Below are 112,626 nucleotides of genomic sequence, written 5' to 3' on the forward strand. Positions count from 1 at the left end.
TCCGAGAACCGGTCATCCGACGACGACTTCACCTGTCCGGGCCTTGGCACACCCCGCCCAACGACCCGGAAAGCCCAAAGTCACCGGTATTGCATCTAGTTCGCGGAGTGTGACCTCGGGTGGCGGCTCGTCGGATGTCACGCTGAGAGCTGCCCGGCGTCGGAGGTATGGCCAGGAGCTAAATGCTTAGCCCACCTGGCCCCAGCGTTGACGCTGGTCAACGGTGACTGTAGCCCGCCGTGCTTCCATCTCGTCATGGAGGTGCTGACGTGATGGCCGGAGACCGACAGCAAGACAGCTACCCGCATGTAGGTACGCCGCGGCGGCGCGTACTGGCCGCGGCCGCTCTGACTCCGTTGCTGGCCGGGGCGCCGACTCCCGCTCGCGCTCTCGCCACTGGGACGGAAGAGGTGAAGAGCCGCAGGCTGGTCGAGCCGGTTACCACTGCCCTATCGGACTGGGCGAAGGTGGCCAAAGCGCTGGGCCGAAAAGGCGATATGAAGCGAAAAATGATGTACCACACAGCCCTCCCACGCCGGGACCTCCGCGTGCGCTCCCGCCATGTCATCGTCAAGCCGGCGCTCGCCCTCGGCTCGCACGTCTCCTTCGTCCGCTACGCCGACAAGAGCACGATGGTGATGGGCGATGTGGTGGTCACCGAGCACGAACTCCAGCCCTTCACCGACGCCCTGCAAGAGCACGAGATCGCGCAGACCGCGATCCATAAGCACCTCCTTTCCCAGAGCCCTCACATCTGGTGGGTCCACATCCATGCCCACGGCCACCATCCAGTGGCGGTGGCCCGCGGTCTGCGCGCAGCGTTCGACCGCACCGGCACTCCGCCCCCGCGCCCGCTGGTCCAGGCACAGCGCATCGACCTGGACACGGCCGGCATCGATGCCGCGCTCGGCGTCAAGGGCTCCACCGACGAGGGCATCTACAAGTGTGTCTTCGTCCGTCGCGAGACCATCACCGACGGCCACCTGGTACTGCCCCCGGGCCTGGGATCGACCAGCGCGTTCAACTTCCAGCCGCTGGGCGGCGGCCGGGCCGCAATCAGTGGCGACTGCGCCATGATTGCCAAGGAAGTCCAAGACGTACTGGTGGCTCTGCGGTGTGCCGGCGCCGAGCTCGTCGAGCTGCACAATCACGGCTTGACGGACGAACCCCGCCTGTTCTTCATCCACTTCTGGGCCGTTGGCGATGGTGTCAAGCTCGCCCGGGCCCTGCGCCCCGCCGTGGACGCCACCAACGTCGTACCGGTCGGCTGATCACCACACAGGCGACGGGCGCGGGCTCAACTGTCGGACACCACCTGATGCCCCATCTCACTCGATCCTGTTCGCTGCTCGACGCTCGGTGGTTGACGCTGTGACCGGACGGACACAACGGCAAGTGAGATGGGCCCGGGTCGGTGTGCCACCGGTGACGTTTTCTCCCGGCTTCACTTCCTCAGGGTCGGCTCACTCGACGTCGCCGCTGAGTGAGCCTGCCGCGTGGCTGCTGTCCAACAGGAAGCTCACCGACTCGCGGAGGTCCGCAGGCTCGCCGTAGTGCACGCCGATCATCCCGAGCGCAACAGCGGCTTCGACGTTCTCCCGCCGGTCATCCACGAAGAGGCACCGGTCAAGGGCGACACCTGCGCGTTCGGCCGCCACTTCGTAGATCTCCCGGTCGGGCTTGGCCACCCCCAGCCGGGCGCTGCTGACGACATGACCGGAGAAATCCGCCAGCCCCAACGACGCCAAGTCGCTCTCAAGCTCCAGAGTTGCGTTCGTTACCAGGACCACGGGCATGTGTGCCCGCACCTGCCGAAGCAGGGTCACCACTACCTCGTCGGCCCAGAACGGCGCCGAGGCAAGTGCCGTACCCAGCTCACGGGCCTGCACCTGCGGCACCTGCCCCGCAAGGCCTAGCACAATGGACTCCACCCACTGCTGCTGAGTGATCTTGCCGAGAAGCAGGGCAGATCTACCTCCGGCGCATAGGCCACCTTCATGGTCGTGCCTGGTGCCAGCCCGGCGACACGCTCCAGTCCTGCCAGCTGCGTCAGGTCGTAGAAACGGATCACGTTGTCGAGGTCGCACAACACCGCATCGAAGGGCCTCTTGGAAGTCTGGGAAGTCGTCACTGCCCTTGGATAACACAGGGATCGGCAAGCAGGTTGTTGCCTTTTGTGACCTTGTCCACGGCGTGCGAATCGGGAACGCAAAGTGGAAAACCAGTGAGAGGGAGCTCAGGCCGTTTCGTTGGGACCTGGCAGTCCATCGAGGTGCGGCGCACCGATTTTGACGGAGCAGATCGGGCAGATCGAGTCTCCTTGGCCGCGGGCTGAAGACGCCGAGGCCGATGAGGACGACCGTCGTTGTCACGCCGTGCAGCAGATCGCCGACGGGCTGGGGGCCAAGCGCACCACCGCCTACGGGTGGTATGGGTGACGAGGGGGTGACGAGGGGGTGACGAGGCGGATCTTCCTCTCTTCCTCAATCGTTGAGAAGCCGCCATGCAGTGAGGGCACGCCTGGCCCGGAGCAGGCCGGTGGGCTCGTGAGATCGATGCCCAGGATCTTTCCGGTCTGTTCGAGTCGGCGGGCGACGCTGCTGTGGTGCAGGTGGAGAAGGTCGGCTGCCCGGCGTAGGGAGCCGGTGGAGCAGTAGGTGTCCAGAGTTTCCAGTTCTTCTGGGTTTCTTTCGGCGGCGCCTATGCCCGCGCGTACAGCACCTGTCGGAAAGCTGGTGGTAGAGGGGGAGCCGGACCTGGTGGATCCGGGAATCCAAGACATGGGGGTGGGCCCGCACGTGGTGAAAGGGGTGCGAGCCAGCTTGCGCCGCCCGGTAGCGCCGCCCGGTAGGCCCCCAAGGCTTGCCAACCGTGCCGGATCCGCTCGCGGGCGGGGAGTGGGCGAAGCCGGCGCCGGCGCCGACTGGCAAGTGCCGGACGCAGTCGAGTGATATGCCAGCAGCGGCCTCAGCCAGAGTGCCTGAGCCAGAGTGTTCGGCCCGGATGGTCCAGGTTTTCCTCGACAGGCTGAGTTCCTGTGTGGCGCCCCGTAGGAACCGCATTCCCGTCGCCGGTCCGCTGGTCCTGTGCCCGACGGGGAGGGGGGGTGGAGAGCTCGGCCAAGTTCCGTGCGGGGTAGGGCGATCGACGTGTTCACGCTGCCGCCGTGCACCTGGGAGGGAAGCGGCGCTCAGCGACGAAAGCCAGCCATATCAGTGAGTGATTGGGGGAGCCGGCCTCTCACGCGGAAGGTCGCCGTGTGGGGGCATCCGGCCGGGGGCGGTTTGCGGGTGACGTGGGAGGCAAGGCACCCTTGCGTCATGTCAAACGTGAGGCTCGAAGCCTGGATCGGTGGAGAGTGGCTGGAAGTGGACGCCGTGAGCGTCACCGTAACGGATTCTGCACTGACCCTCTCCTTCGAACCCCAACGGAGCGAATCGGGGTACCGAAGCCTCATCTGGGAGCCCCTGGAGAACTTTCTCAGGGAGTACCGCGAAGAGCCGCTCGTCGTGGTGCCGCGGGGGCGCAACTTGCCGGTGATGTTCGGCCCCGGTGCCGCGGGGCCCTTCCGGCTGGCGGAGACGCCGGGCAACTGACGGCTGCTCGCTGACCGTCTCGGGGTACGCCCACGTGCGGTGCTCCTCGCCAAGGGTGAGGAGCACCGCACGCGTGCCCGGGGGCGGTGCTCCCCTGCCGCGTTGGACGGCCGCTGACATGTCCGCGTACCTACCAGCGGGTGGTCGGTCTCACCGCCCCTTGTAGCCGGCAATCGCTTGGGGGACGAGGACGGCGGCCACCGCACCGCCGGTGCCGAGCGGGACGGCAAGACGAGGGTGCTGGTAGCTGAGGTAGACCACACCCAGCACGGCCGCCGCGATGAACCCGAGAGTGAGCAGCAGCAGCTGCACTCGCATGCCGCGGTGTGCGTCGTCCTGATGCGGGCGGTTCGGGTGGTGGGTGACCATGCCGGTGTCGTCCTTCGCTCGGTATGCCTTGGTTTGCGATATGCCTTGGATCGCGGGGCAGGCGGGTGCGGTGCGTGCGGTGCGATGGTGGGGTAGCGCCCTCCACATGCGGTGGGTAGGGGTCGTCTAGCGCGTTCCGCATGTGGTGGGCAGCGATGGGTATCGCGCTCTGGGGTGCCGTGGGTCACGCGGGCCCCTGCCCCGCCGGAGGCGGGACCAGTGGGCCCGCGGGGTGAACCTCAGCTCCTGACCTGCGACGCCATGGCGCTTATCCTCATCGAGTGGGGCATTGCAGCGTTTGCTCGGTGTCCGCGAAGAGCTGCTCGATGCCCTGACGGGTCCAGCCCAGAAGAATCAGGATCATCTCGCTGGTGGAAATCAGCCGCTCGATGACGCAGGCGGAATCGGGACCCTGCGTGGATCGGTTGGCCTGGCGCAGGGTTCCTCTCACCTGTCCGATCCCGGTCCGGACCCGATATTGCAGGGCGAGAGCCTCTTCCCGGGTGAGTTCGCGATGGGCGAGCCCGGTCTTCAGCCTGACCAGATTGTCCCGGGATTCGGTGAGGAAGTCGGTGGCCAGCCCCCAGCACGGACGCAGGGACTCCGGCAAAAGGGCCCGGCCCACCACGGTCATGGTCCTGATGGTCGACATGGCCTTGTCCAACTGTTGCGGAAGGTAACCAGGAGCGGAGACCGCCAGCCACTGGATGAGGGAGTCACCGGTGGACGGCAGCAGCCACGCCAAGTGCGAGGTGTCCTGCTCACCGCATGCTGGCACTTCCTCAACCACCACCGACGCCTTGAAGATGGCGGCCCGGCCCGCGTCGACATCTATGGCGTCCGCCAACCGCTCGTGCACCCCTTCTCCGGCTGCAAGCAAGAGCGCATCGAGCTGGGCATCGGAGTCGTCACCGGACTGCATCGGCCGGCTGTCGCTCACCGCGCACCTCCGCTCGCCGGGCTCAGCAGCGCCCTCTTCAGCAGCGTCCGGCCGCGGTGCAGGTTCTGTCGCACCGCCTCCGGTGTCACCTTCATCAACCGCGCGATCTCCTGCGGCTTGTATCCGTCCAGCGTCCACGCCATGACCTCCCGCTGCCGATCCGGCAGCCAGCTCAGCGCCTCGTACACGCGAGCCTCTTCCTCGCTCAGTTCCACCGCGTCCACCGGACACCGGCCGCCCGGCAGGTCCGGGAGCTGATCGGTCAGCTCTTCGCGGGGATACCGCATCCCCTGCATCTTCCGCTGCGCCACGGTGCGCAGCCACGCTCTCGGATGCTGGATCGACTCCCACTGCTCGAATGCCACCGCGAACGCGGACTGGGCTATGTCGGCAGCCTCGTGCGGCGCCGCCCCCAGGTGCATCACAAAACGCGTCAGCCGGACGATCTCCTGCTCGTAGCAGGCCGCGAACTCGGAGCGGGCTCCGCTCTCCCCGGGCGCGGGCGGGAACCGAGGCGCGGGGGAGACCAGCGACACGGACACGGCGGATTGGTGTGGCGCATCAGCATCCACCGCAGTCCCCCTCACGAGCACCGTCCCCCACGATGGTCTCGTGGCGGCCGGGACCGCACTCCGAGAGCCGGATCGCCGGAGGAAGCGGGCGCATCCAGCTGTACGGCCCCTGCTCACCGATATGCGGCCGCCGCAGCGATGCGGGCCGACTCACCCGCCCGCTCAATAGGCGTCCGCCACACACGGCCCGGCCGGTGATCACAGACACCACCCTCGTCGTCTCCATGCACAAAGTCCTTCATCGAACGTCTGCCGACGGACGCTGTCGCGTTCATCCTTGTCCTGAGTAGTGCGGTCGGTACGGCAAAACGTGACATCGCCCTCGCCACAACGTCCGCTGTAGCTGAGGAAGTTGCGGCCTTGCCCTCGGCGATGCCGCGCTGGGAAGCGTTCAGCGGTGCCACGAGGTGGTCGCCTGTGTCATTCGAGCCTCCACGAATCACCTGTACCAGGCGTCCGTCTGCTCAGTACTTGAATCGTCCCTGTCGCAAGGCGAGGCCCTCTCGGACCGCCGGGGGCCTGGGGCATCAGCCACGCCGGATCGACAGATCATGACCTCGGACTTCGGACCTCGGACCTCTCTCATGACGAGCCCGAGTCACGCCTTCGCGAGATCGCCCAACTCGTGGTGCCCTGACCCGGGGCACCCGCATCGGCATCGCCAGGCCGGTACGCGTGGCTTCCACCTGCCCGACTTCGGGAGTACGCACCGTCCGCTGTCGGTCGGCAGGAAAAGGGGTGGGGAGGGAGGACGGTCCGTTGGTAGCGTGCGGAAGACCGTGACGTCGCGCGAGGAGGTGAGACCCATGAACGCTGTATCTGTGTGGGTGCTCCCCCTCTTCGTCACGGTCGGGCGATTGACGTAGGTGTCGCCGGGAGCGCCTGAACGACAAGGCACTCCCGAAAGGCAACAACCTATGCAGTCTGTGCTTTTCACTGCGGAGACATCGTCGAACGGTGTCGTAGAGCGCGACTTCACTGTGGGTGAGGTCACCGGCGTGCTCTGGTCGCCGGCTTCCGGCTCCGATCGCGCGCCTTTGGTATTGATGGGGCACGGTGGCGGTACGCACAAGAAGGCGCCGGGAATGGTGGGCCGTGCACACCGTCTCGTGACCAACTGCGGATTCCATGTCGCCACCATCGACGCGCCCGGTCACGGCGGTCGGCCGCGCACGGCGGTCGACGAGCAGGAGATCGGCGCGCTACGGCAGGCAATGGCGGCGGGCGAGCCGGTCGGCCCGATCGTCGTCCGTTACAACGCGCATCTGGCGGAGCGTGCCGTGCCGGAATGGCAGGCGACCCTGGATTTCCTCCAGGAACTGCCGGAGATCGGCGCCGAAGGGCCGGTCGGTTACTTCGGCCTGAATATGGGCACCGCGATCGGGGTGCCGTTGACGGCGATCGAACCCAGGATCGTCGCCGCGGTCTTCGGTATCTTCTGGCACGATTCCCTGGCCGAGACGGCGAAACAGATCACCGTACCGGTCGAGTTCGTCCTCCAGTGGGACGACGAGCATATCCCGCGCCAATCCGGTCTTGCCTTGTTCGACGCCTTCGCTTCGAAGGAAAAGACGTTGCACGCCAACGCGGGCAGGCATAAGGAGCTTCCCAGGTTCGAGGTCGACAGCGCGGTCCGGTTCTTCGCCCGGCATCTCGGCCGGACCGTGACGTCGACGGCCTGATCTGAGGCATATCGGCGTCCGGCCGTCAGTCGGGCGCCGATATTGCTGCCGCCGGGTTGAGGATGCGCATCCAGATGATGGATCCGGGCCTTCGCCAGGCGAGTTCGAGCATCGTTGACGGCTGTGGGCGCGGACCATTTTGCCGCACGGGGGCTTAAGTGAGCCCGGTCTGCGCCTTGCTGAACAGCACACCCTCGGAATAGAAGAACACCGCGCTGCTGCTTCCGTCGGCGCCGTAGCACGTCCAGGTGATCGGATAGCTTTCGGCGAGTTTTTCGCTGTCCTGTTGGCAGGTGCTGGCAAGGGTGAACAGAAATTTCTCGGTGCTGCCCGCCCTTATCTTCTCGTATTCGGCGAGAGTCAGCGGGTCGCTGGTGGCGGTGCTGCCTTGGTAGGCGCCGGCGATCACGAGAAGGCCGAGGATGCAGCCGCCGGCTATCGCGCTCTTTTTCACGGGGGGAGTTGTCCTTTTGCGGGTGGTTCGGTGGACCGGCGGGCGTGGTTTCAGACCGGAGTGGCGGCGCGTACGACATCCGCGAATGCGACGGAGCGGGAGCCGCCGTGGGCAGGGGCGGTCACGGACTGCTCGGGCACGGCGGCACCTTTCTGCGGGTGGGCTCGGCGGACGAACCGGCAGGGGGAGTCTATGTTGCGTACGCGCGTGGACGCTGTGGGGACGGTCGCCCACAAGTGCTCCGCGTAGCGACGGCGCAGAACGTGGCCGATGAGGTCGATGGAGTGTGCCGTACCCCGTCCGGACGCCTGTCAGTACACCTCCGTGCACACGACGTTGCTGTTGCGCCGGTGCAGGCAGCCCCAGGCCTGGCCTGGCCTTGATTCCCTTGTCGTTCACCATCGCGGTGTACCCGGTGTACGCGGAGGACCTGCCGGGCGCCATTGTGGTCGCGTAACAGGGCTTGCGCCTACGGTCGCTGCCCTTGTTCCATGCCTCGATACGGTCACCGCCCCGTGCGTGGGTGACGCACGCGGACCCACGCCGCCCGGCAAACAGAGCTGTAGCCGCAGCTCAACTAGGCAGTGTCTCTACGATCAGCAGCTCGTTGCTCGCCTCATTTGGGCTCGGCGCTCGTTCCCATGCAACGTCGCTACCGGGGCTGACCATTCGCGTTGTCCTCGAAGAGTTCCTGGGTACGGCGCAGCAGGGCTTGCCGTACAGCCTCCGGTGACAGGACTCGCAGGGGTGTGGCCAGGCTGAGGAGGTACCTGGCGAGCCCGTCTGCGTCGGGACCGCCGATGTCGACGATCGTGGCGTCGGGGCCGTCGGGATGGTGGGTACCGACTGTCGACGGGATCAGCCGCAGTGCTTGGTCCATGGACACCGGGAGGCGGATGGTCGCAGAGAGCGGGTAGGGGCCGGTCGCGACGGAGCGGGAGACGAGCAGCGCCGGGTCGGGCGGGTCGATGAGTTCCACCGGGTGTCCGGTTGGCTGTAGTTGGCCGACCCTGTCGGCCCGGAAGGTCCGCCATTGACCCTGCGCGACATCTCGGGCGACGAAGTACCACCGGCGTCCGGTGTGGACGAGGCGGTACGGGTCAACGTCCCGGACCGTGGCCCTTCCTTCCCAGTCGCGGTACGACAGGCGGGTGCGCTCACCCTGGCGGCATGCGGCGGCCAGTTCCAGCAGCATGCCGGGCGTGATCTGCGGCTCGTCGGGTCTGGGGGTGTGCACGAGGGCGGCGTCCATCTCGCCCAGCCGGTCCGCGATCCGCTGCGGCAGTACCTGCCGAAGTTTCAGCAGTGCCGACAGTGCGGCTTGGTCGCCGCCGAGAGCGCCGCTCAGCGCCGCCTCGCGCAGCCCGACAGCCACGGCGAGTGCTTCTTCGTCGTCGAGGATCAGCGGCGGCACCCGGGAACCGGCACGGAGGCGATAACCGCCCCATGGCCCAGGCTCGGACTCGACGGCGTAGCCGAGTTCCCGGAGCTTGGCGATGTCCCGCCGCACCGTGCGATCGGTGACCGCCATCCGGTCGGCCAGCTCACCGCAGGTCCACAACGGCCGGGCGACCAGCAAGGAGACCAATCGCAGCAGGCGGGCGGATGCGCTGATCACATGTTGAAGTGTTCCACATGACCAGGACCGAATCTGTCCTGGTCCCGCCGTAGCGTCATCTCCATGAACACGGCAAACACCTCCGCACCCACGTTCCGCTACTCGGCCGTCACCTTCGATTGCCCGGACCCCGCCGAACTGGCCCGCTTCTACGGCGAGGCCCTCGGCCTGCCCACCGTCTTCTCCACTGACCACTTTGTCCTGCTCGGCCAGGAGGGCGCGGCTGGACTGGGATTCAACCGGCTGTCCGATTACCGCCGTCCCACCTGGCCGGACCCTTCCCAGGAAAAGCAGGCCCATATTGAACTGGGCGTCGACGACTTGGATGCCGCCCAAGCCCGGCTGCTCGCCCTGGGGGCCGTCAAGCCCGCATTCCAGCCGGACCCCGACCGGTGGCGGGTCCTGCTGGACCCCGCAGGCCACCCGTTCTGCATCTCCACCCTGGTCTGAGCACGAGCCGCAAACCCAATGACGGCGATCGCGCACCCGGGCAGGCGCGGCGAACTCACGCTGCCCGGCCGGGGCCCGGAGACGTTGCAGGGCGTCCCAGCCAGACGGCGTACCTGATCAGACAGCGCCTGTTGCTCCGGCCGTGATCGCAGCCAGAGAAGGAGTGCGGCGGCGGTGACGGTGCCCAGGAAGACGTGTCCGCGCTTGTCATGGCGGGTGGCGACGGCTCTGAACTGTTTCAGCTTGTTGATCGCCCGCTCGACAGCGTTGCGCTTCTTGTACCGCTCTTTATCGAAACCCGGGGCTGTCCGCCGCGTGCGCCTCGGCGCACGCGGCCGCTCGGCGCCGGCCGGCCCGCGCTTCCCGGTCCCGCTTCTCCGGCCTCACATGCCGGATCCCGCGCCCCAACGCCCGTGCTGCGCTTGCCCCGCGCAGCCCCAGGCTTCGGGATCCTCGGCGTCCGTGGCAGCCAGTTCCCGCATCACGCCGACGGCGAGCGACTCTTCGTACTCCGGCGCCCGTTCGGGCGAGGCAGTGCAGGCGAACACGATGGACGAGTCGCCTCCCGCGGGCAACGGCTCGAAGTCCAGCTCCACCCTTCCGTACGTCGGGGCGCAGGCGCCGAGCGTCTGTCGGGAGTGCACCTTCACTCCCCGTACGGGGCGCGCGAGTCCCATGGGCGGTCTGGTGGTCATGGCAGGCACCGTACGGGCGATGAGTCCGCCATGTCACCGGCTTTGTGGGGCGCCGGCGCAGGACATGTCGTTGGCGCTGTGAGCTTGTCGCGGGCACCGGAGCCGGTGACGCCGTCCGACGGCCGCGAGCTGTGCACCGGCGGTAACCCCTTGGGGGATCTGGGTGCGTGTATGGGGTGTCGCGTTTGTGCTGGTGGGCGCGGGGGAGTGTGCGCCTGGCGTGGTGTGGTTGTGCATATGTCTGTGTTTTGTAACACCAAACCGGATTTCTTCCGCCAAGGTGTGACCGGGCGTCACTGTGTGGGAGCCCGGTCAAACCGGCCGGGTATCCGGTTTCCGGCACCTGGTAGCGGGTGCCGTATCCAGGGGGTTTTCGTGCTCCACAACACTTCGCGTATCGCCGCCGCCGTCCTTGGTTCCGTGGCTCTGGCGGCCACCGCAGTCCTCCCGGCGGCCGCGGCCGGCCATGGGCGCGCTCCGGCCCCGCACCACCGGTCGGCGGTGGTACTCGGTGTGATCCAGTACGACAGCCCCGGGCGGGACGACCGCTCCAACCGGAGCCTGAACGCCGAATATGTGACGGTGAAGAACACTGGCCGGATGCCGGTCAACCTGCGCGGCTGGAGCCTGTCGGACCGCGCCGGCCACACCTACCGCTTCGGCAATGTCCGCCTCGGCGGCCACTCCCAGGTCCGTGTCCACACGGGCATCGGCCGTGACAACCGCTGGGATGTCTTCCAGGACCGCCGCGACTATGTCTGGGACAACCACAGGGGCACTGCGGACCTGCGGAACGACCACCGCCGGATCGTCGACTCCGAAAGCTGGGGTCGCCACGGCCACCACGGTCACTGAGGCCAGGCTGATCACACCCACAACCGGCCGGTGAAAACGGAGATCTGAGGGCCGCCTCACCGGCCACACGGTGCGCCGCAGGTTCCTGCACCTGCGGCGCACCGCCATGTTCTCGTGCGATCCGCCCGGTCGCCCGTCGGCCCGTCCGGCGGCCCGTCCGTTGGTCTTTGCTGATCTGCCCGTTCGCTCGGCCGTCCGCCCGGCTCGGCCGACGTCACGTCATGTCAGGCGGTGCGTTCCTCGAAGCCGTGGCAAAGGCATCGACTACCTGCCGGGCTTCGGCGAACCCGCCACCACATCGATCGCGTCCGCTGTCAGCGGGCTCAGCCGACGCGCAGCCGGCCGCAAGGTTCGCCGTCAAGCCATTCGTCCCGTTCGTGCTCTGCGATGAGCGCCGACAGCTGGTCCTTGACGGCCGGTTCCATCTGGCTGCCGGCCGCGTTGAACTCGCGCACCGCCTCAGCATCGCTGTCGGCGAGCAGCAGCAGGACCTGGCCGCTGTTCCCCGACGGGATGCTGACGACTTCCGCCGCCGCCAAGGCCACGCCCCGCGCGAGGTCCATCGAAGGGAAGCGCTCCAGCGCGCCGAAGCCGGCTTGGTAGGCCCCGTAGTCCTGGTCGACCTGAAGCGAGGCGATCAGCGCCCGGACGGCTGCCGGTCCTTCCGAACCGTCGACCATGTCCGCGAGTTCCAGATAGCGATCGAATCGGCGCACGGCTTCCTCCTCCGTGACTCCGCCCTCGCCGGCCAGGACGATCCGGCCCATCGCCAGCAGCTCGGTGCGCCATCCCTCGAAGTCGCCGACAGGCATGGTGCTTCCCTTCGCCAGTGAACTGCCGGACGCCGGACGCCCGGTGGGGAGGAGGTACATCGCGCTCGTCGATCCGATCGCGTGCTCCCCGCGGGCCACCGTCGCCAGCTCTTGATCTTCCCACCCACCGCCATGCCCCCGGCCGCCGGCCCGTCTCCGTCCCGGAGAAGGGGTGGGGGCGAGGCCGTAGCGGAAGGCGACCGCCGTGGCTGGGCCATCGTCGGTCTCCGCTGCTGATTCCCGCCACGGTCCTGAGCCGAATTCAGCGTGTGGGGCTGACGGCTTGTAGCAGTCGGCCCTCGGCGTACGTCAGGGCCGGTGCGGGAAGTGGCGCCGCACGCCCGCTGAGGATCACGATCACAGTGCCCTCTGCGGGTGCGTCGGGTGCGGGCGGCTCGCCGATCCGGCGCAGCGTTTGGGCGGCGACCGCACCGGCCGAGCCGTGCAGGACGAGCGGCGGCATGCGGGGCCGTTGGACGGCGGCGCGGATGCGCTCGGCGACGAGTTCGTAATGTGTGCAGCCCAGGACGATGGCCCTTACGTCGTCCGGGGTGCGCTCCGCCGCGGCGGCGACCGCGAGGGCAACGGCTGCCTCGTCCGCGTTCTCGACGGCGTCGGAGAGCCCGGGGCACGGCACCTCGGTGACCGCCACGCCATGGGCGAACTCCTGGATGAGACCGCGCTGGTAGGGGCTGCCGGTGGTGGCGGGGGTGGCCCAGATGGCGAGGGGCCCGCCGCCCGAAGCGGCCGGCTTGATCGCCGGGACCGTGCCGATGACCGGCAGGTCCGGTTCCAGCCGGGCGCGCAGGGCGGGCAGGGCGTGCACGGAGGCGGTGTTGCAGGCGACGATCAGCGCGTCCGGGCGGTGTGCGGCGGCCGATTCGGCGGTGGCGAGCGCGTGCGCCGTGATGTCGTCGGGGGGGCGGGGTCCCCAGGGCATGCCGTCGGGGTCCGAGGAGAGAATGAGATCGGCGTCGGGGCGCAGGCGGCGTACCGCGGCGGCCGTCGCGAGCAGTCCCATTCCGGCGTCCATGAGCGCGATCTTCATCCGGCCACCATGGACCGGTGCCGGAGCAACCGGGGCGCGCTCCTCGTGACGGTGCTTATGCGCGTGGTCGTAGCGATCCACAATCTCCTGCGCCATGTCAGTCGCCTCCGGTGTGCTCGTGCCTCCATGGCACTGGCGGCGAGTCTGCAACGGTGATCGGATCCGACTGCATGGCCAATTCCGGGAGAGTGGTATGGCAGTGGTAGGGCCGAGTCGACGCCGTTCCGGCCTGTGAGCACACCCGTTGGTCCCTGTGAGCACACCCGTTGGTCAATGTGGTCGACTGCGGTCAACTGCGGTGCTCAAGCGGCTGACCGACGGGAACCGGCCTCGTAGAGGCGGGCACCGGACGAACTCTGCTACGTGGGACCGAAAGTCGGATCGGCGCCGGTCAGGTCGCAGCTGGCGGCCCATAGGCGTGCCGCGGTCGTGGCGTCGGTCAGGTGGTCCCAGACGGGTTCGAGCCTGGGCCTACCGCGTAGCCCGAACACCCGGGGTCCCCACATCTGGCCACCACGTACGTCCGGGTCGAGCACGGCCCGAACGGCGGGCCACGCGCCTGCTTCCTTGCCCTGGACGAGAGCGCCCAGGGGCACGCCGCGCAGTCGCTCGCCGGTGGTCCGGACATGAACCGGCGGGCGCGAGGGGGTGAGGGAGTCGAGCGCGCCGCCGGGATGGACGACCACGCTCAGCGTGGTGCTGCCCGCGGCGCGCAGGCGGCGGTCGAGTTCGTAGCCGAAGAGCATCTGGGCCAGCTTCGACCGCCCGTAGGTGCGCTTGGGCCGGTAGTCGCGTGTGCTCTGGAGGTCGTCGAGGTCCATGCGTTCGGACTTGGCCGCGAAGCTGCCCGTCGTGACGATCCGGCTCCCCGGCGCGGCCATGAGCAGCGGGGCGAGCCAGCTGGTCAGTGCGAAGTGACCGAGGTGGTTGGTGGCGAACATCAGCTCGTGGCCGTCCTTGGTTTCCCGGCGCGGTGGATGGTCGAGCGCCACGCCGGCGTTGTGGACGACCGCGTCGAGGCGGTCCAGCTCCAGCGCGTCCACGGACGTCTTGAGCGAGGCCAGATCGGCCAGGTCGAGATGCAGATGCCGCAGCTCGGCACCGGGGACGCGGGCACTGATCGAAGCGATCGCGGCTTCGGCCTTCGCCGCGTTGCGGCTGCCGAGAACGACCGTGGCCCCGGTGCCGGCAAGCTGCTCGGCGACGAAATACCCCACGCCCGCGTTGCCTCCGGTGACCAGGAAGCTCTTGCCTTCGGCGCACGGGAGCCGGTGCACGTCCCACGGCTGGGTCTTGAGTACGGAGGTCATTGCAGTTCCTTGTGCTCGGAGTGATCTGTGGGAGCGTTCTGTGGGAGTGATTTGTCGGAGTGATCTGGCGGAGGTCAGGGGGCCCCCTTGGGTTCCCGTTCGTTACCGATGCCGCCCAGGTCTCACGGTCCCGGCGGCCACCGACACCCCGCCGACAGATCGATGCCCGCCACCGACAGCCGACCGACACCTGCGAGCCGAACGGAGCCGGTCGCGTGCCGCCCCCTGGCATCGCTCACGCGCATCGGGCGACGCGCGCCCGGCCCGGCGTCATCTGGGTACGGCGCTCGCTCGGAACGCTCACCGGTCCGCCCGGTGGTCGCTCGGTCGGCTGCACGGTTTGTTGTGCCGGAGACGATCGGGGTACCCCCTAGGAGCCGCGGGCTTTCGGGCTCGCGTACTTGCGAACCCCGCATATCCGAGCATCTGGAATCCGAGGGAGCCGCTGTGAAGTTCGGTGTGTCCACCTTCATCACCGACCAGGGCATCGCGCCCGCCGCGCTCGGGCGCGCTGTGGAGGAGCGAGGGCTCGACTCCTTGCTCATCGCCGAGCACACCCACATCCCGGTGGACCGCCGCTCGCCGTACCCGGCCGGCGGTGAGCTGCCGGAGATCTACTACCGCACCCTCGACCCGTTCGTCGCGCTCAGCGCGGCCGCCGCGGTGACCGAGCGGATCCTGCTGGGCACCGGGATCGCACTGGTGGCCCAGCGGGACCCGATCATCACGGCCAAGGAGGTGGCCTCCCTGGACCTTGTCTCCGGTGGCCGAGCCGTCTTCGGGATCGGTGTCGGCTGGAACAGGGAGGAGATGGAGAACCACGGGACCGATCCGCGCACCAGAGGCCGTCTCGTCGACGAGCGGCTCCAGGCCATGCGCGAGCTGTGGGCCAAGGAGAAGGCCGAATTCCACGGTGAGTTCGTCGACTTCGACCCCGTCTACTCCTGGCCGAAGCCGGTTCAGCGCCCGCACCCTCCCCTCTATGTGGGGGGCGGAGAGGCCGCCTTCGAGCGGGTGGCTGCCTTCGGCGACGCCTGGCTGGCCAATAGCCTGCCGCCCCGGGAACTGGGGCCGAAGATCGACCGTATGAGGAGCATCGCGGGCCGGGATGTGCCGGTGACGGTCTACGCGGTGGACAAGGACCCCGGGATCATCGAGCAGTACGCACAGCTCGATGTCGAGCGGCTGCTGTTCTACTTGCCGACGATGCCGGCGGCCGAGACGCTGCCGTACCTGGACGAGCTCGCCGACGTCGCGCGGCGCTTCCGGTGAGCCGTCGGGTGCCGCAGTGCCGAGGATGACGAGCGGCCGGGCCCGGGAGCACTTCGTCCGGGCCCGGATCGCCCGACTCGCCACCGTGGACGCCTCCGGCCGCCCGCACCTGGTCCCCGCGGTCTTCGCCCTCACCGGTGACACCGTGGTCTTCGCCGTGGACCACAAGCCGAAGCGGTCGGTCCATCTGAAACGGCTGGCCAACATCCGCGTCCATCCTGAGGTCTGCCTGCTCGTGGACGACTACGACGAGGACTGGGACCGTTTGTGGTGGGCGCGGGCGGATGGCACGGCCGTTGTGCTGCCGCCGGCCGAGGGGTCGGCCGTGTCGGCGCGGTATGCGGGCCTGCTGGCGCGGAAGTACCCGCAGCAGTACGCGGACCGCCCACCGGAAGGGCCCGTGGTGGAAATCGCGGTGGCTCGGTGGTCAGGGTGGCATGCCACCTGAAGACTGCCCTGGTGGCGTGCGGGCTCGTCGTGCACCCAATTATCCGTGGGCGCGAACTCGACGGAATTTCTGTGTTTCGGCTGAGGCACGCGGGGCACACGCCTTGTAGTCCCCGGCTGGTCTCCCCCGTCCAGCCGGGGACTGTTGTCTTCGGGGGCGCTCGATGGAGTCGATGTCCCCCGGCGAAGCGTGGCCGTTCGTTGAGGGCGGTGCCATGGCGAGCAAGGGCACCGCTGTGCCCGGAGAACCGCTTTCGGCCTTCGGCATCCGGACGGGTTACTGGCGGGAAACCTCAGATCTCGCGCAAACCTTGCAGCTCAGCGTTGATCCTCTGTACGAGCGGTGCCAGGGTTTCGGGAATTCCTCTCGCCCGCATCACAGTGAAATCGTGGAGGCCATATGGCTGTCCGTCGTGCCGCTGTCGTCGCCGTGTCAGCGGCTGCGCTCAGTCTTTCCCTGCTCACCACCTCCTGCCAGGTCAACGGCGCCGCGTCGGCCACCGACGCCAAGGAGCGGCCGCCCGCCAAGAAGGCCGTGGCCACCGGCAGCGGCGGCGCGGTCTCCAGCGTCAACCCGTACGCCTCCCGGGCGGGGCTCGAGGTGCTGCGCAAGGGAGGCAACGCGGTGGACGCGGCCGTGGCAACCGCCTCCGCGCTCGGCGTGGTCGAGCCCTACTCCGCAGGCGTGGGGGGTGGCGGCTACATGGTCTTCTACGACGCCAAGGCCAAGAAGGTGCGCACCCTCGACGGCCGGGAGACCGCCCCGCGCAGCATGCGCTCGGACTCCTTCCTCGACCGTTCGACCGGCAAGCCCCTCCCCACCGAGGACGTGATCAACTCGGGCCTGTCGGTCGGTGTGCCCGGCACCCCGGCGACGTGGAACAAGGCCCTCAAGGACTGGGGCACGATCTCCCTGGCGAAGGCCCTGCGCCCGGCCACCCGGATCGCCGACGACGGCTTCGTGGTCAACGACGAGTTCCGGGCCCAGACGGCCATGAACGAGAAGCGGTTCCGCGACTTCAAGTCCACCACCGACCTCTTCCTGCCCCAGGGCAAACTCCCGGTGGTCGGCTCGCGCTTCCGCAATCCCGACCTCGCCCGGACCTATCGGCAGCTCGCCCGTGAGGGCGTCGACGCCCTCTACCGCGGTGCCGTCGGACGCGATGTGGTGCGGACCGTCCAGAAGCCGCCGATGGCTCCCGACTCCCGGCACAAGGCCCGCCCCGGTCTCATGAAGGCGGCCGACCTCGCCGACTACCAGGTCGAACGCAGGGAACCGACCCGTACCAAGTACCACGGACTGGACGTCTACTCCATGGGTCCGTCGTCGGCCGGCGGCACCACGGTGGGCGAGGCGCTGAACATCCTGGACAACTTCCGTCTCTCGAAGGCCGACAAGAGCCAGGCCCTTCACCACTACCTGGAGGCCAGCCGGATCTCCTTCGCCGACCGCAACCGCTGGGTGGGCGACCCGGCATTCTCGGATGTGCCCACCAAGCAGCTGCTCTCCAAGGAGTTCGCCAAGGACCGGGCCTGCCTGATCCGTTCCGACAAGGCGCTGACCAGCCCGCTGGCCCCCGCCGACCCGCGCCACCCGGGCTCGGGCTGTGACCGGAAGACCGGCAACAAGCAACCGCACGAAGGGCCCTCGACCACCCATCTGGTGGCCTCGGACCGCTGGGGCAACGTCGTCTCCTACACCCTGACGATCGAGCAGACCGGTGGCTCGGCCATCACCGTCCCCGGCCGCGGATTCCTCCTCAACAACGAACTCACCGACTTCGACTTCGCTCCGATCACCAAGGGGACACCGGATCCGAACCTCCCGGGACCCGGCAAGCGTCCGCGCAGCAGCATGTCGCCGACGATCGTCCTGCGGGACGGCAAGCCGATGATCGCTGTCGGTTCGCCGGGCGGTGCCACGATCATCACGACGGTGTTGCAGACTCTGGTCAACCGTCTGGACCTCGGCATGTCGCTGCCTGCGGCAGTCGCCGCACCGCGCCTCTCGCAGCGGAACCAGACGGCGACCGAAGCCGAACCGGCGTTCCTCAGCTCCCCCGAACGCAAGACGCTGGAAGGCATGGGCCACAGGTTCGTCCTGGCCCCGAAGGCCTTCACTCCGTCACCGGAGATCGGGGCGGTGGCCGCCCTGGAGTTCCTGACGCACGGCAAGGTCACGGCGGTGGCCGAACCCAGGCGCCGTGGCGGCGGTTCGGCCATGGTGCTCCACGAATCCCGCTGAAGCCGGTCCCCTCCGAGCGGTCCCCTCCGGGCATCACCCGGAGGGGACCGCGTCGGGTTCTGGAATTTCTCTCAGTACGGCGGAGGCAATCCGGTCGGCCGCCGGTCGGCTTCCGGCCTTCCGCCGCGGTATAGCGTGGGCAGGCCTGTGTGAACCGACCCTGGCGCCCCGCTCACGCGGTCGGAACGGGACGGGAACATCTACTGCTGCAACGTCAACTGGAACGCCCTGTGGGTACGGATCGACCGGCGGGCTGAAGGCGCCGAGGACGATGGGGGAGCGGTACCGGTCGGCGTCGGCGCCACTACTGGCGGACCGACACCCCCGCGCCACCCCAACGGCGCACGCCGCGCACGCCGCGCACGCCGGTGCCGGTACCTGACTGCCAGAGCGTTCCGTCATCCGGATGCCGGTAGGTAGGACGTCAGCCATCTGCCTGCCATGCCGCCCGCCCACGCCGGGCCGTGTCTATGGTGATCACATGTCTGCCCCGCTCTCGAACGGGCCGAAGGCAGGCAACCTCCGGCCTTCCCGCTATCCCTCCTGACTCGGAGCATGACGTGCGGAACAAGACTCCTCTGACGGGCCGTCTCGCGGTCGTGACGGGCGCCGCGCGTGGTCTCGGCGCGGGCATGGTGCGGGAACTTGCGCGCCGCGGTGCACGGGTCATTCTCCTGGGGCGGGAGGAGGAAGCGCTCGCGCGGGTGGCGGACTCGCTGCCCGTCGAAACGCACTGTTTCGAGGTCGACGTCACCCATGACGAGGCGATGGACCGTGTGTCCGCGCAGATCCACGAACGCATCGGCCGGCCGTCGGTGGTCGTCGCCAACGCCGGGGTGGCCGAGGGTGGCCCCTTCGGCAGCTCGGATCCGGCCACCTGGCGGCGGGTCATCGAGGTGAACCTCATCGGCAGCGCCATCACCGCCCGGACTTTCCTGCCCGGCCTGCTGGCCACGCGCGGATACTTCCTGCAAATCGCCTCGACGGCCGCGTTCGGGCCGGCGCCCATGATGAGCGCGTATTGCGCCTCCAAAGCCGGCGCGGAGTCCTTCGCCCAGTGTCTTCGTGCCGAACTCGCCCACCAAGGGATCGGGGTCGGCATCGCCTACCTGAACTGGACCGATACCGACATGGTCCGCGACGCGGACCAGTACGGCGTACTCCGGGAGCTACGCGCCCACATGCCGTCACCGGCCAGACGGGTCCATCCCGTCGAGACGGTCGCCGCACGCATGGTCGCAGCGATCGAACGCCGCGCCTCCGCTGTCTACATGCCTTCATGGCTGCGCCTCGCACAGCCGGTCCGCCCCTTGCTGCCGCCGCTGGTCACTTGGATCTCCCGGCGCGAGTTGCCACGGCTGGCCGAAAAGGCCGGCTTCGAACAGACGGGCCTCCTCGGTGCCGGCGGCCGCGCGGACCAGGTGGCCGGCACGCCACGCACCCGCCGGAACACCTGACACGGTGTGGTGTGCGGATCGTCGGTCAGCCGTCAGCCGTCAAGGAACTACACGGCTTTAACCGAACGCGTCCGCGCCTCGTGGTGTCTGTGGCGTGCCCACGCCCCACCACTGCACCAGCCTCTCCACATACCACCCGCACAGGCCCTCGCCCCGCCACCACCGCAGGGCGCCCCGGACGTTGCACCCGCGCCGCCCCGGTGGCATCCCGTACGGCGGGCGGCCCGGTTATGGCGACCACCACACGACGGAAGGCAACGACTCACGGCGCGGCGTTCGTGGCCGTCAAGTCGGGCTCCGGCCCCGAGGGCCAGGACCTCCTGCACCCATTCCCCCTCGGGCACTGACACCCCACCACCGCGGCTCGGTCCGGAGCCGTCCGTACGCCCCCGCGTGCCGGCGACGCCGAAGCCGGTGATGCGGCTCCCGTCGGGCGCGGCCCAAGTACTCCTCGCCGCCGGCGGGGTGGTGACATGCTGTGCCGTTTGGTGGCACGCTCGAATGCCGACTTGCAGCGCGTGATCGAGCGGATGGTGGGATTCGATGGCATTGTGCGGGCCTCGACGGCGATCACGTTGGAGAATCCGGTGCCGCTCCGGATCACTCCACTGGTGCGCCAGGCGTCGCGGCAGGCCGCCGTATGGACCGCTGACCGCTGGAGGACCGGCCTTGAGGGAGGGACCGAGAAGTGACCTTCTGGGAGTACCTGGGCACCCGCTGCCAGCAGCTGCTGGTGGGTGCCTATCAGCACGCCGGCGCCGTCTTCCCGTGCATGGTCGTCGCCACGGTGCTCGGGGTCTTGATCGGCGTCCTCACCTACCGCACCGAGGGGGCGGGAAACCTCGCGATCACCATGACCGCAAGCATCCTCACCTCCTCTCCCTGGCTCTCCTCGGCCTGCTCGTCCCGGTCGTCGGCCCCGGCGTCGCGCCGGCCGTCATCGCGCTGACGTTGTACGGACTGCTGCCGGTGGTCCGTAACGCCGTCGGGTTGCGCGGAGTCGGCCCGGCCCTCGTCGAGGCCGCCAAGGGCATAGGGATGTCACGTTCGCCCAGCTGCTCAGGGTCGAACTGCCCCTCGCCCGGCCGCCAATCCTCACCCGTCTCCGGGTGTCGACCCAGATGCTGATGGGCATCGCGGCGATCGCGGCCTTTGCCTCAGGGCCCGGGCTTGGCAACCAGATCTCCCGCGGGATCTCCAGCCTGGGCAGTGCGAACACGCTCAACGAAGTACTGTCGGGGACGCTCGGAATCGTCGTCCCAGCCCTGCCGTTCGACGCCGGGTACGTGCTGATCGGACGGCTCACCATCTCACGGGGGATCCGTGGCTGACTCTGCCGAAATCGTCGAACCGACCTCCCCGACGTCCGGCGCCGCGGGCCCCGGCGGATCCGCCCGATCCGCCGGGCCCGGCCGGCCGGCCGCCGCCAGCGCGAGTATCCGGCTGGACAACCTCACCAAGCGCTATCCGGACAGCCAAGCCCCGGCCGTGGAGGACGTGCCCCGGGACGAAGCGGCCGGCGAAACCGTGAGCCTTGTGGGGCCCTCGGGCTGCGGCAAGAGCACCACCCTCAAGATGATCAACCGGCTGATCGAGCCGACCTCGGGGCAGATCACCATCGGCGGCGAGGACGTCACCGGCATCAACCCCGTGGCGCTCCGCCGCACCATCGGCTACGCCATCCAGGCCACGGGTCTCTTCCCGCACATGACCGTCACCGAGAACATCGGGCTCGTACCGAAGATGGCCGGCCGGTCCCGCGCGAACGTGCGGGACCGGGTCGAGGAGATGAGCAACACCGTGGCCGGCCCGAGGGCCACCGACCCAGCACTCGTGGAGACGGCGCGCGGCACCGGGATGTCGCCGCTGCTGATGCTGTTCCGGGTCGAACTGCCCCTGGCCGGCCACCTTCGGCGTAGGAGGAGGACTCGGGGACCTGGTCTCCTCCGGCATCACCAACCAGCGCATGCCGGTGCTGGTGCTCGGCTCCGTACTGACGGTCGACATGGCGCTGATCATGGACTGGCTGGGGGCGCTCGTCGAGTTGCTGCTACGCCCACGCGGCCTGGAGGCGGACTGATGCGCCTGGCTCAGGTACGGACGGCCGTCGCGGGCGCGGGCGCCCTGCTGCTCGCCGCCGCAGGGCTGAGCGGCTGCGGACTGACCAGCGGCAGCCCGCTGGCCGACTCGGTGCAGCCCGGCTCCATCGGGAAGGGGCGACCGCTGGAGGGCGCCCAACTGACCGTAACCTCAAAGGAGTTCACCGAGCAGATCATTCTGGGCCAGATCATGGGGCTGGTCTTCAAAGCGGCCGGTGCGGAAGTCCTGGACCGGACGAACATCCAGGGCTCGATCGGTGCCCGCGAGGCGGTCAAGTCCGGTGCGGCGGACGGGATGTACGAGTACACCGGCACGGCCTGGATCACCTACCTCGGTCACACCAAGCGGGTCGTCGACCCGTACGAGCAGTGGGAGGCCGTACGTGAGGAGGACCGCCGCAACGGCATCACCTGGCTGTCCGCCGCCCCGCTCAACAACACCTACGCGCTGGTCGCGAACCAGGCGAATGCGCAGAAGTACCGGCTGCGCACACTCTCCGACGTGGCACGTCTGACGAAGAAGGACCCGGGCGCGGCGACGATCTGCGGCGGAAGCGAGTTCTCGGTGCGCGAGGACGGCCTGCCGGGCGTGGCGAAGACGTACGGATTCGCCCTCCGGCGCGGGAACTTCAAAAAGATGGACGACGGCGTGGTCTACACCCAGGTCGCCGAGGGCGCGGCCTGCGCCCTCGGGGTGGCAGCCACCACCGACGGCCGCATTCCCGAACTCAAGCTGAAGGTGCTGGAGGACGACCGGCACTTCTTCCCCAACTACAACGCGGCACCCGAGATGAACAGCGCCACAATGAGGAAGTACCCCGCCATCGCCAACCTCCTCACCCCGGTCACCAAGCGGCTGACGGGGGCGGAGGCCCAGCGGCTGAACGCGCGGGTGGACGTGGACGGGGAGGACCCGCACGAGGTGGCGAAGGACTGGCTGGTGCGGGAGGGCTTCATCCGGGAAGGCTGACAGACGGATTCGTGCGAGTGTCCGACGGGCAGGAGGAGAGCGCCCTGCCGCTCGCGTAGACGCTGCCGTCCGGAGGGCCGGGACACCATGATCCGAACGACGCGCCCTAGTGCACGCAGAACTCGTTGCCCTCCGGGTCCGTCATGACCACCCACTCGCCGCCCGGTTCCCTGACGTGGCTCTGGACCCGGGCGCCGAGGGCGCGGAGGCGCTCAACCTCTGTGTCCCGCCCGCCCGCGGGGCCGTGCAGGTCGATGTGCAGGCGATTCTTGGTCGCCTTCTTCTCCGTCGGCGGGACGCGATTGAAGAGCAGCCGACGTCCCAGCCCCGTGCCGCTCTCCGCGTCGTACGGGTCGTCGGGGTGGCGTACCGCCGCTGCGTCCCGCCAGGCGCGCCGGTCGTGGTGATCGACGAGGATCTCGGGCGGGATGGTGCCGAGGTCAAGGAGCTTGCCGATGAGGGCACTGTGGTCCTCGACCTCGTAGCCGAGTGCGGCCCCCCAGAAGTCGGCTTGGGCGTGCGGGTCGTGTGCGTCGACGACGAGTTTCCAGTGCAGAGGCGTTGAGGTCATGTTCACCACTTATAGCCCACGCCACTGACACCGGGGGTCGCCGCTCGCACGCGGCCGAGTGGTTCAGAGGTGTGCAGTGATCGAGTGCGGTCGGCGAGCCCCGGGCGGGGTGCCGGTCAGCTGTGGCACGGACTTCACCAGTTACTTGCCCTTGTGGTGTGCTCGGTCCGCGACCAGGTCCGGCTCATGATCCAGCTTCGTCGTCAGCCGCTCCCGCTACCGTTCCCGCTCGTCGATCTCCGAAGGTGCCGGCCAGGTAGGCGTTGCGGCTTCTGATGAGGTGGGGCATGTACCGGCTGAGGAGGATGCGGTCGACGGCACGTCCGAGGGGCCCCAGCGGTGAAGCGAAGTCGATGACGTCTCTCATCACGGTGCCACCGGCGCCGTCCGGCTCGAAGTGGTGGGCGTGATGCCATCGCTTGAAAGGCCCGGACTCCTGCTCGTCCACGAAGCGGCGGGGCCGGTCGTACGAGGTGATGCGGGCCTTGAGCCGCCAGGTCAGGCCGAAATGGCGAGCCTGGAACGTCACGGTGTCACCGAGCGACAGCTCGCCCCGGGTCCTGCCGTCGACTGCTCGCTCCGAGGAAGAGGCCATCGAGCGGGTATGCGCCTGCACATCCAGGCACACCGCGAACACCTGGTCCGGGGGCGCGGCCACGGGTGTCACGACCTCGAAGTTCGGCATGAGCTCAGCGTAGCCACCGGGCAATGTCTTCCGATCACCGGACCGTTGCTCTGGTCGCGGGCCGGGCTTGTCGATCACCTGCCGAATCCATCCACCTGCCGCATCCGCCTGCGAATCCTGCCCTCGATGGCCACCGCCCGTCCGGGGGCGACGCTCCACGGCCCCACCCGCCCACCGGCCGGAACCCGTCCGCGCCGGGCAAGCTGCGCCGCCATCGAATCGTCACTGAACGGGGAACCTCACGTCACACGGTCCGGTCAATATGGCCATGAGCGACCCGAACATGCCCTTTGGTGTGGTTCATGCCCGATTCTTTCGCTCAGCTCGCCGGCCGGAGATGACAAGCACGCCATGACAAGAATTCTGCTGATCGAGGACGATCCCGCGGTACAGAAGGGGGTCGCCCTCGCGCTTCGTCGGCGCGGCCACGACATCGAGGCCGCTGCGAGCGGGGAGACCGGGCTGCTCGCGCTCGAACGGTACCGGCCCGAGCTGGTCCTGCTCGATCTGATGCTGCCGGGCATGAGTGGCCTCGAAGTGTGCCGCCGTATCCGGGAGGCGCGGCAGATCCCGATCATCATCCTCTCCGCGCGCGGTGACGACATCGACATGGTGGTCGGCCTGGAGGCCGGAGCGGATGACTACGTCGTCAAACCGGCCAGCGGCGAGGTGCTGGAGGCCCGGATGCGGGCTGTGCTGCGCCGTGTGACGCCCTCCCAGCAGGCGCAGGCGGACACCCCGGCAGACGGTGCGGGCCCCGCGGCGCAGTACGAGACGCACGGCGCTCTCACCATGGACCGCGGCGGACTGCTGGTCTTCAAGAACGGCACCGAGCTTGTCTTCGCCCCGTCCGAGCTCAAGCTCCTGCTGTTCCTCAGCTCGCCCCGGCCGGGTCTTCAGCCGCCAGCAGCTGCTCGGGCAGGTCTGGGAGCACACGGCAATTGCGCACCGCCGCCGAACGCATCACCCACGGGGCACTGGACACCCGCCTGGACGCCACCGGACACGACGAACTCGACGACCTCAGCCGGACGTTCAACACCATGGCGGCCGCCCTGGAACGGGACCACGGCGAACTGCGGCGCCTGGAAGCAGGCGCGCGCCGCTTCGCCGCCGACGTCTCTCACGAACTGCGCACCCCGCTCGGCGCGATGAGCGCCGTCACCGAAGTCCTCGACGAGGACGCCGTCTCCGGCCGGCTCGACGCGGAAACCGCCGAAGCCGTGCAGCTGATCAGCGACAAAACCCGCAAACTCACCCGCGTGGTAGCGGACTTGATGGAAGTTTCCCGCTTCGACGCGGGGGCGTCCGCCCTCCACCTCGACGAGGTCGATGTGATGTTTTTGCCCGCACTGCTGCTCGCCGGCTGCGGTATCTCACCGACCGCCCCCACGACTGCCGGTGCGCCCGCAAGCGGCGCACTCCAGCCCGGGACACGCACACACGACGCGCGGCTGCTCTTCGTCGGCCCGACCGGTCTGCGCTACGCGGCACGCACCTTCACCTCGTCGATCGGCCCCCAGGAAGCCATCGATCTGCTCCTGAAGGGCCCCTCGCCAGCGGAGCGCAAACGCGGTCTGACCACCTTGGTGCCGGCCATGAAGGTCCGGGTCACCGCCGAAGCCGGCCGGAACGGCGTCGTGCACCTGCGTCTGCCCACCACCGTGGACCGCCTGGATCATGCGGCCGTCAGCCAGCTGGTCTGCACCGCGGCGAAAGCCCGCGACCGGGATCAGACCAAAGTTCTGGTGCGCGTCCACGAGAGTCAGACCGGCAGGCAGATCGACAGTCAGACCGACGGTACCTGGGACGTGCGCTGCGACTCCGTCGGGAACGCGTACCCGGCCGCGGCGAAGCGCCCGTGACGCGAGCAGTACACACGCTCCGGCAGGCGGAGTGCTCGGCGGCGCCGTAGGCGCACGGCAGCCGTAGGAGCCCGTCGGTCATAGGCGCCCGGCGGCTCGCAGACGCAGGCCGGCCGGCCGGCCGGCCGGCACGGCACATGACCCGGCTGCCACCGCTGCGTGACAGCGGTTCTCCCGGTGTGTGATGAAGGTATGACACCCCGCCCGGGGCGCTCCTGCCGGTGGTTACGTCGTCGGCATGCACCCTCTCCCTCGCGGCCGCCGTGGTGTCCAAGACGGCGGTCGAGGACCCCATCCGCTTCCGTGCCCGATGGGCCACCGGCCGGACCGGGCTCGTCGTCCTCACCGCCGGCACGCTCGCCGCGGCCGCACTGTGGGTACTCATACCGCTGCCAGAGCTCGGCGCACACTCAGTGGACGTCACCCGGCTCAACGCGCCGACGCCCCGAGGGCTCTTGATGGGCCTTGTTGATCACGAGACCGTTGCAGTGGTGGTGTGGCGGGAGACACGCCTCAAGTCATTGGCGATGCGTGGGCGGCTGCCTTCACGTTCAAGGAGCGAGCGTGACCTCGACCAGCTGGGACCAACTGGTCCGCATTCCCTCCCGAGTTGACTCGGCGAACCGCACGTCGCCGAGGCGGCGCCGCGCGGTCTGCTCGATCCGCGCCGCATCCGGGTGGGAGCGGTCCGGCAGCCCGCGCACGACCGTACTCGCCGCGAGCAGCCGCACGGCCTGCTCGTGCGCGTCGCGGCGCACCGCCAGGTCCGCGACCCCGACGAGCACCCGCGCGATCAGCGGCGCGTGTCCTGCCTCGGACGCCGCCTCGCAGGCCGCCGCGCGGTGCGCCCGGGCCTCGCCGGGGTCGTCGGCGAGGTAGCCGAGCAGGTCGTGCGTCACCGCGCGGAGGCTCGCCTGCTCCGCTTCGTCGCCCAGCACGGCCGTCACGACGCCGAGTTGCTTGTGCGCCTCCCCGGCGTTGCCGTCCCACCGGGCGAGTTCCGCCTTCGAGAGGGCCAGGAAGGCCAGCGCGCCCGGCCAGGTGACCCGCTCCGCGCACCGTTGTGCCTCGGCGAGGGCGGCCGCACCGGCATCCTTGTCGCCCAGCAGCCAGTACAGCTGCGCCTGTCGCGACCGCATGCGCAGGACGTCCTCGGTGGCACCGACCTCGGTGACGACCGCGATCGCCTCCTCATAGTGCTCGCACGCACCGGCGAAATCCCCGCGCACGGCGATCCGGTCCGCCAGCTCGGTCAGGGCGAACGAGATCCCGAACCGCTCGCCGAGCGACCGGAATTCGGCGAGCGCCTTCTCCAGGCAGGCATCCGCGTCCCGCCCGTCATGGCCGAGCACGATCCGCATCTTGCCCAGGTGCAGCCGGGCCAGCGCGCGCACCCAGGGGTCCTCGTCGTCGAGCAGCGGGTCCCATGCGGGCAGGAACGCGTCGGGCGCCTGAAGCATGCGTTCCAGCGGGGCGACGAGCCCCATCGCCGGGTGGCGGCGCCGGCTGTGCCGACTGCGCCGGCCGAACCGGTACGCCTGGTGGATCCACTCCGCGGCCAGGTGTTCGTCACCCAGCCCCGAGGTCACGAACATCGAGCCCAGGGCGTACACCGTGGCCCGGTCCTCGTCGGTCACCTCGCCCGGCGTCCTGGTGGCCGCGGTGATCAGCTCCATGCCCTCGGTCTTGTGTCCCCCGAGCCACCAGTACCAGCCCGCCCCCGCCGCGAGCCGCATGGCCGCCTGCGCCTCGCCCGCAGCGAGCGCGCCGCGCATCGCCGTACCGATGTTGTCGTGCTCGGCCTCGAGCCTGGCCAGCCAGACCAGTTGCTCGGCGCGGCGCAGGTGTGGCTCCGCGGTCTCGGTGAGCTCGGTGAAGTAGGCCAGGTGTGCGTGGCGTGCCTGCTCCGATTCCCCCGCCTCCGCGAGCCGGTGCCCGGCATACTCCTTGATCGTGCCGATCATGCGGTAGCGCGGGGCACGGCCCTCCTCGGCCAGCAGCAGCGACTTCTCGGTCAGCGCGGTGAGCAGCTCCAGCACCTGCTCCTGCTCGACCGTGCCGCCCGCGCAGACCCGTTCGGCCGCTTCCAGGCTCGCCCCGCCGGAGAACACCGACAGCCTGCGCAGGGCCCTCCGCTCGGCGTCGGTGAGCAGCTCCCAGCTCCAGTCGACCGCCGCGCGCAGCGTCTTGTGCCGTGGCAGCGCGGTCCGGCTGCCGCTGGTCAGCAGGCGGAACCGGTCGTCGAGCCGGCCTGCGAGCTGGTCGATGGACATGGTGCGCAACCGGGCCGCGGCCAGTTCGATCGCCAGCGGCATCCCGTCCAGCGCCCGGCAGACGCGCACCATCGTCGCCAGCGTGGGGGCGTCGGCCACGAGATCCCGGCGCACCGCCCCGGCGCGGTCCCGCAGCAGCTGGACGGCGGGTGAGGACTCCATCTCACCCGGGCCCGCGTCCCCCTCCGGCAGGGCCAGCGGCTCGAGCGGCCACAGCGCCTCCCCGGTGATGCCGAGCGGTTCCCGGCTCGTCGCCAGGATCCGCAGCCGTCGGCACTCCCCGAGCACCCGGTGGGCGAACACCGCCGCGGACTCGATCACGTGCTCGCAGTTGTCCAGGATCAGCAGCGCCTCCCGCTCGCGGATCGCGGCGATGAGTCGGTCCGTCAGCTCCGCGTTCGGGGCCCCGCCGAGCAGGGCGTCCCGGAGGCCGAGCCCGGTGAGCGTCGACTGCGCCACGTCGCCGTCCGCGCCGATCGCGGCGAGCTCCACCAGCCAGGCCCCGTCCGGCAGGTCGCCGAGCAGCGTGCGCGCCGTCTCCGTGGCCAGCCGGGTCTTCCCCGCGCCGCCCGGCCCGATCACGGTGGTGAGCCGGTGCTCGGCGAGGAGCTCCCGGACCGCGGCGACATCGGCGCCCCTGCCGACGAAGGTGGCCAGCTCGGCGCGCAGGTTGGTCCTGCGGCTCGCTTCCCTTTGCCGCAGGCCGCGCCCCAGCTCGCCCCGCAGCAGCGCGACGTGCAACGCGGCCAGCTCCGGCGAGGGGCCGACGCCCAGCGCATCGGCCAGGGCCTCCCTCGCGCGCTCGTACACCAACAGTGCCTCGCTGTCGCGACCGGCCGCGGCGAGGGCGCGTATCAGCGCGGCGACGAGCCGTTCCCGCAGCGGGTGCGCGGCCACCAGCTCGGTCAGCTCCGGGACCAGATCCGCACCGCGCCCGAGGGTGACCTCCGCGTCGAACCGCTCCTCCGTGGCGGTCAGGCGCAACCCTGCGAGCCGGTCGACCGCGGCGTCGAACGCGGCGCTGTCCGCCAGACCGATGTCCTGCATGGCCGCACCGCGCCACAGCTCCAGGGCCTCGCGCAGCAGCCGCACCCGCCGGGAAGCGTCTTCGGTGCGGGTCTGGCCCGCGATGACGAGGCGTTCGAACCGTACGGCGTCGACGGCGTCGGGCTGCACCGTCAACCGGTAGCCGTCCGTCCGGCTCTCGACCACCCCGTCCGGCAGTGCTTTCCGCAGCCGGGAAACCAAGCGCTGGAGGGCGTTCGTCGCATCGGCGGGCAGCTGCTCCCCCCAGATCCAGTCGATGAGCGACGCCTTCGGGACCACGTGGCCCGGTTTGAGCGCGAGGGCGATCAGCAGTCCGCGCAGCCGCGCGCCCGGCACGTCGGCCGAGCCGCCGTCGTCCGTGCGTACCTCGAACGGACCCAGCATCCCGATCTGCACCCGCTGATTTTGTCATGGGCGGGTGGCTGGCACCCAATTGTTGACCCACTGCGGGAAGTTGTCGTGGCGGCGCGCCCGGCCGGCGGTTTTACCGGGCCGTTTCCGTCCAGGTGACCGGCAGTGCGTGGACGCCGTAGATGTTCATGTCGGTCTTGAGTTTCACCTCGGCGGCGGGGATGGCGAGCTTGAGGGTCGGGAAGCGACGCAGCAGTCTCTCGAAACCGGCGCGCATCTCGATGCGGGCCAGTTGCTGTCCGAGGCATTGGTGGATGCCGTGGCCGAAGGACAGGTGACCGCGGGCCGTGCGGTGGATGTCCAGGGTGTCGGGGCTGTCGAAGCGCTGGGGGTCGTGGTTGGCGGCCAGCAGCGAGACAACGACGGTCGATCCCTTGTTGATTATTTCGCCGCCGAGTTCGATGTCCTCCGTGGCGTAGCGATAGAAGATGTCGGCAATGGACAGATAGCGCAGGAGTTCCTCGACGGCGCCGGGCATCAGGTCGGGGTTGGCGCGCAGTTCGGCCAGCTGCTCGGGGTGCTCCAAGAGCGCGAAGGTGCCCAGTGCCAGCATGTTGGCGGTGGTCTCGTGGCCCGCGAGCAGCAGGAGGAAGGCGGCGCCGGTCAGCTCCTCGATGGTGAGGTCGTCCTGGCGTGCCAGGTCGGACAGTATGTCTTCGCCGGGGGCGGCGCGCTTGCGCGTGACCAGTTCGGAAAGGTACGTGGTCAGGCCGGTGTACGCGGCCATCTTCTGCTCGAGCGACACGTCCTTTTCCAAGAACTTGGCGGAGTTGACCTGGAAGGTCTCCCGGTCCGCGTAGGGGACTCCGAGCAGTGCGCAGATCACCAGTGAGGGCACCGGCAGCGCGAACTCCTTGACCAGGTCGACCGGTGGGGCAAGGCGCGCCAGTTCGTCCAGTTGCCGCTCGGCGATGTCGCTGATGTGCTCTTCGAGCTGCTTCATGCGTTTGACGGTGAAGGCGCCGGTGAGCCTGCGCCGCAGCCGGGTGTGGTCCGGCGGGTCCATGGCGATGAACACGCCCGGAATCTGCGGGGACGGTTCGGTGGGGGCGGGCATGCCGGGGGTCTCGTACGGCACGTGGAGAATGCCGATGTCCTGGCGGGAGCTGAACCGGGTGTCGGCCATGAGCCGGCGGACCGCGTCGTAGCCGGTGACGATCCAGCCCTCGTGACCGTCGGGGAAGACCATGGGACTGACCGGGCGAGCCTCGCGCAGCCGGGAGATGTCGCGCGGCGGGGCGAAGGGGCCTGCGTCGCGCTCCATGGGGAGGCCCTGCGGGATGGGAACCGTTCGACTCATCGGAGTACCTTTCGTGGCGGTTGTTGCGGCCACCATCGCCGACGGACCTGACATACGACTGTCACGGCTCTGACACCGGCCATACCGGAGACATGGCCGGTGTCAGAGCGTGTCCTGTGGGCGGCGGTGTCTGTGGAGGGTTGATGTCGGTGGAGTGGCGCGTCGGGGCGAGGAAACCGATGTTGCGTGGCAGGCGCTTTCGTCTCTGCCGCCACCGGGTCCTGTTCGTGGTGGCCGGTGGCGTGATCACCGCCCGAGGTGCTGATCACCGCCCGACGTGCTGATCGCCGACAAGGGCTACGCCGCGTTCGCCTGCTGGTGTTCTTGCGGCAGGGCCGTGTCGAGCGGTGAGGCTTCCTCGTTCACTCGTGCACCGCCCCGGCTTCGGATCCGGGGGCCGCGGGCGCGGCTTGGTAGCCGGCTGCCTGGAGGGTGAACATCTGGGCGTAGTCGCCCCCGAGAGCCATGAGTTCCTGGTGGGAACCCGATTCGGTGATGTGCCCGTCGTCGAATACGTAGATGCGGTCGCATTCGACGACGCTGGCCAGGCGGTGGGAGATCAGCACGGTGATCTGGTCGTCGCGGAGCTTGTCGCGCAGCACGGCCCGGTAGACGTCGTGTTCGGCGCGCGGGTCCATGCTCGCGGTCGGTTCGTCCAGCAGCAGCACGGGGGCGTTCTTGTACAGGCCTCGGGCCACGGCGACTTTCGCCCACTGGCCGGCCGACAGCTCCTGGCCGCCGCGGAACCGCTTGGACAACAGCGCCTGCCAGGTGCCGGGCAGCCCTGCGATGACCTCTTCGGCGCCGGAGGCCCGCGCGGCGTCCAGCGCCCGCTGGGGGTCCGCCTCGGTGAGCGTGCCACGGGAGACCGTGAGGTTCGCCAGTGCGCTGAAGGGGAAATGCACCGGGTCCTGGAGCACGGTGGCAACCCGCCTCTGGAGGGACTCGGTATCCAGGTCCGCGGTATCCACCCCGTCCCAGAGGACAGCCCCCTCCTGCGGGTCGTACAGGCCGGCGATCAGCCGCGAACACGTGCTCTTGCCGGACCCGTTGAGGCCGACGAAGGCGACGGTCTCCCCGGCACGCAGGGTCATGGAGATGTCCTTGAGCGCCGGGGTCTCCTTTTCGGGGTAGGTGTAGCTGACGTTCTGGAGGCTGACCGTTTTTACGGATTCGGGTGCCGTCCGCTTGCGTCGGCGGGGCTGAAGGGTGCGGCATCGCTCCTGAAAGTCCAGGAGGTCGGTCACCCACATCGCGTGCTCGTAGACCAGGTGGGCGACATCGACGAACCGGGTCAGGGAGGTCTGGCTGACCTGGATGGCGATCACCGCGCCCGCGCCGGCCGCCAGCGGCAGCCACCCGGCGATCATCATGGCCCCCAGCGCGGTGTAGGTGATTCCGGCCCCGACCCCTCCCAGGCCACGCCCGGCCAGGGTCAGCAGAGCGGCACTCACCCCCAGGCGGGTGTCCTCCTCGGCGATGCGCGTCGTGAGGCGGTGATGTTCGTCGAGCAGGGCCCGTTGAGCGGTGTCCGCGCGCAGTTCGGCGGCCGAGTCGCGGTCCAGCAGGAGCCAGGAGAAGACCCGCACCCGGCGCTGTAGGGCATTCCACCGTTTGAAGCTGTGGAAGCGGGCCCGCGCGGTGCGCACGGCCGCCGCTCCCACCGGAAGGACGGACAGCGGGAGCAGGGGGAGCAGCAGGGGATGCAGGACGGTCAGGACGCCTGCCGTGCCGATCAGCCCCAGGAAGGCGGAGGCCATGGCGACGACTTGGCCGACGATCTGCCGCGCGTAGAACAGCCCGCGGTCATTGGCCCGGTAGGCGTCGTCGTGCCAGTCGGAGTCGTCGACCACCTCCAGGCGGACGTGTGCGGTCAGCTGGAGGAAGTCGTTCTCCAGCGCGGTGCGGATCTTGGGAGTGACACGGGCCTGCGCGACGGCGACCCCGGCTTCGAGCAGGGCCCGGGCGGAGAGGAAGGCCACCACGAGCAGGATCTGCGGGACGGCGGAGCGGACCTTGTCCGGGGTCGGCCCCTGGGCGAACAGCTGGTGGAGGACGGCCACGGACGCTGCCAGACCGAAGGCGGACATCGCCGCGGACACCAACTGGAGCACCACGACGGCCACGGTGGCCGGCCGGTCGGCCTGCCACGCCAACTGGCCGATCTGGCGCACGATGCGGGGGAGCCGGGCGAGGAGCTGTCCGACCGTCGCCTTGGCCGCGGCGCCGTCGTAGATCGACCAGTACGCCTCTTCGAGCTCCTCGGTGATGTCGTCACTCGCCGGGCCTGCGGGCACAGCCGCCGGCGGCAGAGCGAGGGATGCACGGCGGGGTGCGGGCACCCGTTTTCGCGGGCCGGGGGTGTCGGCCGACGCGGTCTTCCTGCTCATGCCCACCACCCCGTAACCGGTCGTGCGGAGCCGCGAGTGCCCGGCACGGAAGCGTCAACCACATGCCCCGAGGAGCACGGGGGCAGACAGAGGGAGACCGGGTGATGTTCGAACGCGGCAGGGCCATGCTCAGGAGCGCCTAAGGGAATCACGTTTCCTCCGGGAGGAGCGATGAGTACAGGTGCTCTAAGAACTGGCCCGGATCGCGCCCCGTAACGGGTACTTCGGGGGCAGATGATGAACGCATGTTCCAGTTGCCGGCGGAGCGCGCAGGGCAGTTGGTCTGTGTGCACCTGCGGGCACTCGAACAGCGCGGGTCGCTCTTTCGGGGTATTGCGGCGGTCTGGCGGGGCGGATTCAAGGAGCGCCGGAGGCGGATCAACTCACGGCTGCCGCCCAGGGGTACGGGAGTCGTCACGGAGCAGCCGGGCATCCAGCAAGTCGAAAGAGCCATGAACGACGGAGGCAGAGAAGGGCCGACGGCGGTCAACCGTTTACTGGGGGTGCGCACCCCCCCCACTGGACGGTCAGGCGGGAGCCCCGTGACGAACCGAGCGGGGCTGGACCACGCAGGCCCTCAGGAAGCCTGCTCGCCCGCCCGCCACTCCGGAGCGAGCACCGACCAGATCTCCTCGTCGTGCCGCTTCCCCCGGTACGGGTAGCTCTCCCGCAGCACGCCGTCCTTCGTCATCCCGAGCCGCCGGGCCACGGCGATGCTGGGTCCGTTCGCTGCCGATACCCACCACTCCACGCGGTGGATGCCCCGCTCCTCGACGGCCCAATCGATGATCACGCGTACCGCCCGGGTCACCAGCCCCTTGCCCACTGCCGACGGCTCCAGCCAGCAGCCCGCCTCGGCGATGCCCTGCTCGACGTCCATTCTCCGGAAGAGCACCGCCCCGACCAGCTTGCCGTCCGTCCAGATGCCGTGGAGCCGCCCGGCGTCGGCTGCCGCCTTCTCCGCGTACGCCTGGAGGAACGCACGGCTCGACGTCAGGTCCGTGACCACGTCGGGCAGCGCGTTGTGCTGCCCGATGAACTCCCGCCCCCGGTCCACATGGGCCAGGAACTCCTCGGCCTGCCACGGTTCGAGCGGGCGGAGCTCAGCACCGTCGTCGCCCAGGGATATCGCGTACATCGTCACCTTCCACGGTCGGCACCAGTGCACATGGCGCGAAGGGATCTTCCCATGGGCGGTGTGTCACGGGCGTGTGCGACGGCGTGGCACTCCGGGGTGTGCGACGACATGGCACCCCGGCGTTCGGGGAGTCATGCCGGCAGCTTGTCCGGGCCGCTTGCCCGGCTCGCACCCTGCCGCGGCCGCGGCATGTCGGCGCCGGTTCCCCTCGGCAGGCCGGACGGCTTCGGCAGTCTGATGCCTGCGCGGTGTCACCACCCCGCGTCAGGGCCGTCGGTGCGTCCAGCTGCCAGCCGATGTCCCACTCCCTGGGGTTGAGACCTGTGAAGCCCCCTCCTGGCTGATCGGCGCTTGATCAGGGGTGATCGAGCGGCGGAGCCCTGGTGTCGGCGGCATATCGGGGGCTGTCGGCCCGATATCGGTGGGGTCCGGCACCTTGAGAGAGGTCCGGCCGGGTGTCCATCCGGCTGTGGGTTGGGGAAGGGAATTTCTCGTGCATGACGTAGTGATCGTGGGCGCCGGCCCGGTTGGTCTGTTCCTTGCCTGCGAGCTCGGCCTCGCGGGCTGCTCTGTCCTGGTGCTTGAGCGGGACCCGGAGCCGCACTCCCCGTTCAAGGCGAAGCCGCTCGGGATGCGGGGCCTGTCCGTCGCGTCGGTCGAAGCGTTCTACCGCCGCGGGATGCTGCACCAGCTGCTGACGGCATCGGGCGTCCACGACGATCCCGGCGCGGATCACGACGCGCACGAGCCGTCGGCCCTTCGTGGCGTGGGCCATTTCGCCGGCATGGTGCTCGATCCGGCCCTGGTCGACGTCGCCGCCCTGCCGTACCGGCTTCCCAGCCCGGCGATGGAGGTCTTGCTGACCCACCTCGAATCGGTCGAGACGCTGCTGTCCGGGCAGGCATCCCAGCTCGGCGTGGAAATCAGGCACGGTGTCACGGTCTCAGCCATCGCCCAGAACGAGGAGAGCGCGGTCGTGCGAGCCGGCGAGCACGAGTACGCGGCGCGCTGGGTCGTCGGCTGCGATGGCGGACGCAGTGCGGTGCGTGGACTCGCGGGCTTCGAATTCGTCGGCACCGAGGCGCAGTTGACCGGCTACTCCATGCACGTCACGGTGGCCGATTCCGAGGAGCTGCGCTCCGGGATCAACCTGACGCCGACGGGCATCTATCTCCAGCCCTCGGAAGGGCACATCGGCATGATGGACTTCGACGGCGGTGCGTTCGAACGCTCGCAGCAGCCGACTCGCGACCATCTCCAGGCAGTTCTGCGCCGTGTATCCGGCACCGACGTGACGCTGAGCGACGTGCATCTCGCCTCGACCTTCACCGATCGGGCGATGCAGACGACGACCTACCGGCGGGGACGCGTCCTGCTCGCGGGCGACGCCGCTCACATCCACTCGCCCCTCGGCGGGCAGGGACTCAACACCGGCATCGGCGATGCCATGAACCTGGGTTGGAAGCTCGCGGCGACCGTGCACGGGTATGCGCCGGACGGGCTGCTCGACACCTACACCCGCGAGCGCCATCCGATCGGCGCCGCGGTGCTCGACTGGACGCGCGCCCAGGTGGCGGTCATGCGGCCGGGCCCGCATGGCCAGGCGATCCAAGCGGTGGTTCGCGACCTGATCGGGACCCGTGACGGAACGACCTACATGTTCGAGAGGCTGTCGGGAGCGTCGATCCGTTACGACCTCGGCAGTGAGCATCCACTGGTCGGCCGCAGCGCCCCGGACCTTCACCTCGAAAACGGCACTCGCCTCGGCGACCTGATGCGGGACGGACGTGGCGTCGCGCTCGATTTCAGCACCGGCCAATGCCTGCGCGATTCAGCGATGGGCTGGGAGAGTCGGATGCGGTATGCGGCCGGTCCGGCGAAAAACGACCTCGGATTGGGTGCCGTGCTTGTCCGCCCCGACGGTGTAGTCGCCTGGGCAGGCGATCGCACCCCTGATCGTGAAGCGTTCGAGCGGGCCGCCGGCCATTGGTTCGGTGGCCCGGAAATCTGAAGCAGCTACCTCGTTCTCCTTAGCGGCTGCTCCGTTCCCTCTTCTTTCCTTCCGGCGCCAAAAGGGCGCGCGGGGCGCCTGCTCGCGCCCCTCGCCGAGGCGGGCACGGAGCTGATCCTCATCGAGCCGTTCCTCCTGCCGATCGACGGCGTCGTCGAGGCCGGTGCCGGTGTCGCGCTCATCGGAGAGAAGGAGCGAGAGGAATGGCGCACCGGCCTGGATCCGAAGATCCAGGCCGTGCGCAAGCTCGCCCGCAAGTACGGCGCGCATCTGCTCGCCGCCGACGGCATGTTCGGCGAGCTCGCCGCGACGGCCGGGCGGCCGGAGTGCTGGGCCGCGGACGGCGTACACCCGACGCCGGCCGGTCACGCCGCACTCGCGGCGGCCTGGCTGCGCCTGGTCGCGTGACCGGCCCTGGCGATCACCAGCCACACCGGCAATGCCCCCCGGCCACCGTGACCAACAGCACCCGGGATGCGTCGACGCGTCCGAGGGGTCGTCGAGGGCATGTGCGGCGATGGATGTTCCGAGGGCCGACTGCCCTTCCTTGGCGTTCAGTTGGTGGCCGGGGCGGTTGCCGGCACGGAAGCGAAAGGACAGGGAGGCGAAGCATTGGGAAGCGAACCGGAATCGCGCCCAACGCGCCCAACGACGCTGGCGCGCCTACTTGCCCTCGTCCCAGGGCTTGCCGAGCCACCCGTCGTGGCTGTTGACCAAAGCGGCGAGAGAGGCGGTCACGCGCGGGTCCCACCAGTCGGCCAGGACGGTCAGGGCGAAGTCGTTGCCATCGGAGCTCCAGACCAGAACGTCCTCGCCGGATGACTTCCAGCGGATGGTGCGGGGCATTCGGGCGATGTCACCGCCCCCCACGATGCTGCCCACCGCGATGGCCAGCCACAGCGGGAGCAGCAGCCACCATACGCACCACCAGAAGAGGTGGCCCTTGGCACCGGCAACCGCCGGTCGGCCGGCTTGTTCGACGGTCCAGCGTGACCGGCCCCGACCGCCGTGCATCGCAGGGGTGCGCGAGATGAGTGCCAGCGATTCACCGGCGGCGCCGAGCACCTCGAAAACGCGCGCCTCGCCCTTCGCGGCGGACTTGGTCACGACACGAGCCAGCAACTGCCGACGATATGCGTCGCTCCACAGCAGAAAAGCGCGGGCGCCTTCCTTACGGGCGGCACAGTAGGCGTCGTGACCGCCGGCCGGGAGATCACGTTCGAGGTAGGCACGGGTCGGCCCCTCTGTGCCGCTGTCCTCCTGGGACGCGGGGGAGGTGAGGCGTATCTCCCGCCGGACACGCCCGTCCTCCGGTGCTTCCCGGCTCGCAGCTTTCCGGCTCGGGTTATGGAGCCATACCGTGGTGCTCAATCCGTCCCCCAGGTAGTGGAGCATGATCACTGATGTCGGGGGTGGACTTTACCTACCACCGGTTCACTTCCGCCTGGGCGGAGTGCACACGACATGGCCCTACGGCTGTTGTCTGTCCCCGGCACGCAGCGCATGGACGTGACCGGCTGAGATCCGCACGGCCTTGGGCGTCCAGCAGCGACCTGCGCGACGCCCAACTCATAGTCACTGCAAGGGCGATTCCGCTCTCGGCGCAGTATCCGCAGAGCATCTGGACGGCACGTCACGGGCTGCGAGGATGGTCGTATGGGGATGAAGATGACGGTGCGCCGGCTCGATCTGGGGTACTTCATCCGGCCGGCGTCGGAGACGGGCGGCCCGCAACCGAGGGTCGAGCCCGTGCTCGCCTACCTGGTGCGGCACGACCAGGGGATGCTTCTCTTCGACACCGGTATCGGCGTCGCGGACTCCGGGACCGAAGCGCACTACCGCCCCCAACGGCGCCCGCTGCAAGGCGCGTTGTCAGCAGCCGGAGTCACTCTGGCCGACATCTCCGTCGTCGTGAACTGCCACCTTCACTTCGATCACTGCGGAGGAAACCCGCTACTGGCCGGCAAGCCCATCCTGGTCCAGGATGTGGAGCTGGCCACCGCCCGCCGCGGCAACTACACCATCGATGAGCTTGTCGACTTCCCCGGAGCGGTTTACGAGGAACTCACCGGTGAGACCGAGCTCTGGCCGGGAGCCCGGATCATTCCGACGCCTGGGCACACTCAAGGGCATCAGTCGCTGGTCCTCCGGCGAGGCGACGGCACCGTGGTCCTGGCCGGCCAGGCACACGACTTCGCGTCCCGGTTCGCGTCGGACCACCTGGCCCGACAGGCCGCACTCCAAGGCGCGCAGCCGCCGCTTCCTGCCTATCCGCACTGGCTGGAGCGGCTCGCCGACTTCGACCCACGACGTGTGCTGTTCGCCCACGACTGCTCGGTCTGGGAACCAGCAGACAGCAACCGTGAGGACGAATAAGACAGCCCTCACCGGCGGCAAACGGCCACCCGTCCGTGAAGACCGCGATCTGCACGAGCTGTGGCGGGACTACCGGGCGGCCAGGTCGGACTCGTCCCAGATCCGCAGTACGCCGTCGCGCCCGGAGGTGACGAGTGCCCGACGGCCGTCGACGACCGCCGACTCCATCGCCGTGATGTCGTGCCCGCGCGTGAGGACGTGGCCGGCTTTGACCCCCTCGGCAGCGTCCCACAGTCGCAGCGAGTCCTGGCCGGCAGTCACCACCCGAGGCCGCCCGTCGACCGTCATGACCGCCACCGCCTCCAGGGACCCCTGCGAGGTGGCAACCGGTTCATACATCAGCTCGTCCGGTGCGGCATCAAGGTCCCAGGCGTACAGGTCGCCCTTCTCGGTGCCCGCGACGATCGCCGTGCGGTCGGGGAGCGCGCAGGCCGTCACGGCCCACACCCGCTCCTCGTCCGGATCGAAGGTGGCGATGGTGGTGAGGGTCGCGGCGTCCCACACTTCGGCTCCCGATCCGCCTGCCAGGATCAGACAGCGGTCACCGATCCGTGCCCCGCCGAGGCAGGACACCTCGCCCACTTCGCCCAGTACCGTGTCCGTGCCGTCGGGCGACCAGAGCCGTACCTCCTCGGAGTACTGCTGCGCGGTGACGAACGCGCCGTCGAGCGCGATCACATCGGCGAGGTAGGCGCCGTTGAGCGGTGTCCGCCACAGGAGTTCACCGCTCCCCAGGTCCCACAGAGCCGGTTCCTGTTCGTCTCCGCCGGCTGCCAGAAGGAGCTTGCCGTCCACGGAGAGCGCGGCGACCGTGTCGATGCTGTTCTCGGCATCGGGGAACTCTGCCATGACCGGATCCCCGGCGTGTGCGTAGGGGAGGGGCCGGGCCATCCATTCCCCGGTCGAGGGACACCACGTCCACACCCCGCCCCGCTCGTCCGCGCAGACGATCACGGAACTCCCCGCGTGGTGGACGACGGAGAGGTCGTGGATCGCGGAATCAGTGGGAATCCTTGCGCTCACGAGCATCTGGAGATCCTAGCAACTGGTGCCGATCGACCGGAGATTGCGGCAACCAGCTGCGATCGACCGGCGCTCAGGTCTGCTGCGTAGGTGCTTGCGGGAAGCCGAACACCTGGTCCGGGTCGTAGTCGTGCGCGAGGGAACGCAGGCGCTCCAGATTCGGGCCGTAGTAGGCCGTCGGCCAGTCGGGGAGGTCAGGGTCTATGTAGTTCACGTAACCGCCCCCGATGCCCTGGTGGGCAAGCCCCGCCACGACTTCCGCGACGCTGTGCGTCACTTCGGCTTCGGATGCTGCCGTAGCGCTCGCATAGATCTGTGCCGTGGCGAATGCACTGCGGTGCGGGAAAGCGGTCTGCTGCGCGCCCACGTCGGCCACCGCACCACCGAGTGGGTCAAGGATGAGAGCCATGCCTGTGCGGCCGGTGAGCCGTGTGTTCACGGCAGCCGGGTCGGCAGCGGGGGAGTTGAGGACCCGTGACGATGCCACGAAGGACTCCCGGTCGGGTCTGCCGGAGAAGAAACGCATGCCATTGCAGCGGGGAACCTCGCTTCGCGAGCGCGCCGGGCACGGGGGAGGCTGTCGCAGGTCAGGGGTGTGCGCGGCACGGGCAGCGCGCGGCGCGGTCAGCAGTGGCCCGGAAGTCGCCGGAGCGGACCGCCGGCACGCGTCGGCTGAAGCAGACGGCGCTACGTCCCGGCACCGGTGCCGGGACCGGTGCCGGGACGCACTACGCGAACGTGCCTACTTCACGTTGACGCCCGTCCATGCAGCGCCAACCGCCTTGTACGCGGAGCTCGTTGTGCCGTACAGGTCGCCTGCCGCCTTCAGGGTCGCGGTGCGTGCGGCCTTGTAGTTGGTGGTGGAGGTCATGTACGTGCTGAGGGCCTTGTACCAGATCTTCTCGGCCTTGGCCCGGCCGATGCCGATGACCTTGGAGCCGTCCGAGGTGGGGCTGTTGTAGCTGACGCCGTTGATGACCTTGGCGCCGCTGCCCTCGGACAGCAGGTAGAAGAAGTGGTTGGCGACACCGGAGGAGTAGTGGACGTCCTTGTTGCCGACGCCACTGGACCAGTAGTCGGCCGAGGCTCCGTCCTTGCTGGGCTTGTCCATGTAGCGCAGCGGAGTGCCGTCGCCGTTGATGTCGATCTTCTCGCCGATGAGGTAGTCGCCCACGTCCGAGGCGTTCTTGGCGTAGAACTCGGCGGACGTGCCGAAGATGTCGGACGTGGCCTCGTTGAGGCCGCCGGACTCACCGCTGTAGTTGAGTCCCGCGGTGGCGGCGGTGACGCCGTGGCTCATCTCGTGGGCGGCCACGTCGAGGGAGGTCAGCGGGGCGGAGTTGCCGCTGCCGTCGCCGTAGGTCATGCAGAAGCAGCTGTCGTCCCAGAAGGCGTTGACGTAGCTGTTGCCGTAGTGGACGCGGGAGTAGGCGCCCTTGCCGTCGTTGCGGATGCCGTTGCGGCCGAGGGTGTTCTTGTAGAAGTCCCAGGTGACGGCCGCCCCGTAGTGCGCGTCGACGCCGGCGGTCTGGCGACCACCGCCCCATACGTCGTCCGTGTCGGTGAAGAGCGTGCCGGTGCCCGACGTCCCCTGCTTGAGGTCGTACGTCTTGTGGCCGCCGCGGGCACCGTCCTTGAGCTGGTAGGCCGAGCCGCTCTTGGTGGTGGTGAGCGCGACCTTGCCGCTGTAGGTGCTGGTGCCGGAGCCGGTCTCGATGGCCTCGTTCTGGAACAGCTTCTTGCCGGTGGCCGCGTCGGTGATGACGTGCAGCTTGCTGGGCGTGCCGTCCTTCTGGACGCCGGTGACGACCGTCTCGTACGCGAGAACCGGCTTGCCCGTAGCGGCCCAGATCACCTTGCGCGGCGCGGCGGAGGCGCTGGTGCTGGTGTCCTTTTTCGCGGCGGCAGCGCTGAGTGCGCTCTTCTTCGCGGCGGAGGGGGAGAGCGTGGCGGACGTACTGGCCACGGATATCAGGGCGTTGGTCGCCTTGGTGACGCTGTGCTTGCCGCTCTTGGCCTGGTGGACGACCAGGTCGCCGCCGAGGACGGGCAGTCCGGCGTAGGTGCGCTCGTACCGGGTGTGCACCGTGCCGTCCGCGTCCTTGATGACGTCCCGGACGACGAGCTTCTCCTGCGCGCCGAGGCCGATCTCCGCGGCGGTGGCGGAAGCGCTGCTCTGGGCATCCTTGATCGCGGATGCCCGCTGTGCGGTGGAGAGTTGGACCGCCGACGCGCCGGTCGCGCGGTCCGGCTGCGCGCTGGCCGAGCCTGCCTGGACGCCGACGGCGACCATGGCGGCGGAGGCGACCAGCGCGGCAGCGCGCAGGGTGTTCTTGCGGGGGGTGGACGAGGTCCGTCTCAACTCGGTCTCCCTTGTGAGGGCCGCGGCGTCGCAGCCCAAGAAGCGGCCGGGCAGCCGAGGGGTGGGATGCCCGGTGGAGCATTAGGAGTGAATCGAGGGGGAGCGTGCCAGTAGTTGACGCCTTTTGATAGATGTTCAACACGGAAGAAACAATAATTTCACCAATGGAACTGCTTTGTGACGCCAACGCCACACATCAGCCCCGGGCCGTCCAGTGCCTGGGGCTGATGTGTGGCCGGCCGGCTCGCCGGAAGACCGGCACTTGCACGAGCATGACGAGCACGGCTCACTGCGGTGGGGGACCCGCCAAGGAGCCCAGGATGGTGCTGTACCGGTCACCGAAGTCGACTCGGGTGATGTCGTCGTAGCGGAATGACGACGGGGCATTGGCCCAGCGGGCTCTCGGATTGACCTCGAGGAGCCTGAGCCGGTTCTTTCCCAAGCGCACCGGCGCCCCGATGTACACCACGTCGGGGTCCAGATCCTCTTGGAGGACGGATATCAGGTGGTACTGCCTGCCGGCCGACTCCATCAGCGACCGGATGTCCGCCTGTGAGATCGCGCCGGACGGCCCTGGGGGAGGCCAGGGGCCGTGCCGCCGGAGCCAGCGCACCATCAGATCGCCGGATCCCCGGCGTCTGACCTTGACGATGTCGCGGGTTCTGAGTGCCACAAAGCCGTTCAGCGTAAGGGAGTTGCACTCCGTGACCAGCGTCCACGAGGGCGTCACCGAGATCACGAACCCCTCGATCTCGTCACTGCCCGGAAGTGCGCGCACGATGCGTGTGAACTGGTGCTTCTCGGCGGCCGCTGTCAGTTGCCGTCGGATCTCATCGCTCATGACGTCCATGCTCCACACCCTTCGTGCTGCGCACCATTCCTTTTACTCTCGGAGGCGCCGCCTTCCAAGCGGGCTGCGGTCAGCTGCTCCCACGGCAGAACCGCCAAGGAGGTCGCTGGCTTCGGCGGGGACTGGACGTCGCAGTGGTCAGAGCCCTTCGGTAGGGTCAACGCCGGAGGGGATCGCTGTGAGTACGAGCCGGACGAGCCGAGCGGCAGGCGCCTGGGGGCACCTACTGCTCATCGTCGTGCTCGCACTGGGTGTGTTCGTGATGCACTCGGTGGGCCATCCCGAAGATTCCTCCGGCGCCACCATGGGGCCGGCGGTTCATGGTCCCGCTGCCGGCGTTCCTGAGCACTGCGGCATGACCGCCTCGAAGCCAGCGGCCGCCTCGGTCTCCTCACCTGGTGCTTCCGACGACGCCAAGCCGTCCTCCCATGCGCCAGGCACCGGAATGGACATGACCACCCTGTGCGTGGCCGTGCTCGGGGCGCTGGTCCTCACCAGCCTCCTCCGGGCGGCGCTCAGCCGCAGGGCGGACTGGCTGGTGCGACTTCGCGCCGGCGTCGTGGCGATCCTGCGCCCCAACCCCCCGCCGCGCAGACCACCGGACCTCGCTCAACTGTCAGTCCTGCGGATTTAGGCCGAACGCCGCTGCGGGCGCCTTGCACTGCCCGCGCCACCCCGTTCGCCCACCCTTTCCGCAGAACAGACAGCACGAGGTTTTGACATGACAGTCATCAAGCACGGCCTGCGCCGCCGCCAGATTCGCCGCATCGCCGTAGCCGGCATCGCTGCCGCGGCCGGTCTGCTGCTCGCCGCCTGCGGCAACAGCAACGACGACCGTGTGAGCGGCACGGAACACGGGGCCAAGCCGTCGACGACGGCCACCAAGGACGCCGGCGCCAACCCCGCTCCGGGTGCCTTCAACGACGCGGACGTCATGTTCGCGCAGATGATGATCCCCCACCACCAGCAGGCCGTGGAGATGTCCGAGCTCGCCGACGGCCGGGCCGAGGACGCGGAGATCAAGTCTCTCGCCGCGGCGATCGAGAAGGCCCAGGACCCCGAGATCCAGAAGATGACGTCCTGGCTCAAGGGCTGGGGCAAGCCGGTGTCGGGCGGTTCTGCGACCGGCATGGACCACAGCATGCCCGGCATGGATCACGGTTCCGCCTCCAAGGACGGCTCGGGCATGTCCGGAATGATGTCCGGCAAGGACATGAAGAACCTGATGGCCGCCAAGGGCAGGGACTTCGACAGGAAGTTCGCGCAGATGATGATCGGCCACCACAACGGCGCGATCGAGATGGCGAACGACGAGCAGAAGAAGGGCAAGAACGCCACGGCGAAGAAGCTCGCCGGCGATGTCGTCACGAATCAGTCCGCCGAAGTCGGGAAGCTGAACAAGATCCTCGACCGGCTCTGATCCAGTCTGCTCAGCAAGCGGTCGCTGTGGCCCCTCCCCGGGGCCGCAGCGGCCGACTGACACAGTGGTCAAGCGGTCCTCAGGCGGCAGGGCTCAGGCCGTGAATCCCAGCGCCAAGGCGCCGATCACCGGCGCCGCGTACAGCAGCGGGAACGGAATGTGTGCGTACCAGCGCGCCCGGACGACGGCGACGACCGCACCGGCGAAATACAGCACCAGGCCGATCCCGGCCACGACACCGACCATCGGCAGGAACAGACCGGCCAGCAGGCCCACGGCCCCCGCTGCCTTGGCCGTACCGAGCCAGGGCAACCAGGAGCGGGGGATGCCGTAGTCAGCCATCGGCTGCACGACCCACTTGGCGCGGAAGAAGACGGAAGCGGCCGAGAAGCCCGCCATGACAGCGGCCAGGAGGGTGACGACGACGTAGGCGGTAGACATCAGAAATGCTCCCATCGGGCGGACACCGGGGCGGACCTGCTCCGACCGGGTCTCATGAGTTCCTCACTGCCCTGACGCGCCGCGACGCAGGAATGTGACAGCTGACGGACATCAATCTGTGCGCGCAGTAGATGGCGTGCAGCAGGCGCCGTGGGGTCGGCGCCGCCGCACGGACGAGTGCTTCTGGTACGAGCGCGGACGCCCATGGGCCCGCGCGCGCCCCGCCGTCGGCCCGGACGCCGCCGTGGCGCTGGGCTCCCGGCCAGACCTACGACCTCACGCCCTGGGGCCGGTTTGCGGATGTGCGTGGCGCCACCCTTGCCGAAGCAGGCGGCCCACTGCTTGATCGAGCCTGGCCCGGCCGTCCCCGGAATGCCACCAGAAAGACCAATTGACGTCAATCGTCAGCTCGATGAACTCGTCGTACTCACGCCCGTCGGGATACACCGTGCCGCAGGACTTGTCCACCCTCAACTGGAACGGATACCACACGCCGGTCTCCGGCGCGGTCACCCAAAAATGGCCGTCTGCACGCTCAAGAGGAACCCGAACGCGACGCAGCTTGTTGTCGTGGCTGGTCATGCCGAGCGTCATGGGTCTGATGAGGCCCTCGCACAGCTCGGCCAGCGCTCGGACAGCACGATGCGCGGTTATTCGCTCCAGAGCGAGCGGATCCCGGTCGGGCACGGAATTCCATGGGAACCCGCACTCCAGCACCACCGTCTGGCTGTCTTGGAAGATGTAGTGCTCGGTCGGCTCTGGCTGCTCCGACCGCCTTGTGTCTCGCATAGACGTCAATTATGCGACGGAGAGCAAGGACGGGGGGCCTCGTACCCGGGTACTGAGACAGCAGGCCTGTCACCGCTGAGCTTCCCGCGGCAACGCGTCGCGCAGCCGGTCTCGGCCGGCCTCCTCACTGTGAGGCGACCGCTCTGGCCACGGAGCCACGCCAAGTGCCGCGTGCGGGAAAACCGACCGCGACCCGTCAGCGCCCCCGGCGGTCGTTGAGCCGGGCGGCCTGGCGCGTCAGGTGGTCCCGCTCGGCGAGGTTGGGTGCCTTTCGGGCCGCCTCGGCGTACAGCCGTGCCGCCGTCGCCAGGTCGCCGTCGCGCTCGTGGAGGTAGGCGGCCACCGCGGTGTGGCGGGGCAGTGAGTCGTCCAGCGCCGCGAGCGCCGCCAGACCCGCGCGCGGTCCGTCGGCCTCGCCGACGGCCACGGCGCGGTTGAGCCGGACGACCGGGCTGTCGGTCAGGCGCGCGAGCTCGTCGTACCACTCGACGATCTGCACCCAGTCGGTCTCCTCGGCGGTGGGCGCGTCGGCGTGGAGTGCCGCGATCGCGGCCTGGGCCTGGAACTCGCCCAGCCGGTCGCGGACGAGGGCCGCCTGGAGGATCTCGACGCCCTCGGCGATCGACTTCGTGTCCCACCGGCCGCGGTCCTGCTCGGCGAGCGGTACCAGGCTGCCGTCGGGCGCGGTCCGGGCGGCGCGCCGGGCGTGGTGGAGCAGCATGAGGGCGAGCAGCCCCGCCACCTCGGGGTGGTCGATCGCGGCCGCGAGCTGACGCGTGAGCCGAATCGCCTCGGCGGCGAGGTCGACGTCGCCGGAGTAGCCCTCGTTGAAGACCAGGTAGAGGACGCGCAGCACGGTGGCGACGTCGCCGGGCTGGTCGAACTTTCCCCGGGTTCCCGGCTTCTCCCCCAGCCTTCGGCCGGGAGGTGCCCCCAGAGCGGGGGATACCCCAACGTCGGAGACGGTGCGCTTGGCCCGGCTGATGCGCTGCGCCATGGTCGCCTCGGGCACCAGGTAGGCCTGGGCGATCTGCCGCGTGGTCAGCCCGCCGACGGCGCGCAGCGTGAGTGCGACCGCGGACGACGGCGTCAGCGACGGGTGGGCGCACAGGAAGTAGAGCTGGAGCGTGTCGTCCACGGCGGGTGCGGGGCCGGGCGTCGGCTCCTCGTCGACGAGATCCTCACGCCGGCGGCGGGCGGCGTCCGCCCGCGTCGCGTCGAGGAACCGGCGCCAGGCCACGGTGACCAGCCAGCCCTTCGGGTCCCGCGGCTGGTCGGCCGGCCAGACACGGACCGCCTCGACCAGCGCGTCCTGCACAGCGTCCTCGGCCGCCGCGAAGTCGGCTCCGCGGCGGACGAGGATGGCGAGCACGCCCGGTATGAGGCTCCGGAGCAGGGCCTCGTCCATCGGAGAGCTCATTCCGTGATGGTGGGCGGCGCGGCCAGGAACGGGCGCACCTCGAGCCACTCGTGGATCGGCTTCCCGCCCGCCCCGGGGGCCGCCGACAGCTCTCCGGCCAGCACGACGGCGCGCTCGTAGCTGTCGACGTCGATCACCATCCAGCCGGCGATGAGGTCCTTGGTCTCGGCGAACGGGCCGTCGGTGACCGGCGGGCGACCTTCGCCGTCATACCGGACCCACTTCCCCTCAGGGGCGAGCGCCTGACCGTCGACGAACTCGCCGGTCCCCTCCAGCCGGGTCGCGAAGTCCTGCATGTACTGCATGTGGGCCGAGATTTCCTCCGGCGTCCACTGGTCCATGGGCACGTCGTTGACCGCCGCCGGGGCGCCGCGGTAGTGCTTGAGCAGCAGGTACTTGGCCATGGTGGTTCTCCTCTGTGCTGGTGCGACCCATTGTGGTCGCGTTCACTACGGGGACGGAGCCAGATGCGGGTTCTCGACATCGCCGTCCGTATTTTTTGAGTTTCCGTGGATGAGGGTGGGTGAGCCGCCTCAACGCCATCCGGTGTCACGTTATGTGACGAGTACGTGACTGGTCGCGCCCTTCCGGGGGCAGCAGCGACCCGGCAGCTGAATCAGGAAGAGGCTTCGTGTGCGTCGCGGGTCCGTGTGGTCCTGGTGTGGCGTGAGGTGCTCGGACCGATGAGCTGTTCGGCGCGGAGGGCATGCGCGCAGTCCGCGGTGACCCGGCAGATCCCCGCCCTGGAGCGGACAGCCCCCGCGGCACGCGTGACACTGCCCACCTCGGCCACTGTGACGATAGCCCTGAGCTGTGTGACGTCCCAGGGCCTTCCTTCCACTGCCCTCCGACGCGCGCAGGGGCAGATTGCGCAGTGCTATGTCGTCACCGCTGTCATGAGCATTCATGATGGCAGTCCCGCTGTGGGACCCGCACGCTCCTGGAGGTCACCCCATGACCGAGCCCCCCGAAGAACTGCCGCTCTCCGGCATCACCGTCGTCAGCGTCGAGCAGGCGGTGGCGGCCCCCTTCGCCACCCGCCAACTGGCCGATCTCGGCGCGCGTGTCATCAAGGTGGAACGTCCGGGCGGGGGCGACTTCGCCCGCCGGTACGACACCACGGTGCACGGCGAGTCCAGCTACTTCGTGTGGCTCAACCGGTCGAAGGAGTCCGTGACGCTCGACCTGAAGTCGGACCGCGGACGGAAGGTCCTGGAGCAACTTCTGAGCGGGGCCGATGTATTCGTACAGAACCTGGCCCCGGGCGCGGCCGCCAGGATGGGCCTGGACGCCGAGGCGCTCGCGGAGCGCTTCCCGTCGCTGATCCCGTGCTCCATCTCGGGTTATGGGTCCAGCGGGCCGTGGGCCGGCCGCAAGGCCTACGACCTGCTGGTGCAGTGCCAGACCGGACTGGTCTCGCTGACGGGGAACGAACACGGCTCGGCACGGGCGGGTGTGTCGGTCGCCGACATCGCGGCCGGTATGTACGCCTACTCGGGGATCCTCACCGCGCTGTTCACGCGGGCGACCACCGGCGTGGCCCGCGCTGTGGAAGTCTCGCTGTTCGAGGCGCTGGCCGAGTGGATGAATCAGCCCGCCTACTACACCCGTTACGGCGGCACCCAGCCCCCGCGTATCGGCACCCAGCACGCGACCATCGCGCCGTACGGCGCCTACACCGCGGCCGACGGCAAGGACGTGCTGTTCTCCATCCAGAACGAGCGCGAATGGGTGGCCCTGTGCGAGCAGTTCCTGGGCCTGCCCGGGCTCGTCGAAGACCCGCGCTTCGCCACCGGCTCCGACCGTGTCGCCCACCGCGAGGAACTCAACGCGATCGTGACCGGGCGGTTCGGCGAGTGCGACAGCGGTGAAGCAATGAAATTGCTGGACGATGCAGGCATCGCCAATGCCGGGGTCAACGACATCGACGAGTTCCTGGCCCACCCCGTGCTCAGCGCCCGGAACCGCTGGCGCGACGTACGGATTCCCGGGGGAGCGGTCGTGTCCGCCCTGCTGCCGCCGACCGACCTGGCCGGCACCGTCCCGCGCATGGACGCCGTTCCCGCAGCGGGGGAGCACACCGGGGACATCCTGGCCGAGCTCGGCTACAGCACGGCCGACATCGACCGCATGACGGCCGACCACGTCATCTGACCTGCCGTCCCGGGACAGAGCGGCAGCGGCAACGCCCACCAGACCTCCCCGCCCCTTCCCCAAGGAGCGTCACCACATGAGCACCCTCGACATCCTGTCCGAGGACGAGCAGCTCGTCGTCGGGACGGTGCACGACTTCGTCAACCAGGAGGTGAAGCCCGTCGTCCGAGAGCTGGAGCACGCCAACACCTACCCCGAGGCCCTGATCGAGCAGATGAAGCAGCTCGGCATCTTCGGCCTCGCCATCCCCGAGGAGTACGGCGGCACTCCGGTCTCCGTCCCCTGTTATGTCCTGATCACCGAGGAACTCGCCCGCGGCTGGATGAGCCTGGCCGGCGCGATGGGCGGCCATACCGTGGTCGCCAAGCTGCTGCTGCACTTCGGCACCGAGCAGCAGAAACGGCGCTACCTGCCCCGGATGGCCACTGGCGAGACCCGGGCGACCATGGCCCTGACCGAACCGGGCGGCGGCTCGGACCTTCAGGCCATCCGCACCGTTGCCCGTAAGGACGGTGGGGGCATCGGGGGAACTGGGGGCGTCCGGGATATCCGGGGTACCTCCGGCGCGAGCGAAGCCGAGCGTGGCGGGGGATATGTGGTCAACGGGTCGAAGACTTGGATCACCAACTCCCGGCGGTCCGGGCTGATCGCCCTGCTGTGCAAGACCGACCCGGAGGCCGAGCCCGCCCACAAGGGCATCTCGATCCTGCTCGTTGAGCATGGACCCGGTTTGACGGTCTCCCGCGACCTGCCCAAGCTCGGCTACAAGGGCGTGGAGAGCTGCGAGCTGTCGTTCGACGGCTACCGGGCGCCGGCCGACGCCGTACTCGGTGGGGTCGAGGGCAAGGGCTTCGCACAAATGATGAAGGGCCTGGAGACCGGACGGCTCCAAGTCGCCGCCCGCGCACTGGGCGTCGGCCGGGCCGCCTTCGAGGACGCCCTCGCCTATGCCCAGGAACGCGAGTCCTTCGGCGAGCCGATCTGGAAACACCAGTCGATCGGCAACTACCTCGCCGACATGGCCACCTCGCTGACCGCCGCCCGTCAGCTCACCCTCTACGCCGCCCGGGAGGCCGAAGCCGGGCGTCGTGTGGACATGGAGGCCGGCATGGCCAAGCTCTTCGCCTCCGAGACCGCCATGAACATTGCCCTCAACGCCGTCCGCATCCACGGTGGTTACGGCTACTCCACCGAATTCGACGTCGAGCGCTACTTCCGCGACGCTCCCCTGATGATCGTCGGCGAAGGGACCAACGAAATCCAGCGCAATATCATCGCGAGCCAGCTCGTCAAGCGCGGAGGCCTCGACGCCTGAACAGCGTTGCTGCTTGAAGGCCGGCTACGACCTGGGACCTGGTGATCCACCCGTGACAGCAGTTGCGGAACAGGACAGGGACTGCTTGACGGCCGTACATCCCTAGTTCCCTGACGATGAGGTGTAGTCGCAGGCGACGAACCGAACATTCGCGACAAGGCTGCCCTGCTGTGCGCCGCCCTTGTTACTGGCGCTCGATGCGATGGCCTTCCGAGGCCTTCCGAGCCGAGCCGCGCCACCGGTCAGCGCCTGCGTCCCGCACCTCAGCTCTGGCGCGGGGGCGGCTGCGGCGGACGGTGCGCCTCCGGAAGCGGCACGGGCGTGACGGCGTCCTCGCCCTGCTGCTCCGCCCGCATCCTCCGACCGGTCTCCGTCTCCCCGAGCTGCGGACCCGTGGGGATGTCCGGGCTGTCGAAGCTCGGGCTGGTGAACTCCGGTGCGGAGAAGCCCGGGACGGCATCCTCGTCCGCAGCGTGACCGGCGGGTACCTGCTGGTCCGGGGCGGCGGATGATGATTCCCCGCCCGCACCGTCCGTGTTGCCCGCACCGGCTGTACCGCTCGCGCCGCTCGTACCGGCCGCACCAGCCGTATCGCCCGCACCGCCCGCGGTGTCGGCCTTGTCGGCCGTGTCGTGTCCGCCTCCCTGCTCGGCGGACGAGGAGGAGGGAAGGGAACCGGGCGAGCTGAAGTCCGGGGAGGTGTATCCGGGGTGAGGCAGCCCCATGCCCTCCCTGTCCCCTTCGTCCAGCTTCTCGTCCACGGGGTCGACGACGAAGGGCGTAGGGCCAGTCTCGCCATCATCAGCCTGACGGGATGCGCTGTCCTTCATGGGGGGCTCCCTCCTGCGGAGCGGTGGACGCCGCACGGGTGCTCCGGGCGCGCACCGCAGTCTCTGGTGCCGTTGCCCTGCGTGTGTCCCGGCTACCGCCGACCATGCCTCGCCCGGTGCACGGTGCGTCGGATGCCGGGAGCCACGCACCGACGCCCGGGGCGCCGCCCCACCGGTCCATCAGGGGAATCAGGCGGCGTGATGCGACTCCAGGAGGTCGATGGCGGGCCCCGGTGGCGGAAGACCATCCACGCATTCCCTCCCACGGTCACCTGCCGGCTTCCTGGCCGAAGGGGGAGCGGGCCGACGGGGCGAAGGCTGTGGGATTCGCGGCTGGTTCTTGGGGCACGCTCTTCAGCCACGTACACAACCGACGAGGCATGACGAGGTGAGCTTCATGACCACCATCGAGGCCGCGCGGACACTCACCGTGCCACCGGCGCTCCATGTCGACCTGGGGAGCTGCCCCGAGACTGCCGGGCGCGCGCGGCATCTTGCCAGCGAGTTTCTGTGGGGACTGGAGCCGGTCGTGCAGCAAGAGGCCATTGATGCCGTGCTCCTGGTCGTCTCGGAACTCGTCACCAATGCGGTGCGTCACGCGGGCGGACCGTCCTGCTCCCTGCATCTGTCGGCCTGCCCCGAGGCGATCGCCGTCGCCGTGAGCGACGCCAGCCACCTGCTGCCCCAGCCGCGCACTCCCGATGTCCTCGGTGAGGGAGGCGGGTTCGGCTGGTCGATGGTCTGCCAGTTGGCCGATGCGGTGGCCGTCACCGACGAAGCCGGCGGCAAGACGGTCAGCGCTCTGATCCCCCGGCACCGCAGCGACACCGGCAGCCGCTGGTAGCAGAGGCTGCGTGAGCACTGAACTCCACGCCGAACCGAACGTCGCTACCCCGCATCATGTTCCTCGCTCCCGCTGCGATGCTTCACAGTCGGCCAAGTGCTCACGGCAAGGAGGCGCGACAGTCTCGTCGATGAAGCAGGCGGGATCGTTCGCGGCGGCACACGATGTCACACGATGGCGCGCGGGACCCCTGCCGATGGTTGCCCGCAACAGTCGTTAGTCGTTGATATGCGCCGTACAGCACGACTACTTGGACGCCATGAAATAGTCGGCCGGATTAAGGGCGTTGAGTGCGATCCACCGCTGTGGTGTTACTGCGGTGGTCACTTCAGTACCGTCCGATGAGGCGCGGAAGAAGCCCTGGATATCGAGAGCAATTCGAGGATCGTCATCGACGCGTCGCGCCATTTCGTAGTAGACGGCCAGCACATGGATACATCGTGGAGCATCAGCTGAGCAGGAGCAGGAGCGGTCGCCGCCGACGAGTGTCGGTGCGGGCCGGTGGCCCGCGTCGGTGATCGCGTGATACAGCTCGTCGGTGAGGACGGGCCGAACACCGCACAATTGGCGGGAGATCCCGACTACCTTCTCCCGGGACATGGGCGCAACCTTGATGTTGGCCACTGAAGCGTTGCGACCGTGGTGTACGACGGCGCGCACGATCCGGCCGTCGATCGTGACCTGCACTCTCCCGTCGCGTGCGATTCTGCGGGCGCGCGGCAGCTGCGGATCGGGGCGGGTCTGACGCAACGGCTCGGCGAGCCGAACCCAGTCCTTCCCCCACATTGTGTAACCGAAATCATTGTCGGGCATTTGTCAGCTGTCTCGTTTCCGGCGCAGGATCGCAATGAGGCGGTCATCATCCAAGCGGGCCAATTCGGCGACACCGGACAGGTCAGCGATATCGGAGAGCGCGGATTTGCGCGAGTGCATGGCCGCGATGTGCTCCTCGACGGTGGTCCCCGTGGTCAGAGTGGTGACGGTGACGGTGCGGGTCTGACCGATCCGATGGACTCGATCGGAGGCCTGCGCCTCCACGGCCGGATTCCACCATCGGTCGAAGTGAATGACGTCGGCTGCGCGGGTGAGAGTGAGCCCGGTGCCCCCAGCTTTCAGGCTGAGCACCAGCACTTTCGGGCCGCTGCCGGCCTGGAAGCGGCGGACGATGTCGGCCCGTTGTTCCTGATTCAAGCCACCATGGAAGAACGGCACATACTCACCGAACTGTTCGCCGCAGTGTCGCACCAGCAGCTCACCCGTCTGCCGGTACTGGGTGAAAATGAGGGTTGGAGAGCCGATTTCGAGGTTGTTGGCCACAATGTCGGTGCAGAGATCGAGCTTTCCCGACCTTCCTGACAACTCATCGAGGTCACCGGTGATCAGGCCAGGGTGGTTGCAGACCTGTTTGAGCGCGGTGAGGGCTGCCAACACCTTGGTCTGGCGCTGTGCGCCGCTGCCGAAGCCGTCGTCGATCACCTGCTCCAGCAGCTGGTCGTACAACTGCTGCTGTTCCTCGGTGAGGTCGCAGACCAGGTCGGCGTGGATCTTGGGTGGGAGCGAGCCTGCGACCTGGGACTTCTTCCGCATCAACACGATCGGCTCGATTGCCCCGCGCAGTCGGGCAGCGGCGGCGAGGGAGCCGTCCGCGATCGGCCGGACAAAGCGACGACGGAACTGCGTCTTGTGCCCGAACAGTTGCGGTGCGACCAGATTGAGCAGCGCCCAAAGCTCCTCGAGATGATTCTCGATGGGCGTTCCGGTCAAGGCGATTCGGGCGTCGGCCGCAATAGTCCGCGCGGCCTTCGATACCTGCGTGCGGGGGTTCTTCAGCACCTGCGCCTCATCGAAAACCGCAGTCACCCAATGCTGCTCCATCATGAGCGGGCTGTGTAGGCGTAGCGTCGGGTAGCCGGTGAGCACCACCGTCCCGCTATCCACCGCTTTCAGCGGCCCGCCACGCCAGATTATCGTCCGCAGGTCAGGTGCGAACCGCGCGATTTCGTGTGCCCAGTTCCCGACCAGTGACGTGGGACACACCACCAGCTGTGCCCCCTCCTCGGCGCGCCCGGCGATATAACCGATGGCTTGCAGCGTCTTACCGAGCCCCATTTCGTCGGCCAGCACCGCGCCGCCATGTGCGTCGACGGTCTCGCGCAGCCAGCTCACACCGCGAACCTGATAGGGCCGCAGCTTGGCGGTCAGCGCTGTGCGGAGTTCGGTCGCCACAGCATTGGTGTGACGGAAGACGGCCACGGCATGCTCCGCCGACGTCACGGCGACACCGGTGGCATCGGGAACGGCATGTGCTGCGATCGGCAGGGCCGAATCGCCTCCCGCAATCCACGCCCGCCAGACATCCACCGACCGACCCGGCGAGTCGAGGGGCGCGCCGACGAGCTTGTCCGGCTCAATCAGCGCGCAGTCGACGTCAGATACCTCAAACCCGCCAAGGTCTGACGTCGGGACAACCAAGGGAACCGTCTCGACATCACCGACCGGCGGGGCAGCCCCCACGGTGCGGCCGGACCAGGTCCACAAGGCAAACATATGACGGTCGGGTAGGTACGTGGCTTGGCTGTCACGCAGGGTGCCAGGAATTTTTTGCCCGATTTCCATGGTGTCAGTGGCCGCCCACGTCATCGCCCTCATAAGCGGGTTGGCTATCGGCCCCGGAATGGGAGGTCGCCCCGGTCACGGAGTGGCTTCCTACCCGATCGTAGTCCGGCTCCCGCACCCGTCCCGTGGGCTTTCCGACAGGACGCAAGGCAATCACCAGCACAGCTGCTCCGAAGAGTGCGACGAGCATGATCCAGGCGGCGCCGACGTGCAGAGCATGAAGGAATGCATCATCGGCAGCGTGCGCAAGAGCGGGTCGGTGGAGCGTGGTGGCGACATGCCGGGCCTGTTCGGCGGATACCCGCGCCCGGTCCTGCGCAGGCCCGGGTATATCGCTCAGCGAGGATTCGATCGTGCCCCGATAAACGATCGACATGATCGTGCCGCCAACCGCGATCCCGATCACGCTGCCGGTCTGTCGCACGGTGTTGGTGACGGCCGCCCCGGCGCCGGCCCGCTCCAACGGCAGGGAGCTGATCAATGCTGCCGTCACCGGGCCGATCACCATGCCGATGGAGAGGCCCTGGACCAACAACAGGATCTCGATCCAGAGGAGTGGGGTGTGCAGTCCGAGGAGCCCGTAGGCGCCCATGGTCAGCGCCGCCACGGTGAGCGCTGGTGCGGTGACAGGGCGTAGCGACCAACGGCGAACCAGACGCGCGCCGAGGGGCGCCCCCAGGATCGCACCGAGCGCGGTCGGGAGACTGGCCAGGCCCGCCTCGACCGGCGAAAAGCCGCGTGCTCCCTGCATGTAGAACGCGTGATAGAAGGTGACGGCGGCTATCGCGAAGAGGAGCAATCCGAGCGCCGCGTTGCCGCCGGCGAATGTACGTTGCACGAGCAGACGGGGATCAAAGCTGGGCACCTTGATGCGCAGTTCGACGAGTACGAAAGCGGCCAGCATGACCAGCCCGACCGCGATCGGCGCCCAGACATCGGTACGACTCCAGGCGGCCACCTGCCCCGCACGGATCAGCCCGTAGGCCAACGCCGCGAGCCCGCTGATCGACAGCAACATCCCGGCCGGGTCCAGCAGCCGCGGGATGGGGCTACGGAAATTCGGGACCAGCATGGCGATCCCGACCAACGCCAGCGCCACGACCGGGACATTGACCAGAAAGACCGAGCCCCACCAGAAATGGTCGAGAAGCAACCCTGCCAACACCGGGCCTACAGCCATTCCGGCACCGGCGGATGTCGAGGAAATGGCGATCGCGGTTGCCCGCGCGGGGCCGGTGAAGGTCCACATAAGGATGGCCAAGTTGGCGGGCATGATCAGCGCGCTGCCCACTCCCATCGCGGCTCGAGCGGCAATCAGTTGGCCTGCGTCGCTTGCGTACGCCGCCCACACCGAGGACCCGGCGAAGACCACCAATCCAGTTGCGAGCACAGTCCGGTGACCGAAGCGATCGCCCAGTGCGCCTGCGGTGAACATCAAGGTGGCGAAGGCCAGGGTGTACGAGCCGGTGGCCCATTGAAGCTCGGCCGGGCCGGCATCCAGTCCACGGACCGGGTCTGCGAGGGTCTCCAAGGTGGTACTCAGAACGGTGTTGTCCAGCCAGATCAGCAGCGAGCACAACATGAGAACGGCAAGGATTAACTGCTGCCTGAACTTCGGCAACGTCGGGGACGTGGTCATGAATACCTTCGGGTGCGATCGGTGAAAACCTGATGCGATGGGACCATAGGCAATCGTCACGCCTCTGTCAATTCTGATTACCCATGAACTGACTGGCGGATTTGGCGAGTCGCCGAGGGCATATCCTCACACCCGTGTCAATTCTGAGTGCCCGTGAACTAACTGCTGGTTTTAGCGGTCTCCGGGGGCATATCGTCACGCCCCTGTCAATTGCTGAGCTTGTTGTTTAACCTCGCATGTCATCAGCCCTTAGGGCAGGGTTGTTGCGAATTCATTGGTCCTTTGGCTGGTGCAGGCCTGGCCAGGTCAGGCGAGGTCGGGGAGGCCCAGCAGCCGACTGAAGGGCTCGTAGGGCATCTCTCCGAGGGCGGCCGCGACGTTCGTATGGCCCCGCCGCTCGCGACAAGTTGATCGCGATGCTGCGGAGTGTGGCCATGTCGTCCCCGCCGTGTCCGGTGTGGACCTTGGGGGTGTCCTCGGCGAAGGTGGTGTCGCGGACGAAGTGGAGTCGGCGAAAGCGCTGAATGCGGGCCCTCCTTCGTCAGGCAGCCAGGCAGCCAGGAAGCCGGGGAGCCAGGGAGCCGGGGAGCCGGGGAGGCAAGCGAGCCAAGAGAGGCGCTGGGCATTCCAGGTGATTCCTGTCAGACATGACGTGCGCGGAACCGCAACCGGGGGATAGCGGTTCCGCGCACATCACGCGTGACAGATATCAGTCACAGATATCAACCACAGATGTAAGTCCCAGATGTCAGTCCTTGAAGGCGTCCTTGGCCTTCTCCTTGGCACCCCGCAGATCCCCCTTGGACTCCTTGGCCGAGCCTTCGGCTTCCATACGCTCATTTCCCACGGCTCGGCCCGCAGCCTTCTCTGCCTTTCCGGCGACCTGCTCGGTCTTGGCCTTGGCCTTTTCGTCGGCACTCATCATGAGGTCCTTTCGTAGGTGGTCTGACCGCTCTCGTGCCCCGGTGAAATCCTGGGAAACAACAGGACGTTCAGGGGGCGGTCCGGGGCGCAGCCGGCGGGAGGCTTTCTCTGCTGACCAGGTCCCCCGGGCCGTCGTACCCGTGCTTGTATCCGTTGTGCGGCGGATGAATCCTGTCAGTTCTGATCGACGGGGGAAGCGCGACGGCGCGCTCTCGGGTGGTCGGTCGATGAGCATCGGGCGTGACGATAGTTGAAGAGAATTCCCGCTTCGGGGTTCCCCGCCCTCGAGGCGACCTTGCGGGACGGCTAGGGCTAGAAGCCCAGTACCGGGTAGTGGTCCGAGTAGCGGGTGTAGGTTGTGTCGTCGAGTTCCCAGGGCGGCGACGAGACGACCTGGCCCGTGTTGCGCCAGGCGGTAGGCCGCGCGTGCCTGTTGTCGTACAGGACATAGTCGAGCCATTCCCGCGGAGAGTCGGGGTACCTCTCCCTCGTCAGGGCGTTGGTCGCGGGATCGCTCGTGTACGGATGGCCCTCATAGCATGGTGCCGCGGCACCGAGGCTTCTGAGAAGTCCGGCGTACTCACGGCCGTAGCGGTCGATGTTCATATCCCCGGCGAAGATGACCGGCTCGCCTGCGGGAATCTTGAGGCCATCGACGAAATGGCGCATCTCCTTGAGCTGGGACGTGCGTGTCCGGGCCGCCTCACCGTCGTCGCACCCGTCATCGTTTGCCTGTAGATGGGTACCGAGCACATGCACGGGCGCGCCGTTCACATTGAGCCGGGCGTAGGCGAATCCCTTCTCGGACAAAGAGTCCGCGCCGCAGGCGTCGTCATATATGTACTGGATCTGGCGCGTAATGGGCCACCGGCTGGCGATGGCGACGCCACCGTCCTCATACGGCAGGGACGAGTAGTCGCCGAGGGTCTGATGCCAGCCATCCGTCGACCGGCCCACCACAGGAGTTCTGTAGGGGTAGCCTTTCAGACGCGCCATCAGGATGTCGGAGGCACTGTTGTCGAAGAGCTCTTGGAATACGACAACGTCATTGCCGGCGACATACGGGGCCGAGCCGATGAGCGCACCTCGCTCATCCTGGGCCCAGCCATCAGTGATGAAGGAAGGCAACAACATGGTGTTCGTGGTGAGCGCCTTGAGTTGAGGAACGCTCCCTGTGGCTTCGCTTCCCGGTGCGACAGCACGTGCCGGGACGGATGTGACGCCGGCCAGGACGGCCGAGACCACGAGCAGGGCGGTGACACGGAGTTTCATGCGAGTCCCCTCGAGGTGACAGGTGCACAGGTATGCACTCCAGACACACTGGACCCCTGGTCAGGACGCGTCATGAGCAAGCTTCACTCAAAGTGCAACATTGAGGGATGTGGCGCACCTCAGGGGCCGGTTGACGCCCTTGAGGGGCGGCCTGCCATCCACGATGCTATCGCTATACGGATGTTGATTTCCATATTGCGGATTCGGCTTGGTGTGGGTCGCCGCATCAGGCAGGTATGTGAGGGCTGGGATGCATATGACTGGGATGCATATGGCCGGGGTGCTGGTCCCGATCGCCGCGTCCACGGACCGATTGGTACAGACCGTCAAAGCGCTCAACGACACGGAGGTCGGCGGAGAGACGCTGGTGCCGCCATGGACACGTGGCCATGTGATCACTCATGTGGCACGCGCGGCCGACAGTCTCTGTCGGCTGCTGACCTGGGCCCGGACCGGTGTGGAGACGCCGCAGTACGCCAGCATGGACGCACGGGCCGCGGAGATCGAGTCCGGTGCCCGGCGCCCGGTCCACGAGTTGGTGGCCGATGTCGTGGCGAGCGCCGAGCGCTTCGATGACGCCGTGCGCTCCTTGCCGGACGCGGCGTGGAGCTTTGAAGTCCGCATGCGCACAGGTGAACTGCGTATGCCGGATGCCCTGGCGTCCACCCGCCTGCGCGAACTCGAAGTCCATCACGCGGACTTGGCGGTCGGCTATGGATTCGCCGATGTGCCGCCGCCGACCGCCCGCTTGATCATCGACGACCTCGTCGACGCACAGCGCCGGCGCGAAGGCATCCCGCCTCTGCGCATCGAAGCGACGGACACCGGCCTGACCCATGAACTGGGCACTGGAGGGCCGACCATCAGGGGCACCCAGGCCGACCTCCTCGGCTGTGAAGGGTGCTGCCGAGATCACTCACGAATTCGGCGATGTCGATCTGGATGTCGATGTGCTGATCACTATCACTCACGAGATCGGTGACGAACCGGAGTCCGAGGCGGTTCCCCGTTTCTTCGGAAGCTGAGCTGGGGCGCTGCTCTGTTCCATCCGGGGCTTCGCCCTCCACGACCCCACGACCACCACTTGCCGACCACCAACGTCCGCCCCGTCAGCCGGGCGGTAGGTTCCATACGTACAAGTCGGGTGTCCGCGAGGTCTACGCAGAACCGGCTCCTTCCGACGCTCCTCGAGCATCGTGTTCCGCACGGCCGACGCCGCTCCGGGACTCACCTTCCGCGTCGTTGCGCAAGACAACTGGCTCCCGTCGACCCACCAGCCGTGGTCGGGGGAGGGGCGTACGTGCCAGAACCGCGATCCCGCTCAGCACGGCCGGCAGCGTCGCCACGACGAAGCAGCACCAGAGCGGCAGCAGATCCACCGTGAGCCCGGTGAGGGCGGTGCCTCCCGACGCCCCGGCGTTGAAGGCGCTGTTCACCCACGTACCGGCCCGGGTGCGGCTGCTGGTGTCAGCGCATTCGTCAGCGACGAGATACGCGGTGGTCAGCGCGGGCGCCACACACGCCCCGGCGGCGCACACCACGAGCGCGAGCACCCACAGGTTCGGCGAAATGCCGGCGACGGACAGGACGAGCCCGAGTGCCAGCGCGAGGAGCGGCAGCCGGATGCGGCCCGGCACCCGCCACGCACGTGCCCCGTATGCCAGCCCCCCGACTGCGCTGCCGACTGCCAGTGCGGCCTCGAGCCACGCGACAGCGGCCAACGCCTTCTGCCGTTCGGAGAAGGCGACGAGCAGCAGGCTGAGAGCCCCCAGGCACATGCCGACGCCGGCCGTCACCACGACGGCCTCCAGCAGGGCGTTGCCGCGCAAGCCCCTCCACCACCCCCGGGACACACCCGTAGGCCGAGCCCCGGCGGCGACGCCCGGGTCAGGGGCGCACATGGCAGGCGACCCCACCATGACCAGCGTCCCGCTCAACAGCAGACCGGCGCTGACTCCCACGCCGATCGCCGGGTGGCCGACGGCGATGAACACTCCTGCCGCCAGCGGGCCGCTGACATAGAGGAGTTCTTCAGCGACCGTGTCCAGCGAGAAGGCCCGCCGGCGCAGCGCAGGGTCCGGCAGGAGCGTGCTCCACGCCGCCCGCATGACGGGCCCGAGCGGCGGCGCGCAGGCTCCCGCCGCACCCGTGAGGAGCATCAGCAGCCACCTCGGGACGCCGGCCGCCCAGGTTGCGGCAGTGAGGGCTGCCAGCAGAAGCGTGTACACCGCGGCCATGGTGGGGAGGACTCGCCGTGGTCCGCGGCGGTCGATCAGCCGGGCCCGGAGGGGCGCCAGGAAGGCGGTACTCGCTCCGAAGAGGGCGAGGGCGCCGCCCGCCCACGCATAGGACCCGGTGGCCTGGGTGAGGGCGACGGCGAGTGAGACGAAGACGATGCCGTAGGAGAAGCGGGCGACGAGCGCCGGGGCGAAGGTGCGCAGCACGTGTGGCTCACGCAGTACGGCGGCATAGCTGGGGGCATGGGACGAGGACGAGGCCATCGAAGGTTCTTCCCGTGAGAGAGCGCTTCATCGGGGCGCTGTAGTGAGTAGGCATGCCTATGACCGCGGCGGTGTAGGAGCTCCGCGGTCGTAGTCGGCCTAGGCACGGGGGAAGAACATGTCTTCACTCTGGCAGTCCCGCATGCTCCCGTCCAGAGGACGGCTTCTGCTGCTCAGGGGAAAGGACCGCAGTGCGGTGTCAGGTCGGCGGGTAGCACGCCGATGTGCACCGGCTCGACGTCCCTTGCGCTGGTGGTGCTGTTTCCGGGGGCCACCCGGGTTGACCTCAGTCATGGTTGTGGAGCGAGACTCGCAGTCGATATCGAGGGATAGTCGCTCCCCTTTGTGGTGCAGCGGCCTGAGCCATCCGATGCCATCCGAGAGCCTGGCCTCAGCCGCATCAGTCCATGGCGGCGCCCCGTCACCGATGAAGGTGACGGGGCGCCGGTAACCAGCCTCAGGCGCGTGTGCGGGTCAGCTGATGTTGAGGTCGATGACCTGGTAGAAGGCGTTGCCGGTGTCGGCGACTTCCCACACCGACAGGAGCACGTGGTACCCGTGGCGGTCACCGGGCAGTGTGATGCTGTGGACGGTCGGGTTCTCCGGGAGGAGGTCTTCGGCGTTCCAGTACGGCTGGCCGCTGTTCTGGTAAGTGGCGATCGGCTCCAGGTCGAACTGTGTCCGCGTCAGGCGCGCTCCCGGGTCCCAGCCACTCTTGGTGAGGAAGTAGTTCCAGCGGCGTGTCTTGTGCTCCGCGTGGTAGTGCCAGGTGATGTCCAGCGCCTTGCCGGCGGACACCGGGTGCTTGCGCCAGTCCTGCTGCGCGTCCGGCTCGTCGAGCTTGGCGGCGAAGTCCTTCCCGGCGCTGGCGATCCGGCCGTCCTGGGGCGGCTCGAAGTTGGGGACGTCGTCCGGCGCGTAGGGGTCCGTGAGGCCGGATTCCGTCGCGGGGAAGAACTTCCCGGCCTCCAGGCCGGCAGCCTGCCAGTCCGCGAGGTGGAGTTGGGCCCTGGACTCGGGCCTGGTCACGGTTCCGTGTCGCGCTTCTCGTTCCACAGCTCTCTCCTTAGCGACGAGCTCGGGCGCCACGTCGGCACCCTGTGTGCGCAGAGTAGCTAATTGATTACTGAATGCACTTACGCCACTGAGTCGGTTACACGACCTGGACCCATTCACCGGATAGGCGGTGGGTCCAAGGGGAATCTGCCGCAAGCGGGAGGCGTCGCCGTCGGCCGCGCGCCTCCTGCTGCCGTCGGCGTGTCGGCCCGTCGGCGCACCAGCCGCGGCGTTGTTGGAGGCCGAGCAGGGGGGCAAAAGGGGGCGGCCCGAGGGATGGCATACGGGCTGCCGTCTGTGCTCGCGTCGATGGCGGGCCGGCTTGATGCGCTGGGCGGGTGGCCAAGGAGGGGGGTGTATGGCGCGGCTGCTGACTGGTGGCGATCGGCGACTCCGTATCGGCGGGGGTGCCTCTGGACCGGGAAGGGGCGGCCGGCTGCGACCTGTGGCGGGCGTGCGCCGCGCACTCCATGGGCGGGTGAATGCGTCAAAGCGCGCTGTCCGCAGAGGTGATGGAGGTTGCCGGCTGGGCAGTACCGGTCCGGGGGTGTCCGCTCGGCGCCTTGTCCGACTGTGAGCGCCGTCGGGTTCGCCCCAGTTCGAAGGAGGTGCGACGTGGGGAACGGCAACTTGACCGGTCTGCTCAGGAATCCCACCACAGTCGTGCAGCCCCCAACGACAGCAAGGAGCTGGAGATGGCCGACCTCTCGACACACGACCCCTCGGCACACGACCCCTCGGCACAGGATGTCGGCGATTGGTACGACCGCTTCGGGGACCTGTACGCACTCACCATGGGCGACAGCATGCACCTGGGGATGTGGGCCGATGGCATGCGTGAAGCCATCGGAGGGCTGACGGCCGACGCAATGTGGAAGGAGCTGACCCAGGCCCAGGACGCCTGGACGGACACCCTCATCGACGAGATCGGACTGCTCCCGGGGCAGCAGATGCTGGATATCGGCTGCGGCACCGGCCGACCCACCGTGCGGATCGCTGAACGGTCGGGCGGCAGGGTGCTCGGCGTCACCATCAGCGGCGCGCAGACGCAGGCGGGGCGCGTCCGCGCGCTGCGGGCCGGCCTGTCCGAACGCGTCACCTTTGCGCGGGCGGATGCCATGGACCTGCCCCAGCCGTCCGAATCGTTCGACGCGGTATGGGCGATCGAGTCGTTCGCCCACTTCTCCGACCGGCCCGCTGCGATCCGTGAGGTGTGGCGCGTGCTGCGGCCCGGGGGTCGGTTCGTCCTGGCGGACTGCTACGAGGCTGTGCCTTTCACGCAGGAGGAGCTCGGCCTGTTCCGGGCCGCGTTCGCCCTCTCCCGGCTCCCCGTCGAGGCCGCGCGCTACTCCGACATGCTCGAGGAGGCCGACTTCATCATCCGCAACTCCCGTGATATGTCCATCGAATTCAAACCCACCTACGACCTGATCCCGAGCCTGTTCGCCGCCAGGCGCAACCAGATCGCAGAGCTGGTGGGAAGCGAAGCGATGGCCCAGCTCGACGTGATCTATCCACGCATCCTGACCCTGTGCCGGGACAAGATGGGGTACGTGATGGTGAGCGGGGAGAAGCGCCGGTAGGGCCCGGGGGGTGGGGAATTCCCGACCTCGGGCGGGGCCGGATCGGGCCAACGACAACCGCGCTCATGCCGGTAATGACGGATGCAGGCCCGGATCGGCGACCGGCCTGCTCCCGGGGTCATTCCTCCGGCTCGGCTGCCACGATGGCCAGCAATCCGGGAAACCGCCGCTCGAGGTCAGCCCGGCGCAGGCTCGCCATTCGGCTGTTGCCTCGGGAGACCTGCCTGACCAGCCCGGCTTCGCGCAGAGTCCGGAAGTGGTGCGTGACCGTCGCTTTGGAGACCGGTAGCGCGAAGGAACTGCACGTGCGGGCCGTGCCGTCGGGCTCGGCCGCCAGTGCACGCACCACCCGGCGGCGCAGGGGGTCCGCCAGCGCGGCGAGCACCGAGCCGAGCTCGATCTCCTCGACGGCCGGATGGCCTTCGTCGTCGGGCATCAGAGCACCTCCATCCTAGGTATGGCTTGCATCGTACCTTTGGACTCGCTAGCGTCGTGAAGGTACGAGACTCATCGTACCCATCGAAGAGAGAACTCCCATGACTCAGCCGCTCACCCTCGTCGGCACCGCTCACCCCAAGCCCGAACGCGCCGCAGAGCTGAAACAGCTCCTGCTCTCGTTCGTCGAGCCCACCCGGCAGGAGCCCGGCTGCCTGGAGTACCACTTCCACGAGGACCGCGATGAACCCGGTGTCTTCGTCTTCTACGAGGCATGGCGCTCCCAGGCCGACCTCGACGCCCACCTGGCCCTCCCGCACATGCAGGCCTTCTGGGAGCAGCGCATGGACTACCTGAAATCCGACCTCGACATCACCTTCCTCACCATGCACAGCCCGTACGAGCCTGCCGCCCGCACCTGACCGCTGACTCTGACAACTCTGTGGCACCGTGCCGGCCGTGAACATCTCAGCCGGCACGGCCCTGCCGCGGGAAGCGGAAGAGGCCCGGCTGGACGGGACAGGCAAGGTTCCGCGAGCCGAGCCGAGCCGAGCCGAGCCGAGCCGTGAGGAAAGGAGCCTTCCGGCATCCGGCCAGGGCGTGCTCGATCCGTCACGAGCGGAGCCGGATGCGCAGGGCTGCTTGGGTGATGAGTCCCAGGTCGGGCAGAGTGGCGGTGGGGGACGAACCGTGGGGGACGAACAGCCGTCAGCAACGACGGCCTTGGCAAGGTACTGGCACTGGCACTGGCACCGGTTCCGCTTCGGCTGTTGTCTCACGCCGGGACAGGGCGACGAGGAAGGTCAACGCGATCCCCGCTGCCACCACGAACAGCGTGGTGCTGATCCCGTGTGCCGTCTCGTCCTGCAACTGCTCTCCGGTCAGATCACCAAGGCCGGCTGTCGCCACAAGCACCAGGATGGCGAGGCCCACAGCGGCACCCATCCCCGCGCCGGTAGAGGCGATCCCTGAGGCGATGCCCTGCTCACGGTCGGACACACCGGTTCCGGCGGCGATGAACATGCTGGTGAACACGATCCCGTCACCGATACTCAGCGCGACGAGCCCCGGGATCAGCGAGGTGTACGAACCGTCCGGGGAGATCGCCAAACCGAGCAGGACGGCGCCCACCGCACCGATGGCGAGAGCGCCGAGCAGTGTGCGCTTGAGACCACATCGCGTCACCATCTGGCCGGCTGTTGTCGACCCTGCGACGACAATCGCTGTCGGGATCAGGAAGCCGGCGCCGGTTTCCAAGGCGTTGTAGCCGAGAACCTCTTGGAAGTAGACCGAGAGGAAGTACAGCACGGAGCCGAATGTCGCCATGAACATGAACGCGATGACGAGGCTCGTGATGAGGCTGCGGTTGGCGAGCAGCCGCGGCGGTACGAGCGGGTCGCTGCTGTTCCGCTCGATGAGCACGAAAACTCCCAACAGCAGGAGCCCCGCCGCCGCGCTGAAGAGGATGCCGGGCGAGAGCCAACCCAGTCCCGGCCCCTGAACCAGTGCAACCACGATCAACGTGACCCCGAGGGTGACGCTGAGCGCACCGGGCAGGTCGAACTTACGCCCTCGGTCGCGCTGTCGGTCCTTGGGGATCAGCACGAACGCGAGGAGCAGGGCAGGTCCTGCCAAAGCGACATTGACCAGGAACACCGCTTCCCAGCCGAAGGCACGAGTCAGCAGTCCCCCGAGGAGCACGCCGATCACCAGCCCGGCCGCCCCGGCGCCGCCCCAGATTCCCAGTGCGCGGTTACGTACCCGGCCTTCGACGAACGTGACGTTGATGAGCGCCAGCGTGGTGGGGAAGACCAGCGCGCCACCGAGGCCTTGAACCGCGCGAGCAGCAAGAAGCATCCCCGGCCCGGTCGCCAGTCCGCCCGCAAACGCTGCTCCGGCGTAGAGGACAAGGCCGCTGGCCAGGACCCGGCGTGGCCCGATGAGGTCTGCGGCGCGTCCACCGAACAGCAGAAAACCCGCGGAGGCGACGGCGTAGGCACTGATCACCGACTGGAGTGTCTGCGCGGAGTAGCCCAGGTCGCGCGCGATGTCGGGCAGCGCCACTACGACGATGTACTGGTCGAGCGAGACGACCAGCATGGCGAACGACAGCAGCGCGAGTGTCGCTGTCTCACGATTCCAGCCGAAGCCGCGTTGCGGAGACGCTCCGACAGATGCCACAGCAGCACTCCCCGGCGGAGCCTAGCCAGTCTGTTACGGGCAGGAATGTATCACTATGCCCCTGAGGTCAGATGTGACGGCTCACCGGCTCGAAGGGGACGCTGCTCGTCAACGATGAGAACGCGATACGGCGTCCAGTCATCACGGCGCGCCACCCGGACGCGTGGCGATGCCGACGCCCGGCTGTGTTGTTGCACCTGTCGATGAGCAGCGCTTGTCGACGAGGCCCGGAGTCAACTGGTGACCATGCGGCTCGTGCATCTCGTGCATCTCGTGAACCCTGTGCATCTCGTGCATGTCAGGCAGAAATGACGGCATGCCGTCGGGGCGGCGAAGAAAAGGGAGGGCGGGAAGCAGCGGGGCGTTGGCAGGATGTCCGAGTTCAGCACCCGACGCGAAGGGCTCGACGACACCATGGCTCGTTCCATCACCTTGATCCGCTCCGCATCCCTGTCCGACATCGCCGAGTACGCCTACGCGGCGACGGCGCCCGCCGAGTCACGCCTGATATTCCTCGCCGGGGCGTGTCCGCTGAACGATGACGGCTCCACGGCAGCGATCGGGGACTACGCGGGGCAGGCCAGGAAAGCCGTCGAGAACATGCAGGCTGCTCTCGCTGCCTCCGGCGCGTCACTCCAGGACGTCATCAGCACGAGGGTGCTTGTGGCATCTTCTCGGCGGGAGGACCTGGTGACTGCCTGGCAGGTCGTCCGGGACTCGTTCGCTGACCATGACGTCCCCAGCACTTTGATGGGCGTCACCGTCCTCGGCTACGAGGATCAGCTCGTCGAGATCGAGGCCGTCGCCGCCGTGCTCGATTCTTGAGACCCACGGTCACGCAATGGCGGCCGAACGCCGCCGTGGGCGCCTTCACGGCGGAGGCCCGCCATTCATCGATCTCGTCGGTGCTGCGTTCGACCGTGCTGCGTTCTTTGTGGAACGTGGCGTCGTGACTGACCGGACGGCGCCGCGGGTGGGACTTCTACGGGGAGCCCGGCCCCGTCGACGCGCCCCCGCTGAGACACTCGACTTGTTCTGTCCGGCGGGCGGGCGGGCGGGCGGGCAGGGCGGTCCGGGGTCCGCTCAATGGCGATGCCATACGAGGGTGTAGCGCCAGAACAGCCGACGGCGCAGCCGTGCGCCGGGCAGGGCGTCCTCGGCCTCACTGACGATGTCGGGAAAGCTCATGTCCGCCGGACGGGTCAGGGCGGTCATCGAGGCCGGCCGGGGTGCCCTGCGGCCCTTGTTCTTGAGCCAGCCCGTGGCGGCATTGAGCGGGCTGGCGACGGTGCCGAGCAGATAGTCACCGGCAGTCTGCGCCCGGGAGAGGCCGACGACCACCAGGGTTCCTCCGGGGGCCAGGTGTCGGCGGAAGACGGTGAGAGCTTCGGTGAAGGGCAGATGGTGGATGGTGGCGACGCAGGTGATGACGTCGTAAGAACTGGCAGGAATCCCGGTCAGTGCGTCTGCGACCGTGAAGGTCACTGGGGTTGCCGCAGGAGTCAGCCTCTGTGCCCGGGAGACGATCGTCGGGTCGGAGTCGATTCCCCGGACCTCGTTTGCGCGTGTCGTTAAGAGCCGGGCCAGGTCGCCGCTGCCGGATCCGATATCCAGGGCACTGTCGAAGCGTTGGGGAAGCTGACGCAGTATCCACCGGTGGTAGTGGGCGTTGTGGTCCCAGGGGTGGGCGGCATTGAACTGCTCGAGTGCTCGAAGGACTCGGTGCGAGAGTGGCGTCATGCCGTCAGTTCACCAAGTCGCCGGTGCCTGCGTCACCTCGATCGAGGAAGCTGCCGCCGGTCGGCGGTGCGTGGGGTAGGCCGATGTCGGCGTGGACCGGCGGACTGTCGCCGCTGCGAGTGGTGGGCGGGGCTTCTCCACACTTGGGGTCAGCGGGCGAGCGAGCGGTTCTCGGGGTGGCGACCTCCCTGGATCTGCCGATTCTCCGGCTCGAATGCGTGGGAGGCGGCGAGGAAGTGATCGTCTCGACGACCTGCGCCGGCAGGATCGGCGATGTCTCCACGGCGGAAGGCGCGGACCAGGACGGAGACGTCAGCCGTGTGCACAGCCGCGCCTGCGAACACGCACACCGTGGTTGAGGAGATGCGGCACAGAATTGGCGAGCCGGCTGAGCATCGCTCTCAAGTCCCGTTGTGCGGGCCGAGGGCCGGTGGCGTCTGGTCATCCCCGGACGGGCCGATGATGCGGCCTGGCTCGCGGGGACGTGGTCCAGAGCCCAGCTGTGGCTTATCTGGTAGGCACCGTCGACGGTCTTGTCCTCCAGCCCCGTCAGGCCCCCGTCGTGGCAGGAAGAAGAGCTGAGCGTGTTCTCCGTGCTGACGCCGATGTCCTTCACACCTGGTCTTACGGTGCGCTTGAACCCCACAAGGTCATACGCCTCCTGGGAATGCTGGAAGGCGCGACCGGCCATGTCCTCGGGCGCGGCGCGGGGAAAGTCCGTCGACCCCCATGAGGCCCATACGAGCGGGACGATCAGAACGAGTACGACGAGCGCGGAGCAGCCGCATCCCAGGGTCTTGAGGACGGATGAGGAGGACCCGGACTCGTTCGGGACGGTGGGGGTGTTGGTTGGTGCGGTCTCCTCGGGCATACGGGGACGGTATGTCAGCGGGGGAGCGCGACGGATGGGCGCGGCTACCCGGCAAGGTGTGAGTATGTGTACCCACTTGATCTGCGCTCGTTGCCCGAAGGATGCCTACCTCTACGGCGCCTTCGAGAAGACCCCCACCGTGGGAACCCGTCTCGGCGCCCGCGATCACTGCTCGGGGCACTGCTGAAGCCACCAAAGGCATCCCCGAGGAGACTGCTGCCCTGGTCAGAGTGGCGCAGAAGCCACCAGGCCATCGCCCGCCGCTGCCACTACCGGCGGCGCGGCTCCTCGCCCCTCCTCGGGTGGATCGCGACGTCGCGCTGGAGTACTAGGAGTCACCTTCCAGCTCTCCGACGGTGCGCTTCAGCCAGGCACGATCGGCCTTGCTGGTGGCGTCGGCGAGTTGGAGCATGCCGCGGCGGAAACGGTCGGTCATGTCGCGGACGCGCAGCGGGCGGCCGTCCTCGTAGAAGTAGCTGCCGGGCTCGTCCATGAAGGCGAGGCGGCGGCGCAGGACGCGGGCCTGGTCGGCGGGGTCAGGCAGCTGGCCGAGGAAGGCGAGCAGGATGAAGAAGGAGTTGCGGTCGGTGATCTCGAGGTCGGCGGGCTCGCGCAGGCGGCGCGTGAGTTCGGCACGGCCGGATTCGGTAAGGGTGAGGACCTGGCGGGGTGTGGCGCGTTCGCCGGGTTCGGTGTGGCGGGTGAGGTGCCCGGCGCCTTCCAGGCGCTTGATGGCGGGGTAGAGAGCGCCGTCGCTCACGGGGCGCACATGGCCACTGAGGCCGGAGATGCGGGCGCGCAGGTCGTACGCGTGCAGGGGTTCCTCGTTGAGAAATCCGAGGATGCAGAGGGTGAGCACGGAGCCTCCGAATGCGTACTTCGCGGTCGTCGTGACTGTCCAAAGTAGTCACGCTCCCAACTATACCTCTAATCGAGATACCTCTGTTAGAGTCAAAGCATGACGATGGCAACGATGACACCGATGGCAACCACGCAGTACTTCCGCACCCCGGACGGCATACGGCTCGCCTACCTCGACCTGGGCGGCACCGGCCGCCCCGTCCTCGCGCTGCACGGCGCCTATGGGCGTGGCCGCTCCATGCTCGGGCTGGCCGACCACCTCGGACCCGAGTACCGGCTCATCGCCCTCGACCAGCGCGGCCACGGCCTCTCCGATCACCCCGACGACTACGGGCGAGAGGGCTACATCGCCGACGCGGCGGCGCTCGTCGAACACCTGGGACTCGGCCCCGTTGCGATCGTCGGACACTCGCTCGGCGGCATCACCGCATACCAACTGGCCGCAAGGCGACAGGAACTGGTCTCGGCCGTGGTCGTGGTGGACTTTCCGGCGGAGTACCGGGCACCGATCGGCGACGATCAGCTGTGCGCACTGCCGACGCACTTCCCGAGCATGCGGGCGATGCTGGACGCACTTGCGTTCATGGACGAGCCCCGGCACTTCACCGAGAGCGCGGTGGAGGAACCGGAGGGCTGGCGGTTCCTGTGGCGGCCGGAGGAGATACACGCCGCCAAGGTCGCGGTCCGAGGTGACTGGTGGGACGACTTCACCGCCGCCGAGCAGCCGCTGATGGTGGTGCGGGGCGGACGCAGCACGCTCGTCCCGCACCAGCACGCAGAGGAGATGGTCCGTCTCCGGCCTGGCACAGAAGTGGTGACGATCGACGGGCACCATGACTTCTACATCACGCACCAGGCGGAACTGGGCGCGACGGTAAGGGAATTCCTCGACCGCACGGACCCAGTGGACGACGATTCGGCCACCCGGCGAGGTGGTGTCGAGTGCTTTGTCGAGTGCATTGTCGAGCGAAGTGAAGTCGATGCCGGTGTGTCGTGGAGCGAAGTGGAGCTGATGCCGCGCTTGCGTAGAACGCTCAGACTTCGCTGCAAGAGGTCACCTTGGCGGCGGGGTTCGGGGTGCTGTGGCGAGTGAACGCCCACAGCACGAGCCCGAGGCAGCTGAACGCGGCACCCAGTGTGCATACGGCGCCCCAGCCCGCCACCGTGTAGAGGGAGGTCGCGGCGAGGGCGCCGGTGGCGCTGCCGATCGAGTAGAAGACCATGTATCCGCCGATCAGTCGGCTGCCCGCGTCCGGGTGCAGCGCGTAGATCAGAGTCTGGTTGGTGACATGGACCGCCTGCACGGCGAGGTCGAGAAGGATCACCCCGACCACCAACGCCCAGAGCGAGCTGCGGGTGAAGGCCAAGGGCAGCCACGAGGCGGCGAGCAGTGCCAGGGCGATGCCGGTGGTCCGTCCGGAGAGTCCGCGGTCGTTCAGGCGGCCCGCCATGGTCGCGGCCAGGGCGCCGGCGACACCGATCAGCCCCAGCGCCCCGATCGCGCTGTGGGGCAGGAAGTACGGGGGACCGCTGAGCGGCAGCGCGATGCTGCTCCATAGGGTGCTGAAGGCGGCGAAGATCAGCAGACCGAACAGGGCACGGAGCCGCAGCAGTCGTTCCCGTGTGAACAGGGTGATCGTGGAGCGCAGGAGCTGTCCGTAGCGCAGGGGTGTCGGCGGAGCGTCACTGTGGCGCGGCAGCACTCGGTACAGGACCAGGGCGAGCAGCGCGGTGAGCGACGCCGAGGCGAGGTAGACGGAGCGCCAGCCCGCGAGATCGGCCATGAGGCCGGATGCGGTGCGGGCGAGCAGGATGCCGATGACCACGCCGCTGGTGACCAGACCGACGACCCGTCCGCGCCCGGCGGGAGGGGCCAGTGAGGCCGCGAAGGCCACCAGCGTCTGCGTGACGACCGCGAGAAGACCCGTCGCGGCCATGCCCGCGAGCAGGATCGCCGCCGTGTGGGCGGCCGCTACCACGGCCAGCGCCACCACCAGCAGCAGTAACTGGGCCACGATGAGCCGTCTGCGGTCGGCCACGTCGCCCAGCGGCACGAGGAAGAAGAGCCCCAGCCCGTATCCGACATGCGTGAGGGTGACGACGCTGCCGACAAGTGCCGGGCTCATGGCGAGATCGTGCCCCATGGTCACCAGGAGCGGCTGGGAGAAGTAGACGTTGGCCACCGCGGCCCCGCAGGCGACGGCGAACAGTATGACGACGCCACGGGACAGGGCGAACGCGGAACCTTCTCGGCTCCGGGCCTCGGTCCGTCGTGTCACAGCCTCACCGTTGCCGGGCATCAGCACTCCTCCGCGAATCTGGTTTCATGTTGCTACCAATGGTGAGGGTGACGGTAACTGCTTTTGGTAGCATGTTGCAACCATCATGAGAGTGAGGGAAGTGAGGGACGCCATGGTGACCAGGACGCGCTTCGACGACAGTGAATGTCCCGTGGCCCGGTCGGTGGACGCGATCGGCGACTGGTGGTCCCTGCTGATCGTGCGGGACGCCTTCGACGGAAGCCGGCGCTTCGGGGAGTTCCAGCGCAGCCTCGGCGTAGCGAAGAACATCCTCACCGCGCGACTGCGCACTATGGTCGCCGGCGGTGTCCTCGAATCCGTCCCTGCCTCGGACGGCAGCGCCTACCGCGAGTACGTACTGACTCCGAAGGGCGAGGCGCTCTTCCCCGTCATCGTGGCGCTGCGGCAGTGGGGCGAACAGAACTTCTTCGCCCCCGGCGAACCACACTCACAGTTGGTCGACCGCCGACAGGGACATCGCCTCCGCGCACTGGAAGTGCTGTCCGCGGACGGTCGACGGCTGAACCCCGACGACACCACCGTCCACAAGACCTCCACCCAGTGATCTCCACCCAGTGATCTGCGCCGGAGACCCGGTGCGGGTGCCGACACGCCGCTCTGCCGAGGTTCATCTCGCCGTAGTTCTGAGGCAGCGTACGAACATCTGGCGCTGGTCACGCCGGTTCGAGGCAATCTTCCCCACCCTTGCGTATCCGTTCCGGGGCTGCTCGGCCACGGCAGGCGACGCGAGTCCAGTGGGCCGGTCAGCTCGGAGGGGTGAGAGACGGTCAGGACCGGCCGCTCCTTGGCGGAGATATCAGGCTCGCTCCTCGGGTCTGGCGCGGCCGCGCTCCGGGTGGGGGGACCCGCACCGCCTCCAGCGACTGTTGTCGCCTCGGACAACACGCCAAATCCGCGGCGGCAAACCGGACATGACGCTCCGGTGGCACTCCGACCGGCGAAGGGAACGACATGAGCGAGCAGCCCGAGCAGGGGCAGGGCCTGACGGTGACGAACGACCAGGAAGAGCCCGTTCCGGCGCCGCCCGAAGTGGTCGACGGCGAGGGAGCGGCGTGGACACGCACCGGCAACGGAACCTGGTACATGCTCAGCTTCAACCCCGCCACCTGCGACGACGAGAGGGACGCGGACTATCTGACCTGGCGTGAGCTGGTCGACGAGTACGGACCACTGACCACCCACGAGCGGACGGTGCGGCCGGCCGCGAGCGGATGATGCAGCCGGGGACGACCGAGATCGAAACGGCTGTCGACGTGGTCGATCGAGGCCGAACTCGTTTGCGGCCTGGGCAAGGCGGCGTCGCCCCGGGGAAACGGCCGCAGTTCGGCACCGGCAGTCTCGCCGGTGCCCGGCATCATGCCAGGCCCGCCCACGCGTCAGCTCCGAACGTGCCCCTCACGTCGGATGCCCTCTCCTGTAGAGCGGCTGACAGTCCGTATCCGCTGCTCGCACCATTCGAGGAGACAACCGCTATGTCAGAGACATCCACTTCCCTGATCCGGCGTCTTGGTGGCCGGGGCATGGGGCTCGCCGTGGTCGGTACGGCCCTCGTCCTCGCTGGCCCGATCCCGGCGACGGCCGTGGCCGGCCAGACCCGTGCCGCCTCGGCCGACCCGGTCTCCGTCATGACCTACACCGCCAAGGAGCGCCAGGAATCCCTCGCCTACTGGACGCCCGCCCGTATGAAGGCCGTCGGGAAGTCCGTGGACCTCGGTCCGACCGGACCGAAGGCCAAGCCGTGGCAGGGCACCGCCATGAAGACCGTGGGGCGGCTCTTCTTCGTCAACGCGAACGGCGCCGATACCTGGTGCACGGCCACTGCTGTCAAGAGCGCCAACCGTTGCTTTCCGGAGGGAGGAGGCTTGGCGCACGACCTGACGCGGATGTGCCAAGCGCCTCCCATTGCATCGGATGTGAACGGGCGACTTGCGTCGGGTGCGAGCCGGCGGCGGTTTGCGCATCGCGTTCGATGGGACGTGAGGCGATGCCGCTGACCAGCGTTCTCGGATGTCGGGGCGGACTGGCGGTCGTCCACAGAAGCGAGCCGCATAAACGCTCGCTGGTTCGGGTCCGCAGCGGCCACGCCCTGGCCGGGATCAGCGGCCGCTGTGGGTGCTGCGCCAGCGGCTGGGCGGCAGGCCGGTTTGACGCTGGAAGAAGGCAGTGAAGTTGGCGGCGTCGGTGAAGCCGACGCGCTCGGCGCAGCGGGCAGCAGGCAGGTCGGTGTGGGCGAGCAGCCGCTGGGCCTCCAGCAGGATGCGCCGGTCGAGGAACTGCTTGGCGCCCAGGCCGGTGGCGGCGCGAGTGGCGCGAGTGAGGGTGCGCCGGTCATAGCCGAGGGTCTGCGCGTAGTGGTCGACATGGTGGCGGCGGGCGAAGTCCCGTTCCACCGCGGCGCGGTAGCGGTGGAAGACCTCGTGGTCGCGGCCCTGACCGAGGGGCGCAGGGGCCGGTTCGGCAGGAAGTGCCCGCAGCACCAGGGCCGCGAGCAGGTGGGCCAGCAGCGGTGGCGAGGCGGCCGGTTCGAGGAGGGCGGCAGCGTACTCGGCGGCGAGATGGTCCGCGGCAAGGAGGGCCAGCTCCCGGGCCTGGCCATCCAACCGCCACGTGCTGGACGCGAAGGAGTCCGCCGCGGTGTGGGCGGCGGGACCCGGTGCGGGCAGGAAGCCCGGCTCAAAAAGGATCAGCGGCCCGTCGACGCGGTCGGCGTCGGTCCATCGGTGCACCGTGCCGGGGCGGATCCACACCACGCTGCCGGGCCGCAGGAGGTGGTCGGCGAAGTCCGCCTCGTGCCGTCCCTCCCCGGACCGGACCAGGGCGAGGACGTGGAAGTCGGGGCGCTGCGGCCGGGTCCGGCGGCGCTCGGGGTCCATCCGCCGCAGCCGCTCGAAGCCGAGCACCTCCACGCCGAGGTCCGCGCCGGGAGCCGGGGCGTACCGCAGCTGCCGTATCGCGGCGGGCAGTTGACCGCTATCCACAAGAACCGCGCTCTTTTCCACCGTGCCCCGGCTGCTCGCCGCCCGTAGCGTCAACGGCAGAAATCCCTTGCCGGCCCGTCTTCTGACACCTATGAAGCCGTGCGGCGACGTCTGGCGTTCGACCAACGGAGAGTACCGAGATGAACAAAACCACAACCTACATCGGCGCCGTCCCCGTCGCGGGAGGGCAAATCCGCCTGCACCAACGGGGGCAGCGTGGGCCGGCCCTTGTCCTGGTGCACTACTGGGGCGGATCGGCGGCAACCTGGGAGGCGGTCGTGGACCGGCTGCCGGCCGACCGCGCGACCGTCCGCTTCGACCAGCGCGGGTGGGGTGCCTCCCGCTCGCTCTCCGGGCCGTACCACCTCGACCGGCTGGCCGACGACATCCTCGACGTGGTGCGCGGCGCCGGCCTGGAGCGTTACGTCCTGGTCGGGCACTCCATGGGCGGCAAGGTCGCCCAACTCGCCGCTGCCCGGCGGCCGCAGGGGCTGGCGGGCCTGGTGCTGCTGGCCCCGGCCCCACCGCAGCCCCCCGCGCACGTCACTGCCGAGTACCGGGAGTTCCTGTCACACGCCTACGACTCGCCGCAGGCCGTCGAGCAGGCCCTCGACCAGGTGCTGACCGCCGTCCCCCTCGACGGCTCCGCACGGGCCGCGGCGGTGCGCGACAGCCTTGCTGCCGAGGATCCGGCACGCCGGGAGTGGCCGCTGCACGGCATCGCCGCGGACATCACCGCCGCCGCCCGGCGGGTCGAGATTCCCGTCCTGGTGCTGGCCGGTGAGCACGACCGGGTCGAGCCGGCCGGCATGCTGCGCGACCGCCTCTTGCCTCACCTGCCCCACGCGGTCCTGGACGTCCTGCCCGGCTGTGGGCACCTGCTGCCGCTGGAGGCCCCTGCCGAGGTTGCGGCGCGGCTGCAAAGCTTCCTCGCCGACGTCGACACGTGAACCTCGGCCACAGCACCGGCCCCGGCCTGACCAACCCAACCCAACCCAACCCAATGAGCCTGCCAAGTCACAGCACTGGGGCCCGTTTCAAACGGTTCGTATGGATGCCATGGGGCGGGTTGGTTGCAGGTGGGGCAGGTGCCTGTTCAGGTGGCCAGGAGGTGTGGGGAAGAAGTCCAGGGTCCAGGCCCGGCGGGGTCTTCCTGTCCTGGTAATCATGCTCAATCCGCCAACGAGGCTCTATCTGGCGGACGAAGTCTTCGGCAGGAAGGCCGGCGAGAAGGTTCGAGATCCAGTACTTCCCCGGCTCCCCGGCTCCCCGGCTCCCCGGCTCCCCGGCTCCCCGGCTCCCCGCCGTACCGCTCACCGGCATCGAGGCGTTGTTGGCGCGACTTACGGGTCGAGTGCTTCGCGTTGCGCCGGGCTGAGGCGGTCCGGTCTCGTGGTGAGGGTGTACGTCTGGGGCCCGATGGTCCTCAGGGCGAGGGGATCGGCGAGTGCTGGTTGCCGTTGGATCGCGTCCAGGGCGGCGCGGGCGCGGTCCCGGGGCCAGTCGAGCGCGGTGGCGAGTACGCCCAGGCTGAGCGGTCGGTCGGCGTGCACGAGGGCGGCGAGCACGGTCAGCGCGTTGTACACGGCGGTTTCGGTGAGGGCGCTGCCGCTCATCTGCTCACTGAGTCGGGCGAAGAACCGGCCCATCGTGCCGAGTCGGGTGCCGGCGGTCGTCTCGGTGCCGAAGATCTCGATGCCCCGCTGTGCGGCAGTCGCGATGTCGGCGTGTGCGCCGGTGTCGGCTTGCCACGCCCGGAGCCAGGCGTCGTCGTCGATGACGTACCGCTCGCGGCGCCCGCCGGGATCAGGTTGACGCACCACCAGTTCCATCGTCTCCAGGTAGCCGATGGACTTGGACACCGACGCAGGACTGACGCGTAGCCGGCGCACCAGGTCGGCTGCCGTCAGGCCGTCGGCGTCAGCGGTGAGCAGGCACACGAACACCCGGGAGGTCATCCGCGGCAGGCCGGTCGCGGCCAGTAGCGCCGCGAACTCGTCTACGAAGCCGCGCACCGCCTCGGACGGCTGCTCGTCTACGCAACCGACGGCAGTACGATCGGCCAGAACGCCCGGCTGCGGCTCCTTCCGGACTCGAATACCGCCATTGCCATGCTGACCAACGGCGGACCGCGGGAGACCTTCTTTCACACGGTGTTCAACGAGATCCTGACCGACCTCGAAATGGTTACGATCCCGGAACTACCCGCACCGGCCACGACGTTGAACCTCGACCTGTCCAGGTACGAAGGCGTGTACGGGCGGCCCGGCGCACGGTACGAGGTGTCAGCCGAAGACGGAAAGCTGTACCTGACCCTGGTCCTCGACCCGATGCAGGCAGCGTTCCTCCAAAAGCCGGACCGCATCAGATATGAGCTGCTCCCGGTGAGCGAGACCCATTTCCTGATGCCACCGGCGGATCCGTTGGAAGACACCCAGACGGTCGCGATTTACGACTTCACGAACGGCACTGCCCAGTACCTCCATACCAACTGCCGGGTGAACCCACGGCAGAGGTGACCGTGCAGCCTTCGACGTCGTCGCTGCACCCGTCGCGATCTGCACGATCCGGTCGAGTCCCTGGGCTGGGCGGCCTGTTCTGCGGGCGGGCGGTGCCCTACTGCTTGCGGTTGCTCTCCCCGGGCACCGCGGACGTGGTGCGTCGTAGCCGCCGCAGGCAGCGGCCAGGAACCTCACCCGCCTCGGGTCCGCGTGCGGTGTCGCTCGGCTGTGCCGGCTGGGCGTGCGGCGACGGCAGCCCTGCCGAAGGCGCTGAACTCGTCCAGCTTTATCTGCCCTGGCTGCACGCGGCCGCTCATCGTGGCTCGTGGTTCACAGGGGTGTTGGGGTTTTCAGCAGCCTGAGCGCGGCGCAGCAGATGAGGAACACGGCGAGGCAGCACGATAGTCCGAGGGTTTCGATGCGGATGAGACTGGTGGTGCCGTCGGTGAAGATGCAGTCGACAGCCGGGGGCAGAAGGCTGCGCTGGGTCTTCGTGATCTCGCCGGAGGGCGCGGAGTGCAGATGTGCCACCTGCCAGCGGAAGCACTCGTTCTGGAGATCGACGGTCGACAGGCTCATGAGCGGGGCGACTCCGGTAGCCCAGATGGTGGCGGCGGTCGCGGGCGCGAGGACCGTGCCCGCTCTGGCCCAGCGCGGCGTACGCGAGCTGAGAGCTATCGCCCAGGCGACCGTGCCTGCCACGAGGAGGGCCGCGCCGCACCACAGCAGCCATGTGCCCGCGGCCGTGGGGTGGCTGGGGCCGTACGTCGACGAGTCCGTCCAGTAGCACGCCAGGCGTGGGGGGAACGCGTCGACGCGGACGTGGGTCAGCGGATAGTCATCGTCGAGGGTCCGCTGCCCGCATACCTCGGTCGGTCGCGTCAACGCGAAACCGTAGGCGAGTGTGTGGCAATACCCCACGATGCCCGTACTCATCCCCAACACCCACCATCGCTGGTGCCGTGCGGGGTGGCGCCGACGCTTCCAGGCAGCGTAGACGAACGTCCCGACGGTCAACCAGATGCCCAACACCAGCCACAGAAGCAGCCACGCAAACATTTCGCCCCTTCGTTTCACACCCAGACGGAAGGAGCCTGCATGCGGTTGCGAGGCAGAGCCGGCCAGGCCACGTTCAGCAACACAGCGTCAGACACGCACACCGGACAACTCCGCTGTGCGAAGAGCCGAGGGAGAGCGTCCGCGACCGCACGTGACAGCACTCGGAGTACACGTTCTCAGCGGCTGAAGCTGACCCGGCCTGACTGCGCCCTGGCGGCACAGTGTGGATGTGCCGTCCGTGCCGTCGGTCTTCTGGTGGAGTTCACCGGCATCGACTATGCCGAGGTGGACTTCTGAAGCGGTGGCATGGGTGGGGGCCTGGAAGCGGTGTTTTCCAGGCCCCCACACGTGTCTGCGCGCGGGGACGGGCATACACGCGCGCCTTGCACACGACGCCGCGCCGGACGGGGCGCGCCCGCGGGCACACCATGACCGCCGGACTACTCGAGGCCGGCGCCCAGGCGGGCTAGGCGAACTGGCCGGGCTGGTAGTCGCCGGCGGGCTGCTGGATGATGACGTTCGCCCGGTTGAAGGCGTTGATGAGGGCGATCGCGCATACCAGGGCGGCGAGCTGTTCCTCGTCGTAGTGCTTGGCGGCGTTCGCCCAGGCCTCGTCGGTGACACCTCCGGCCGCATCGGCGAGGCGGGTGCCCTGCTCCGTCAGCTCCAGCGCGGCCCGTTCGGCCTCGGTGAAGACCGTGGCCTCCCGCCAGGCCGCTACCAGGTTGAGCCGTACCGGGGTCTCACCGGCCGCGGCGGCGTCCTTGCTGTGCATGTCGGTGCAGAAGCCGCACCCATTGATCTGGCTGGCGCGGAGCTTCACCAGCTCCTGCGTCGCGGCCGGCAGTGTCGAGTCCTCGAGCACCTTGCCTGCCGCGATGATGTGCTTGAAGACCTTGCCCACGGTCGGGCTGCTGAAGGCGTCCAAACGGGCACTCACGGTGATCTCCTCTGTTGTTGTCGGTGCTTGCACTCTTATGACGGCACGGCTCGGCTGGATGTGACATGACCGCATGACCTGTGTCTTCCCTCCCGCGCCGCAGCAGGGGGGCCACTACGAAGACGTTCACGTCCGATGCCGAGTGGTCACCCCTGGCTCCGAATATCCCGTTCGGTGGCATGGCGCAGGGCACCTGAGACTGTGGCCGAGACCGCGGCACAGCAATGGGCGAGTCCATCAGCACCGCCGCCACAGCCCAGTAGCGGACGTCTGCCTCCCGGGCGGGCAGCGCCTGAGGGCCTCAGTGACCGGGCGCCGCCGCGACCGCTGAGGGACCCGGTGGTACGACCTCGAACCAGCAGGTACGTGACCGGGAAGACAGCGCTGCCACGGGCCCCGCCTGACGACCCGCATCCTGGTCCCCGCCGCAGGTGCAGAGGCTGCTGGACGCCTGGTCACCGCGGCCCGGGTACATCCGCGACCGCCACTGGAACTTCACCGACATCAACGAAGCCGCCCGCATCGTGTTCGGCTACGGCGACAGCGACCACAACTGCATGGTCTCGTTCTTCACCAACGTCCGCTACCGGGTCCTGCAACGGCACTGGGCCGACACCGCCCCAGACGTGATCGCCGGGTTCCGCGCCGACGCCGCCCGTTATCCCGAGGACCCGGGGTTCGACCGCATCGCTGAGGAACTGGCCCAGAGCAGCCCGGAATTCGCCGGGCTGTGGGACCGCCACGACGTGGCCGAGCACACCAGCGCGGTCAAGGCGGTCTACCATCCCGAAGCCGGAACGCTGGTCTTCGATGCCACCCTGCTGCCGCTGCCCGAACTGCCCGGACACCACCTGATCCTGCACAACCCCCGCCCGAGTACCGACACCCAAGAAAGGCTGGAGCAGCTCATGGGCACGCACAGCCTGGTGGTGTCACACCCAGGATGAGCGGACACTGCCGGGCATCGTGACAGTCCAGCAGGATCACTGCCATGAACAGCAACAACACGCAGATGAAGGCAGTGACCATTCCCGAGTTCGGCGAGGCCGAGGTGCTCCGCGTCGAGCAGATGCCGGTCCCCGAGCCCGGCCCCGGAGAGGTGTCCATCGACGTGGCCTATGCGGGCGCCAACTTCGCCGAAGTGCTCTACCGGCGCGGCGTGGTGGACGTACCGCTGCCCTTCGTGCCCGGCATCGAAGTCTCCGGCCGCATCCGCGCCCTCGGCGAGGGCGTCACGGACCTGACCGTCGGCCAGCCGGTGGCTGCGCTGACGATCGTCGACAGCGGCGGCTACGCCGAGGTGGTGGTCACCTCCGCGGCCCTGGTCGCCCCGCTGGACGGTCTCGGCATCGGACTCGGCGTCGCCGCGGGACTCCCCTCCAACAGCACCACCGCCTTCCTCGTCCTGGACCGGGTGGCGCGCATCGAGCCCGGAGACCGTGTCCTGGTCCACGCCGCGGCGGGCGGTGTGGGCAGCCAGCTCGGCCAGGTTGCCCGGCTGCTGGGCGCCGGCCGTGTGGTAGGGACGGTCGGCAGCGAGGCGAAGATCGAGACCGCCAAGCGATTCGGCTACGACCAGGTGATCCTGCGCGACCAGGTCGCCGAGGCAGGCGAGTTCGACATCGTCGTCGACATGGTCGGCGGCCCCTCCCGCATCGCCAGCCTGGACCGGCTGGCTCCCATGGGACGGCTGGTGGTGATGGGTAACGCCTCGGGCGCCGAAGACGTCGACATCCCCGCCAACCACCTGTGGTTCACCAACAAGACCGTCTCCGGCTTCAACCTCGCCGCCTTCGCCGCGGCCTTCCCCCAAGACGCCGGGCTGGCCCTGCGCCGCGCCGTACAGGCCGCAGCTCAGGGAACTCTGCGGGTACAGGTCGAGGCCCTACCGCTGGAACAGGCCGTCGAGGCACACCGCCGCATCGAATCCGGGCACACCACCGGCAAGCTGGCCCTCACCGTCGCGACGCTGTGACATGGGGCTGCCCGCCTTCAGGTTCTCGAAGGGCGAGCATCCGCCCACCTTCCTGTCGGCAACGGCCATCTCACGGTATGAAGCCGCAGCCGCATGCAAGGCTCAACTGCCCTACGTAACCCTGCATGCAAGGTAAAGCAAGGTCCAAACGCACAGGACACACGAGACTTGTCCGTTCTTCCCTGTCGCTGCAAGCCCTTAACTGGCCGATGAAGGAATGTGATGGTCGGCCTCGGCCCGGCTCGTGCAATTTGATCTTGCATTTTCCATCCGCTGCCGGTGTACACGTGAACGTACTCATCACGTATGGACGCGGGCATTGGGGAGGAGTCACCTTCGGAGGCTGGCTCGCTGCGTCGTTGCGCGGTCGTGGCGAGGGTGGCGGCAGTGGCGAAGCACGCGTCGAAGAACAGCTCCAGTGGGGTGGCTGCACGGTGCTGCTCACGCGTGGAGCATGCGCTCGTCCGGCGCAGGAGCGGGCTGGGAGGGTGCTCATGTCGGTGGGCGGTGGGAAGCGGGCCCGGCGGCGTGTGGGGGGCCGGTGAGGTGGGCTTGGGCGGCGGTGCGGAAGGCGGTGATCAGGCGGTTGCGGTCGTCGGAGCGGGTGGCGAGGACGACACGGCCCGGCTCGACTCCTTCCAGGGGGATCGTGGTCAGGTCGGGGCGGTTGTAGGTGGCCATGGCTCCGGCGGGTGTGATGGCGACGGCGTCGCCGGCGGCGACGAGTTCGAGTTTGTCTTCCACCGTCTCCGCCAGGGGTCCCTCGGGCGCGCGGCGTCCGTCGGGGCGGGGGTCGATGCGCCAGAAGGCGTTCCACGCAGGGTCGCGCAGGCGAGGTGTGGGTTCGTCGGCGATGTCGTCGAGGGTGACGGACTCCTTGCCGGCCAGGCGGTGGTCGGCGGATACCAGCAGCAGCCGCGGCTCGTCGTACAGGATGGTCACATTCAGCTGGTCGGTGGGGAACGGCAGCCGGGCCACCACCGCGTCCACTCGGTGGTCCAGCAGGGCCTCGCGGGGTTCGTTCCAGGACAGGTGCAGGGTGTGGACGTCGGCGTCCGGGTGGCGTCGGCGCAGGGCCTGCACGGCGGGGGTGATGATCAGGCCGGTGGTGTAGCCGATGGCTAGCCGGTCCGGTTCGGCCGCTGCCTGGGCCTGCGCCACGGCTCGGGCCGCCGAGCGCAGCAGCGCCTTGGCCTGGGGCAGGAATACCGCTCCGGCCTCGGTGAGCTCGACGCCGCGCGGCGTGCGGTCCAGCAGTCGGACTCGCAGTTGATCTTCCAGGCGCCGTATCTGCCGGCTCAGGGCGGGCTGGGCCAAGTGCAGGGCGGCTGCGGCGCGACCGAAGTGGCGGTGGTCGGCGACGGTGGCGAAGTAGCGCACCAGCCGAAGATCCAGATCCGCGGGGGGATCAGACATGTCAGGCATAGCTCGACTGTAACGCCGCTCGACTGGCCATCACTCGCCCCAGGGCGTCTCTGACCTGGGGCGATGCCGTTCTGGCATCGCGCTTTGCGTAACTGGTCTTGGACGGCGGACCCGTTGTGCACGCACGGTGAATGCATCAGCCCCACAAGCCACCTCGGCGCGACGGGGCGACAGCGAGATTCTTTCGGAGGACGTGCACAATGTTCGTGATCATGGGAGCCAACGGGCAGACCGGCGGAGCCGTTGCCCGCACCCTGCTGGAGCAGGGCCAGCCCGTTCGGGTGGTGCTGCGGCCCGGCCGTGACGGCCAGGACTGGCACAGCCGGGGCGCCCAGGTCGCCCATGCCGATGTGCAGGACGCGACCGCGCTGAGCGATGCCTTCGCCGGAGCCCGGGCGGTGTATGTCCTCAACCCGCCGGACTACGCATCCGACGACATGCTGGCCTCAGGCCATGCCGTCGCCGTCGCCTACCGCACGGCACTGGACGCCAGCGGCGTTCGGGCGGTCGCGCTGTCCTCGATCGGCGCCCAGCACCCCGAGGGCACCGGCAACATCGTCACCACCCACATTCTGGAGCAGGCCCTGCATCCGCTGGGCACGAGTTTCGTGCGGGCGGGCAACTTCATGACCAACTGGCTGCCCAGCCTGCCGGCGATGGGCACCGGTGCACTGCCCACCTTCTTCGCCCCGTTGGACCGGCCGGTCCCGCACGTCGCCGTGGCCGACATAGCCGCCACGCTGGTGCGTGAGCTCCAGCGCACCGACAGCCGCACCATCGAGCTCGCCGCCCCGGCGGACTACACACCCGCCGACGTCGCCACCGCCTTCTGCGCCGCGCTCGGCCGGCCCGTCACCGCGCAGGTCATCGAGCGCGCCCAGTGGGAGCAGACACTCTCCCAGTTCGGCATGCCCCAGGCGGCGATCGGCAGCTGGGTGGAGATGTGGGAGGGCTTCAACACCGGGCACATCCGCTTCGAAGGCTCTCCCGAGCGCGGTCAGGTCACCATCGAGGACTTCGCCAAGGCCAGCCTCGCGCAGAGGGAGGCACAGCAGTGACCGGCCGCTCCCACGCGCGGGTCGCCACCGACAGGCCCCACCGCTACGCCAAGCAGTTCGCAGCCCACCTGGGCCGGCGGATCAACGCCACATGGGACGAGGAGAGCGGGCAGGGCCGACTGGCCTTCCCGAAGGGCACGGGCACCCTCGCCGCCATCCCCGGCGCCCTGCTGCTGACCGTGGAGAGCAGCGCACCGAACCTGGCGGCCCTGGAAGACGTCGTCGGCCGTCACCTGGTGCGGTTCGGCCTCAATGACGAACTCGTGCAGTGGCGGCGCGAGCACACAACTGCCGAGGCCGCGCAGCGCCGCCGGGCCGATGCCCTCGAAGACGCACCTCTCGGACAGGAACATGACCATGAACGGTAAGAACATCCTCATCACCGGTGGCACCAGCGGTATCGGGGCGCTCACCGCCCGCCTGCTCCTGGACCGCGGTCACCAGGTCGCCGTCACCGGCCGCAGCCCGAGCAAGCTGCAAGCTTTCCTGGAGGAGGCGGGACGGCCGCAGGAACTGCACGGGATCATCGCGGACGCTTCCGACTGGCAGGCCACGCAGGCCGCCGTCGCCGAGACCGTCGAGCGCTTCGGCGGCCTGGACGCCGCGGTGGCCGGTGCCGGGTTCACCGCCGCCGACCACTTCCGCACCAGCGGCACGGCCATCAGCGACGGCGACCCGACCCTGTGGTCGGCCATGGTCCTCACCAACGTGCTGGGCCCCGCCCTGCTGGCCCGGGCCGCGCTGCCCCACTTGCAGGAAACGGGCGGACGGTTCGTACTCCTCGGCAGCGTCGCGGGGCTGAAGAACGCCCCGGGGAACCTGTATTCGGCCACCAAATGGGCCGTCACCGGCCTGGCCGAGAACATCCGCATGTACGCCACGACCGTCGGCGTGGGCGTCACCCTCATCTCGCCCGGCGTGATCGACACCCCGTTCTGGGGCGAAGGAACCACACCTCCCTTCGCCATGTCGGCCCAGCCCGTGGCCGGGGCTATCGGCTTCGCCCTCGACCAGCCCGTCGGCGTCGACCTCAACACGCTCACCATCCGACCGATCGGACAACCCATATGACCACCGCCCCCACGGCTGCCGACCGCTTCGGCGACATCAAGGCCGCCACCCTGACCCACCTCGAACAGCACGGCTGCGGCTGCTACCCCTACGCCGACGGAAGCCTGCTGGCCACCCTCACCGCCGCCACCAAGGCGACGACCGTGGTGGAACTCGGCACCGCCCTGGGCTACTCGGCGGCCTGGTTCGCCACCACCGGCGCCCACGTCCACACCATCGACCGCGACCCTACCCACAGCCGACGGGCGCACGAGCACCTTGCCCGGCATGGGCTGGCCGACCACGTCACCCTGCACACCGGAGAGGGCACCGACATCCTCCCCGGAGTGGCGGACCAGGAAGCGGACGTGGCCTTCTTCGACGGCTACCCGCCCACCACCGCCGCGGTCCAAGCACTGGCCGCCACCTTGCGCCCCGGCGGTCTGCTGATCGCTGGCAACATGACCCTGGGCGGCCAGGCAGAGCAAATCCGCGGCCGGCTCGCCTCCTGGCAGCACACCGACCTCGGAGAAACCCTCCTGGCCGTCAAACCCCAATGAGACAGGGCCCACCTCGAATGCGGTCGTCGACCTTCACCTCGTGCGGCGAGTGGTTGATGCCCGTGCAGGGCAGCTACTCGTGCTGTTCGTCGCTACCAGCCGGGAGAGGGGGCGCGTGCCCAAAATGACCGGTGCTTCTGCGCGGTCGTGGCACCCGGGGATCACCACAGCTTCAAAAGAAGACATCAAGCACATGAGGCCGAAGCGGCGGAGCAAGTACCGCCGCCAAGGGTTTTCGTGGGCGGAGATCAAGAAGATCGACCGCGCCATCGGGCGTGGGGAAACGTCGATCGCGTGGAAGACGGACGTCGGCGAGATCGCTCTCACCCTCCCGCCACCGCCGCCTGAGCCGGGACCCGAGGCGTAGCCGCGTCCGGCGTGCAGGGCGGGGACGCGATGGCCGGGATGTGGGCCTGGCAGTGCCGTACGGGTGGAGCGTGCCGCTCCGTTCAGCCTCGACTTGGAGACCAGCGGGCTGTAGGAGACGGCGGATTGGGCAGCGGGTGATGCCGCCTGAGGGTGAGGGGCCGTGGCCGGCGCCGGTCCTGGGCCCCGTTGCCGTGTCCGGGTGGATAGCGTCGACGGCATGAGCACACCGATCGTCCGCGGCCGAGCCGTGGCCGGGCTGGATGCCGAGCCGGTCGGCACAGGCCGTGTACGGCGGGTACTCAAGGGCTCCCCGAAGGACGATGTGCACCGCTCCGGCTACATGGCATGCTCACGCCATGAGGAAGGTAACTGCGATAGCGACTACGGCCCTGACCACCGCGTCTCTGCTGTCCGGCACCGTGCACACCGCCCAGGCAGCAGCCGGACCGACCTGGAACAAGAATGTCCATTGCAAGGCCACGGACCCCGAAGGGCGCCACATAGTCACCCGGTGGGGCAACCCCCACCTCGGCTGGAACCACTTCACCTATCGCCACAACATCCGCGTCTGTAAGATCCTCACCGCCGCTATCCATGGCAAGGTCGACCACAACGACCATCAGGGGCGCCTGGAATACGACGGCGTCGCCGTCAAGACAGGCCCCGGGGCCCAGGAGGTCCACTTCAAGGTCATCGTCCAGTACGCCCGCAAGACCAAGGACAAGAAGTACGACGCCGGCAAGGGGCAGACGATCGGCGTTGTCAACGCCTTCTGCCGCAACCAGGCCGACAACAAGTGCCCCGCATGGATGAACAAGTGACGCACCCCGAAGACCGAGAGCAGCAGGCGGCCATCAGCCGTCTGCTGCTGGACTACCTGAACGGACCCCTCGCCGAGGGCTGCTACCTGCGCGGCGTCCTGCCCGCCCCTGGCGCCGTACGGATCGCCATCCACGCCGGGGACGACGACGAGGCCGCCACCTTCCTCTACGAGATCCCCCACGACACGGTGGCCCCCGCCTACATCCCCCGCATCCTGCGCACCACCCTGGCCGGAACCCAGCTCTACAGCAGCGACGACATCAGTAGCACCATGGGGATGACCCTCATCCGCCTCCACCCGGAGAACATCACCCCCGCCCCCGAACCCGAACAGGGCCAGGCGCTCAGTATCCTGCGCGCCCTGTCCGACCCCGTCGACGACGAGAACCCCTTCCTGATCGGCTTCCTGATGAGGGGCGACAGTCGGCTGCGCCTGTACGTGCAGCATCCCGGCGGCAACGGCATCATCGGCGCCGACATCCACCTGGCCGACATGCTCACCGCACTGATCGCCTCTCTTCCCTCCCTCGTCAGGGAAGAGGAGCGCCACCAGCCGGCCCCGGACGACCCGCACTGCGATGCCCTCGTGGACCTGACCGGCTGGTAGGGCTATCGAGCCAACCGCACAGCCACGATGGCGCCCGCACCACGGCTGAGGTCTCAGATTTACGAGGCTCTTCTCACTCCCTCACCGCCGGCACCAACCCGTTCGTCGTGAACCTGGTGCCCGGTCCCGTGACCACCCCGTTTGACCGGGCGTCACGGGCACTGCCACCACGACGCCCCACAACCGCATATAGAGGCATCGGACGTTCGAGGTGTAGCCGCGCTCCCTCACGTACGGTGCAGTTCTACGGCAGAGGTCGATGGCTCCGCCAAATCCCCCCGCCGGTTCCACTGCACGAAGGCTCCCGCTCCCGGCATCCCGGGGTGGGGCCTCTTTGTCTTCCCACCCTGTTTGTCCCGTGTTCGTAAGCTCCGGCAGCCGCCGGGGCTTTCCGTATATCTGGAGGTTTCCGTGACGGATCTTGCTTCTGCCGTGCCCGCCTACGTCCTGCTCGCCGCGCTCGCGGTCATCGTCGTGCTGCTCGTCGTTGTCGCCGTCGTCGCGCGGGCGGTGGTGGCGAAGGCGCGGCCCGAGGACCTACCGCACATCTTTCCGGGCCTGGGGAAAGTCCTGGCCGCGCTCGTGCCGGGCGCGCGATCGAGCAGTTGCTGGTCACCGACCCCCTGCCCGCGCGCCAGGTCCCGCCGGCGGATGCCGCCGGGCTTACGCTGGCCGAGGCGCTGTGCACCCAGCAGTCGCTGCCCGGACGCGGTCGCCTGCCGCCCCGGTCATCCGCAGCTGCTCGCGCAACTCCCGGACGGGTGCTGGATCCTGGGACTTCCGGGCAACCCGTACGCCGCCCTGCTGCCGCACACACCCTGCTGGCCCCGGCCGGTCCCGCGATCAACCGCTTGAAGCAGTGGCGCGGCATCGCCACCCGCTACGAAAAGACCGCGACCATCTACCTGGCCGGGCTTCACATCGCGGGCATCTTCCTCTGGTCCGCGCGGTGATCCAACGCCCGCCGAGCAGGTCCTTCCGACGAGTGCCACGTCCGGGGACGCGACGGCAGGGTGGGTGCGGCCGCCTTGTCAGCGGACGACGTCGAAGACGTTCTTCTGCAGGCCGTTGGCGTAGACCTCGTGCTCGACAAGCTTCAGCTTCTGCGTGTCCTTGTCCGTGGCGCTGAACAGACGCTTGCCCGCGCCGAGCAGGAGCGGAAAGACGAGCAGGTGGTACCGGTCGATCAGGCCGGCATCCGAAAGGCTCTGGTTCAGGGCGGCGCTGCCGTGGACGATGATCGGCCCGCCCTCCGTCTCCTTCAGCGCGGCGACCTCGTCGAGCGAGCGCAGGATCGTCGTCTCGCCCCAGTTCGAAACCAGGTCGTCCTCGGTGAGGGTGGTGGAGACGACGTACTTCGGCATCACCTTGTAGTCGGCGAAGTCCTCCATGTCCGGCCACACCGGGCTGAACACCTCGTAGCTGACCCGGCCCATCAACATCGCGGTGGCTTCCTTCTGCTCCCGGCCCTTGATGTCGAATGCCTCGGGGAGGAACTCCATGTCCTTGAAGGTCCACCCAGAGTTCCGGTAACCGGGCTCGCCGCCCGGGGCCTCCACGACGCCGTCGAGCGATATGAAGGCGGTGCTGATCAGGGTACGCATCTAAGGTTCCTCTGTGTCTCGTGTCTGGCTTCTCAGCGGGTTCGGACGGTGCACGCTTCGACCACGCTCGTGACTGCGGTGCACCAACTATGATCTCTGACTGCGGATCACGGAGAAACTCATCGGCCGTCGCCCGCCCCTTCCGGCGGCCTCGGCCATCCGGATCACCTCGGCGAGCCACACACGTGCCTGATCGCGAGAACTACCGGCAGCGAACAGCAGCGAGCGGTGCACGGCCGCAACCGGTGACGCGGCATCTTGATGTCGTCGGGCTCGGTGATCCAAACGAAACGACGTCTTAGAGAAACGGCTCCTCATCTGAGGGCCGTTCGTCTTCCTTGGCTTCGTTGTCAGTGGTGGGCTCTACCGTGGTGGCACGGCGCTTGGCAGGTCAGGAAACGCTAAGGGGGAGGCGGTATGCCTGAGTGGACGGTGCGCCGGCGGGGGCGATGGGTACGGCCGTGGACGCCCTGGTGGCGGTCCTGGAGCCCGGCGGTGTCGCCGCGGTCTTCGCGGGGGCGCTGGTGGCGTGGCTGCAGACCCGCCGCAGCAGCCACACGATCAGGGTGACCCGCCCCGACGGCACCCGGATCACCCTCTCCTCCCGCCAGGCCCGCGCGCTGAGCCCGCAGGAGGCGGCCGACCTCGCCGAGCGCCTGGCACGCCGACCGGACGACGGCGGCCCACAGAACGGGTCACAGGAGGAGACACACGAGGAGGACCCGCGGGACGGGAACTCGCCGGACTCCCGGGCAACATGACGGGTGGCGGCCTCGCGGCCCCCGGCGCACGCGCGGTGCTGTTCGGAACCGAGGGCCACGTCCGTGAGTCGGAACTGCCCGGCCTCCCCTCCGTCGACACGACACTCGACGATCTGCGGCACACCCTGCTCGACGTGTGCGGCATGGCGCCCGGACATGTCGAACGCGTCCCGGCCCACGCCGATGCCGCCCAGGTGGTCGGCGCGGTCGAGGAAGCGGCGGGTGCCGGTGGCGGACCCGTTCTCTTCTACTACGTCGGGCACGGACTGCTCGGTCCGCGTGACGACCTGTACCTCGCCACCCGGGCCAGCCGGTCCGCCCGGCACGTCGCCCAGGCCGTCTCGTACCGCACCATCAGTGACCTGCTGGGTGACGCGGGCAACGGCAGTCTCGTCGTCCTCGACTGCTGCTTCTCCGGACGTGCCGGCGCACCGCCTTCGGAGGGCGGGGTGCGTCGGGCCTTTGCCTCCGCCAGGCCACGGGGGAGCTTCCTGCTCACGTCGGCCTCGCATTACGCGCTCTCCTTCGCGCCCGAGGGCGAACGGCACACCCTGTTCACCGGCCGGCTGCTCGAACTGCTCAATGAGGGAGACCCGGCCGGACCGCTGTGGCTGACCGCCGACCGACTGCATGCCGGGCTCGACGAGAGGTTCGCCGACGACGATCGGGTCAATCCTGCCCGGCAGAGCGAGGGCACGCTGGGCTCGCTGACCCTCGCGCGCAACCGCGCCTATCGGTCGCGCCCCACCGGGGCCGAGGCGGCCGAGCAGCCCGCGGACCTGCCGTGCCCCTACCCGGGACTCCAGCCGTACCGAGTGGAAGACAGTGCGCACTTCTTCGGGCGCGAGGAACTCACCGCGCGGTTGATGGAGCTGGTCGACGACATCCCGGACGGTGGCCAGGTGGTGCTGGTGGGTGCCTCCGGCGCGGGCAAGTCGTCCTTGCTGCGTGCCGGCCTGCTCGGCGGCCTCGAGGCCCGTACCACTGTGCCGGGCCCGGCGCTTCTGCTGCCGGCCCCGGGACCACATCCCATGCGGACCCTGGCGGAGGCGTGGGCCCGAGCCACCGGACGGGACGTGGACGAAGTAAGGGCCGAGCTGGCACATGGTTCCTTCCCGGCACCGCGGCACGAGCGCCCCGCCTGCGGTCTGCTGGTGGTGGACCAGTTCGAAGAGATCTTCACGCGGTGCGACGCGCCCGAGGAGCGTGCCGCGTTCGTCTCCCTGCTCACAGGAAACGGTCCGGGCCGGCGGCCCCGCGTTGTCCTCGGCCTGCGGGCGGACCACTACGGAAGCTGCCTGGAGCACCCCGGGCTCGAGCGTGCGCTGGCCCGGGCTCAGCTCGCCGTCCCGCCACTGCGCGAGCAGGAGCTGCGCGCCACCGTCGAGGGCCCGGCCGCCACCGTGGGTCTGACCATCGACCCGGGCCTGACCGACCGGCTGCTGGACGACCTCAGGTCGGGCCGCTCCGCGAACGACGCGGCCACGGCGTTGCCGTTCCTGGCCCACGCACTGCGGGAGACCTGGCGTGGCCGCAGCGGAGTCCGGCTCACCCTCTCCGGATACCAGGCGACGGGAGGCATCTGGCAATCGGTGGCCATCACGACCCGGCGCGTCTACGAGTCCCTGGACGACGACGGGCAGGCGACGATGCGTGAGCTGCTGCTGCGTCTGGTCCATCTCCCCACGGACGGCGGTGCCGCCATCCTGCGGCACCGCGTCCCGCTCGCCTCGCTGCCGGCCGGTTCGAGCCGGATCCGCGACCAGCTGGCCACAGAAAGGCTCCTGACGGTCAATCAGGAAACGGTCCAGATCTCACACGAGGCACTGCTGTGGGCCTGGCCCCTGCTGCGCCGGTGGATCCAGGAGGATGCCGCCACCCTGCTCCTGCGGCAGCAGCTGGGAACCGCCGCCGAGGAATGGAACGCCGCGGGCCGTGACGCGGCCTTTCTCTTCCGGGGAAGCCGGCTCCAGGCGGCGGCAGAGCTTGCAGCGAAGTCCGAACCAACCGAACTGGAGAGAGAGTTCCTGGCGGACGGCCAAGCGGAGGCCAGCAGTGAACTACGTCGGGAGCAGCGCCGGACCACGCTGCTGAAGCGAGCGCTGACAGCAGTCGCCGTCGCCCTGTGCCTCACGATCGTCGCCGCAGTCGTGGCGGTGCGGCAGCAGCGCAACGCGGAGACACAGCAGCAAGTGGCCACGGCTCGGGCGCTGTTGGCTGAGGCGGACAGCCTGAGCACGTCCGACCCCCGTGCGGCCCTGCGGCTCGGTCTCGCCGCGTACGCCCTGCGTCCCAGCGCCGAAGCCCGCCGCGCGCTCTTCGACACCCTGGCCGACAGCGCGTTCCGCGGCGTTTCCGAGCTGCCCACGTCGGCTGCGGATCCGGTGCTCGCGCGTGGCGGGCGGATGCTGGCGACACGGGAACGTGACCGATTGAAGGTCTGGGACACCAGCCGCGATCCGGTTCCCCGCACCCCGCTTGCCCGGCTGCCCTGTCCCTCGAAGGACGACGCGGAGGCGCCGGTGGCGTTCGGCGGCCCCGGCGAACGGATGCTCGCAGCCGGGTGCGGCGACGAGGTGCGGTTGTGGAACCTCGCCGATCTGCCCAGGGACGGGGGGCTGCGTCCGGTGGCGACGCTGCGGGCGACGGGTGTGAAGGACCGGACCGACGGACCGAGTGCGGTCGTGCTCAGCCCGGACGGGAACACGGTGGCAACCATCGGCTGGTCCCGGTACGTGGACCACAGCACACTCGTCCGGTGGGACGTCCGTGATCCGCGGAAGCCGCGACAGCTCCCGGTCGTCGAGGACACCTCGGTGATGCAGGACCTGTTGCAGAGCGACCGGGCGGCGTTCAGCCCGGACGGCCGCCTGCTGGCCACCGCCGACACCCACGGAGAGCTGCGGCTGTGGGACGTCTCGGACCCCCGCGAACCCAGGCCCCGTGGCATGGTGGAGGACGCCGGCGGGGCCCTGGCGTTCAGCCCGGACGGCGATCTGCTGGCGGCGGGCAACGACCGCGTGGTCAAACTGATCGACATCCGCTCGCCCGGCAAGCCGACAGTCCGCGACGAACAGACAGCCCACACCGACAGGGTCAGCTCCCTCGACTTCTCCCCGGACGGCCGGCGCCTGGCCAGCGCAGGCTGGGACAAGACGGTCGCCGTGTGGGACGTCGGCGATCCGCGGGACATGACCATGGAGGCCCGCCTGTACGGGCACTCATCGTTCGTCGATGCAACGCGGTTCGGCGCCGACGGACACTCGCTGGTCTCGGTGAGCTTCAGCGAGGCCATCCACTGGGACCTTGCCGACGTTCACCGGCCTCGAGTCCTGGACGTGCTGCCGGACGCGGACGAGCTCGCGTTGGCGTCGGACGGCACGACACTCGCCGTTGCCCGGGGTGCTCGGATCGGTCTGTGGGACCTGGCCGACCCTGCCGAGCCACGACGGCTGGCCAAACTGAGCAACCCGGTGAAGGAGCGCTACGACTTGGTCGGCGGTGGTACCAGCATCGGTACCGGTGACGTCCTCGCCGACATCGACTTCAGCCCCGACGGTACCCTGCTCGCGGCCATGAACCACGACCGGAGGGTCACCCTCTGGGACGTCTCCGACCCGGCCCGCCCACGCATCGCCGGCAGTTTGCGCGGCAACAACGAAGGTGCGCTGGGGCCTTCGCTTGCCTTCGCCCCCGACAGGCGGCTGCTTGCTGTCAGCGACCGCAAACACGTACAGGTCTGGGACGTGTCCAACCCCGCCCGCCCCGCTTTGACCGCATCCCGTGCCGATCCCCGCGTGGAGGACGTCGCCTTCAGCCCGGACGGCCACCGACTCCTGCTCGCGGGGACGAGCCTACGCCTGTGGGATCTGCGCACCGGGAAGACGGCGCTTCTGTCCGGCGATCACTTCTACCAAGGTGGCTCGACGGCGGCGTTCTCTCCCCGGGGGAACGTGGTGGCGGCCGTCGCCGCAGTGCCCCCGATCTCGGAGCCCGATACCGGTGTCCATCTGTGGGACGCCGAACATGCGGACAGCGCACGCCCGTTGGGCGAGACCGAGCCGACGGAGTCGATCAGAGAGAAGTTCGCCCGACTCGCCTACCATCCCGACGGCGATTTGCTGGCCGGGGCGGGGGAGGACGGCGCCGTACGCGTGTGGAGCGTAGCCGACCCCGAACGGCCGCACCTGGCATTCACGTTCAGCCGCCACCTCAAGGGCGTCGACGAGGTGGTCCTGGGCGGACCGCACGGGCGGACGATGATCACATCGAGTGCGGGTTACGCGAACGTCGTCGACATCGGCGACTACCCTGAGATCGCCGCCGACACCCTCGGCATGGCCTGCCGGGCTGCGGGCGACGGCTTCACCCGGGAAGAGTGGGAGGAGCGCGTACCGGAGGCTGAGTACATGGAAAGCTGCCCGGACTCATCCGCGGACGAGAACGGTGGCTGAGCGGCGCAGCTCAGCCACTCCTGCCGACACCGGGACACATGTAGTCGTACCCGAGACGAGTGCCGGTTCAGTAGCCCGGAGTCTCCGGTCAGGTCAGCGAGATGTCAGGGGTCGTACTCGCCCCGGGCATCGTTCACCTGACGCACTTCGCCGACAACGGAGGGCGCCGAGCATGACGAAGCTCCCTGTGGCGTATGACGGACTCGGGCCGGCGGCGGCAGCGTGGGTGTGTGCAGGCCAGGAGGCCGGCGAGGATCTGTTGAGCGCAGGTCCTCGCGGTTCAGTCGGGGTGGTTGCTGCTGTCCGGGTCTGTGGTTTTGAGGCGGCAGAAGCATGATGCTTCGACGGGTACGTCCGCGAGTGCGGTGGCCAGGGTGAGTTGCTGGGCGACGATGCGGGCTTCTGCTGTCCTGCCCAGCTGTACGAGGCATTCGTGGAAGCCGTGGAGGGCCCAGACGTTTCCTGGATGTTGCAGAGTTCGGGGAAGGGTGCGGTCGAGTCCGAGGTCGGCCCGGTAGACGGCTTCGGCTTCTTCGGTCCGGCCCTGTTCCAGCAGGAGCGCCCCGTAGGCGTGGCGGGTCGGCTGCATCCAGCCCCAGGGTTCGTCGTAGGGCAGGTTGTCGTCGAGTTCGATGGAGCGTTCCAGGCAGGTGAACGCGGTGTCGTAGGCGCCTTTGCGGTATGCGAGCTCGCCGTCGAGCATGGCGGAGGCGATCGCCAGGATGTCCCGGCAGGTGTTGTTGAACAGCATCCGTGTCCCGGGGACTTGTGCGGTGGTGTGGCGGAAGAGTTCTTGTTCGGTCTCGGCTGCGGTGGTCGCGCCTGTGGCGGAGTAGGCAACTGCGCGTGCGTAGTGCAGCATCGCGGTGGTGACGCAGTACAGCTCGGGGTCGGTGGGCATCGGCAGCGTGAGGATGTCCGTCCACCGGCCGAAGCGGATCAGTACGTGCACCCGCATGGCGAGGAAGCCTTCCAGCCAGTCGGCCATGGGCGGGCTCTGGACGCGCAGCAGTTCCTCGGGGACGGACGCCTCGAGTTGCGCGGCGGTCTCCAGCGCTGTCCTGGACTGGCCGAGGAACATCGCGCCGTAGATTTTGAAGTGGTAGTTGTGCGCGCGGTACAGGGTGTAGAAGTTCATCGCGCCGGCTCGCCGCAGGAACTTCTCGTCGGCCTTGACCGCGTCGCTGTTGCCCGAGACGACCCGCCGGTAGTCCCCGCACAGCACGTCGAGATGGGAGGGCATGTGATGCAGGTGGCCCGCGTCCGGGACCAGTCCTGGCAGCCGGTCGGCGACCGCGAGGGCCTTCTCCGGGGTCGGCGACATCTCCATCAGGTGGATGTACAGGTGCAGTGTGCCCGGGTGTTCGGTGCCGGCCGTGGTCAGCAGCGCGCGGTCGAGGACGGCTTTCGCCTCCAGTGTGCGCGCGCCGGCGGCGGGCTCGCCCGTGCGCAGGTCCCACAGCTTCCACGGGGTGAGGTTCATCAACGCGTCCGCGTAGAGGGTGGCGACGTCCAGGTCGTCGGGTGCGAGTGCGTATACGGTGCGCATGGCCTGGGCGTAGGCTTCGTTCCACGCGGAACAGTCCTGCGCGGCGTGTGGGGCGGGGTAGCGCCGGCGCAGTGCTTCGATGAGTGCGCGCTCGACCGGCGTGGCCTCCTCGCACCGTGCATGGGCCTGTTCGACGGCGGTGTGTGCCCGTTCCACTGTGTGTTGGAGATCGGCGTCGTCGAAGAAATCCCAGGGCTTGTTGTAGTTGGGGCCCAGCGCGTAGGCGATGCCCCAGTAGGCCATGGCGCAGCCGGGATCCGCGGCCGCCGCCGTTTCGAAGCAGGTGACCGCTTCTTCGTGGTTGAACGCGTAGCTCCATACGAGGCCACGGTCGAACCAGCGCTGTGCTTGGGGCGAACGCGTCGATACGGGCCGGGTGAAGGTCCCGACGTCGAAGTAGTCCATGGGGTCTCCTGCAAGGGATGTGACGCGACGACAGCCGGCGCTGAGCGTGAGCCCTGAGCGCTGAGGGCTCGGTGCGCAGGCAGCCGGGGCTTGCGGGCCGGCCCCGCGTTCGGACCGGAGCCGGCCGCAGCGACTTCTTGCGGCTCACCGCTGGCGCAGACGGGTCTGGCACCCACGGGCCTCGTAGTGTGCTGCCGGCACGTGGAGGCGCCCCGGTGCTCGCGCCGCAGGCGTGCCTGCGGCCAGGCCGGCAGGTGTGGCCTCGCTGGTGGTCCCGGCACGAGCGGCGCCGGCCGGGAGCGCGCCGGGTCTGTCCCGTCGGGGTGCGGCGTGGCTCTCCAGCACGCGCCGCGTGACCGGGTCGGCTCCAGCCCGCGGGCGCCGGCGCGCCGTGTTGGCGGGAGCTGATGTACCGGGTGTTCACGTCCGGCTTCCTGGCGCAGGGGCATTTCCGGCGGTGGACCGGGGCCGGCGGTGGGGGAGGGGTGCATGGCGTGGGTGTCGAGCACGCTGTTGTCTTGTACACGCGGGTCCAGGGCCTCTCCTCCTTCCTTGCGTTGAGCCGGCTCGGTCGGCGCCGCCTTCGTGCGGGCTGGCTGCTTGTTGACCGTGCAGGGCAGGTGTCGTGGTGGGCGGACGTCGCACCCCGTTGCCTTGATGAGGGCCGTCTGCTCGTGGTGGACGGTTCCCGGGGAGTCTGTTCGACTGTAGCCCGGGTGTGGCCGGGGCCCGGATACTGCTCGGGTGCCACGCCGAGGATTGCCGTCAGAGCGCCACCGGCCTTCAGCTCGGGCTGGATTGTCTGCTGAGGGTCTGCGGTCTGTGGCTGGCGGGAGGGGGCAGGGCAGGATGTGGGTGGGCTAGGAGGCTTCCGGACTCGTGGGGGGCGGTAAGGGTGGCCGGGCAGACTGCCTGGTACCCGGCCAGCGGGCCAGTGGGCGAGGGCTGGTGTTCTCCTGTCCAGCCCCCTCGCTGGCCTAGCGGCACGGCCCGCTATGCGGCCCTGCAACACCGCTCGCGTTGCACTCCTGACTCGCTGAGGCAGGGGGAGTGTGATGCGCCACGGTGCTGGCGCCGTCCGCCGTCCGCCGTCTGCTGCCCGTTGCCGCTGCTGCTGCCATGGCGGCTGCTGCCGTCGCTGGGGGCGTTGCTGGTGGTCGTTGCCAGCGTGACGCGATGAGGGTGGGTGTGGCGGAGACCGGCTGGTCGTGTGCGTGGAGAGAGTGCGCCGGGGTGGCCGGGCGTCGCGGCCGGCTCCGCGGGAGGTTGGGCCGTGGCCTGGTGCTGGTCGGTCAGGCCGTCTCCGCCGGATCGTGCGGGTCGTGCAGCGTGAGCGGGACCGGCCAGGGGCGCGCGTTGACGAGTCAGGCGGGGCGCAGTTGCGCGCGGGGACCGGCTGCTCGACTCCTGTCCGGGGCATCGGACTGTCATCGACGCCGGCAGCACCCTCACCGGCCGGCCGGCAGTTTCTTCACCGGGAGGGTCGGCTGCATGGTGCTCGTCGCGGGCCTGGGTTGTCTTCGTGGTTGCCTTCCCGTGCCGGGTGCTGACAGCACGAGGCCCCGGGCTCATAAGGACCCGGGGCCTTCGCGTACTGGTGTGTTCGGCCGGCTCAACCACCCACCTGTGGCTACTGGGCAGCCGGGGCTCCGGGTCGTCGTCACAGCTGTTGCAGCGCCGCCGTCCCGTATGCGGCAAGGCGGACATCAGGACGGTCCCTGCGCGCTGCTCACCTCGTGTACATCCCACTCGCTCTCCTGGCCCTTACAGCCTTTGCAAGCCCTTGCAGTCCTGCTCGGGCCAGAGCTCTTGCGGGAGTACGGGCGTGGCCTCGCTGTGAGCCGTCCACGGTCCACGAGATGGTGGGAAGCGGCGGCCGCACCGCCCGGGGCACACCGTCACGTGTCGGGTCCGGCAGGGTCAGCCCTTCATGGCGGCCCAGAACTCCTCGAAGGACATCTGGCGGTCGCCGTTGGTGTCGAGTGAGTCGATCAGCTCCTGGGCCTGCGCTTCGGTGATCTGCGAGCCCTCCAACTCCGCCACGACCTTGCGGTATTCGTCCGCGGTCACCTGGCCGTCCCCGTCGATGTCGTAGCGCTCGAAGACCTTCCGCGCCGCCGTCTCCATGATGTCTGCCATGTGCTCCGCCCTTCTGTGATCTTCGCTGACGGGCCCAGATTATCCTTCCGCCCTGAGCAAGCGGGCGCCGCCCACTGCCTGGCTGTGCGGACCGAGCTCGTTCCGGGCGCCGGAGGAACAGGACCTGCCGCGGAGGCAGTAGCCCTCAGCGCGCACCGGCCCGCCGAAGCCCGCCGCCACCACGCTCACACACCACCGTCAGATACGGCGTTTCCCTCATCGGAGTGGTTTCGCCCCGTCACCGGGCCGCTGCCGGCGATCTTCCGGTTGCCTCTCAAACAGCACGCATGACGCACACACCGGTTGCCTCTCGGACAGCACGCACGACGCACACAGCAGACCTCACCGACTCGCGCAGAGCAAAGGGCCACTATGACCGACGGGACGATTCTGTTCGCGCTACGCGAGCTCCCGCACAGCGAAGGCACCACCGCCGAGCAACTGCGCACCATCCGCAACGAGCTCAAGACCCGGGGCCTCGACGTGCGCTGGGCCACCACCGCCGGCGACGCCCAGGCAGTGCTGCGCACCGAGGCAGGCCTGGCCGCCGCCGTGATCGACTGGGACCTTCCCCAGACCGCCGCAGACAGCGACGAAACAGGCGGCGCCGCGGTACTGCGCCACGCCGGCCGGCGCTTCCACCACCTCCCCGTCTTCCTGGTCACGGCCGGCGAAGACCTCGAACACCTGCCCCTGTGGGTGGCCGAAGGGGTGATCGGCTACATCTGGCCGCTGGAGGACACCGCCCCCTTCATCGCCGGACGCATCGCCGGCGCCGCCCGCAGCTACCAGCACAACCTGCTGCCACCGTTCTTCAAGGCCCTGCGCCGCTTCGACCACGCACACGAGTACTCCTGGCACACCCCGGCCCACTCCGGCGGGGTCGCCTTCCTCAAGTCCCCCGTCGGCCGGGCCTTCCACGACTACTTCGGAGAACGGCTGCTGCGCAGCGACCTGTCGATCTCCGTCGCCGAACTCGGTTCCCTCTTCGAACACACCGGCCCCATCGGCGCGGCGGAACGCAACGCCGCCCGCGTCTTCGGCGCCGACCGCACCTACTTCGTCCTCCACGGCGACTCCACCTGCGACCGGATGGTCGGTCACTTCAGCGTCACCCAGGACGAGATCGCACTGGTGGACCGCAACTGCCACAAATCGGTGCTGCACGGCCTGGTCCTCTCCGGAGCCCGGCCGGTCTACCTGGTCCCCACCCGCAACGGCTACGGACTGGCAGGCCCCCTGCCACCCGCCGAGATCCAGCCACCCTCGGTCGCCTCCCGCACCAGCCGCAACCCCCTGACCCAGGGCGCCGTCTCGCCCCAGGCCCAGTACGCGGTGCTGACCAACTCCACCTACGACGGCCTGTGCTACGACACCCTCCAGGTCGCCCAGGCCCTCGCACCCAGCACCCCCCGGCTCCACTTCGACGAAGCCTGGTTCGCCTACGCCCGCTTCCACCCCCTCTACACCGGCCGCTACGCCATGGCAGTGGGCCCCGACACCTTCCCCGGCCCCCAACGCCCCACCGTCTTCGCCACCCAGTCCACCCACAAGCTGCTGGCCGCCCTCTCCCAGAGCGCCATGGTGCACATCAAACCCGCCCCCCGGGCACCGGTGGAGCACGAACGGTTCAACGAGGCGTTCATGATGCACGGCACCACCTCACCGCTGTATCCCATGATCGCCTCCCTCGACGTGGCCACCGCGATGATGGACGGCCCCCAGGGCCGCTGCCTCATCGACGAAGCCGTCACCGAAGCCATCCGCTTCCGCCAGAGCGTCGTACGCGTCGCCCGGCGCATCGCCGCAGCCGACGACCGGCCCGACTGGTTCTTCGGCGTCTGGCAGCCCGAGACCGTGACCGACCCGGCCACCGGCGAACGTCTGCCCTTCGCCGACGCACCACCCCAACTGCTGCGCACCGAACCCTCCTGCTGGCAGCTGGAGCCCGACGCCGGCTGGCACGGCTTCACCGGCCTGACCGAGGGATACTGCCTGCTCGACCCCGTCAAGGTCACCCTCACCTGCCCCGGCATCGACGCCACCGGGCAGATGTCCGACCAGGGCATCCCCGCTCGCGTCCTCACCGCCTACCTGGCCACCAGAAACATCGTGGTGGAGAAGACCGACACCTACACCACACTCATCCTCTTCTCCATGGGGATCACCAAGGGCAAGTGGGGAACCCTGATGGACGCCCTGATGGACTTCAAAACGCTCCACGACCACAACGCACCCCTGGAGCGCGTGCTGCCCGACCTGGTCGCCGCCCACCCCCACCGCTACACCGGCCAGAGCCTGCGCGACCTGTGCCGGCAGATGCACCACCACCTGCGCGACGCCCGCCTGGTCGAGCTGCTCGATGCCGCCTTCCACGATCTGCCCGAGCCCGTCACCCCGCCCCGGCACTGTTACCAGCGCCTCATCCGCGGCGGCACCGAGCGCGTAAGACTGACCGACGCGGCCGGCCGGGTGGCCGCCGCCATGGTCACCGTCACCCCGCCGGGCATCCCCGTCCTGATGCCCGGCGAAAACACCGGCACCCCCGACGGCCCGCTGCTGCGCTACCTGACCGCCCTGGAATCCTTCGATCGCCGTTTCCCCGGCTTCCGCAGCGAGACCCACGGCGTCACCCTCGCCCCGGACACCGGCGACTACCTCATCGAATGCGTACGCCCCCTCCCCGCCCAGCAGGCCGGCCACACAGCCGCAGAACACCACACGACCCCGCCCCCGAACCCCCTCAGCCCCCAATTGCCCCCGGACTGACCCCAGTCGGCCCCGCAGTCCGACCCCAAGACACCAGGTCCCCCCGCTACCCCCAGCCGCAGTCCCGGCCGCCGCTCCCCGCAGCCGCAGTCGGCCGGCCGCCGCCGCAGCCGCAGCAGGCGTACGGCTCCCCACAGACGCTCACGATCATCGCCAGGACCACCCGCGCCGGTGCGGCAGCCGACCCGTGTCCTGCCCGCTGCCCGCTGCCCGCTGCCTGCTGCGCCGGGCCCGGTGCGCACAGTGCGGAGAACCGGCACCGGCCTCGTTGCTACGGTCGCTGGATGGAGAGCTGGGACCAGAGCGCCGTACGCGCTCGCATACGGCAGATGGCAGCACGGGACCCGAAGCGGGCGTGCTTCGGGGCGGACACACACCGCTACGAGTTGGCGCCGCCGCTGCCCCAGGCGCAGATCAGGGCGTTCGAGGAAGCCCACGGCATCGAACTTCCCCCGGCCTACCGGTCCTTCGTCGCGGAAGTGGGCAACGGCCCAGCCGGCCCCGGTCACGGCCTGATGCCGCTGACCGCCCCCCGTCCACAGGCCGGCGAGGAGTGGGCCGCGGACGACGAATGGGAACAAGACCGGCTGCCGGGCCGACTCGCCACACCGTTCCCCCTCACCGAACCCCTGCCCGGCCGGACCGGCACGCCGGTCGACGACCTGACCCCGGGCACGCTCATGCTGGCCGAAGAGGGCTGCGGCATCTTCCTCCGGCTTTTGATCAATGTCTGGCGGCCGGGCCGGGGCAGATCAGTCCGGCAGACAGCTGTGGCCAGCCAGCGCTGAACTTCACGGTCTCAGCACCAACGGAGATGGCGTCTGCCGAGGTATCAGCCCCGCAGGTTGCCAGCCAGCTGCTCGCTCGCTCGGCCAGGCCGGGCCATCCGAAGGACGCAGATGCGTAGCCCGAAGACCTGCTCCCACCACCACACCACCACCGCCCCCACTGGCCTCTCAGCCGGCGAGGCGGCCGCAAGCCGTCGAATAACGGCTTCACCCGGACGAACTCGCCTTCACAGGCCTGAGCTGAAAGCCCCGCCGGCTGGACCGGCGGGGCTTTCCAGACGTCAGTTCATCAGCAGTAGCCGTGTATGCGGTACCAGCTTCCGGTTGACACTGGTGCTCTGCACAAAGATCGTGAAGTCGTCATTATGGTCCGGCTTGACGCGAGTCTCCTCGTCCGGCAGCCCGAGCAGAGCTCGGGCCTCCGGCCCCGCGTACACCCGGTCCGTCTTCTTCTCCAGCACCGCAATCTGCTTCCGCGCCTGGATTTTCTCCGACTTACTCAGCTGATAGAACGCACAACCGGTACGGAAAGTGTGTCCGCATTCGACGACCCACTCCCGGATCGTCGCTACGCGAGCCACCGGAATCAGCTGGTACCCGGACGAATTCACCGGCGTGAGGCCGGCCGCCTCTATGGTGTCCTTGTTGACAGCCTCAGCACCCGTAGAGAACACCGCCCGCGACCCCCGGATGCCCTGAGTGCGCCCCACCATAAACTTCTCGGTTGCCTGCTGGATGACCTGCCCAGCCTCCTCCAGACCCTGTGTGCTCGTGGCGTCCCAGACGGCGATGTTGTCCTTCGGGAAACCGCACTGCATGGCCTCGCGCTTACCCATCTGGTCCGGCACAAGAACGGCCAGCGTCCAGTTGTCCGCCTGCGTCTCGGTCATCTGACCCACGGCCTGCACCAGTTCACGCGGATCCCCGGCAGGGACATCCGGGCAGCGATGACTTGCATTCTCCTGCCCGTCAGTCAGCACGAACGTCAGAAAGCTGTGGTCACCGTAAAGCTGAGCTGTCTGCGCCAGCTCCTTCTGCGACTTCAGCGTGGCCGCCAGCAGAGCCGTCATTCCACCAACCCGGTACAACTGCTTCAGGGATGGCATGCGCAGCACGTCCTTGTCGTAGATGACGCACTCCACCTTGTCCGCGAACACATACACCGTAACGCGGGTTTCCTGGTCCAGTTCCTTCGACCGGCGGGCCAGATACGAAATCTGCTGGTCGGCGACTTCGACGACCTTCCGGCTCAGGTGCGACATGGACGAACTGGCATCCAACACAAGAGCAACGTGGTTGATGTAGTTCTGACTTCCGGACATAACTGCTCCCCCTTTTTTCCCGCTCGATGCACCCATCGTCTCACCCACCACTGACAATCGATCTTGGAGCCAGGCGGAGCATCCCCGAAACATCCGCACTCCCCACGACCAAAGACCCACGCCCAGCACCATCACCCGGACCGCGACAGCGGACCGTCCGAGAAGAGAGCCGACCAGCCTGAACCGCGGCCCCGCAGGTGACACGAAACCAGCCCCCACACCGCACCACGCTCCACCAAGGCGCCACGCCCGCCACCGACCCGGCCCACTACCGCCGCGCAAATCAGCCGACGCCTCCCTCCACCAGCACACCTCCGGAGCACTGAGCGTCGTACCGTGGCCCGGTGGGGAAAGTATTTGGTGGTGGGGAACAGAGTCTGTGCCTGTCCAACGGTGGCACGGAGGCGTTCATCGACGTGCTGATGCTGGCGGTATCCGATCTCGCTGACGATGTGTGGGACTACCGCTTCGCGGCTCTTCTGACACTGCAGGACCAGAATGTGATGGGGCGAGGGGCCGTCGGCTTCGACCTGCAAGACATCGCGTGGGGCGCAACTCCGCGGAGACGTGCCCGTTCGAAGGAGTTCGTGCTGCGCGCCACCGCACTGGCGTTGAGCCGCCATCGCTGGAGCGAGCTCGGTTACGTCCCTTCCTTCGCCCAGGACTACCTTTACCAGTTCACAGCGATGGTCGAGTCCTTCGTACCGGCTGACGACACTCACCTCGCCGGAGGCTTCCCCGGACCGGAGGAACGTGCGATGGCCTCATGCCCACAACACCGGATCCTCAGCGCGCTGCCGCACTGGGACGGGTGTTTCCTCTGTACCAAGCCAAGACAATCTTGAGCGCCGCGGTTGGCGAAAGCCGCCAACCGCGGCGCGCATTCACCAGCGCTCGCTCTGCCTCGTGGGGAACTCAGGGAACCCTGCTGGAGCCCTGGTTGAAGCTTCTGCCGCCGCTCGCCCGAGGAGTACGCGGAAGGCCGGCATCCAAGACGGCATCAAGGCCGGCCAATCCCATGAGTTGAAGAGCGTTGCACCCAGGGTCTCCGGCCGCCAGCGCTCGATCTGACGCCGCTCCGCGGCAGACAGGGCAGAGGTGTCCGACTCCACCAGCGGTGAAAGGAGCCGGGCTGCACTCAAAACGACGAAACCGACGTCGGCGAGGACGCCGGCCCAGGCAGGAGGTTCCTGGAATTGACCGGTGTACCAGTAGCGCCGGCCACCAACGAAGGCAATCAACGGGTAGTGAGCGTGGAACAGAGCGATGTGCATGCCCTCCCGATCACAGATCGCGGCGCTGTGGAAGTTCTGCGGGTACTCCTGCTCTGTGAAGTCCTCGACCCGCCCGCGCGCAGCCCGCGCCGCGGCATACCAGGCGACACGGCATGCCCTGGGATCGGTAGCCGGAACGGGCGGGTCACTCCCGTCTCGGAACCCCGTTACACCCTTCTCCCTTCTGGTCGGCTGCACCCTGGCAGTCGAGGTTGCGGTGCGGGCCGTTGTTCTGCCGTTCGGCGCGGGACAGCTTCGGCCCGCGAGGAGGATCGTGACCGGGTTTTGGCGGCAGCGGGCTGAGGGCTGCGTCCGGTGCAGGCGTCCGTGCGTTCGTCTAACGGTGGTTTCGCCGGAGGGCACCGCGGCGGTGCCGTACTGTCCCGTGAAGCCGTGGCGAGCTGTTAATGCTGGTGCTCTCGCGCTTGGCAGTCAGGATGGCTGGACTTGGTCGAAAAGGGCGAGGGCTTCGGCGGGGTCCGGGCTCACGAGGCGTTCCAGACCGGCCGTCGTGATCTTTGCCCATCTGCCGGCCCGTGCCCACATCTGTTCCTCGAAGGCGTGGACGGCCTCGTCCAGATCTGCAGGGCCGGTGGCGATGGACTCGGCGAGTTCGGCGCCTTCCAGCATCGCGAGGTTCGCGCCCGCCCCCAGTGGGGGCATCAGGTGGGCGGCGTCGCCCAGTAGCGTCACCCCGGGGACGTGCGTCCAGGTGTGGGAGACGGGTAGGACGTAGAGAGGGCGGTGGACGAAAGCGGTGCCGTGGCGGAGGAGGTCGAGGACGGGAGCGGCCCAGCCGTCGAACAGAGCCAGCAGGCTCGGTCGCACGGCCTCGACGTCGGCCAGATCCAGGTTCGTGTGCCAGTCCAGCGGCGCGCGGAACTGGGCGTACACCTTGACGTGGCCGCCACTGTTGCGCTGGGCGACGAGCGCGCGGTTCACGCCGTACACAGCTACGGAACCGTCGCCGATCAGCCGGGCGAGGTCAGGGTGGCGGGTGTCGATGTCGTCGAGGGAGGTCTCGACATAGGTGACGCCGGTGTAGTGGGGTGTCGCCGACGAGACCGCCGGGCGGATCCGGGACCAGGCACCGTCCGCGCCGACCACGAGGTCGAACGTCTCCTGCCGCCCGTCCGCGAAGTGGACCAGTACGCCATCCCGGGTCCCCGGCGCCACCTGCATCACGCCCCGACCCCACTGGACGTCGAGAGGGCCGAGCAGAAGGTCACGGAGTTGCCCACGGTCGATCTCGGGATTGGCCCGGTCATCTGGACGGGGTCGCCAGTCGCGCAGGACGGTCCCGTCCGTGTCCAGGATGCGCATGGCCTGCCCCTCGGGACGGGACAGCGCCTGGAACTCCGCCAGCAGCCCCGCCTTGTCCAGCGCGAGCTGGCCCAGCCCTTCGTGCAGGTCCAGGGTGCCGCCCGGGGGGCGGGTGTCGGGGGCGGGATCGCGTTCGAGGACGGTGACGGGGTGGCCATGGCGGTGCAGGACGCGGGCGAAGGTAAGGCCGGCAGGGCCGCTCCCGACCACTGCGATGCGATGCCTCATGTCGATACACTGTATTTCCTCAATACGATGCATCGCAACAGAACGGTGTGACCATGACTGTGTGGGACCGGCCGGAGCCGCCGACTCGCCCCGTGCCGCTCGACCGGGAGCGGATCGTTGCCGCGGCCATCGCGCTGGCCGACGAGGGCGGGCTGGAGGCGGTGTCGTTGCGCAAGGTCGCCGCCCGGCTGAACGCCGGCCCGATGCGGCTGTACGGATACATCTCCACCAAGGAGGAGCTGTTCGACCTCATGGTGGACGAGGTCCAGGCCGAGATCCTCCCCGAGGAGCAGCCCGGCGACTGGCGGGAGGCGCTGAGCATCCTCGCCCACCGCACCAGACAGGCCGCCCTCCGTCACGAATGGCTGGCCGACCTTCTCGGCGGCCGCCCGACCTTCGGCCCGAACGGCCTCGCGGTGGCCGAGGCCACGCTGTCCGCCCTCGACGGCCTCGCCGACGTCGACACCGTCATGCGCGCCGTCGAGACCGTCGGCGCCTACTTCAACGGCGCGATCCGCCGCGAGATCACGAACCTGCGGGCCGCGCGTGCCACCGGCCTGTCCAAGCACGACTGGCAGCGCGCCTCCGGCCCGCATCTGACGAAAATGCTGGCCACGGGCCGCTTTCCGGCGCTGACCAAGGCCGTGTACGACGGCACGGACGTGGACGCCGAGGCATCCTTCGCGACCGGCCTGGACTGGGTTCTCGACGCCGTGGCCGCCAAACTCACCCGGCCGCCGGCGTGACGCTCAGCTCTTGCCGAATGCGAGCGAGGCCGGGGGCGGGGCCCACGGGCCGTAAGGGCTTGTGCCGCCACCGATGCTCTGGATTGCGCCACTCAGGGCGTTGTCACTGCGCCGGACGCGGGATGACGGTACTCGGTGTCGGCAAACGATGGCACCCTCGAGTGAGCAGACGGAGCGGAGTGAGTAGCACGGCGTCCGGCATCGCTGCCGCGGCGGGCACGGTGATCAACCGACATGGTTGCCTGGGCAGCCTGTTGCGCTGCACCCGCGCCGGGGGACCGCACGCCGCCGTGCAGCCGTGCGCGAAGGACCTACTGCCAGCGGCCCGGTCATGCGTCTGGGCCCATCGCCACCGAAGCCGCGCCGATCTCGTCGGCGCATGGCTACGGGCCGGCATGCCGGACGACGGCACTCTTCCGCACGGACTGCGCGCGGCACCCGCACCGCGTCACGCCGCCCACCTCAACTGACGGAAGCCGAGTGCCCAAGGGGCTGTTGAGCGTGGTGGTCGGAACACCCCAGCCGCTCGGGGGCTTGCGGTGGACAAGCTGTTGTGTGCGGCGCCGGTGCCGTAGTGCCGGCCGTGTCCGTCCACTGCCGGAATGACGGTTACCCGGTTGTGCAACGCCTCGTCGCCGGTACCGGCGTGCCGCAGTCCATGTCGCGGACGGCTGCCGGCGACCTCGTGGTCATACTCCGGCAGGACCTGCTGGTCGCCTCACGGCCCGAACAGGCTTTTTCCCGCGGGAGCCACATCGCTGCGAGCCACGGGCGCCGCTGCACACCAGACGCGGATTGCGTGCGCGAAGGGATGCGCCATCAGGTTCCCCCACGAGCCGGGGCAGTTCAGGTGCAGTGGCCGCCGGGGCGGGGCAGCCACTCCGGCCCACCGGCCTGCGGATGTCCGGAAGCCGCAGTTTCGCGCGTGTGTTCCTCGCTGTCCGAAGTCGCAGGGAAACGGGTTCCGAAGGCTGACCGCCGGGTCATGGCATGGGTCGTTGTGCGGTGACCGTGAAGTAGTCGAGGGTGCCTTCACGGTAGGCCCGAAGGAAGTTGCGAGGCCAGGTGCCGGGCTCCCACATGCGCGCCAGCCAGCGGTCCCAGCCGGGCCATACCGACGCCCCGATCGGGGTGGCGCGGACCCCGGTCAGGCCGGCCCGTTCGAGGCTGCCTGTGAGCTGCGGGATGGTGTGTGCGACGTCCAGGCCGGTGCTGTAAGTGTCGAGCAGTTCGGCCAGCCGCTCGGGTCGGGCGGGGGCGGCATCGGGGACGAAGAAGCTGGCGATGACGGCACGGCCGCCGGGCCGCAGCATGCGTGCGGCCTCCCGGGCGAACGCGTCGAGGTCGCGGAAGTGCTGGGCGGCTTCCACGCTGTACAGGCAGTCGAACTCGCCCTCCGCGAACGGCATGTTTTCGGCTGCTCCGTGTGCGAAGCGCAGCTGTTCGGGGCGGCGGGTCAACAGATCGGCGTTGGCCTGTTCAGCCCGCTTGAGCTGCTGTGGATGGATGTCCATGCCGGTGACGTGCGCGAAGCCGTACTCCTTGAGTGCAACGGCGCAACCGACCCCCAGCCCGGAGCCGACCTCCAGGACCCGCGGCTCCTGTGCAGCCGCCAAGGTGGCGAGCACGTGGCGGTACATGGCCTGTTGGCTGCTGATCCGGTCGTGTTCGGTCAGCGGCTGGTCGAGGTCGATGTCATGCCAGTAGCCGAAGTTGATGAACCCTCCGCCGAACAGGGACATCGAGCTGAGATCGGCCGGACCATACGCTTCCTGCACTGCGGGCGGGATCGGGTACGGGGTCGCCCCGTGAGACTGGGTCATCTGCACCTCCGCGATGTTAGCGCGCCGCCACGGGAGGCGACGGCACACCCAGTACTACCCGTCAGCAGCCCGACCAGCGTCAGAGTGTCTTTCCACGCGAGGTAGCCGACCGCCGGGACTCGGTGTCGGGCGGGATGGGTCTGTGGTTGTCCCTACCTCAGGCAGTCTGAGTGAGTGAACGGCCGGCGACGGCCTCGGTCACCGGCCAACAGCCGTAGGTCAACTGTGGCGACCGGATCAGCTGAGACAAGCAGCGACTCGGAATCTCAACTGATCTGGTCCGGTGCGTGTGGATGCTGCACGTCCTCTCAGTTGATCCGATCTGCTGGTCAGTCCCTCAACTGGGTGACCTTCCCGAGGGATCAGCAGTGGTGGGCAAAGGCTGCGGACATTGCCTTTTGTAGGACGGGGGGCGGGCTTTGGGTGTGTGGGAGAGGGCGGGTAGACGGTCCTGCCCTCCTTGATGGTCTCCACGACGGTGATCCGGCCGAGCCGTTCGGCCCGGTGGCGGTCTAGCCCTTCGGTCCGATGGCGGTCCCGCTCGGGAGCGCGCCGTAGTGTGGCTGCCATGGATATCGGGCTTGCGATGGTGTACCTCGTGGTGGGGGCCTGCGTACTCTTCGATGTGGGTGGTTTCATCAGGCGTAGGTGCGAGCGGATACAGAAAAGGGCGGCTGATCGGCACCGCGAGACTCTTTGGAGGAACGGACTCCTTGAGACGCCATACGTGCCCGTTCTCTTCGCGCGGCCTGAAGCCCTGCGTGCCATGGGTCTGCCCTTGATGCTCGTGGGGGGCTTGCTCCTCCTGTCCCGCCTCCATTAGTGCCGAGGTTTCCCAGTCAGAAGTCACGGGTTCTTTGCGTGGGGATCGGCGCATCGCTTCCGCGGATGGGTTCGCGGACGGCTCTGTGGAGTCGTCCCTGGCCCGGCGGACGGCGCAAGGCGCTGAGGTGCGGACATGTGAGGTTGAAGGCAACTCGCATTCTCGATACAGGAGTTGCCGCAGAATGCGGGTGGAGGCATAGCCGTCCATGGCGAGCGAAGGTCACACTCCAGCTATTGCTGGAGTGGTAGGCAACTCCCTTCGCCGCGCGTTCCGCCGACCCATCCCGTCGGCGGGCGCTGGACAGCCAGTGCGGGCGCGGGTGTGAACGGTCAGCATGTGACGCGCGACATATGGGAGCTCCGGAACTCGGCCGTTGGGTTGCCCGACTACTGAATCGGTACGGCGCGATCCGACCGACGCCGTATGACGTGATCGGGAGACGTGGCTGATGGACGAGTCCAGGCAATCCTCCTCCGGTGCGAGGGCGGTGCTGCGGAGAATGGCGCCCCCTCCTGCCCTGTGCGGCTTCCTCTTGTTGCTGGCGCTGATGTTCGCGGTGTCGTACGCGGTCGGCGCCGCCGCCGGGCCCGTCGCGCCCGGTATGCACGGCACCGAAACGAGCCGCGGTGGCCTCGACGATGGTGGCGCGGGCAGCGGCACGGATACGGGCGGCATGGGGGGCATGCACGGAGGTGGCGGCTGATGGGCGCGGAACCGGTGGCTGTCTCCGTGACGGCCGACCTGGCCATCGGCGGTATGACCTGCGCGGCCTGTGTGAAGCGTGTCGAGAAGAAGCTCGGCAAGCTGGACGGGGTGACGGCGACCGTGAATCTGGCCACCGGGCGGGCCCGGGTGAGCCACCCGCCGCAGATCAGCCCCGAGGAGCTCATTAAGACCGTCGAGAAGGCCGGCTACACGGCCGCACTGCCCGAGCCGCCCAGGCGGCGGGAGCCTGACGGCGACGGCGAGGGGGAGGCGCCGGGCGCGAAGCAGGAGCGTGACCGGCTGGTGGTCACCACGTTGCTCGCGGTGCCGGTGCTCGTGCTGTCGATGGTGCCCGGTCTGCAGTTCCGGAACTGGCAGTGGCTGTGCTTCGTCCTCGCCGCGCCGGTCGCCGCGTGGGGTGCTTGGCCCTTCCACGTGCGGGCGGTGCGGGGGCTGCGGCATTCGACGGCCACCATGGACACGTTGGTGTCGCTCGGCGTGGCGGCGTCCTTCTCCTGGTCCGTGTACGCGCTGTTCCTCGGCGGTGCGGGCGATCCCGGCATGAGGATGCCGTTCAGTCTGGTGCCGTCAGCGTCGGACGGTGTCGCGCACATTTACCTCGAAGCGGCCGTCGGCGTAACGCTGTTCGTGCTGGCGGGGCGGTTCCTGGAGGCGCGGGCCCGGCGTGGGACCGGGGCTGCGCTGCGGTCGCTCGCCCAACTCGCCGCGAAGGAAGTCGCAGTACGCGAGGACGGGAGCGAACGACTCATTTCCATTGAGGAGTTGAGCGTCGGACACGTCTTTGTCGTGCGTCCAGGAGAGCGGGTCGCCACCGATGGCGAGGTGGCGGAGGGCAGTTCGGCAGTGGACCTGTCCCTGGTCACCGGCGAGACCGAGCCCGTCGAGGTCGGGCCGGGCTCCGCGGTGGTCGGTGGGGCCGTGAACTCCGGCGGACTGCTGCTCGTGCGGGCTACCGCGGTCGGTGCCGACACGCAGCTCGCGCGGATCACCCGGCTGGTGACGGAGGCGCAGGCCGGTAAGGCGCGGGCGCAGCGGCTGGCCGACTCGGTGGCCGGCGTCTTCGTTCCGGTCGTACTGGCGCTGGCGGTCACGACCCTCGGGTTCTGGCTCGGAGCCGGGGCCGACCCGCAGGCGGCTATCACCGCGTGTGTGGCCGTCCTCGTTGTCGCATGTCCCTGCGCCCTCGGCCTGGCGACGCCGACCGCCCTGATGGCCGCGACCGGCCGGGGCGCTCAACTGGGTGTCCTTGTCACCGGCCCGCAGGCTCTGGAGGGTCTCCAGCACATCGACACCGTCGTCCTCGACAAGACCGGCACGCTCACCTCCGGCCACATGAGCGTCGCCCAGGTCACCTCCGTGCCGGGCGGGCTCGGCCGCGACGAGGTGGTGCGACTGGCCGGGGCGGTCGAGCAGGGCTCGGAACATCCACTCGGGCGGGCGATCACCGCCTATGCCCGGCGGGAGTCGGCCGAGCGGCGGTTGCCGGAGGTGAGCACATTCAGCGCCGTGCCGGGGCACGGTGTGCTCGGTCGGGTCGAGGGTCGGCTGGTCGAAGTTCTGGCCCCGGACGACGAGTTGCCAGCCGCTCTCGCGGATGCGCTGCCGGTCGCCGCGGCTGCCGCACGCACCCCGGTGCTGGTCCGGGTGGACGGTGCGGCCGAGGCCCTGATCGAGGTCGGCGATGTCGTACGACCCGGCAGCTACCGGGCCGTGGAGCAGCTGCGGCGCCTCGGTGTGCGCCCGGTGCTCGCCACCGGTGACCAGGAGGCGCCCGCCGTTGCCGTCGCCTCGGCCCTGGGCATCGACGAGGTGCACGCCCGCCGCACGCCCGAGGACAAAGCCGATCTCGTAGGGGATCTCCAGGAGCAGGGCTGTCGCGTCGCGGTCATCGGCGACGGCGTGAACGATGCCGCCGCGCTGGCCGGCGCCGACCTCGGCATCGCCATGGGCAGCGGCACGGATGTTGCCATCGGGGCGGCCGACGTGACCTTGGTACGCGGTGACATCGAGGCTTTGTCGGATGCGGTCCGGCTCGCCCGGCGCACGCTGGGCACGATCCGCGTCAACCTCGTGTGGGCGTTCGGCTACAACCTCGTGACCGTGCCGCTGGCCATGGTCGGCCTGCTCAACCCCATGCTC

At 68.8% G+C, this 112,626-nt stretch carries 100 protein-coding genes and 8 pseudogenes (1 of these 108 only partly in view); 55 read left to right on the plus strand and 53 right to left on the minus strand.

Annotated elements, in window-relative coordinates:
• Positions 1-272 precede the first annotated feature (272 nt).
• Positions 273-1,271 (plus strand): DUF1259 domain-containing protein, encoded by a 999-nt coding sequence (locus IF67_RS0120000; protein ID WP_030987518.1) that lies wholly within the window; start codon positions 273-275, stop codon positions 1,269-1,271.
• Positions 1,272-1,463: 192 nt separating this feature from the next.
• On the opposite strand, the pseudogene IF67_RS39355 reads toward IF67_RS0120000, so the two are convergent.
• A pseudogene (locus tag IF67_RS39355) lies at positions 1,464-2,131 on the minus strand (HAD family hydrolase).
• 157 nt (positions 2,132-2,288) lie between these two features.
• On the opposite strand from IF67_RS39355, the gene IF67_RS43780 reads away from it, so the two are divergent.
• Positions 2,289-2,438, plus strand: a complete 150-nt coding sequence (locus IF67_RS43780; protein WP_158713117.1) for a hypothetical protein — start codon at positions 2,289-2,291, stop codon at positions 2,436-2,438.
• Here IF67_RS43780 and IF67_RS41665 read toward each other — a convergent pair.
• A complete protein-coding gene (locus IF67_RS41665) occupies positions 2,420-2,782 on the minus strand; it encodes a helix-turn-helix domain-containing protein (protein ID WP_234341191.1) in 363 nt (120 codons plus the stop codon). The two genes, IF67_RS43780 and IF67_RS41665, sit on opposite strands and share 19 nt — an antisense overlap.
• A gap of 538 nt (positions 2,783-3,320) precedes the next feature.
• On the opposite strand from IF67_RS41665, the gene IF67_RS0120015 reads away from it, so the two are divergent.
• Entirely contained in the window at positions 3,321-3,596 is a 276-nt protein-coding gene (locus IF67_RS0120015; protein ID WP_030987520.1) for a hypothetical protein, read from the plus strand.
• A 150-nt stretch (positions 3,597-3,746) separates the two neighbouring features.
• On the opposite strand, the gene IF67_RS0120020 is transcribed toward IF67_RS0120015, so the two are convergent.
• The 3 genes from IF67_RS0120020 to IF67_RS0120030 form a co-directional block, all read right to left on the minus strand.
• The gene (locus IF67_RS0120020) at positions 3,747-3,965 is read right to left on the minus strand and encodes a hypothetical protein (RefSeq protein ID WP_030987521.1); all 219 of its coding nucleotides are present in this window, start codon (positions 3,963-3,965) and stop codon (positions 3,747-3,749) included.
• Between the two features lie 274 nt (positions 3,966-4,239).
• On the minus strand, positions 4,240-4,905 hold the full coding sequence (locus tag IF67_RS0120025) for a hypothetical protein (protein WP_030987523.1): 666 nt from the start codon (positions 4,903-4,905) through the stop codon (positions 4,240-4,242).
• Complete coding sequence (locus IF67_RS0120030; RefSeq protein ID WP_234341193.1) at positions 4,902-5,447, minus strand: RNA polymerase sigma factor; 546 nt, start codon at positions 5,445-5,447, stop codon at positions 4,902-4,904. Before IF67_RS0120030 ends, IF67_RS0120025 begins: the two co-directional genes overlap by 4 nt.
• A gap of 947 nt (positions 5,448-6,394) precedes the next feature.
• Here IF67_RS0120030 and IF67_RS0120035 point away from each other — a divergent pair.
• Positions 6,395-7,159, plus strand: a complete 765-nt coding sequence (locus IF67_RS0120035) for a dienelactone hydrolase family protein (RefSeq protein ID WP_030987526.1) — start codon at positions 6,395-6,397, stop codon at positions 7,157-7,159.
• A gap of 154 nt (positions 7,160-7,313) precedes the next feature.
• Here the strand turns inward: IF67_RS0120035 and IF67_RS0120040 are convergent, their stop codons facing one another.
• Entirely contained in the window at positions 7,314-7,613 is a 300-nt protein-coding gene (locus tag IF67_RS0120040; protein WP_030987528.1) for a hypothetical protein, read from the minus strand.
• A gap of 652 nt (positions 7,614-8,265) precedes the next feature.
• Entirely contained in the window at positions 8,266-9,231 is a 966-nt protein-coding gene (locus IF67_RS0120045; RefSeq protein WP_030987529.1) for a helix-turn-helix transcriptional regulator, read from the minus strand.
• Between the two features lie 63 nt (positions 9,232-9,294).
• On the opposite strand from IF67_RS0120045, the gene IF67_RS0120050 reads away from it, so the two are divergent.
• Positions 9,295-9,681, plus strand: coding sequence for a VOC family protein (locus tag IF67_RS0120050; RefSeq protein WP_030987530.1), 387 nt, complete (start codon positions 9,295-9,297; stop codon positions 9,679-9,681).
• Between the two features lie 146 nt (positions 9,682-9,827).
• On the opposite strand, the pseudogene IF67_RS46305 reads toward IF67_RS0120050, so the two are convergent.
• Positions 9,828-10,083 (minus strand): annotated as a pseudogene (locus IF67_RS46305) (IS5/IS1182 family transposase); the annotation flags it as partial.
• The gene (locus IF67_RS0120055; RefSeq protein WP_158713118.1) at positions 10,065-10,376 is read right to left on the minus strand and encodes a hypothetical protein; all 312 of its coding nucleotides are present in this window, start codon (positions 10,374-10,376) and stop codon (positions 10,065-10,067) included. The gene IF67_RS0120055 and the pseudogene IF67_RS46305, both read right to left, overlap by 19 nt.
• A gap of 375 nt (positions 10,377-10,751) precedes the next feature.
• On the opposite strand from IF67_RS0120055, the gene IF67_RS0120060 reads away from it, so the two are divergent.
• Positions 10,752-11,231 (plus strand): lamin tail domain-containing protein, encoded by a 480-nt coding sequence (locus tag IF67_RS0120060; protein WP_030987534.1) that lies wholly within the window; start codon positions 10,752-10,754, stop codon positions 11,229-11,231.
• A gap of 323 nt (positions 11,232-11,554) precedes the next feature.
• On the opposite strand, the gene IF67_RS0120065 is transcribed toward IF67_RS0120060, so the two are convergent.
• The 3 genes from IF67_RS0120065 to IF67_RS0120075 form a co-directional block, all read right to left on the minus strand.
• Positions 11,555-12,043 carry a hypothetical protein gene (locus IF67_RS0120065; RefSeq protein WP_158713119.1) on the minus strand — a complete coding sequence of 163 codons (489 nt, stop codon included), beginning with the start codon at positions 12,041-12,043 and terminating at the stop codon, positions 11,555-11,557.
• 262 nt (positions 12,044-12,305) lie between these two features.
• Positions 12,306-13,091 (minus strand): glutamate racemase, encoded by a 786-nt coding sequence (locus IF67_RS0120070; RefSeq protein ID WP_030987538.1) that lies wholly within the window; start codon positions 13,089-13,091, stop codon positions 12,306-12,308.
• 359 nt (positions 13,092-13,450) lie between these two features.
• Entirely contained in the window at positions 13,451-14,401 is a 951-nt protein-coding gene (locus tag IF67_RS0120075) for an SDR family NAD(P)-dependent oxidoreductase (protein ID WP_030987540.1), read from the minus strand.
• A 447-nt stretch (positions 14,402-14,848) separates the two neighbouring features.
• On the opposite strand from IF67_RS0120075, the gene IF67_RS0120080 reads away from it, so the two are divergent.
• The 8 genes and pseudogenes from IF67_RS0120080 (at position 14,849) to IF67_RS0120125 (ending at position 22,891) form a co-directional block, all read left to right on the plus strand.
• On the plus strand, positions 14,849-15,673 hold the full coding sequence (locus IF67_RS0120080) for an LLM class F420-dependent oxidoreductase (RefSeq protein ID WP_030987542.1): 825 nt from the start codon (positions 14,849-14,851) through the stop codon (positions 15,671-15,673).
• 16 nt (positions 15,674-15,689) lie between these two features.
• On the plus strand, positions 15,690-16,121 hold the full coding sequence (locus IF67_RS0120085) for a TIGR03668 family PPOX class F420-dependent oxidoreductase (RefSeq protein WP_030987545.1): 432 nt from the start codon (positions 15,690-15,692) through the stop codon (positions 16,119-16,121).
• 399 nt (positions 16,122-16,520) lie between these two features.
• Entirely contained in the window at positions 16,521-18,365 is a 1,845-nt protein-coding gene (ggt, locus tag IF67_RS0120090) for a gamma-glutamyltransferase (protein ID WP_030987546.1), read from the plus strand.
• Positions 18,366-18,925: 560 nt separating this feature from the next.
• A complete protein-coding gene (locus tag IF67_RS0120095; RefSeq protein ID WP_030987547.1) occupies positions 18,926-19,822 on the plus strand; it encodes an SDR family oxidoreductase in 897 nt (298 codons plus the stop codon).
• 467 nt (positions 19,823-20,289) lie between these two features.
• Positions 20,290-20,514, plus strand: a pseudogene (locus tag IF67_RS39360) (hypothetical protein); the annotation flags it as partial.
• Positions 20,511-21,153: pseudogene (locus tag IF67_RS39365) on the plus strand (ABC transporter permease). The pseudogenes IF67_RS39360 and IF67_RS39365, both read left to right, overlap by 4 nt.
• 205 nt (positions 21,154-21,358) lie before the next feature.
• Positions 21,359-21,577 (plus strand): annotated as a pseudogene (locus tag IF67_RS45025) (ATP-binding cassette domain-containing protein); the annotation flags it as partial.
• Positions 21,578-21,901: 324 nt separating this feature from the next.
• The gene (locus IF67_RS0120125) at positions 21,902-22,891 is read left to right on the plus strand and encodes a glycine betaine ABC transporter substrate-binding protein (RefSeq protein WP_030987551.1); all 990 of its coding nucleotides are present in this window, start codon (positions 21,902-21,904) and stop codon (positions 22,889-22,891) included.
• A 106-nt stretch (positions 22,892-22,997) separates the two neighbouring features.
• Here IF67_RS0120125 and IF67_RS0120130 read toward each other — a convergent pair whose 3' ends face one another.
• Both IF67_RS0120130 and IF67_RS0120135 read right to left on the minus strand, forming a co-directional pair.
• Positions 22,998-23,462: a VOC family protein gene (locus IF67_RS0120130; protein WP_030987552.1), complete on the minus strand. Its 465-nt coding sequence runs from the start codon at positions 23,460-23,462 to the stop codon at positions 22,998-23,000.
• 184 nt (positions 23,463-23,646) lie between these two features.
• Positions 23,647-24,147 (minus strand): SRPBCC family protein, encoded by a 501-nt coding sequence (locus IF67_RS0120135; protein ID WP_030987554.1) that lies wholly within the window; start codon positions 24,145-24,147, stop codon positions 23,647-23,649.
• Positions 24,148-24,498: 351 nt separating this feature from the next.
• On the opposite strand from IF67_RS0120135, the pseudogene IF67_RS44295 reads away from it, so the two are divergent.
• From IF67_RS44295 to IF67_RS46315, 3 genes and pseudogenes are all read left to right on the plus strand, one after another.
• A pseudogene (locus tag IF67_RS44295) lies at positions 24,499-25,084 on the plus strand (response regulator transcription factor); the annotation flags it as partial.
• 4 nt (positions 25,085-25,088) lie between these two features.
• Positions 25,089-25,148: pseudogene (locus IF67_RS46310) on the plus strand (hypothetical protein); the annotation flags it as partial.
• Positions 25,149-25,190: 42 nt separating this feature from the next.
• A complete protein-coding gene (locus IF67_RS46315; protein WP_420708697.1) occupies positions 25,191-26,012 on the plus strand; it encodes a histidine kinase dimerization/phospho-acceptor domain-containing protein in 822 nt (273 codons plus the stop codon).
• Between the two features lie 551 nt (positions 26,013-26,563).
• Here the strand turns inward: IF67_RS46315 and IF67_RS0120150 are convergent.
• The 4 genes from IF67_RS0120150 to IF67_RS0120165 all read right to left on the minus strand — a co-directional run bounded on the left by IF67_RS0120150 (position 26,564) and on the right by IF67_RS0120165 (position 34,571).
• Positions 26,564-29,728 carry a BTAD domain-containing putative transcriptional regulator gene (locus tag IF67_RS0120150; protein ID WP_030987560.1) on the minus strand — a complete coding sequence of 1,055 codons (3,165 nt, stop codon included), beginning with the start codon at positions 29,726-29,728 and terminating at the stop codon, positions 26,564-26,566.
• An 88-nt stretch (positions 29,729-29,816) separates the two neighbouring features.
• On the minus strand, positions 29,817-31,043 hold the full coding sequence (locus IF67_RS0120155) for a cytochrome P450 (RefSeq protein WP_030987562.1): 1,227 nt from the start codon (positions 31,041-31,043) through the stop codon (positions 29,817-29,819).
• Positions 31,044-31,405: 362 nt separating this feature from the next.
• Positions 31,406-33,433 carry an ATP-binding cassette domain-containing protein gene (locus tag IF67_RS0120160; protein ID WP_051818343.1) on the minus strand — a complete coding sequence of 676 codons (2,028 nt, stop codon included), beginning with the start codon at positions 33,431-33,433 and terminating at the stop codon, positions 31,406-31,408.
• Between the two features lie 577 nt (positions 33,434-34,010).
• A complete protein-coding gene (locus IF67_RS0120165; RefSeq protein WP_030987565.1) occupies positions 34,011-34,571 on the minus strand; it encodes a GNAT family N-acetyltransferase in 561 nt (186 codons plus the stop codon).
• A 493-nt stretch (positions 34,572-35,064) separates the two neighbouring features.
• Here IF67_RS0120165 and IF67_RS0120170 point away from each other — a divergent pair, with 493 nt between their 5' ends.
• Both IF67_RS0120170 and IF67_RS45035 read left to right on the plus strand, forming a co-directional pair.
• Positions 35,065-36,582: an FAD-dependent monooxygenase gene (locus IF67_RS0120170; RefSeq protein ID WP_030987566.1), complete on the plus strand. Its 1,518-nt coding sequence runs from the start codon at positions 35,065-35,067 to the stop codon at positions 36,580-36,582.
• Between the two features lie 237 nt (positions 36,583-36,819).
• Positions 36,820-36,990 carry a hypothetical protein gene (locus IF67_RS45035; protein ID WP_234341195.1) on the plus strand — a complete coding sequence of 57 codons (171 nt, stop codon included), beginning with the start codon at positions 36,820-36,822 and terminating at the stop codon, positions 36,988-36,990.
• A gap of 255 nt (positions 36,991-37,245) precedes the next feature.
• Here the strand turns inward: IF67_RS45035 and IF67_RS45040 are convergent, their stop codons facing one another.
• The gene (locus IF67_RS45040; RefSeq protein WP_234341196.1) at positions 37,246-37,704 is read right to left on the minus strand and encodes a hypothetical protein; all 459 of its coding nucleotides are present in this window, start codon (positions 37,702-37,704) and stop codon (positions 37,246-37,248) included.
• A gap of 534 nt (positions 37,705-38,238) precedes the next feature.
• Here IF67_RS45040 and IF67_RS0120185 point away from each other — a divergent pair.
• Positions 38,239-38,958: an N-acyl homoserine lactonase family protein gene (locus IF67_RS0120185; RefSeq protein WP_030987571.1), complete on the plus strand. Its 720-nt coding sequence runs from the start codon at positions 38,239-38,241 to the stop codon at positions 38,956-38,958.
• 69 nt (positions 38,959-39,027) lie between these two features.
• Here IF67_RS0120185 and IF67_RS0120190 read toward each other — a convergent pair whose 3' ends face one another.
• From IF67_RS0120190 to IF67_RS0120205, 4 genes are all read right to left on the minus strand, one after another.
• Positions 39,028-39,987: a WD40 repeat domain-containing protein gene (locus IF67_RS0120190; RefSeq protein WP_158713120.1), complete on the minus strand. Its 960-nt coding sequence runs from the start codon at positions 39,985-39,987 to the stop codon at positions 39,028-39,030.
• Positions 39,988-40,054: 67 nt separating this feature from the next.
• The gene (locus IF67_RS39375; RefSeq protein ID WP_234341197.1) at positions 40,055-40,468 is read right to left on the minus strand and encodes a BBE domain-containing protein; all 414 of its coding nucleotides are present in this window, start codon (positions 40,466-40,468) and stop codon (positions 40,055-40,057) included.
• Between the two features lie 255 nt (positions 40,469-40,723).
• Entirely contained in the window at positions 40,724-42,274 is a 1,551-nt protein-coding gene (locus IF67_RS0120200) for a M4 family metallopeptidase (protein WP_199812757.1), read from the minus strand.
• Between the two features lie 355 nt (positions 42,275-42,629).
• On the minus strand, positions 42,630-43,184 hold the full coding sequence (locus IF67_RS0120205; protein ID WP_158713121.1) for a hypothetical protein: 555 nt from the start codon (positions 43,182-43,184) through the stop codon (positions 42,630-42,632).
• 271 nt (positions 43,185-43,455) lie between these two features.
• Between IF67_RS0120205 and IF67_RS46320 the strand changes: the two genes are divergently transcribed.
• Positions 43,456-43,827: a DUF6153 family protein gene (locus tag IF67_RS46320; protein ID WP_234341210.1), complete on the plus strand. Its 372-nt coding sequence runs from the start codon at positions 43,456-43,458 to the stop codon at positions 43,825-43,827.
• Positions 43,828-43,914: 87 nt separating this feature from the next.
• Positions 43,915-44,613, plus strand: coding sequence for a DUF305 domain-containing protein (locus IF67_RS0120215; RefSeq protein WP_030987583.1), 699 nt, complete (start codon positions 43,915-43,917; stop codon positions 44,611-44,613).
• Positions 44,614-44,706: 93 nt separating this feature from the next.
• Here IF67_RS0120215 and IF67_RS0120220 read toward each other — a convergent pair whose 3' ends face one another.
• From IF67_RS0120220 to IF67_RS0120235, 4 genes are all read right to left on the minus strand, one after another.
• The gene (locus IF67_RS0120220; RefSeq protein ID WP_030987585.1) at positions 44,707-45,054 is read right to left on the minus strand and encodes a DoxX family protein; all 348 of its coding nucleotides are present in this window, start codon (positions 45,052-45,054) and stop codon (positions 44,707-44,709) included.
• A gap of 276 nt (positions 45,055-45,330) precedes the next feature.
• The gene (locus IF67_RS0120225) at positions 45,331-45,843 is read right to left on the minus strand and encodes a hypothetical protein (RefSeq protein WP_030987587.1); all 513 of its coding nucleotides are present in this window, start codon (positions 45,841-45,843) and stop codon (positions 45,331-45,333) included.
• Between the two features lie 196 nt (positions 45,844-46,039).
• Entirely contained in the window at positions 46,040-47,251 is a 1,212-nt protein-coding gene (locus IF67_RS0120230; protein WP_030987589.1) for an RNA polymerase sigma factor, read from the minus strand.
• 8 nt (positions 47,252-47,259) lie between these two features.
• Positions 47,260-47,667, minus strand: coding sequence for a YciI family protein (locus IF67_RS0120235; RefSeq protein ID WP_030987590.1), 408 nt, complete (start codon positions 47,665-47,667; stop codon positions 47,260-47,262).
• Positions 47,668-48,217: 550 nt separating this feature from the next.
• On the opposite strand from IF67_RS0120235, the gene IF67_RS0120240 reads away from it, so the two are divergent.
• Both IF67_RS0120240 and IF67_RS0120245 read left to right on the plus strand, forming a co-directional pair.
• Positions 48,218-49,417, plus strand: a complete 1,200-nt coding sequence (locus tag IF67_RS0120240) for a CaiB/BaiF CoA transferase family protein (protein WP_030987592.1) — start codon at positions 48,218-48,220, stop codon at positions 49,415-49,417.
• 76 nt (positions 49,418-49,493) lie between these two features.
• Positions 49,494-50,732, plus strand: coding sequence for an acyl-CoA dehydrogenase family protein (locus tag IF67_RS0120245; protein ID WP_030987594.1), 1,239 nt, complete (start codon positions 49,494-49,496; stop codon positions 50,730-50,732).
• Positions 50,733-50,995: 263 nt separating this feature from the next.
• On the opposite strand, the gene IF67_RS0120250 is transcribed toward IF67_RS0120245, so the two are convergent.
• On the minus strand, positions 50,996-51,562 hold the full coding sequence (locus IF67_RS0120250; protein ID WP_030987596.1) for a hypothetical protein: 567 nt from the start codon (positions 51,560-51,562) through the stop codon (positions 50,996-50,998).
• Positions 51,563-51,959: 397 nt separating this feature from the next.
• Here IF67_RS0120250 and IF67_RS0120255 point away from each other — a divergent pair, with 397 nt between their 5' ends.
• The gene (locus IF67_RS0120255; protein WP_030987598.1) at positions 51,960-52,406 is read left to right on the plus strand and encodes an ATP-binding protein; all 447 of its coding nucleotides are present in this window, start codon (positions 51,960-51,962) and stop codon (positions 52,404-52,406) included.
• Positions 52,407-52,652: 246 nt separating this feature from the next.
• Here the strand turns inward: IF67_RS0120255 and IF67_RS0120260 are convergent, their stop codons facing one another.
• The 5 genes from IF67_RS0120260 to sph all read right to left on the minus strand — a co-directional run bounded on the left by IF67_RS0120260 (position 52,653) and on the right by sph (position 58,857).
• Positions 52,653-53,219 carry an SWIM zinc finger family protein gene (locus tag IF67_RS0120260; RefSeq protein WP_030987600.1) on the minus strand — a complete coding sequence of 189 codons (567 nt, stop codon included), beginning with the start codon at positions 53,217-53,219 and terminating at the stop codon, positions 52,653-52,655.
• Between the two features lie 3 nt (positions 53,220-53,222).
• On the minus strand, positions 53,223-55,022 hold the full coding sequence (locus IF67_RS0120265) for a DEAD/DEAH box helicase (RefSeq protein ID WP_199812752.1): 1,800 nt from the start codon (positions 55,020-55,022) through the stop codon (positions 53,223-53,225).
• A gap of 4 nt (positions 55,023-55,026) precedes the next feature.
• Entirely contained in the window at positions 55,027-56,721 is a 1,695-nt protein-coding gene (locus tag IF67_RS0120270) for an MFS transporter (RefSeq protein ID WP_234341198.1), read from the minus strand.
• A gap of 688 nt (positions 56,722-57,409) precedes the next feature.
• A complete protein-coding gene (locus IF67_RS41690) occupies positions 57,410-57,583 on the minus strand; it encodes a CsbD family protein (RefSeq protein ID WP_078889519.1) in 174 nt (57 codons plus the stop codon).
• Positions 57,584-57,897: 314 nt separating this feature from the next.
• Positions 57,898-58,857 carry a sphingomyelin phosphodiesterase gene (sph, locus tag IF67_RS0120280; RefSeq protein ID WP_030987607.1) on the minus strand — a complete coding sequence of 320 codons (960 nt, stop codon included), beginning with the start codon at positions 58,855-58,857 and terminating at the stop codon, positions 57,898-57,900.
• 271 nt (positions 58,858-59,128) lie between these two features.
• Here sph and IF67_RS0120285 point away from each other — a divergent pair, with 271 nt between their 5' ends.
• On the plus strand, positions 59,129-59,839 hold the full coding sequence (locus IF67_RS0120285) for a maleylpyruvate isomerase family mycothiol-dependent enzyme (RefSeq protein WP_051818297.1): 711 nt from the start codon (positions 59,129-59,131) through the stop codon (positions 59,837-59,839).
• Between the two features lie 175 nt (positions 59,840-60,014).
• Here the strand turns inward: IF67_RS0120285 and IF67_RS0120290 are convergent, their stop codons facing one another.
• Both IF67_RS0120290 and IF67_RS0120295 read right to left on the minus strand, forming a co-directional pair.
• On the minus strand, positions 60,015-61,358 hold the full coding sequence (locus IF67_RS0120290; protein WP_063754367.1) for an MFS transporter: 1,344 nt from the start codon (positions 61,356-61,358) through the stop codon (positions 60,015-60,017).
• 474 nt (positions 61,359-61,832) lie between these two features.
• Positions 61,833-62,387 carry a lytic polysaccharide monooxygenase auxiliary activity family 9 protein gene (locus tag IF67_RS0120295; protein WP_051818300.1) on the minus strand — a complete coding sequence of 185 codons (555 nt, stop codon included), beginning with the start codon at positions 62,385-62,387 and terminating at the stop codon, positions 61,833-61,835.
• A 722-nt stretch (positions 62,388-63,109) separates the two neighbouring features.
• Between IF67_RS0120295 and IF67_RS40375 the strand changes: the two genes are divergently transcribed.
• Entirely contained in the window at positions 63,110-63,997 is an 888-nt protein-coding gene (locus IF67_RS40375) for an SAM-dependent methyltransferase (protein ID WP_051818302.1), read from the plus strand.
• A gap of 118 nt (positions 63,998-64,115) precedes the next feature.
• Here IF67_RS40375 and IF67_RS0120310 read toward each other — a convergent pair whose 3' ends face one another.
• Positions 64,116-64,433 carry an ArsR/SmtB family transcription factor gene (locus IF67_RS0120310; RefSeq protein ID WP_030987615.1) on the minus strand — a complete coding sequence of 106 codons (318 nt, stop codon included), beginning with the start codon at positions 64,431-64,433 and terminating at the stop codon, positions 64,116-64,118.
• A 100-nt stretch (positions 64,434-64,533) separates the two neighbouring features.
• On the opposite strand from IF67_RS0120310, the gene IF67_RS0120315 reads away from it, so the two are divergent.
• On the plus strand, positions 64,534-64,854 hold the full coding sequence (locus IF67_RS0120315) for a putative quinol monooxygenase (protein WP_030987617.1): 321 nt from the start codon (positions 64,534-64,536) through the stop codon (positions 64,852-64,854).
• A 286-nt stretch (positions 64,855-65,140) separates the two neighbouring features.
• On the opposite strand, the gene IF67_RS0120320 is transcribed toward IF67_RS0120315, so the two are convergent.
• Entirely contained in the window at positions 65,141-66,613 is a 1,473-nt protein-coding gene (locus IF67_RS0120320; protein ID WP_051818305.1) for an MFS transporter, read from the minus strand.
• Positions 66,614-67,027: 414 nt separating this feature from the next.
• Here IF67_RS0120320 and IF67_RS0120325 point away from each other — a divergent pair, with 414 nt between their 5' ends.
• Complete coding sequence (locus tag IF67_RS0120325; RefSeq protein ID WP_030987621.1) at positions 67,028-67,438, plus strand: RidA family protein; 411 nt, start codon at positions 67,028-67,030, stop codon at positions 67,436-67,438.
• 258 nt (positions 67,439-67,696) lie between these two features.
• On the opposite strand, the gene IF67_RS0120330 is transcribed toward IF67_RS0120325, so the two are convergent.
• Complete coding sequence (locus IF67_RS0120330; protein ID WP_030987624.1) at positions 67,697-68,353, minus strand: class I SAM-dependent methyltransferase; 657 nt, start codon at positions 68,351-68,353, stop codon at positions 67,697-67,699.
• 176 nt (positions 68,354-68,529) lie between these two features.
• On the opposite strand from IF67_RS0120330, the gene IF67_RS0120335 reads away from it, so the two are divergent.
• Both IF67_RS0120335 and IF67_RS45760 read left to right on the plus strand, forming a co-directional pair.
• Positions 68,530-68,712, plus strand: a complete 183-nt coding sequence (locus IF67_RS0120335) for a hypothetical protein (protein ID WP_030987626.1) — start codon at positions 68,530-68,532, stop codon at positions 68,710-68,712.
• 576 nt (positions 68,713-69,288) lie between these two features.
• Entirely contained in the window at positions 69,289-69,411 is a 123-nt protein-coding gene (locus IF67_RS45760; RefSeq protein WP_267959221.1) for a hypothetical protein, read from the plus strand.
• A gap of 141 nt (positions 69,412-69,552) precedes the next feature.
• Here IF67_RS45760 and IF67_RS0120345 read toward each other — a convergent pair whose 3' ends face one another.
• Positions 69,553-70,083 carry a PadR family transcriptional regulator gene (locus IF67_RS0120345; protein ID WP_030987628.1) on the minus strand — a complete coding sequence of 177 codons (531 nt, stop codon included), beginning with the start codon at positions 70,081-70,083 and terminating at the stop codon, positions 69,553-69,555.
• Between the two features lie 123 nt (positions 70,084-70,206).
• On the opposite strand from IF67_RS0120345, the gene IF67_RS0120350 reads away from it, so the two are divergent.
• Positions 70,207-71,178, plus strand: a complete 972-nt coding sequence (locus IF67_RS0120350) for an alpha/beta fold hydrolase (RefSeq protein WP_051818308.1) — start codon at positions 70,207-70,209, stop codon at positions 71,176-71,178.
• On the opposite strand, the gene IF67_RS0120355 is transcribed toward IF67_RS0120350, so the two are convergent.
• Positions 71,120-72,385, minus strand: a complete 1,266-nt coding sequence (locus tag IF67_RS0120355; protein ID WP_199812753.1) for an MFS transporter — start codon at positions 72,383-72,385, stop codon at positions 71,120-71,122. The two genes, IF67_RS0120350 and IF67_RS0120355, sit on opposite strands and share 59 nt — an antisense overlap.
• A gap of 112 nt (positions 72,386-72,497) precedes the next feature.
• Between IF67_RS0120355 and IF67_RS0120360 the strand changes: the two genes are divergently transcribed.
• The 3 genes from IF67_RS0120360 (at position 72,498) to IF67_RS0120370 (ending at position 74,400) form a co-directional block, all read left to right on the plus strand.
• Positions 72,498-72,950 carry a winged helix-turn-helix transcriptional regulator gene (locus IF67_RS0120360; protein ID WP_030987631.1) on the plus strand — a complete coding sequence of 151 codons (453 nt, stop codon included), beginning with the start codon at positions 72,498-72,500 and terminating at the stop codon, positions 72,948-72,950.
• A 407-nt stretch (positions 72,951-73,357) separates the two neighbouring features.
• Entirely contained in the window at positions 73,358-73,621 is a 264-nt protein-coding gene (locus IF67_RS0120365; protein WP_051818311.1) for a hypothetical protein, read from the plus strand.
• Between the two features lie 305 nt (positions 73,622-73,926).
• The gene (locus tag IF67_RS0120370; RefSeq protein ID WP_234341199.1) at positions 73,927-74,400 is read left to right on the plus strand and encodes a hypothetical protein; all 474 of its coding nucleotides are present in this window, start codon (positions 73,927-73,929) and stop codon (positions 74,398-74,400) included.
• Positions 74,401-74,502: 102 nt separating this feature from the next.
• Here the strand turns inward: IF67_RS0120370 and IF67_RS0120375 are convergent, their stop codons facing one another.
• A complete protein-coding gene (locus IF67_RS0120375) occupies positions 74,503-75,384 on the minus strand; it encodes a helix-turn-helix domain-containing protein (RefSeq protein WP_030987634.1) in 882 nt (293 codons plus the stop codon).
• 140 nt (positions 75,385-75,524) lie between these two features.
• On the opposite strand from IF67_RS0120375, the gene IF67_RS0120380 reads away from it, so the two are divergent.
• Positions 75,525-76,334: an alpha/beta fold hydrolase gene (locus tag IF67_RS0120380; protein WP_051818314.1), complete on the plus strand. Its 810-nt coding sequence runs from the start codon at positions 75,525-75,527 to the stop codon at positions 76,332-76,334.
• Positions 76,335-76,727: 393 nt separating this feature from the next.
• Here the strand turns inward: IF67_RS0120380 and IF67_RS0120385 are convergent, their stop codons facing one another.
• Positions 76,728-77,399 (minus strand): GbsR/MarR family transcriptional regulator, encoded by a 672-nt coding sequence (locus IF67_RS0120385; protein WP_234341200.1) that lies wholly within the window; start codon positions 77,397-77,399, stop codon positions 76,728-76,730.
• 96 nt (positions 77,400-77,495) lie between these two features.
• Between IF67_RS0120385 and IF67_RS39380 the strand changes: the two genes are divergently transcribed.
• Entirely contained in the window at positions 77,496-77,903 is a 408-nt protein-coding gene (locus IF67_RS39380) for a hypothetical protein (protein WP_199812754.1), read from the plus strand.
• 312 nt (positions 77,904-78,215) lie between these two features.
• On the opposite strand, the gene IF67_RS0120395 is transcribed toward IF67_RS39380, so the two are convergent.
• Together IF67_RS0120395 and IF67_RS0120400 are read right to left on the minus strand one after the other, a co-directional pair.
• A complete protein-coding gene (locus IF67_RS0120395; RefSeq protein ID WP_158713122.1) occupies positions 78,216-78,770 on the minus strand; it encodes a hypothetical protein in 555 nt (184 codons plus the stop codon).
• Between the two features lie 640 nt (positions 78,771-79,410).
• Positions 79,411-79,884: a carboxymuconolactone decarboxylase family protein gene (locus tag IF67_RS0120400; protein WP_030987644.1), complete on the minus strand. Its 474-nt coding sequence runs from the start codon at positions 79,882-79,884 to the stop codon at positions 79,411-79,413.
• Positions 79,885-80,315: 431 nt separating this feature from the next.
• Between IF67_RS0120400 and IF67_RS0120405 the strand changes: the two genes are divergently transcribed.
• Together IF67_RS0120405 and IF67_RS0120410 are read left to right on the plus strand one after the other, a co-directional pair.
• Positions 80,316-80,831 (plus strand): transcriptional regulator, encoded by a 516-nt coding sequence (locus tag IF67_RS0120405; RefSeq protein ID WP_158713123.1) that lies wholly within the window; start codon positions 80,316-80,318, stop codon positions 80,829-80,831.
• A gap of 44 nt (positions 80,832-80,875) precedes the next feature.
• Positions 80,876-81,859, plus strand: a complete 984-nt coding sequence (locus tag IF67_RS0120410) for a quinone oxidoreductase family protein (protein WP_030987647.1) — start codon at positions 80,876-80,878, stop codon at positions 81,857-81,859.
• A 492-nt stretch (positions 81,860-82,351) separates the two neighbouring features.
• On the opposite strand, the gene IF67_RS0120415 is transcribed toward IF67_RS0120410, so the two are convergent.
• A complete protein-coding gene (locus IF67_RS0120415; protein ID WP_030987649.1) occupies positions 82,352-83,275 on the minus strand; it encodes a LysR family transcriptional regulator in 924 nt (307 codons plus the stop codon).
• 221 nt (positions 83,276-83,496) lie between these two features.
• Here IF67_RS0120415 and IF67_RS39385 point away from each other — a divergent pair, with 221 nt between their 5' ends.
• The 8 genes from IF67_RS39385 to IF67_RS41695 all read left to right on the plus strand — a co-directional run bounded on the left by IF67_RS39385 (position 83,497) and on the right by IF67_RS41695 (position 88,605).
• Entirely contained in the window at positions 83,497-84,342 is an 846-nt protein-coding gene (locus tag IF67_RS39385) for an NmrA family NAD(P)-binding protein (RefSeq protein WP_158713124.1), read from the plus strand.
• Positions 84,339-84,710 (plus strand): DUF2218 domain-containing protein, encoded by a 372-nt coding sequence (locus IF67_RS0120425; RefSeq protein ID WP_063754368.1) that lies wholly within the window; start codon positions 84,339-84,341, stop codon positions 84,708-84,710. The genes IF67_RS39385 and IF67_RS0120425 overlap by 4 nt, the downstream gene beginning before the upstream one ends.
• On the plus strand, positions 84,700-85,413 hold the full coding sequence (locus IF67_RS0120430) for an SDR family oxidoreductase (RefSeq protein WP_037839591.1): 714 nt from the start codon (positions 84,700-84,702) through the stop codon (positions 85,411-85,413). Before IF67_RS0120425 ends, IF67_RS0120430 begins: the two co-directional genes overlap by 11 nt.
• Complete coding sequence (locus IF67_RS0120435; RefSeq protein ID WP_030987657.1) at positions 85,410-85,952, plus strand: O-methyltransferase; 543 nt, start codon at positions 85,410-85,412, stop codon at positions 85,950-85,952. The genes IF67_RS0120430 and IF67_RS0120435 overlap by 4 nt, the downstream gene beginning before the upstream one ends.
• A 193-nt stretch (positions 85,953-86,145) precedes the next feature.
• The gene (locus IF67_RS43785) at positions 86,146-86,319 is read left to right on the plus strand and encodes a hypothetical protein (RefSeq protein WP_158713125.1); all 174 of its coding nucleotides are present in this window, start codon (positions 86,146-86,148) and stop codon (positions 86,317-86,319) included.
• 358 nt (positions 86,320-86,677) lie between these two features.
• Complete coding sequence (locus IF67_RS39390) at positions 86,678-87,142, plus strand: hypothetical protein (protein WP_158713126.1); 465 nt, start codon at positions 86,678-86,680, stop codon at positions 87,140-87,142.
• Entirely contained in the window at positions 87,139-87,750 is a 612-nt protein-coding gene (locus IF67_RS0120450) for a hypothetical protein (protein WP_030987659.1), read from the plus strand. Before IF67_RS39390 ends, IF67_RS0120450 begins: the two co-directional genes overlap by 4 nt.
• 411 nt (positions 87,751-88,161) lie before the next feature.
• Positions 88,162-88,605 carry a hypothetical protein gene (locus IF67_RS41695; protein WP_158713127.1) on the plus strand — a complete coding sequence of 148 codons (444 nt, stop codon included), beginning with the start codon at positions 88,162-88,164 and terminating at the stop codon, positions 88,603-88,605.
• A gap of 176 nt (positions 88,606-88,781) precedes the next feature.
• Here the strand turns inward: IF67_RS41695 and IF67_RS0120460 are convergent, their stop codons facing one another.
• Entirely contained in the window at positions 88,782-89,354 is a 573-nt protein-coding gene (locus tag IF67_RS0120460; RefSeq protein WP_030987662.1) for a dihydrofolate reductase family protein, read from the minus strand.
• A 425-nt stretch (positions 89,355-89,779) separates the two neighbouring features.
• Here IF67_RS0120460 and IF67_RS0120465 point away from each other — a divergent pair, with 425 nt between their 5' ends.
• Positions 89,780-90,115, plus strand: coding sequence for an effector-associated constant component EACC1 (locus IF67_RS0120465; RefSeq protein ID WP_030987664.1), 336 nt, complete (start codon positions 89,780-89,782; stop codon positions 90,113-90,115).
• The gene (locus tag IF67_RS0120470) at positions 90,112-94,569 is read left to right on the plus strand and encodes a caspase, EACC1-associated type (protein ID WP_030987667.1); all 4,458 of its coding nucleotides are present in this window, start codon (positions 90,112-90,114) and stop codon (positions 94,567-94,569) included. Before IF67_RS0120465 ends, IF67_RS0120470 begins: the two co-directional genes overlap by 4 nt.
• Positions 94,570-94,849: 280 nt before the next feature.
• Here the strand turns inward: IF67_RS0120470 and IF67_RS0120475 are convergent, their stop codons facing one another.
• Entirely contained in the window at positions 94,850-96,523 is a 1,674-nt protein-coding gene (locus IF67_RS0120475) for a hypothetical protein (RefSeq protein WP_030987669.1), read from the minus strand.
• A 1,920-nt stretch (positions 96,524-98,443) separates the two neighbouring features.
• Positions 98,444-98,662 carry an EF-hand domain-containing protein gene (locus tag IF67_RS0120480; protein ID WP_030987670.1) on the minus strand — a complete coding sequence of 73 codons (219 nt, stop codon included), beginning with the start codon at positions 98,660-98,662 and terminating at the stop codon, positions 98,444-98,446.
• Between the two features lie 372 nt (positions 98,663-99,034).
• On the opposite strand from IF67_RS0120480, the gene IF67_RS0120485 reads away from it, so the two are divergent.
• Together IF67_RS0120485 and IF67_RS0120490 are read left to right on the plus strand one after the other, a co-directional pair.
• Positions 99,035-101,431 carry an Orn/Lys/Arg decarboxylase N-terminal domain-containing protein gene (locus IF67_RS0120485; RefSeq protein WP_051818322.1) on the plus strand — a complete coding sequence of 799 codons (2,397 nt, stop codon included), beginning with the start codon at positions 99,035-99,037 and terminating at the stop codon, positions 101,429-101,431.
• 284 nt (positions 101,432-101,715) lie between these two features.
• Positions 101,716-102,219, plus strand: coding sequence for an SMI1/KNR4 family protein (locus tag IF67_RS0120490; protein WP_051818325.1), 504 nt, complete (start codon positions 101,716-101,718; stop codon positions 102,217-102,219).
• A 281-nt stretch (positions 102,220-102,500) separates the two neighbouring features.
• On the opposite strand, the gene IF67_RS0120500 is transcribed toward IF67_RS0120490, so the two are convergent.
• A complete protein-coding gene (locus IF67_RS0120500) occupies positions 102,501-103,541 on the minus strand; it encodes a vWA domain-containing protein (RefSeq protein WP_030987676.1) in 1,041 nt (346 codons plus the stop codon).
• 344 nt (positions 103,542-103,885) lie between these two features.
• Between IF67_RS0120500 and IF67_RS0120505 the strand changes: the two genes are divergently transcribed.
• Entirely contained in the window at positions 103,886-104,386 is a 501-nt protein-coding gene (locus IF67_RS0120505) for a hypothetical protein (RefSeq protein WP_030987677.1), read from the plus strand.
• 39 nt (positions 104,387-104,425) lie between these two features.
• Here the strand turns inward: IF67_RS0120505 and IF67_RS44305 are convergent, their stop codons facing one another.
• From IF67_RS44305 to IF67_RS0120515, 3 genes and pseudogenes are all read right to left on the minus strand, one after another.
• Positions 104,426-104,815 carry a hypothetical protein gene (locus tag IF67_RS44305; protein WP_063754369.1) on the minus strand — a complete coding sequence of 130 codons (390 nt, stop codon included), beginning with the start codon at positions 104,813-104,815 and terminating at the stop codon, positions 104,426-104,428.
• A gap of 175 nt (positions 104,816-104,990) precedes the next feature.
• Positions 104,991-105,110 (minus strand): annotated as a pseudogene (locus tag IF67_RS45050) (DUF6243 family protein); the annotation flags it as partial.
• A 137-nt stretch (positions 105,111-105,247) separates the two neighbouring features.
• The gene (locus IF67_RS0120515) at positions 105,248-106,366 is read right to left on the minus strand and encodes an FAD-dependent oxidoreductase (protein WP_030987681.1); all 1,119 of its coding nucleotides are present in this window, start codon (positions 106,364-106,366) and stop codon (positions 105,248-105,250) included.
• Between the two features lie 53 nt (positions 106,367-106,419).
• Between IF67_RS0120515 and IF67_RS0120520 the strand changes: the two genes are divergently transcribed.
• Positions 106,420-107,112: a TetR/AcrR family transcriptional regulator gene (locus IF67_RS0120520; RefSeq protein WP_037839621.1), complete on the plus strand. Its 693-nt coding sequence runs from the start codon at positions 106,420-106,422 to the stop codon at positions 107,110-107,112.
• A 983-nt stretch (positions 107,113-108,095) separates the two neighbouring features.
• Here IF67_RS0120520 and IF67_RS0120525 read toward each other — a convergent pair.
• Positions 108,096-108,935 (minus strand): class I SAM-dependent methyltransferase, encoded by an 840-nt coding sequence (locus IF67_RS0120525; RefSeq protein ID WP_030987684.1) that lies wholly within the window; start codon positions 108,933-108,935, stop codon positions 108,096-108,098.
• Positions 108,936-110,209: 1,274 nt separating this feature from the next.
• Here IF67_RS0120525 and IF67_RS0120535 point away from each other — a divergent pair.
• Both IF67_RS0120535 and IF67_RS0120540 read left to right on the plus strand, forming a co-directional pair.
• On the plus strand, positions 110,210-110,464 hold the full coding sequence (locus IF67_RS0120535) for a hypothetical protein (protein WP_030987688.1): 255 nt from the start codon (positions 110,210-110,212) through the stop codon (positions 110,462-110,464).
• On the plus strand, positions 110,464-112,626 hold the 5' portion of the coding sequence (locus IF67_RS0120540) for a heavy metal translocating P-type ATPase (RefSeq protein WP_030987689.1). Its footprint extends 99 nt past the window's final position; only the first 2,163 of its 2,262 coding nucleotides appear in the window; the start codon lies at positions 110,464-110,466; its stop codon lies off the right edge, out of view. Before IF67_RS0120535 ends, IF67_RS0120540 begins: the two co-directional genes overlap by 1 nt.

Source organism: Streptomyces sp. NRRL S-1813 (assembly GCF_000719605.1).
Lineage (GTDB): Bacteria > Actinomycetota > Actinomycetes > Streptomycetales > Streptomycetaceae > Streptomyces > Streptomyces decoyicus.

What these genes read in the sequence shown, in the direction of transcription:
- IF67_RS0120000 (WP_030987518.1), top strand. Translation starts at nt 273, where the DNA reads ATGGCCGGAGACCGACAGCAAGACAGCTACCCGCATGTAGGTACGCCG.
- IF67_RS41665 (WP_234341191.1), bottom strand. Translation starts at nt 2,782, where the DNA reads ATGTCTTGGATTCCCGGATCCACCAGGTCCGGCTCCCCCTCTACCACC.
- IF67_RS0120015 (WP_030987520.1), top strand. Translation starts at nt 3,321, where the DNA reads ATGTCAAACGTGAGGCTCGAAGCCTGGATCGGTGGAGAGTGGCTGGAA.
- IF67_RS0120020 (WP_030987521.1), bottom strand. Translation starts at nt 3,965, where the DNA reads ATGGTCACCCACCACCCGAACCGCCCGCATCAGGACGACGCACACCGC.
- IF67_RS0120035 (WP_030987526.1), top strand. Translation starts at nt 6,395, where the DNA reads ATGCAGTCTGTGCTTTTCACTGCGGAGACATCGTCGAACGGTGTCGTA.
- IF67_RS0120050 (WP_030987530.1), top strand. Translation starts at nt 9,295, where the DNA reads ATGAACACGGCAAACACCTCCGCACCCACGTTCCGCTACTCGGCCGTC.
- IF67_RS0120055 (WP_158713118.1), bottom strand. Translation starts at nt 10,376, where the DNA reads ATGACCACCAGACCGCCCATGGGACTCGCGCGCCCCGTACGGGGAGTG.
- IF67_RS0120065 (WP_158713119.1), bottom strand. Translation starts at nt 12,043, where the DNA reads ATGCCTGTCGGCGACTTCGAGGGATGGCGCACCGAGCTGCTGGCGATG.
- IF67_RS0120070 (WP_030987538.1), bottom strand. Translation starts at nt 13,091, where the DNA reads ATGAAGATCGCGCTCATGGACGCCGGAATGGGACTGCTCGCGACGGCC.
- IF67_RS0120075 (WP_030987540.1), bottom strand. Translation starts at nt 14,401, where the DNA reads ATGACCTCCGTACTCAAGACCCAGCCGTGGGACGTGCACCGGCTCCCG.
- ggt (WP_030987546.1), top strand. Translation starts at nt 16,521, where the DNA reads ATGGCTGTCCGTCGTGCCGCTGTCGTCGCCGTGTCAGCGGCTGCGCTC.
- IF67_RS0120125 (WP_030987551.1), top strand. Translation starts at nt 21,902, where the DNA reads ATGCGCCTGGCTCAGGTACGGACGGCCGTCGCGGGCGCGGGCGCCCTG.
- IF67_RS0120130 (WP_030987552.1), bottom strand. Translation starts at nt 23,462, where the DNA reads ATGACCTCAACGCCTCTGCACTGGAAACTCGTCGTCGACGCACACGAC.
- IF67_RS0120135 (WP_030987554.1), bottom strand. Translation starts at nt 24,147, where the DNA reads ATGCCGAACTTCGAGGTCGTGACACCCGTGGCCGCGCCCCCGGACCAG.
- IF67_RS46315 (WP_420708697.1), top strand. Translation starts at nt 25,191, where the DNA reads ATGGCGGCCGCCCTGGAACGGGACCACGGCGAACTGCGGCGCCTGGAA.
- IF67_RS0120155 (WP_030987562.1), bottom strand. Translation starts at nt 31,043, where the DNA reads ATGAGTCGAACGGTTCCCATCCCGCAGGGCCTCCCCATGGAGCGCGAC.
- IF67_RS0120160 (WP_051818343.1), bottom strand. Translation starts at nt 33,433, where the DNA reads ATGAGCAGGAAGACCGCGTCGGCCGACACCCCCGGCCCGCGAAAACGG.
- IF67_RS0120165 (WP_030987565.1), bottom strand. Translation starts at nt 34,571, where the DNA reads ATGTACGCGATATCCCTGGGCGACGACGGTGCTGAGCTCCGCCCGCTC.
- IF67_RS0120185 (WP_030987571.1), top strand. Translation starts at nt 38,239, where the DNA reads ATGGGGATGAAGATGACGGTGCGCCGGCTCGATCTGGGGTACTTCATC.
- IF67_RS0120190 (WP_158713120.1), bottom strand. Translation starts at nt 39,987, where the DNA reads ATGCTCGTGAGCGCAAGGATTCCCACTGATTCCGCGATCCACGACCTC.
- IF67_RS0120200 (WP_199812757.1), bottom strand. Translation starts at nt 42,274, where the DNA reads ATGGTCGCCGTCGGCGTCCAGGCAGGCTCGGCCAGCGCGCAGCCGGAC.
- IF67_RS0120205 (WP_158713121.1), bottom strand. Translation starts at nt 43,184, where the DNA reads ATGAGCGATGAGATCCGACGGCAACTGACAGCGGCCGCCGAGAAGCAC.
- IF67_RS46320 (WP_234341210.1), top strand. Translation starts at nt 43,456, where the DNA reads ATGCACTCGGTGGGCCATCCCGAAGATTCCTCCGGCGCCACCATGGGG.
- IF67_RS0120215 (WP_030987583.1), top strand. Translation starts at nt 43,915, where the DNA reads ATGACAGTCATCAAGCACGGCCTGCGCCGCCGCCAGATTCGCCGCATC.
- IF67_RS0120220 (WP_030987585.1), bottom strand. Translation starts at nt 45,054, where the DNA reads ATGTCTACCGCCTACGTCGTCGTCACCCTCCTGGCCGCTGTCATGGCG.
- IF67_RS0120225 (WP_030987587.1), bottom strand. Translation starts at nt 45,843, where the DNA reads ATGCGAGACACAAGGCGGTCGGAGCAGCCAGAGCCGACCGAGCACTAC.
- IF67_RS0120230 (WP_030987589.1), bottom strand. Translation starts at nt 47,251, where the DNA reads ATGGACGAGGCCCTGCTCCGGAGCCTCATACCGGGCGTGCTCGCCATC.
- IF67_RS0120235 (WP_030987590.1), bottom strand. Translation starts at nt 47,667, where the DNA reads ATGGCCAAGTACCTGCTGCTCAAGCACTACCGCGGCGCCCCGGCGGCG.
- IF67_RS0120240 (WP_030987592.1), top strand. Translation starts at nt 48,218, where the DNA reads ATGACCGAGCCCCCCGAAGAACTGCCGCTCTCCGGCATCACCGTCGTC.
- IF67_RS0120245 (WP_030987594.1), top strand. Translation starts at nt 49,494, where the DNA reads ATGAGCACCCTCGACATCCTGTCCGAGGACGAGCAGCTCGTCGTCGGG.
- IF67_RS0120250 (WP_030987596.1), bottom strand. Translation starts at nt 51,562, where the DNA reads ATGAAGGACAGCGCATCCCGTCAGGCTGATGATGGCGAGACTGGCCCT.
- IF67_RS0120255 (WP_030987598.1), top strand. Translation starts at nt 51,960, where the DNA reads ATGACCACCATCGAGGCCGCGCGGACACTCACCGTGCCACCGGCGCTC.
- IF67_RS0120260 (WP_030987600.1), bottom strand. Translation starts at nt 53,219, where the DNA reads ATGCCCGACAATGATTTCGGTTACACAATGTGGGGGAAGGACTGGGTT.
- IF67_RS0120265 (WP_199812752.1), bottom strand. Translation starts at nt 55,022, where the DNA reads ATGGAAATCGGGCAAAAAATTCCTGGCACCCTGCGTGACAGCCAAGCC.
- IF67_RS41690 (WP_078889519.1), bottom strand. Translation starts at nt 57,583, where the DNA reads ATGAGTGCCGACGAAAAGGCCAAGGCCAAGACCGAGCAGGTCGCCGGA.
- sph (WP_030987607.1), bottom strand. Translation starts at nt 58,857, where the DNA reads ATGAAACTCCGTGTCACCGCCCTGCTCGTGGTCTCGGCCGTCCTGGCC.
- IF67_RS0120285 (WP_051818297.1), top strand. Translation starts at nt 59,129, where the DNA reads ATGGCCGGGGTGCTGGTCCCGATCGCCGCGTCCACGGACCGATTGGTA.
- IF67_RS0120290 (WP_063754367.1), bottom strand. Translation starts at nt 61,358, where the DNA reads ATGGCCTCGTCCTCGTCCCATGCCCCCAGCTATGCCGCCGTACTGCGT.
- IF67_RS40375 (WP_051818302.1), top strand. Translation starts at nt 63,110, where the DNA reads ATGGCCGACCTCTCGACACACGACCCCTCGGCACACGACCCCTCGGCA.
- IF67_RS0120310 (WP_030987615.1), bottom strand. Translation starts at nt 64,433, where the DNA reads ATGCCCGACGACGAAGGCCATCCGGCCGTCGAGGAGATCGAGCTCGGC.
- IF67_RS0120315 (WP_030987617.1), top strand. Translation starts at nt 64,534, where the DNA reads ATGACTCAGCCGCTCACCCTCGTCGGCACCGCTCACCCCAAGCCCGAA.
- IF67_RS0120325 (WP_030987621.1), top strand. Translation starts at nt 67,028, where the DNA reads ATGGCTCGTTCCATCACCTTGATCCGCTCCGCATCCCTGTCCGACATC.
- IF67_RS0120330 (WP_030987624.1), bottom strand. Translation starts at nt 68,353, where the DNA reads ATGACGCCACTCTCGCACCGAGTCCTTCGAGCACTCGAGCAGTTCAAT.
- IF67_RS45760 (WP_267959221.1), top strand. Translation starts at nt 69,289, where the DNA reads ATGTGTACCCACTTGATCTGCGCTCGTTGCCCGAAGGATGCCTACCTC.
- IF67_RS0120350 (WP_051818308.1), top strand. Translation starts at nt 70,207, where the DNA reads ATGGCAACCACGCAGTACTTCCGCACCCCGGACGGCATACGGCTCGCC.
- IF67_RS0120355 (WP_199812753.1), bottom strand. Translation starts at nt 72,385, where the DNA reads ATGCCCGGCAACGGTGAGGCTGTGACACGACGGACCGAGGCCCGGAGC.
- IF67_RS0120360 (WP_030987631.1), top strand. Translation starts at nt 72,498, where the DNA reads ATGGTGACCAGGACGCGCTTCGACGACAGTGAATGTCCCGTGGCCCGG.
- IF67_RS0120365 (WP_051818311.1), top strand. Translation starts at nt 73,358, where the DNA reads ATGAGCGAGCAGCCCGAGCAGGGGCAGGGCCTGACGGTGACGAACGAC.
- IF67_RS0120370 (WP_234341199.1), top strand. Translation starts at nt 73,927, where the DNA reads ATGGGGCTCGCCGTGGTCGGTACGGCCCTCGTCCTCGCTGGCCCGATC.
- IF67_RS0120380 (WP_051818314.1), top strand. Translation starts at nt 75,525, where the DNA reads ATGAACAAAACCACAACCTACATCGGCGCCGTCCCCGTCGCGGGAGGG.
- IF67_RS39380 (WP_199812754.1), top strand. Translation starts at nt 77,496, where the DNA reads ATGCTGACCAACGGCGGACCGCGGGAGACCTTCTTTCACACGGTGTTC.
- IF67_RS0120410 (WP_030987647.1), top strand. Translation starts at nt 80,876, where the DNA reads ATGAACAGCAACAACACGCAGATGAAGGCAGTGACCATTCCCGAGTTC.
- IF67_RS0120415 (WP_030987649.1), bottom strand. Translation starts at nt 83,275, where the DNA reads ATGTCTGATCCCCCCGCGGATCTGGATCTTCGGCTGGTGCGCTACTTC.
- IF67_RS39385 (WP_158713124.1), top strand. Translation starts at nt 83,497, where the DNA reads ATGGGAGCCAACGGGCAGACCGGCGGAGCCGTTGCCCGCACCCTGCTG.
- IF67_RS0120430 (WP_037839591.1), top strand. Translation starts at nt 84,700, where the DNA reads ATGAACGGTAAGAACATCCTCATCACCGGTGGCACCAGCGGTATCGGG.
- IF67_RS0120435 (WP_030987657.1), top strand. Translation starts at nt 85,410, where the DNA reads ATGACCACCGCCCCCACGGCTGCCGACCGCTTCGGCGACATCAAGGCC.
- IF67_RS43785 (WP_158713125.1), top strand. Translation starts at nt 86,146, where the DNA reads ATGAGGCCGAAGCGGCGGAGCAAGTACCGCCGCCAAGGGTTTTCGTGG.
- IF67_RS39390 (WP_158713126.1), top strand. Translation starts at nt 86,678, where the DNA reads ATGAGGAAGGTAACTGCGATAGCGACTACGGCCCTGACCACCGCGTCT.
- IF67_RS0120460 (WP_030987662.1), bottom strand. Translation starts at nt 89,354, where the DNA reads ATGCGTACCCTGATCAGCACCGCCTTCATATCGCTCGACGGCGTCGTG.
- IF67_RS0120470 (WP_030987667.1), top strand. Translation starts at nt 90,112, where the DNA reads ATGACGGGTGGCGGCCTCGCGGCCCCCGGCGCACGCGCGGTGCTGTTC.
- IF67_RS0120475 (WP_030987669.1), bottom strand. Translation starts at nt 96,523, where the DNA reads ATGGACTACTTCGACGTCGGGACCTTCACCCGGCCCGTATCGACGCGT.
- IF67_RS0120480 (WP_030987670.1), bottom strand. Translation starts at nt 98,662, where the DNA reads ATGGCAGACATCATGGAGACGGCGGCGCGGAAGGTCTTCGAGCGCTAC.
- IF67_RS0120485 (WP_051818322.1), top strand. Translation starts at nt 99,035, where the DNA reads ATGACCGACGGGACGATTCTGTTCGCGCTACGCGAGCTCCCGCACAGC.
- IF67_RS0120490 (WP_051818325.1), top strand. Translation starts at nt 101,716, where the DNA reads ATGGAGAGCTGGGACCAGAGCGCCGTACGCGCTCGCATACGGCAGATG.
- IF67_RS0120500 (WP_030987676.1), bottom strand. Translation starts at nt 103,541, where the DNA reads ATGTCCGGAAGTCAGAACTACATCAACCACGTTGCTCTTGTGTTGGAT.
- IF67_RS44305 (WP_063754369.1), bottom strand. Translation starts at nt 104,815, where the DNA reads ATGCACATCGCTCTGTTCCACGCTCACTACCCGTTGATTGCCTTCGTT.
- IF67_RS0120515 (WP_030987681.1), bottom strand. Translation starts at nt 106,366, where the DNA reads ATGAGGCATCGCATCGCAGTGGTCGGGAGCGGCCCTGCCGGCCTTACC.
- IF67_RS0120520 (WP_037839621.1), top strand. Translation starts at nt 106,420, where the DNA reads ATGACTGTGTGGGACCGGCCGGAGCCGCCGACTCGCCCCGTGCCGCTC.
- IF67_RS0120525 (WP_030987684.1), bottom strand. Translation starts at nt 108,935, where the DNA reads ATGACCCAGTCTCACGGGGCGACCCCGTACCCGATCCCGCCCGCAGTG.
- IF67_RS0120535 (WP_030987688.1), top strand. Translation starts at nt 110,210, where the DNA reads ATGGACGAGTCCAGGCAATCCTCCTCCGGTGCGAGGGCGGTGCTGCGG.